The sequence below is a fragment of the Streptomyces sp. NPDC057010 genome, from assembly GCF_042673805.1.
In the GTDB taxonomy this organism is placed as follows: Bacteria; Actinomycetota; Actinomycetes; order Streptomycetales; family Streptomycetaceae; genus Streptomyces.
The window spans coordinates 260424-372868 of sequence record NZ_JBHUSC010000002.1; the positions used below are offsets into that span (position 1 = coordinate 260424).

General features: G+C 71.8%; 102 protein-coding genes, 3 tRNA genes, 1 pseudogene and 1 riboswitch (2 of these 107 cut by a window edge). Of the genes and pseudogenes, 62 read left to right on the forward strand and 44 right to left on the reverse strand.

Annotated features, from left to right (window positions below; all coding sequences use genetic code 11):
- A protein-coding gene (locus tag ACFTXQ_RS03745; RefSeq protein WP_382635517.1) for a serine hydrolase domain-containing protein crosses the window boundary here: on the forward strand, positions 1-20 show its final stretch. It extends 1366 nt beyond the left edge of the window; only the last 20 of its 1386 coding nucleotides appear in the window; its start codon lies off the left edge, out of view; its stop codon occupies positions 18-20.
- A gap of 9 nt (positions 21-29) precedes the next feature.
- On the opposite strand, the gene ACFTXQ_RS03750 is transcribed toward ACFTXQ_RS03745, so the two are convergent.
- From ACFTXQ_RS03750 to ACFTXQ_RS03760, 3 genes are read right to left on the reverse strand one after another with little or no spacing between them, the layout of a single operon-like run.
- On the reverse strand, positions 30-1205 hold the full coding sequence (locus ACFTXQ_RS03750) for a winged helix DNA-binding domain-containing protein (protein WP_382635519.1): 1176 nt from the start codon (positions 1203-1205) through the stop codon (positions 30-32).
- 55 nt (positions 1206-1260) lie between these two features.
- Positions 1261-1722: a GNAT family N-acetyltransferase gene (locus tag ACFTXQ_RS03755; RefSeq protein WP_382635521.1), complete on the reverse strand. Its 462-nt coding sequence runs from the start codon at positions 1720-1722 to the stop codon at positions 1261-1263.
- Positions 1723-1744: 22 nt separating this feature from the next.
- Positions 1745-2644: a GNAT family N-acetyltransferase gene (locus ACFTXQ_RS03760; RefSeq protein ID WP_382635523.1), complete on the reverse strand. Its 900-nt coding sequence runs from the start codon at positions 2642-2644 to the stop codon at positions 1745-1747.
- Positions 2645-2803: 159 nt separating this feature from the next.
- Between ACFTXQ_RS03760 and ACFTXQ_RS03765 the strand changes: the two genes are divergently transcribed.
- Complete coding sequence (locus ACFTXQ_RS03765) at positions 2804-3454, forward strand: HAD family hydrolase (protein WP_382635525.1); 651 nt, start codon at positions 2804-2806, stop codon at positions 3452-3454.
- Between the two features lie 142 nt (positions 3455-3596).
- Complete coding sequence (locus ACFTXQ_RS03770) at positions 3597-4784, forward strand: globin domain-containing protein (RefSeq protein WP_382635526.1); 1188 nt, start codon at positions 3597-3599, stop codon at positions 4782-4784.
- A 48-nt stretch (positions 4785-4832) separates the two neighbouring features.
- Here the strand turns inward: ACFTXQ_RS03770 and ACFTXQ_RS03775 are convergent, their stop codons facing one another.
- The 5 genes from ACFTXQ_RS03775 to ACFTXQ_RS03795 form a co-directional block, all read right to left on the reverse strand.
- Entirely contained in the window at positions 4833-5312 is a 480-nt protein-coding gene (locus tag ACFTXQ_RS03775; RefSeq protein ID WP_382635528.1) for an NUDIX domain-containing protein, read from the reverse strand.
- Positions 5313-5384: 72 nt separating this feature from the next.
- Complete coding sequence (locus ACFTXQ_RS03780) at positions 5385-6290, reverse strand: LysR family transcriptional regulator (protein ID WP_382635530.1); 906 nt, start codon at positions 6288-6290, stop codon at positions 5385-5387.
- A gap of 176 nt (positions 6291-6466) precedes the next feature.
- Positions 6467-7669 carry a cystathionine gamma-lyase gene (locus ACFTXQ_RS03785; RefSeq protein ID WP_382635532.1) on the reverse strand — a complete coding sequence of 401 codons (1203 nt, stop codon included), beginning with the start codon at positions 7667-7669 and terminating at the stop codon, positions 6467-6469.
- Positions 7666-8157, reverse strand: a complete 492-nt coding sequence (locus ACFTXQ_RS03790; RefSeq protein ID WP_382635534.1) for a low molecular weight protein-tyrosine-phosphatase — start codon at positions 8155-8157, stop codon at positions 7666-7668. The genes ACFTXQ_RS03785 and ACFTXQ_RS03790 overlap by 4 nt, the downstream gene beginning before the upstream one ends.
- Before the next feature lie 11 nt (positions 8158-8168).
- Entirely contained in the window at positions 8169-8549 is a 381-nt protein-coding gene (locus tag ACFTXQ_RS03795; protein ID WP_382635536.1) for a phage holin family protein, read from the reverse strand.
- Positions 8550-8638: 89 nt separating this feature from the next.
- Here ACFTXQ_RS03795 and ACFTXQ_RS03800 point away from each other — a divergent pair, with 89 nt between their 5' ends.
- The 4 genes from ACFTXQ_RS03800 to ACFTXQ_RS03815 all read left to right on the forward strand — a co-directional run bounded on the left by ACFTXQ_RS03800 (position 8639) and on the right by ACFTXQ_RS03815 (position 10930).
- Entirely contained in the window at positions 8639-8956 is a 318-nt protein-coding gene (locus tag ACFTXQ_RS03800) for a cupin domain-containing protein (protein ID WP_382635537.1), read from the forward strand.
- A gap of 170 nt (positions 8957-9126) precedes the next feature.
- Positions 9127-9354 (forward strand): DUF5326 family protein, encoded by a 228-nt coding sequence (locus tag ACFTXQ_RS03805; protein ID WP_382635539.1) that lies wholly within the window; start codon positions 9127-9129, stop codon positions 9352-9354.
- Positions 9355-9645: 291 nt separating this feature from the next.
- Positions 9646-10383, forward strand: coding sequence for an IclR family transcriptional regulator (locus ACFTXQ_RS03810; RefSeq protein WP_382635784.1), 738 nt, complete (start codon positions 9646-9648; stop codon positions 10381-10383).
- A gap of 97 nt (positions 10384-10480) precedes the next feature.
- A complete protein-coding gene (locus ACFTXQ_RS03815; RefSeq protein ID WP_382635541.1) occupies positions 10481-10930 on the forward strand; it encodes an SsgA family sporulation/cell division regulator in 450 nt (149 codons plus the stop codon).
- A gap of 167 nt (positions 10931-11097) precedes the next feature.
- On the opposite strand, the gene ACFTXQ_RS03820 is transcribed toward ACFTXQ_RS03815, so the two are convergent.
- Complete coding sequence (locus tag ACFTXQ_RS03820) at positions 11098-12495, reverse strand: YibE/F family protein (protein ID WP_382635543.1); 1398 nt, start codon at positions 12493-12495, stop codon at positions 11098-11100.
- A 72-nt stretch (positions 12496-12567) separates the two neighbouring features.
- Positions 12568-12711: riboswitch (TPP riboswitch) on the forward strand.
- On the opposite strand from ACFTXQ_RS03820, the gene thiC reads away from it, so the two are divergent.
- Entirely contained in the window at positions 12706-14493 is a 1788-nt protein-coding gene (gene thiC / locus ACFTXQ_RS03825) for a phosphomethylpyrimidine synthase ThiC (protein WP_382635545.1), read from the forward strand. (Overlaps the previous riboswitch by 6 nt.)
- A 117-nt stretch (positions 14494-14610) precedes the next feature.
- On the opposite strand, the gene ACFTXQ_RS03830 is transcribed toward thiC, so the two are convergent.
- From ACFTXQ_RS03830 to ACFTXQ_RS03840, 3 genes are all read right to left on the reverse strand, one after another.
- Entirely contained in the window at positions 14611-15426 is an 816-nt protein-coding gene (locus ACFTXQ_RS03830; RefSeq protein WP_382635547.1) for a hypothetical protein, read from the reverse strand.
- 149 nt (positions 15427-15575) lie between these two features.
- Positions 15576-16796, reverse strand: coding sequence for a metallophosphoesterase (locus tag ACFTXQ_RS03835; RefSeq protein ID WP_382635549.1), 1221 nt, complete (start codon positions 16794-16796; stop codon positions 15576-15578).
- 216 nt (positions 16797-17012) lie between these two features.
- Entirely contained in the window at positions 17013-18128 is a 1116-nt protein-coding gene (locus ACFTXQ_RS03840) for a LacI family DNA-binding transcriptional regulator (RefSeq protein ID WP_030028209.1), read from the reverse strand.
- Positions 18129-18489: 361 nt separating this feature from the next.
- Here ACFTXQ_RS03840 and hisC point away from each other — a divergent pair, with 361 nt between their 5' ends.
- Complete coding sequence (gene hisC / locus ACFTXQ_RS03845; RefSeq protein WP_382635551.1) at positions 18490-19569, forward strand: histidinol-phosphate transaminase; 1080 nt, start codon at positions 18490-18492, stop codon at positions 19567-19569.
- 21 nt (positions 19570-19590) lie between these two features.
- Here hisC and ACFTXQ_RS03850 read toward each other — a convergent pair whose 3' ends face one another.
- Entirely contained in the window at positions 19591-19959 is a 369-nt protein-coding gene (locus ACFTXQ_RS03850; RefSeq protein ID WP_382635553.1) for a cyclophilin-like fold protein, read from the reverse strand.
- A gap of 191 nt (positions 19960-20150) precedes the next feature.
- Here ACFTXQ_RS03850 and ACFTXQ_RS03855 point away from each other — a divergent pair, with 191 nt between their 5' ends.
- The 4 genes from ACFTXQ_RS03855 to ACFTXQ_RS03870 are packed head-to-tail and all read left to right on the forward strand — an operon-like array spanning position 20151 to position 28037.
- Positions 20151-21656, forward strand: coding sequence for a cytochrome ubiquinol oxidase subunit I (locus tag ACFTXQ_RS03855; RefSeq protein WP_382635555.1), 1506 nt, complete (start codon positions 20151-20153; stop codon positions 21654-21656).
- Between the two features lie 18 nt (positions 21657-21674).
- Positions 21675-22676: a cytochrome d ubiquinol oxidase subunit II gene (gene cydB / locus ACFTXQ_RS03860; RefSeq protein ID WP_382635557.1), complete on the forward strand. Its 1002-nt coding sequence runs from the start codon at positions 21675-21677 to the stop codon at positions 22674-22676.
- A 43-nt stretch (positions 22677-22719) separates the two neighbouring features.
- Positions 22720-26286 carry a thiol reductant ABC exporter subunit CydD gene (cydD, locus tag ACFTXQ_RS03865; RefSeq protein WP_382635559.1) on the forward strand — a complete coding sequence of 1189 codons (3567 nt, stop codon included), beginning with the start codon at positions 22720-22722 and terminating at the stop codon, positions 26284-26286.
- A 14-nt stretch (positions 26287-26300) separates the two neighbouring features.
- Positions 26301-28037 carry a GAF domain-containing sensor histidine kinase gene (locus tag ACFTXQ_RS03870; RefSeq protein ID WP_382635561.1) on the forward strand — a complete coding sequence of 579 codons (1737 nt, stop codon included), beginning with the start codon at positions 26301-26303 and terminating at the stop codon, positions 28035-28037.
- A gap of 15 nt (positions 28038-28052) precedes the next feature.
- Here ACFTXQ_RS03870 and ACFTXQ_RS03875 read toward each other — a convergent pair whose 3' ends face one another.
- The 4 genes from ACFTXQ_RS03875 to ACFTXQ_RS03890 form a co-directional block, all read right to left on the reverse strand.
- Positions 28053-28952, reverse strand: coding sequence for a Cof-type HAD-IIB family hydrolase (locus ACFTXQ_RS03875; protein WP_382635563.1), 900 nt, complete (start codon positions 28950-28952; stop codon positions 28053-28055).
- A gap of 87 nt (positions 28953-29039) precedes the next feature.
- A complete protein-coding gene (locus ACFTXQ_RS03880; protein WP_382635565.1) occupies positions 29040-29942 on the reverse strand; it encodes an LLM class flavin-dependent oxidoreductase in 903 nt (300 codons plus the stop codon).
- A 109-nt stretch (positions 29943-30051) separates the two neighbouring features.
- Positions 30052-30687: a DinB family protein gene (locus ACFTXQ_RS03885; RefSeq protein ID WP_382635567.1), complete on the reverse strand. Its 636-nt coding sequence runs from the start codon at positions 30685-30687 to the stop codon at positions 30052-30054.
- A gap of 107 nt (positions 30688-30794) precedes the next feature.
- Positions 30795-32045, reverse strand: a complete 1251-nt coding sequence (locus ACFTXQ_RS03890) for an MDR family MFS transporter (protein ID WP_382635569.1) — start codon at positions 32043-32045, stop codon at positions 30795-30797.
- 238 nt (positions 32046-32283) lie between these two features.
- Here ACFTXQ_RS03890 and ACFTXQ_RS03895 point away from each other — a divergent pair, with 238 nt between their 5' ends.
- From ACFTXQ_RS03895 to ACFTXQ_RS03950, 12 genes are read left to right on the forward strand one after another with little or no spacing between them, the layout of a single operon-like run.
- Positions 32284-33543, forward strand: coding sequence for an ATP-grasp domain-containing protein (locus ACFTXQ_RS03895; RefSeq protein WP_382635571.1), 1260 nt, complete (start codon positions 32284-32286; stop codon positions 33541-33543).
- Positions 33544-33578: 35 nt separating this feature from the next.
- Complete coding sequence (locus ACFTXQ_RS03900; protein ID WP_382635573.1) at positions 33579-34859, forward strand: acetyl-CoA carboxylase biotin carboxylase subunit family protein; 1281 nt, start codon at positions 33579-33581, stop codon at positions 34857-34859.
- 52 nt (positions 34860-34911) lie between these two features.
- Entirely contained in the window at positions 34912-36441 is a 1530-nt protein-coding gene (locus ACFTXQ_RS03905; RefSeq protein ID WP_382635575.1) for an ABC transporter substrate-binding protein, read from the forward strand.
- Positions 36438-37799 carry a SidA/IucD/PvdA family monooxygenase gene (locus tag ACFTXQ_RS03910; RefSeq protein WP_382635577.1) on the forward strand — a complete coding sequence of 454 codons (1362 nt, stop codon included), beginning with the start codon at positions 36438-36440 and terminating at the stop codon, positions 37797-37799. The genes ACFTXQ_RS03905 and ACFTXQ_RS03910 overlap by 4 nt, the downstream gene beginning before the upstream one ends.
- 19 nt (positions 37800-37818) lie before the next feature.
- Positions 37819-39231, forward strand: coding sequence for a diaminobutyrate--2-oxoglutarate transaminase family protein (locus ACFTXQ_RS03915; protein WP_382635579.1), 1413 nt, complete (start codon positions 37819-37821; stop codon positions 39229-39231).
- On the forward strand, positions 39231-40562 hold the full coding sequence (locus ACFTXQ_RS03920) for a SidA/IucD/PvdA family monooxygenase (protein ID WP_382635580.1): 1332 nt from the start codon (positions 39231-39233) through the stop codon (positions 40560-40562). Before ACFTXQ_RS03915 ends, ACFTXQ_RS03920 begins: the two co-directional genes overlap by 1 nt.
- A 13-nt stretch (positions 40563-40575) precedes the next feature.
- Positions 40576-41001: a cupin domain-containing protein gene (locus ACFTXQ_RS03925; protein ID WP_382635582.1), complete on the forward strand. Its 426-nt coding sequence runs from the start codon at positions 40576-40578 to the stop codon at positions 40999-41001.
- Positions 40998-42206, forward strand: coding sequence for an NAD(P)/FAD-dependent oxidoreductase (locus ACFTXQ_RS03930; protein ID WP_382635584.1), 1209 nt, complete (start codon positions 40998-41000; stop codon positions 42204-42206). Before ACFTXQ_RS03925 ends, ACFTXQ_RS03930 begins: the two co-directional genes overlap by 4 nt.
- On the forward strand, positions 42193-42861 hold the full coding sequence (epsC, locus tag ACFTXQ_RS03935; RefSeq protein ID WP_382635586.1) for a serine O-acetyltransferase EpsC: 669 nt from the start codon (positions 42193-42195) through the stop codon (positions 42859-42861). Before ACFTXQ_RS03930 ends, epsC begins: the two co-directional genes overlap by 14 nt.
- Complete coding sequence (locus ACFTXQ_RS03940; protein ID WP_382635588.1) at positions 42858-44498, forward strand: methionine--tRNA ligase; 1641 nt, start codon at positions 42858-42860, stop codon at positions 44496-44498. The genes epsC and ACFTXQ_RS03940 overlap by 4 nt, the downstream gene beginning before the upstream one ends.
- Entirely contained in the window at positions 44495-45514 is a 1020-nt protein-coding gene (locus tag ACFTXQ_RS03945; RefSeq protein WP_382635590.1) for a hypothetical protein, read from the forward strand. Before ACFTXQ_RS03940 ends, ACFTXQ_RS03945 begins: the two co-directional genes overlap by 4 nt.
- A complete protein-coding gene (locus ACFTXQ_RS03950) occupies positions 45459-45941 on the forward strand; it encodes a rhodanese-like domain-containing protein (protein WP_382635592.1) in 483 nt (160 codons plus the stop codon). The genes ACFTXQ_RS03945 and ACFTXQ_RS03950 overlap by 56 nt, the downstream gene beginning before the upstream one ends.
- Before the next feature lie 13 nt (positions 45942-45954).
- On the opposite strand, the gene ACFTXQ_RS03955 is transcribed toward ACFTXQ_RS03950, so the two are convergent.
- Positions 45955-46938, reverse strand: a complete 984-nt coding sequence (locus ACFTXQ_RS03955) for a helix-turn-helix transcriptional regulator (RefSeq protein WP_382635594.1) — start codon at positions 46936-46938, stop codon at positions 45955-45957.
- Between the two features lie 297 nt (positions 46939-47235).
- On the opposite strand from ACFTXQ_RS03955, the gene ACFTXQ_RS03960 reads away from it, so the two are divergent.
- A complete protein-coding gene (locus ACFTXQ_RS03960) occupies positions 47236-47397 on the forward strand; it encodes a hypothetical protein (RefSeq protein WP_382635596.1) in 162 nt (53 codons plus the stop codon).
- Between the two features lie 19 nt (positions 47398-47416).
- On the opposite strand, the gene ACFTXQ_RS03965 is transcribed toward ACFTXQ_RS03960, so the two are convergent.
- The 3 genes from ACFTXQ_RS03965 to ACFTXQ_RS03975 form a co-directional block, all read right to left on the reverse strand.
- Positions 47417-50431: a tetratricopeptide repeat protein gene (locus ACFTXQ_RS03965; RefSeq protein ID WP_382635598.1), complete on the reverse strand. Its 3015-nt coding sequence runs from the start codon at positions 50429-50431 to the stop codon at positions 47417-47419.
- Positions 50428-52260 (reverse strand): HSP90 family protein, encoded by a 1833-nt coding sequence (locus tag ACFTXQ_RS03970; protein ID WP_382635600.1) that lies wholly within the window; start codon positions 52258-52260, stop codon positions 50428-50430. Before ACFTXQ_RS03970 ends, ACFTXQ_RS03965 begins: the two co-directional genes overlap by 4 nt.
- 105 nt (positions 52261-52365) lie before the next feature.
- Positions 52366-52920 (reverse strand): RNA 2'-phosphotransferase, encoded by a 555-nt coding sequence (locus ACFTXQ_RS03975; protein WP_382635602.1) that lies wholly within the window; start codon positions 52918-52920, stop codon positions 52366-52368.
- Between the two features lie 133 nt (positions 52921-53053).
- Between ACFTXQ_RS03975 and ACFTXQ_RS03980 the strand changes: the two genes are divergently transcribed.
- Positions 53054-53842, forward strand: coding sequence for an aquaporin (locus tag ACFTXQ_RS03980; protein WP_382635603.1), 789 nt, complete (start codon positions 53054-53056; stop codon positions 53840-53842).
- 126 nt (positions 53843-53968) lie between these two features.
- Here the strand turns inward: ACFTXQ_RS03980 and ACFTXQ_RS03985 are convergent, their stop codons facing one another.
- Genes ACFTXQ_RS03985 through ACFTXQ_RS04000 form a run of 4 tightly spaced genes read right to left on the reverse strand, consistent with a single transcriptional unit; the run spans position 53969 to position 58449 of the window.
- Positions 53969-54883 carry a MerR family transcriptional regulator gene (locus ACFTXQ_RS03985; RefSeq protein ID WP_382635605.1) on the reverse strand — a complete coding sequence of 305 codons (915 nt, stop codon included), beginning with the start codon at positions 54881-54883 and terminating at the stop codon, positions 53969-53971.
- Positions 54884-54893: 10 nt separating this feature from the next.
- Positions 54894-55799 carry a metal-dependent hydrolase gene (locus ACFTXQ_RS03990; protein ID WP_382635607.1) on the reverse strand — a complete coding sequence of 302 codons (906 nt, stop codon included), beginning with the start codon at positions 55797-55799 and terminating at the stop codon, positions 54894-54896.
- Positions 55796-57595: an SDR family oxidoreductase gene (locus ACFTXQ_RS03995; RefSeq protein WP_382635609.1), complete on the reverse strand. Its 1800-nt coding sequence runs from the start codon at positions 57593-57595 to the stop codon at positions 55796-55798. The genes ACFTXQ_RS03990 and ACFTXQ_RS03995 overlap by 4 nt, the downstream gene beginning before the upstream one ends.
- Positions 57592-58449: a M24 family metallopeptidase gene (locus tag ACFTXQ_RS04000; protein WP_382635611.1), complete on the reverse strand. Its 858-nt coding sequence runs from the start codon at positions 58447-58449 to the stop codon at positions 57592-57594. The genes ACFTXQ_RS03995 and ACFTXQ_RS04000 overlap by 4 nt, the downstream gene beginning before the upstream one ends.
- Before the next feature lie 245 nt (positions 58450-58694).
- Here ACFTXQ_RS04000 and ACFTXQ_RS04005 point away from each other — a divergent pair, with 245 nt between their 5' ends.
- The 5 genes from ACFTXQ_RS04005 to ACFTXQ_RS04025 all read left to right on the forward strand — a co-directional run bounded on the left by ACFTXQ_RS04005 (position 58695) and on the right by ACFTXQ_RS04025 (position 62959).
- Positions 58695-59684, forward strand: a complete 990-nt coding sequence (locus ACFTXQ_RS04005) for an ABC transporter ATP-binding protein (protein ID WP_382635613.1) — start codon at positions 58695-58697, stop codon at positions 59682-59684.
- Positions 59674-60561, forward strand: coding sequence for an ABC transporter permease subunit (locus ACFTXQ_RS04010; RefSeq protein ID WP_382635615.1), 888 nt, complete (start codon positions 59674-59676; stop codon positions 60559-60561). The genes ACFTXQ_RS04005 and ACFTXQ_RS04010 overlap by 11 nt, the downstream gene beginning before the upstream one ends.
- Positions 60558-61469: an ABC transporter ATP-binding protein gene (locus ACFTXQ_RS04015; RefSeq protein WP_382635617.1), complete on the forward strand. Its 912-nt coding sequence runs from the start codon at positions 60558-60560 to the stop codon at positions 61467-61469. The genes ACFTXQ_RS04010 and ACFTXQ_RS04015 overlap by 4 nt, the downstream gene beginning before the upstream one ends.
- 14 nt (positions 61470-61483) lie before the next feature.
- Positions 61484-62203, forward strand: a complete 720-nt coding sequence (locus ACFTXQ_RS04020) for an ABC transporter permease subunit (RefSeq protein WP_382635618.1) — start codon at positions 61484-61486, stop codon at positions 62201-62203.
- A gap of 93 nt (positions 62204-62296) precedes the next feature.
- Entirely contained in the window at positions 62297-62959 is a 663-nt protein-coding gene (locus tag ACFTXQ_RS04025) for a rhomboid-like protein (RefSeq protein ID WP_382635620.1), read from the forward strand.
- A gap of 138 nt (positions 62960-63097) precedes the next feature.
- Here ACFTXQ_RS04025 and ACFTXQ_RS04030 read toward each other — a convergent pair whose 3' ends face one another.
- The 9 genes from ACFTXQ_RS04030 to ACFTXQ_RS04070 all read right to left on the reverse strand — a co-directional run bounded on the left by ACFTXQ_RS04030 (position 63098) and on the right by ACFTXQ_RS04070 (position 72843).
- Positions 63098-63910: an HAD family hydrolase gene (locus ACFTXQ_RS04030; RefSeq protein WP_382635622.1), complete on the reverse strand. Its 813-nt coding sequence runs from the start codon at positions 63908-63910 to the stop codon at positions 63098-63100.
- Positions 63907-65184 carry a serine--tRNA ligase gene (gene serS / locus ACFTXQ_RS04035; protein WP_382635624.1) on the reverse strand — a complete coding sequence of 426 codons (1278 nt, stop codon included), beginning with the start codon at positions 65182-65184 and terminating at the stop codon, positions 63907-63909. The genes ACFTXQ_RS04030 and serS overlap by 4 nt, the downstream gene beginning before the upstream one ends.
- A gap of 527 nt (positions 65185-65711) precedes the next feature.
- Positions 65712-66647, reverse strand: a complete 936-nt coding sequence (pheA, locus tag ACFTXQ_RS04040) for a prephenate dehydratase (RefSeq protein ID WP_382635626.1) — start codon at positions 66645-66647, stop codon at positions 65712-65714.
- 43 nt (positions 66648-66690) lie between these two features.
- Positions 66691-67977, reverse strand: a complete 1287-nt coding sequence (gene efeB, locus ACFTXQ_RS04045) for an iron uptake transporter deferrochelatase/peroxidase subunit (protein WP_382635786.1) — start codon at positions 67975-67977, stop codon at positions 66691-66693.
- On the reverse strand, positions 67974-69983 hold the full coding sequence (locus ACFTXQ_RS04050) for a copper resistance CopC/CopD family protein (protein ID WP_382635627.1): 2010 nt from the start codon (positions 69981-69983) through the stop codon (positions 67974-67976). The genes efeB and ACFTXQ_RS04050 overlap by 4 nt, the downstream gene beginning before the upstream one ends.
- Positions 69984-70004: 21 nt before the next feature.
- On the reverse strand, positions 70005-70487 hold the full coding sequence (locus tag ACFTXQ_RS04055) for a copper chaperone PCu(A)C (protein WP_382635629.1): 483 nt from the start codon (positions 70485-70487) through the stop codon (positions 70005-70007).
- Complete coding sequence (locus ACFTXQ_RS04060; RefSeq protein WP_382635631.1) at positions 70484-71137, reverse strand: SCO family protein; 654 nt, start codon at positions 71135-71137, stop codon at positions 70484-70486. Before ACFTXQ_RS04060 ends, ACFTXQ_RS04055 begins: the two co-directional genes overlap by 4 nt.
- Positions 71138-71191: 54 nt before the next feature.
- Complete coding sequence (locus ACFTXQ_RS04065; protein ID WP_382635633.1) at positions 71192-71926, reverse strand: YcnI family protein; 735 nt, start codon at positions 71924-71926, stop codon at positions 71192-71194.
- A 110-nt stretch (positions 71927-72036) separates the two neighbouring features.
- A complete protein-coding gene (locus tag ACFTXQ_RS04070) occupies positions 72037-72843 on the reverse strand; it encodes a hypothetical protein (RefSeq protein WP_382635635.1) in 807 nt (268 codons plus the stop codon).
- Positions 72844-73105: 262 nt separating this feature from the next.
- On the opposite strand from ACFTXQ_RS04070, the gene ACFTXQ_RS04075 reads away from it, so the two are divergent.
- Positions 73106-73549 carry an ATP-binding protein gene (locus tag ACFTXQ_RS04075; protein ID WP_382635636.1) on the forward strand — a complete coding sequence of 148 codons (444 nt, stop codon included), beginning with the start codon at positions 73106-73108 and terminating at the stop codon, positions 73547-73549.
- Positions 73550-73623: 74 nt separating this feature from the next.
- Here the strand turns inward: ACFTXQ_RS04075 and ACFTXQ_RS04080 are convergent, their stop codons facing one another.
- Positions 73624-75090: an aminopeptidase P family protein gene (locus tag ACFTXQ_RS04080; RefSeq protein WP_382635638.1), complete on the reverse strand. Its 1467-nt coding sequence runs from the start codon at positions 75088-75090 to the stop codon at positions 73624-73626.
- Positions 75091-75238: 148 nt separating this feature from the next.
- The gene (locus tag ACFTXQ_RS04085; protein WP_382635640.1) at positions 75239-76768 is read right to left on the reverse strand and encodes a PP2C family protein-serine/threonine phosphatase; all 1530 of its coding nucleotides are present in this window, start codon (positions 76766-76768) and stop codon (positions 75239-75241) included.
- A 408-nt stretch (positions 76769-77176) separates the two neighbouring features.
- Between ACFTXQ_RS04085 and ACFTXQ_RS04090 the strand changes: the two genes are divergently transcribed.
- Positions 77177-77896 (forward strand): bifunctional DNA primase/polymerase, encoded by a 720-nt coding sequence (locus ACFTXQ_RS04090; RefSeq protein ID WP_382635642.1) that lies wholly within the window; start codon positions 77177-77179, stop codon positions 77894-77896.
- Between the two features lie 109 nt (positions 77897-78005).
- Positions 78006-78581 carry a hypothetical protein gene (locus ACFTXQ_RS04095; protein ID WP_382635644.1) on the forward strand — a complete coding sequence of 192 codons (576 nt, stop codon included), beginning with the start codon at positions 78006-78008 and terminating at the stop codon, positions 78579-78581.
- Between the two features lie 180 nt (positions 78582-78761).
- Here ACFTXQ_RS04095 and ACFTXQ_RS04100 read toward each other — a convergent pair whose 3' ends face one another.
- From ACFTXQ_RS04100 to ACFTXQ_RS04110, 3 genes and pseudogenes are all read right to left on the reverse strand, one after another.
- Positions 78762-79736: a DUF5926 family protein gene (locus tag ACFTXQ_RS04100; protein WP_382635646.1), complete on the reverse strand. Its 975-nt coding sequence runs from the start codon at positions 79734-79736 to the stop codon at positions 78762-78764.
- A gap of 183 nt (positions 79737-79919) precedes the next feature.
- Positions 79920-80521, reverse strand: a pseudogene (locus ACFTXQ_RS04105) (ATP-binding protein).
- 85 nt (positions 80522-80606) lie between these two features.
- Positions 80607-81407, reverse strand: a complete 801-nt coding sequence (locus ACFTXQ_RS04110) for a glycerophosphodiester phosphodiesterase (protein ID WP_382635648.1) — start codon at positions 81405-81407, stop codon at positions 80607-80609.
- A gap of 225 nt (positions 81408-81632) precedes the next feature.
- Here ACFTXQ_RS04110 and ACFTXQ_RS04115 point away from each other — a divergent pair, with 225 nt between their 5' ends.
- The 15 genes from ACFTXQ_RS04115 (at position 81633) to ACFTXQ_RS04185 (ending at position 95883) form a co-directional block, all read left to right on the forward strand.
- Positions 81633-83126 carry a S1C family serine protease gene (locus ACFTXQ_RS04115; protein WP_382635650.1) on the forward strand — a complete coding sequence of 498 codons (1494 nt, stop codon included), beginning with the start codon at positions 81633-81635 and terminating at the stop codon, positions 83124-83126.
- A gap of 116 nt (positions 83127-83242) precedes the next feature.
- Complete coding sequence (locus ACFTXQ_RS04120; protein ID WP_382635652.1) at positions 83243-84148, forward strand: LysR family transcriptional regulator; 906 nt, start codon at positions 83243-83245, stop codon at positions 84146-84148.
- A gap of 89 nt (positions 84149-84237) precedes the next feature.
- A complete protein-coding gene (locus tag ACFTXQ_RS04125; protein WP_382635654.1) occupies positions 84238-84786 on the forward strand; it encodes a cysteine dioxygenase in 549 nt (182 codons plus the stop codon).
- Entirely contained in the window at positions 84786-85832 is a 1047-nt protein-coding gene (locus ACFTXQ_RS04130) for a YeiH family protein (protein ID WP_382635655.1), read from the forward strand. Before ACFTXQ_RS04125 ends, ACFTXQ_RS04130 begins: the two co-directional genes overlap by 1 nt.
- Before the next feature lie 212 nt (positions 85833-86044).
- Complete coding sequence (locus tag ACFTXQ_RS04135) at positions 86045-86998, forward strand: peptidase (RefSeq protein WP_382635656.1); 954 nt, start codon at positions 86045-86047, stop codon at positions 86996-86998.
- A gap of 49 nt (positions 86999-87047) precedes the next feature.
- Positions 87048-87132 (forward strand) — tRNA-Ser (locus ACFTXQ_RS04140).
- 188 nt (positions 87133-87320) lie between these two features.
- Complete coding sequence (locus tag ACFTXQ_RS04145; protein ID WP_382635658.1) at positions 87321-87725, forward strand: DUF6344 domain-containing protein; 405 nt, start codon at positions 87321-87323, stop codon at positions 87723-87725.
- A gap of 408 nt (positions 87726-88133) precedes the next feature.
- A complete protein-coding gene (locus ACFTXQ_RS04150) occupies positions 88134-88445 on the forward strand; it encodes a hypothetical protein (RefSeq protein WP_382635660.1) in 312 nt (103 codons plus the stop codon).
- Positions 88446-88633: 188 nt separating this feature from the next.
- A complete protein-coding gene (locus ACFTXQ_RS04155) occupies positions 88634-89791 on the forward strand; it encodes an acyl-CoA dehydrogenase family protein (protein ID WP_382635662.1) in 1158 nt (385 codons plus the stop codon).
- Complete coding sequence (locus ACFTXQ_RS04160) at positions 89788-90783, forward strand: bifunctional MaoC family dehydratase N-terminal/OB-fold nucleic acid binding domain-containing protein (RefSeq protein WP_382635664.1); 996 nt, start codon at positions 89788-89790, stop codon at positions 90781-90783. Before ACFTXQ_RS04155 ends, ACFTXQ_RS04160 begins: the two co-directional genes overlap by 4 nt.
- Positions 90783-91817 carry an acyl-CoA dehydrogenase family protein gene (locus ACFTXQ_RS04165; protein ID WP_382635666.1) on the forward strand — a complete coding sequence of 345 codons (1035 nt, stop codon included), beginning with the start codon at positions 90783-90785 and terminating at the stop codon, positions 91815-91817. The genes ACFTXQ_RS04160 and ACFTXQ_RS04165 overlap by 1 nt, the downstream gene beginning before the upstream one ends.
- A gap of 15 nt (positions 91818-91832) precedes the next feature.
- On the forward strand, positions 91833-92228 hold the full coding sequence (locus ACFTXQ_RS04170) for a MaoC family dehydratase (RefSeq protein ID WP_382635788.1): 396 nt from the start codon (positions 91833-91835) through the stop codon (positions 92226-92228).
- Positions 92225-93391 (forward strand): lipid-transfer protein, encoded by a 1167-nt coding sequence (locus ACFTXQ_RS04175; protein ID WP_382635668.1) that lies wholly within the window; start codon positions 92225-92227, stop codon positions 93389-93391. Before ACFTXQ_RS04170 ends, ACFTXQ_RS04175 begins: the two co-directional genes overlap by 4 nt.
- A gap of 136 nt (positions 93392-93527) precedes the next feature.
- Positions 93528-94061: a SigE family RNA polymerase sigma factor gene (locus ACFTXQ_RS04180; RefSeq protein ID WP_382635670.1), complete on the forward strand. Its 534-nt coding sequence runs from the start codon at positions 93528-93530 to the stop codon at positions 94059-94061.
- A gap of 172 nt (positions 94062-94233) precedes the next feature.
- Positions 94234-95883, forward strand: a complete 1650-nt coding sequence (locus ACFTXQ_RS04185; protein ID WP_382635672.1) for a long-chain fatty acid--CoA ligase — start codon at positions 94234-94236, stop codon at positions 95881-95883.
- Positions 95884-95890: 7 nt separating this feature from the next.
- Here the strand turns inward: ACFTXQ_RS04185 and ACFTXQ_RS04190 are convergent, their stop codons facing one another.
- From ACFTXQ_RS04190 to ACFTXQ_RS04200, 3 genes are all read right to left on the reverse strand, one after another.
- Positions 95891-96466, reverse strand: coding sequence for an antibiotic biosynthesis monooxygenase (locus ACFTXQ_RS04190; RefSeq protein WP_382635673.1), 576 nt, complete (start codon positions 96464-96466; stop codon positions 95891-95893).
- Between the two features lie 13 nt (positions 96467-96479).
- Positions 96480-99830 carry a PAS domain-containing protein gene (locus tag ACFTXQ_RS04195; RefSeq protein WP_382635675.1) on the reverse strand — a complete coding sequence of 1117 codons (3351 nt, stop codon included), beginning with the start codon at positions 99828-99830 and terminating at the stop codon, positions 96480-96482.
- Positions 99831-99949: 119 nt separating this feature from the next.
- The gene (locus tag ACFTXQ_RS04200) at positions 99950-100375 is read right to left on the reverse strand and encodes an SSI family serine proteinase inhibitor (RefSeq protein WP_382635676.1); all 426 of its coding nucleotides are present in this window, start codon (positions 100373-100375) and stop codon (positions 99950-99952) included.
- 186 nt (positions 100376-100561) lie between these two features.
- Between ACFTXQ_RS04200 and ACFTXQ_RS04205 the strand changes: the two genes are divergently transcribed.
- The 3 genes from ACFTXQ_RS04205 (at position 100562) to ACFTXQ_RS04215 (ending at position 101554) form a co-directional block, all read left to right on the forward strand.
- Positions 100562-100652 (forward strand) — tRNA-Ser (locus tag ACFTXQ_RS04205).
- A gap of 257 nt (positions 100653-100909) precedes the next feature.
- Positions 100910-100982: transfer RNA gene (locus tag ACFTXQ_RS04210), tRNA-Arg, on the forward strand.
- Between the two features lie 206 nt (positions 100983-101188).
- Positions 101189-101554, forward strand: a complete 366-nt coding sequence (locus ACFTXQ_RS04215) for a PH domain-containing protein (protein ID WP_382635678.1) — start codon at positions 101189-101191, stop codon at positions 101552-101554.
- 18 nt (positions 101555-101572) lie between these two features.
- Here ACFTXQ_RS04215 and ACFTXQ_RS04220 read toward each other — a convergent pair whose 3' ends face one another.
- Positions 101573-102484 carry an SMP-30/gluconolactonase/LRE family protein gene (locus ACFTXQ_RS04220; RefSeq protein ID WP_382635680.1) on the reverse strand — a complete coding sequence of 304 codons (912 nt, stop codon included), beginning with the start codon at positions 102482-102484 and terminating at the stop codon, positions 101573-101575.
- Positions 102485-102591: 107 nt separating this feature from the next.
- On the opposite strand from ACFTXQ_RS04220, the gene ACFTXQ_RS04225 reads away from it, so the two are divergent.
- The 9 genes from ACFTXQ_RS04225 to ACFTXQ_RS04265 all read left to right on the forward strand — a co-directional run bounded on the left by ACFTXQ_RS04225 (position 102592) and on the right by ACFTXQ_RS04265 (position 111872).
- Positions 102592-103026, forward strand: a complete 435-nt coding sequence (locus ACFTXQ_RS04225; RefSeq protein ID WP_382635681.1) for an Lrp/AsnC family transcriptional regulator — start codon at positions 102592-102594, stop codon at positions 103024-103026.
- On the forward strand, positions 103023-103910 hold the full coding sequence (locus tag ACFTXQ_RS04230) for a DUF2797 domain-containing protein (protein ID WP_382635683.1): 888 nt from the start codon (positions 103023-103025) through the stop codon (positions 103908-103910). The genes ACFTXQ_RS04225 and ACFTXQ_RS04230 overlap by 4 nt, the downstream gene beginning before the upstream one ends.
- A gap of 114 nt (positions 103911-104024) precedes the next feature.
- Positions 104025-104363: an antibiotic biosynthesis monooxygenase family protein gene (locus tag ACFTXQ_RS04235; protein WP_382635685.1), complete on the forward strand. Its 339-nt coding sequence runs from the start codon at positions 104025-104027 to the stop codon at positions 104361-104363.
- Positions 104347-105228, forward strand: a complete 882-nt coding sequence (locus ACFTXQ_RS04240) for an amidohydrolase family protein (protein ID WP_382635687.1) — start codon at positions 104347-104349, stop codon at positions 105226-105228. The genes ACFTXQ_RS04235 and ACFTXQ_RS04240 overlap by 17 nt, the downstream gene beginning before the upstream one ends.
- A 76-nt stretch (positions 105229-105304) precedes the next feature.
- Positions 105305-106072, forward strand: a complete 768-nt coding sequence (locus ACFTXQ_RS04245) for a response regulator transcription factor (RefSeq protein ID WP_382635689.1) — start codon at positions 105305-105307, stop codon at positions 106070-106072.
- A gap of 50 nt (positions 106073-106122) precedes the next feature.
- Positions 106123-107673, forward strand: a complete 1551-nt coding sequence (locus ACFTXQ_RS04250) for an ATP-binding protein (protein WP_382635691.1) — start codon at positions 106123-106125, stop codon at positions 107671-107673.
- A 25-nt stretch (positions 107674-107698) separates the two neighbouring features.
- Positions 107699-108973 carry a glycosyltransferase gene (locus ACFTXQ_RS04255; protein WP_382635693.1) on the forward strand — a complete coding sequence of 425 codons (1275 nt, stop codon included), beginning with the start codon at positions 107699-107701 and terminating at the stop codon, positions 108971-108973.
- The gene (locus tag ACFTXQ_RS04260; protein ID WP_382635695.1) at positions 108970-111171 is read left to right on the forward strand and encodes a glycosyltransferase family 39 protein; all 2202 of its coding nucleotides are present in this window, start codon (positions 108970-108972) and stop codon (positions 111169-111171) included. Before ACFTXQ_RS04255 ends, ACFTXQ_RS04260 begins: the two co-directional genes overlap by 4 nt.
- Positions 111172-111260: 89 nt before the next feature.
- A complete protein-coding gene (locus ACFTXQ_RS04265; protein WP_382635697.1) occupies positions 111261-111872 on the forward strand; it encodes a TetR/AcrR family transcriptional regulator in 612 nt (203 codons plus the stop codon).
- A 38-nt stretch (positions 111873-111910) separates the two neighbouring features.
- On the opposite strand, the gene ACFTXQ_RS04270 is transcribed toward ACFTXQ_RS04265, so the two are convergent.
- Positions 111911-112445 carry the 3' end of an MDR family MFS transporter gene (locus tag ACFTXQ_RS04270; protein ID WP_382635699.1) on the reverse strand. It continues 1091 nt past the right edge of the window, so only the last 535 of its 1626 coding nucleotides appear in the window; the start codon falls outside the window, past its right edge; its stop codon occupies positions 111911-111913.

Genomic DNA, 112445 nt, shown 5'->3' on the forward strand with positions numbered 1-112445 from the left:
GCTGGCGCGGCATCGGCTGACTCCGTTGCTCAGGCGACGAGTTCACGCTCCAGGGGGGTGCGGAAGCGCGGGGTGATGCGGGCCTCCCCCACCCATGCGGCGAGGCGGTCGGCCTCGGCGGCGATCGCCTTCTCGGCGGCGCGGCCGGGGCTTCCCAGCAGCCGCCAGACGATCTCGCCGTTGCCGCGCTGGGCCCAGCCGCCGACGATCTCGCCGTTCCACCACACGGTGGGGCCGATGTTGCCGGCGTAGTCGAAGAGGGCGGGCCGGTGGGCGGGATCCAGGTGGAAGGTGCGATCGGCCCAGCCCATGCCGCTGGGATCGAGCCCCGGCAGCAGGGCGGCCCAGGGCTCCGGAGCCGGTTCGGGCGAGGTGTCTCCGGGACCGACCAGGGCCGTGCTCCCGTCGTCGAGGCGGACCTGGTCGGGGCCCACGGCCGCGAGGGCCTTGCGGACGTCCGTCAGGCTCCAGCCGGTCCACCACTTGAGGTCGGCCTCGGTGGCCGGCCCGTAGGCGTGGAGCCAGCGGCGCGCGATCTCGGCTCGGGCCTCGGCCGGGGGCACGGCCGGCCAGGGCTCGGTGTGGACCCAGCGGTACTGGCTGGAGGTCCAGGATCCGCGGGGCCGGTCGCGCCGGATCCGACCGTCTGCGGCCAGCAGTCGGATCACGCGGGTGGCGACACCGGTCTCCGCCTCGTACTTCTTCCCCCGGCCGATGGTGATCTTCCGGCGCAGGGCCGGTACGGCGGCGGACAGTTGGCTGCCGGTGCAGGGGCCGCGCTCGTCGAGGGCTTCGAGCGCCGCCGCCTCGGCCTGGGCCAGCCACTTTGCGTCCAGACCCTGCCCGTCCTCGTCGAGGTGCTTGAGGAGGGTGCGCCGCTCCTTGAGCGCGATGCCCCGGGCGGTGGAGGAGTCGACGTACGGGGCGAGGTCGGTCGAGACCGCGAAGAGGGTGTTGCGCATGCTGAGCAGCCGGACGAGGCCGACGTCCTCGTACAGCGCCTGCTCGATCGCGGCGGGGCCGCCCCCGGTGAGCCGGGCGCGGGCGGAGAGGAAGACGGTCGCGGCGTCGGTCGCGTGCAGGGCGACGACGGCGTCCGCGGCTTCGGCAACGGTGGCGGCGCGGGTCGAGGGAGCCAGGCGGTGGCGACGGCCGAGCCGGTGGCGGCGCTCTGCGGTGCTGATGAGGGGAAGGCCGGTACTCATCTTCCCGATCGTAGGCCGGGCCGCCGACACGGCGGCCCGGCCCGGAGCCCGCCACTCAGAGCTGAAGTTTGAACCCGACGTGGGACGCGCTGAAACCGAGCCGCTCGTAGAAGCGGTGGGCGTCGGCACGGCTCGCGTCCGAGCTCAGCTGCACCAGATCGCAGTTCTCGGCCCGCGACTTTTCGATGGCCCATTCGATGAAGCGGGTACCCAGGCCGCTGCCGCGTTCGTCGGCGTGGACGCGGACCCCCTCGATGATGGAGCGGGTGGAGCCCCTGCGCGAGAGGCCGGGGACGATCGTGAGCTGGAGGGTGCCCACGACGCGGTCCTCACGGACGGCGACGACCAGGTGCTGGTGCGGGTCTTCGCTCAAGCGCTTGAGAGCCGCGAGATAGGGACTGAGGTCGTCGGGGGATTCCCGGGTGGCCCCGAGGGGGTCGTCGGCCAGCATGGCGACGATGGCGGGCAGATCGGCCTCGGTGGCCGGCCGGAAGGCCAGGTCTGGGGCGTCGGTCACGGTCCGGTCCTCCTTCTCTCGGTCAGCCGGCGGCAACGGTGAGCGGCGCCCAGCGGCGGGTCCAGTCGCCGGGCAGGCCGGGGGTGTTACGGGTCATCACCGCGTTGAAGGCCACCGAGGCCAGTCCGCGGTCCTTGAGCCAGGCCAGGAGCGCCTCGTGGCGTACGTCGACATCCGTGCGCAGCGGCCGGTCCGTGGTGGCGGCGAGGGCGGTGACGAGGGCCTGGGCGCCGGCCGTGTCGCGGGCGATCAGCGGGCCGATGACATGGGTGTCCATATTGGGCCACAGGGCGGCGTAGCCGGTGAGGTCGCCCGCGCGGTCCTCGGCGACGAGCAGCCGGTCGGTGAAGGCGGGGAGCCTGGTGATCACGTGTGTCCGGTCGGCGCCGAAGACCTCGGTGTCCAGGCGGACGATCCGCGGGAGATCCTCGGCGGTGGCCGGACGGACGCGGCCCGTGCCTGCGAGGGCCTCGGTGGTGGCCTCGTCGGGCTGTGGCAGGAAGGTGCCCTTGACCATCTCCGCCCGGCCCGTGGTCTCGAAGCCGAGCTCCTCGTAGAGGGGGCGGCCGTAGGGGGTGGCGTGCAGGGTGAGCGGGACACCCTTGAGTACGTCGTCGCAGATGTAGGTCATCAGACGGCGTCCCAGCCCCCGGCGGGCGTAGCGGTCGGCGACGAGGACCATTCCGATGGCCGCGAGGTCCGGCTCGGCCGGGGCGTAGCCGTACCGGGTGACGACGCAGGCGGCGGCCAGTCCCTGTCCGTCCGGAGCGTCGACCCCGTACCCCTTTCCGGCGGCCAGCAGCAGACCCCATTTGTGGTCCTCGCGGGGCCAGCCGCGGTCCTCGGACAGGTCGGCGCAGTGGCGGAGATCGTCCGCGGTCAGCGCCCGGATCGGCAGATCGTGGAGGTGTGGTGGTGTCACCGGCCCAGACTGGATCATGACGTGAGGGGCGTCCAGGGGATTTGGGCGGAGGCGGATGTTTCACGTGAAACATCCGCCGTTGTTTCACGTGAAACAGAGACGCGGTTTCACGTGAAACACGCTGTTTCACGTGAAACGGAAGAGCTAGCCTCGACCTTTATGACTCTCCTGCACCTGTTCGACCTCGACGGAACGCTCATGTTCGGCTCTGCGGCGCCCGTCGAAATCTCCCGACAACTCGGGCTGAGCGCCGAGATCGCCGAGCTGGAGCGGTCCTTCGGTGCACAGGAGATCGGGCCGCAGGAGTTCTCGGTGGCCGCGCACGCACTGTGGGCGGAGCTGACGCCGGCGCACGTACGGGCGGCATTCGACGGCTCGCCGTGGCTCGCGGGCATCCAGGAGGTGTGGCGGGAGATCCGCGAGCGCGGGGACTACTGCGCGGTGATCTCCCTGTCGCCGTCCTTCTTCGTGGAACTGCTGCTGGAGTGGGGCGCGCATGCTGCGCACGGGTCGGTCTTCCCGGAAGTCCCCTTCACGCGGGCCATGGACGTGTCCGGGATCCTGACGCCCGAGGGCAAGGTCACGGTGGCGGACCGGCTCTGCGCACAGTTCGGGGTGAGCCGGGACGACTGCGTCGCGTACGGGGATTCGGCGACCGACGCGGTGCTCTTCGAGGCAGTGCGGGTCTCGGTGGCGGTCAACGCGCGGCCGCATCTGGCGGCGCGTGCGACCCACGTCTACGAGGGCCGGGACCTGCGGGAGGCATATCAGCTCGCAGGGGTGGCACGCCCGGGAGTTGAGGCATCTTAAGAGGAAAGTGGGTTCGAAACGCGGTTTTTCTGCATTTCCCCACAGGCCTCTGGGCGGGCTGGCACGCTGTAGAACCCGGAACCACGGATTCACAGGCCGTGGCGTGTGCAGACCGACCGAGTTGCTCGAAGCGAGGCACCGCATGGACGCTCCGCCCACCAGATCGGCCAGACGGGATACGACCCGGATATCCGGCGAGGGCGGCGCGACCGAGCCCTCGCCGGATGCGGTGCTCATCCGCCGGACCCTCGGGGAGATCGCACCGGTCGCCGACAAGGTGACCTCGTACTTCTACGCCCTGGTGTTCACCGGGCACCCGGATGTCCGGGGCATGTTCCCGGTGGCCATGGACGCGCAGCGCGACCGGCTGCTGAAGGCGCTGCTGACCGCCGCCGAGCACATCGACAATCCCCAGGTGCTGACCCCGTACCTGCGCAGGCTGGGCACCGGGCACCGCAAGTACGGCACCATGGCCGGCCACTACCCGGTGGTGGGCGAGGCCCTCATCGGCGCGCTGGCCCGCTACGCGGAGAAGACCTGGGGACCGGAGACCGAGGCCGCATGGGTGCGGGCCTACACCGCGATCTCCCAGATCATGATCGACGCGGCGGCGGAGGACGAGGCGAAGGCCCCCGCCTGGTGGCAGGCGGAGGTGGTCTCCCACGAGCTGCGCACCTCGGACATCGCGGTGCTGACGGTCCGTCCCGACCAGCCCTACGCCTTCCTGGCCGGCCAGTACGCGAGCCTGGAGACCCCGTGGTGGCCCCGCGTGTGGCGGCACTACTCCTTCGCCTCGGCCCCGCGTGCCGACGGGCTGCTCTCCTTCCACGTCAAAGCCGTTCCCGCAGGCTGGGTCTCCAACGCGCTGGTGCGCCACGCCCGCCCGGGCGACGTGCTGCGCCTCGGCCCGCCGGCCGGCTCGATGGTGGTGGACCACACGACGGACAACGGGATGCTCTGCCTGGGCGGGGGCACGGGAATCGCCCCGATCAAGGCCCTGATCGAGGACGTTGCCGAGCACGGGGAGCGGCGGCCGGTGGAGGTGTTCTTCGGGGCGCGCAGCGACCACGACCTCTACGACAAGGACACCCTGCTGGGCCTCCAGCGCTCCCATCCGTGGCTGTCGGTGCGCCCGGTGGTCGGCGACGGGCTGGCCGGGCAGCTGCCGCAGGCGATCGGCGAGCACGGGCCGTGGAGCTCGTACGACGCGTTCATCTCCGGGCCGCCCGCGATGATCCGCAGCGGAGTCGACGAGCTCAAGAGGATCGGGATCCCCGGTGAACGGATCCGCCACGACGCGGTGGAGGAGCTGGCGGGCGTCGCCGGCTGAGACCGGCGGGGGTGCCACCGGTACCAGCCGGGATCTCGCCCGGGATCCTCAGCCCAGGTCGGGGGCGTGCATGGCGCGGACGCCCTCGATGTTCCCGTCGAGGTAGTGCCGCAGGGACAGGGGAACGAGGTGGACGGCGGCGATGCCGACGCGGCTGAAGGGCACGCGGACGATCTCGTACTCCCCTTCGGGCTGGTCGACCTCGGGGCCGTGACGTTGGCTGGGGTCCATCGATTCGAGGTGGCAGACGAAGAAGTGCTGCACCTTCACGCCGGTCACTCCCCCGTCCGCGATGTGTTCGACGGTGTCGACGAAGCAGGGGACCACATCGGTGATCTTCGCGCCGAGTTCTTCGTGGATCTCCCGGTGGAGGGCGTCGACGACGGTGGCGTCCGAGGCCTCCACTCCCCCTCCGGGGGTGAGCCAGTAGGGATCGACGCCGGGCTTGGTGCGCTTGATGAGGATCAGGTCGTCACCGTCGAGCAGGATCGCGCGGGCGGTGCGTTTGACCACGGGACGTTCGGTCATGGGAGAAGAGTGGCCCACCGCTCCGCTTCTGAAACGCGCCACGGACCGGAAAGACGGGCCGGAAACGGTGGTTCACCAGAGCGTGGCGGCGTGCAGCAGCCGGTCATGGGCGCGGGCGAGGTGGGCGAGGGCGAGGCTGCCGGTCCGCACGACCGCGAACCAGGTGCGCAGCGGCGGTACGGCGGGATCGGCGAGGGCCACGATGCGGCCTGCGGCGAGGGCGTCCTGGCAGAGGTAGCGGGGCAGGACGGCGAGCCCGGCACCGGCCTGGACGCATTCCAGGACCGCCCGCAGATCGGGGGCGACGACGGTGGCGGTGGCGCGCCCCGCATCGGGCCGGGTCTCGAAGACGGTGGCCCAGTAGCGGGTGACGAGCGGGAGGCTTTCGTGGACCTCGACGAGGGGGATGCCGTCCAGCGCGGCGGGCCCCTCCTCCCGCAGGTGGTCCGGGTCGACGAGGGCGGCCCAGTAGGGCGCGGCGACCAGGACGTGCTCCTCGTCGCACAGCGCGGAGGCGCTGAACAGGCCGCCGCGTGGGCGGGCGGTGGTGACGACGAGGTCGTGGTGCCCGGCGGCGAGCCCGTCGAGGGTTTCCTCGGCGTCGGCCTGGAGGGCCACGCGCAGGGTGTGGCCCTGTCCGACGAGTGGCGCGAGGGCGGGGAGCACGCGCAGGCACAGGAACTCGGGGGGCCCGGCGACGTGGAGGGTGCGCAACCCGCCGGCGGCCTCCCGCCCGGCCTCGGTGATCCGCAGCAGGGCGTCGAGGTGTGGGGCGGCCTTGTGGGCGAGTTCGTCGCCCACGGCGGTGGGGGTGACCCCCCGGGCGCGGCGGTGGAAGAGCGGTCGGCCCAACTGGCGTTCGAGGGTGCGTATCTGAGAGGTCACGGCCGGCTGGGAGAGTCCCAGGAGCGCGGCGGCCCGGGTGAAGGAGCCCGCCCGGTGAACGGCGACGAAGGTGCGCAACAGGGCCAGGTCCATGGAGGCCCCTCTCGGTGGGGGCCTTCAACTATAAATATGCCGATACCCCCCTGTCGTTACCGTGATTGGACTCTGACGCAGAGTCAACTAGCCTTGTCGCGTGGTTCTTCGCGCGCGGAACCCGAGGCGGTCCGAGCCACTAGGGGGGAGGCTCGGACCGCTTTCCACAGCTGTGTTCAGCTGCCGTCACCGGCGTGGTCGAGGGCCCGCAGGACATCCGCGACGAGGTCCTCGGTGTCCTCGGCCCCCGCGGAGAAGCGGATGAATCCCTCCGGCACCGCGTCGCCGCCCCACCGCCCGCGCCGCTCGGCGGTGGACCGTACTCCACCGAAGCTCGTGGCGTCCTCGACCAGCCGCAGGGCCGTCATGAAGCGCTCGGCGTGCGCCCGGTCGGGCAGGTCGAAGGAGACCACCGACCCGAAGCCCCGCATCTGGCGGGCGGCCGTCTTGTGCGAGGGGTCCGTGGCCAGGCCCGGATAGCGCAGTCCGGTGACCTCGGCACGGCCGGCCAGGGCCTCCGCGACGGCCAGCGCGTTGGCCCACTGGCGTTGGGCGCGCAGCTGGATGGTGGCCAGCGAGCGGTGGGCGAGCCAGGCCTCCATCGGGCCGGGGATGGCGCCGACGATCTTGCGCCATTGCTTGACGCGTGCGGCGAGCTCGGCATCGCGGCAGACGACGTACCCGAGCAGCAGGTCGCCGTGGCCGGTGAGGCCCTTGGTCCCGCTGGCGACGGAGAAGTCCGCGCCGAGTTCGAGGGGCCGCTGGCCGAGCGGCGTCGCGAGGGTGTTGTCGACGGCGACCAGGGTCCCGTCGGCGTGCGCGGCGTCCACGAGGCGCCGTACGTCGCACACGTCGAGTCCGGGGTTGGAGGGGGTCTCGATCCACAGCAACCGGGCTCCCCCGAGGACCGTGAGCTGGGCGTCGTCGCCGGTCGGGGCGGTGCGTACGTGGATCCCGTACTCCTGGAGCTGCTCCCGCAGCAGCGGCAGGGCCTGGTAGCCGTCGTCGGGCAGGACGACGGTGTCGCCGGTGCGCGCCTGGGAGAGCAGGACGGCGGAGATCGCCGCCATGCCGGAGGCGAAGACGACGGTGTGCACGTCCTGGCCGGGGGCTTCCAGTTCACCGATGGCCCGTTCGAGCAGGGTCCAGGTGGGGTTGGTGTCGCGGCCGTAGGTGTACGGGCCCTCGACCTCGCCGGGGAGGTGGAAGTGGGCGGCGAACACCGGTCCGGGCAGCGGCGGCTCGTTCTTGACGGGCTCGGGCAGCCCGGCGCGGACGGCCCGGGTGCCGTCGCCGAACCCGTCCGCCGCTCCCCCGCCGTCTCCCCGGCCCCCGCGGGCGCCTCGTGTGTCCCGTGCGCCGTCGTTGTCGTGGTTCACGCGCTGTGCTCCTTGATGGCGTCGCGTACGGCCTCCAGCAGGCCGGGACTTGCCGCCTCGACCAGTTCCAGGCACTCCTCGAACCCGTCGAGCGAGCCGTAGTAGGGATCCGGTACGTCGCTCCGCGCGGCCGTGGCCGCCGGATCGTAGGACCGCAGGAGCCGGACCTTGGCGGCGTCGTGCGGGGTGGGCGCGAGTGCCTTCAGGTCCCGCAGGTGCCCGGCGTCGAGCGCTATGACGAGGTCGAGGCGGTCGAACCAGGAGGCCCTGAACTGCCGGGCCCGGTGGTCCTGCTCGTATCCGGCGGCCTCCAGGACGGAGACGGTGCGCGGGTCGGCACCGTCGCCCTCGTGCCAGCCGCCGGTTCCGGCGCTGTCCACCTCGACCAGGCCGTCGAGCCCGGCCTCGGTGACGTGGGCGCGGAAGACGGACTCGGCCATGGGCGAGCGGCATATGTTGCCCGTGCAGACGAAGCACACGCGGTACATGGGCGGGCCGTTCAGTTCTTGTCGGGCAGGACCATGTTCACGGCCCAGGAGACGACGGAGATGATCAGACCGCCGACGACCGCGGTCCAGAAGCCGTCGACGTGGAAGCTGAGGTCGAGCTGCTTGGCCAGCCACGAGGTGAGCAGCAGCATCAGGGCGTTCACGACGAGGGTGAACAGGCCGAGGGTGAGGATGAACAGCGGCAGCGAGAGCAGCTTCACGATGGGCTTGACGATGAAGTTGACCAGGCCGAACACCAAGGCGACCAGGATCAGGGTCAGCGTCCGGCGGCCCATGCTGCTGCCGTCGTCCAGGGTGATGCCGGCGAGCAGCCAGATGGCGACGGCCAGGGCTGCCGCGTTGGCGAGCGTCTTGACTACGAAATTCGTCATGTGTCTGATCGTGGCAGAGAAGATCCCGGTGGGACATCCGCAGATCAGCGGATGCGCGGGCACGATCGAGTACAAGGGGCACAAGGACGATGAAAGCCTTCCGGCTTGACGAGCTCGAAGCGGAACGGGTCGCCAATGAGGGCGCCTATCTGCAGTTCGTACGGGAGCGGAACATGTCGGTCGGGCTGTACGCGCTCGACGCCGGCCAGAGCGACCCGCAGCAGCCGCACGGCCAGGACGAGGTGTACTTCGTCGTGAGCGGCCGGGCCTCGATCACGGTCGGGGAGGAGACGACCACGGTGGCGCGGGGCAGCGTGGTCTACGTTCCGGCGGGGGTGCCGCACAAGTTCCACCACATCAGCGAGGACCTGCGGGTGATGGTGGTGTTCTCCCCGCCGGAGGGCTGAGCGGCCCGGCCGGCTGAGGGTCGCGCCCCTGATCCCCCTAGGGGGCGGATCAGGGGACTCCGGGGGCTCACGGGTGCCCGTCCGGGAAGGCGGACTCCTAGCATCGAGAGCAGGAAGTCACGGACGAAAGCGTCGGCGACGACGAGGACGACGAGGAAGAGGTCGAGGACATGGACGGCATCCGAGAGGTATTCGCGGGCATGCCCTGGTGGGTCAAGTGGGTGGCCGTTCCCCTGCTGGCGCTCTTCGTCTTCGGGGGCGTGATCACCAGCATCCTGGGCGCCCTGATCGGGTTCGTCTTCAAGGTGCTCCTCTTCGTCGGCCTCGTCGCCGGACTGATCTTCGTCGTGAAGAAGGTGACCGGCGGAGCTTCGAAGTCCTCCTCCGGTGAGTGGTAGAGGGTTCGGACCGGGTCGTTCCGCGATTGCGCCAGGCGAGGGAACATGAGGCGCGAAACCGCTCACAGCCCGGGAATCGGCGGATAGAGTGGCAATCTGTGCCGTTCCCTGGGCACCGAAAGTCGGTTTCGCGCCGCTCTGACCCGCGGTCACGCAAACCAGCCGCCAAGCACGACCCCCAGGAGCGACGGCATGTGCGGGGGCGGCCCCCGCAGGGCGGGCCACCCCAAGGCCTGCCGCCACGCCTGGGGGTGAGCTTTGTCTTCGGTTCACAACACCGGTGTGCCGACTCTGATCGGTTCGGTGCAGCGGGCGCTGAGGCTGCTCGAAGCCGTGGGGTCCCATAGCGAGGGAGCCCCGGCGAAACAGCTGGCACGAGAGGCCGGGCTCCCGCTTCCCACCGCGTACCACCTGCTGCGCACACTGACGCACGAGGGCTATCTGCGTCGGGAGAGTGGAGTGTTCGTGCTGGGCGACGCAGCCGGGCGGCTTGCCGGCGGAGGGCTCCAGCAGAAACGTCGCAGCATGATCCTCGACTCCCTCGCGCACTTCCGCGACGCGGTCGGGGCCCCCGTCTACTTCGCGGTCTACCGCGAGGGTGAGATCGAGGTCGTGGGCGTCTCGGACACCCCGGCCAACCCGGCCTGCGAGGAGTGGGCCGACTTCCGTGAGACCGGTCATGCACACGCCATCGGGCAGTGCCTGCTGGGCCAGCTCGACGAGAAGGCGCGCAGGGACCATTACGACCGTCATCCGGTCGAGGCCATCACCCCTTATACCGTGCGGGACATGCGCTCCCTGGAACAGCGGATCGGCTCCCTCGAGCGGATGCAGCCTGTAACCGAACGCCAGGAATATGCCCTTGGCACAGTCTGTGCCGCCATTCCCATCACCGCGGGCGATACCGCCGCAACCATGGCGATTTCTCTTCCCGCACACCAGGCGGATCGATTGCTGTATGTGGTCGATCGGCTACGGAGTGAAGTAGGCGCGCTGTTGAGCACCCTCTCCTTCTCTATCAGTATCTGAAAACTCACTCCTTGTGATCTGCTAGCGCTTCCACCACTCTTGTCAAGAGGGCCTTGGGGGATCATTCCTGGCCACTTCCAACACAGCGGGGTAGGCAATGCGCGAGTCGGTACAGGCAGAGGTCATGATGAGCTTCCTCGTTTCCGAGGAGCTCTCGTTCCGGATTCCGGTGGAACTCCGGTACGACGCTCGTGACCCCTACGCAGTTCGCCTGACCTTCCACCTTCCCGGAGATGCGCCCGTGACCTGGGCGTTCGGCCGGGAACTCCTCCTCGACGGCATCAACAAGCCGTGCGGTGACGGCGATGTGCACATCGCCCCGACCGATCCCGAGGAGCTGTCCGATGTCCACATCCGTCTCCAGGTCGGTGGCGACCGGGCCCTGTTCCGCGCCAGCGCGGCTCCGCTCGTCGCTTTCCTCGACCGGACCGACCGGCTCGTGCCGCTCGGCCAGGAGCGCAACCTCGGCGACTTCGAAGAGAACCTCGACGAGGCTCTCGGCAAGATCCTCGCCGAATCCCAGCAGAACGAACAGAACGCGGGCTGAACCACCACCGCACCACGGCACCACCACCGCACCGAGGCACTACCGCACCACGGACGACCGGCTCAGCGTGCCGACGCGCTGAGCGACACGTCCCGCCCCCTCACGGGCCGGCACCGCGCACGACCTGACCGGCAGCGCCCGCCGGCCCCACCCCTTCGGAACGCCATTCAGCGCTTGCGCCGCCGGCCCCGGCCGCCGCGGACCGGTCCCGAGGCCGGAACTGCGGCCGGGGATCCCGGCCGGTCTGCGGAGACGACCAGCGCGGCCAGTGCCGTCGTCACCGGAACCGAGGCCACCAGGCCGATCGAGCCCACGAGCGTCCGTACGATCTCCTCCGCCACCAGCTCGCTGTTGGCCACGGAACCCATACTGCTGTTCGCGATCGAGAACAGCAGGAGCAGAGGCAGTGCCGCGCCCGCGTAAGCCAGCACCAGCGTGTTGACCACCGACGCGATGTGGTCGCGGCCGATCCGGATGGCCGCCCTGTAGAGCGCCCGGGGCCCCATCGAGGGGTCGGCCTGATGGAGTTCCCAGACCGCTGACGTCTGGGTGACCGTCACATCGTCGAGCACGCCGAGCGATCCGATGATCACGCCCGCGAGCAGCAAACCGCTCATGTCGATGTCCGGGTAGAGCCCGTGGATCAGCCCGGTGTTGTCGTCGGTGTTGCCACTGAGGAACGCCCAGCCGATGAACAGCGAGCCCAGCAGCCCGATCAGCAGCAGCGAGACGAGCGTGCCGAGGACGGCGACCGAGGTGCGGGCGGTGAGCCCGTGGCACATGTACAGGGCGATGAGCATGATGGCGCTCGCCCCGACGACCGCCACGACGAGCGGGTTCGAACCCTGCAGGATGGCCGGGAGGATGAAGAGGGTCAGCACGCCGAAGCTGATGACCAGCGCGACCAGCGCGAACAGCCCCCGCATCCGGCCGACGACGACGACCGCGACCGCGAAGATGCCGGCCAGCAGCGCCATCGGGAACTTGCGGTTCACGTCGATCACCGAGTACTGGAGGTCGCGGGGGGCGTCCGGCGCGTACGCGACCACGACGCCCTGGCCCTTCGTCAACTGCCGTGGCGCGCCCGGCTGGACGATCTCCACGAACGTGCGGCCCTTGTCCGGGCCGGTGCCGACCTCGACAGTGGCCTTCTTGCACTCGCCGGTCTGCGCGGCCAGGGCCTCGCGCCCCTCGGGGGTGGACGTGTCGCCGGTGGGCGGAACCTGTGAGGCGTTCACCGATTTGCAGTCGACACGCTCCAGCGAGACGACCGTGCCCTGCTGTGTCTGCCGGTCGAAGCCGACCCCCGTCCGCTCGTGGGCGGGTGCGCCGCCCGGCCAGAGCACCGCCATGCCGATGAAGACGGCAGCGGCGAACGGGATCAGTACGGCCGCGATGACCTTGCGCAGGTGCTTCGAGACGGGGGCCGCCGGGCCGTGGCCATGGCTGTGACCGTGGCCGTGCCCATGACTGTGCCCGTGACTATGCCCTTGACCTGGGTGCTCGTGACCCGTGTGGCCGGTGTGGTCATTGGGCTCGTTGGGGGGCTGCGGCGAGGACGTCACCGGCAGATCATCGCAAGAGATGAGGGGGCCCACTGTTCAGCACGCCATAGATGACGCTAGCGTGGGGGCACCTTTGCACAACGCGGGAGCTCGGAGCACCGGGCTGAGAGGGCGCTGATCACCGTACGCACTAGTAATGCGTAAGGGAAGAGGCTGCGTCGACCGCCGAACCTGTTACCGGGTAATGCCGGCGTAGGGAGATCAGGTCTCATGACCATTCAGGACGCACGCACGCCTGCCGTCAGCCAGAACGCCGACGGCCAGACCGAGCGCCAGCCGGGCTGGCACAAGGGGTACGTGGCGGGCTCCCGCCCCGACATCCGGGTGCCGGTCCGCCAGGTCCACCTCACCAACGGCAAGGACGTCACGCTCTACGACACGTCCGGGCCGTACACCGACCCCCAGATCGAGACCGACGTCCGCCGTGGCCTCGCGCCGCTGCGCGAGAACTGGATCATCGGTCGCGGCGACACCGAGGAGTACGCGGGCCGTCCCGTGCGCCCCGAGGACGACGGGATCAAGCACACCTCGCCGCGCGGCGGGCTCAAGAACCTCGACGCGGTCTTCCCGGGCCGCCCGCGCCAGCCCCGCCGGGGCCGTGGCGGCGCCGCCGTCACGCAGCTCGCGTACGCCCGCCGCGGTGAGATCACCCCGGAGATGGAGTACGTCGCGATCCGCGAGAACGTCTCCCCCGAGGTCGTCCGCGAGGAGATCGCCGCAGGTCGCGCGGTGCTTCCCGCGAACGTGAACCACCCGGAGATCGAGCCGATGATCATCGGCAAGCGGTTCCTGGTGAAGGTCAACGCCAACATCGGCAACTCCGCGGTCACCTCCTCCATCGAGGAGGAGGTCGACAAGATGACCTGGGCGACCAAGTGGGGCGCCGACACGGTCATGGACCTCTCCACCGGCCGCAACATCCACACCACCCGCGAGTGGGTGCTGCGCAACTCCCCCGTCCCGATCGGCACCGTGCCGCTCTACCAGGCGCTGGAGAAGGTCGACGGCAAGGCCGAGGACCTGACCTGGGAGATCTACAAGGACACGGTCATCGAGCAGGCCGAGCAGGGCGTCGACTACATGACGGTCCACGCCGGCGTGCTGCTGCCGTACGTGCCGCTGACCGCCCGCCGCAAGACTGGCATCGTCTCGCGCGGCGGCTCGATCATGGCCGCGTGGTGCCTGGCGCACCACAAGGAGAACTTCCTCTACACGAACTTCGAGGAGCTCTGCGAGATCCTCGCGACGTACGACGTCACGTACTCGCTGGGTGACGGCCTGCGCCCCGGCTCCATCGCGGACGCCAACGACGCGGCGCAGTTCGCTGAGCTGAAGACGCTGGGCGAGCTGAACACGATCGCCAAGCGCCACAACGTCCAGACCATGATCGAGGGCCCGGGCCACGTCCCGATGCACAAGATCAAGGAGAACATCGACCTCCAGCAGGAGATCTGCGAGGAGGCGCCGTTCTACACGCTCGGCCCGCTGACCACGGACGTCGCGCCCGCGTACGACCACATCACCTCGGGCATCGGCGCCGCGATGATCGCCTGGTGGGGCACCGCGATGCTCTGCTACGTCACGCCCAAGGAGCACCTGGGCCTGCCCAACCGGGACGACGTCAAGACCGGCGTCATCACGTACAAGATCGCGGCACACGCCGCCGACCTGGCCAAGGGGCACCCCGGCGCCCAGGAGTGGGACGACGCGCTGTCGGACGCGCGGTTCGAGTTCCGCTGGGAGGACCAGTTCAACCTGGCCCTCGACCCGGACACGGCCCGTGAGTTCCACGACGAGACCCTTCCCGCCGAGCCGGCCAAGACCGCGCACTTCTGCTCCATGTGCGGTCCGAAGTTCTGCTCGATGAAGATCTCGCAGGACATCCGCCGCGAGCACGGCGGTGACCTGAAGGCGGAGGAGATCCAGGCGGGCATGGCGGAGAAGTCCGCCGAGTTCGCGGCCTCCGGCAACCGCGTCTACCTGCCGCTGGCCGACTGACGCACGGCCTCCCGCGCACGGGCCGGCCCGCGACACCGAGGGGGGAGTCGCGGGCCCGTCCGCTGTGCGGGACGGCGTGCGGGTCGTGCCCGGCGGTCGGGGGAGCGCCGCCGGACCTCAGTCCGGCCGGTGGTCCGGGCCGCCGAAGTCCGGGCTCGTGAAGTCCGGCGGGGTATAGCCGGGCCGGGGCCCCTCTGACGAGGACCCCGGGCTGGTGAAATCAGGCGCGGTGTAGCCCAGATGCGGCATCCGGCCCCCGCGTCCGCGCGGAGGCGGCAGGGCCGGGCCGGTGTTCGGCTCGGCCAGGGCGTCCCGCAGGAACGGCATGATCCCGCGCTCCAGCAGGGCGCGCCGCCAGGCCTCCCGGGCCTGCGCGACGTCGTCGGGTATCGCCTCGTACTCGTCCGCGGCCACCTCGGTCGCGCTGTTGCGTACGGCCGTCACCAGCAGCCCCACCACCGCGCAGAGCAGGGCGGCCGCGGTGAGTCCGCCGAAGAGCCAGCCCGCCGTCAGCATGGTGTCGGCGAAGGCCGGTTCGGGCTCGATCATCTTCAGGATGTAGCCCACCAGCAGGAAGATCAGCATGGCGGTGCCCGCCAGGACGGGCGCGAGGACCGCGACCACGGCGCTGACACCGGCGCCGGCGCTGCCCTGACCGCCGTCGCCCTCCTCGACCCCGGCTGCGGGTGTGGACAGGACCTCGTCGCGCCGCTCCTCGCGGAGCTTCACGTAGCGGTCGTACTCGGCGGCGGCCGCGGCCGTCAGCAGGGCGCTGGCGCCCAGGGCCATGGTGCGCAGTTGTTCGGTGTTCAGTCGTTCGCCGAGGGCGGCGAGTTCCGGCCGCTCGTGTGCGGTGCGCAGCGCCTCGTCGAGGAGCCGGTCGAACTCGGGTCGGTCTTCGGTCAGCAGGTGCGGAGCGCTGGTCATGTGCATCCCCCGATGCTCCGTACAAGCCGGTTTGCCCGCGTAGACCCGGGCGCCGGCACAAACGGAGGAGAGCCTGCTACGGATAGAGCGATGGTAGAGCGCCCACACCGCAGGTTGACAGGGGCTTTGCGGAAATACCCCCCTGGTGACAATCCTCAGTCGTTCAAGGGAAGTTGCACGACGAGCAGCTTGCCCGCCATCGTGACCCCGCCGTCCATCGCGATGGCGAGTCCGTCCGCGTACACGTGGGGGCCGTCCACGGCCTCCGGCCCGCGGGCCTCGTCGCCGTCCTCGGTGCCCACCTCGCCGAGCAGGTACGGGATGGGGCTGTGGCCGTGCACGACGCGGCTGCCGCCGTAGGTGCCGAGCAGTTCGCGTACGGCCTGCGGGCCGGTCTCCTCGTCGCGGAAGGCGAACCGCTTGGTGAACTTGCGGAAGAGGTCCCAGGTGATGTCGGCGTCGTTGCGGTTGAGCAGCTCGTGGATGGTGTCGTTGACGTCCTCGATGGAGTCGCCGTAGTCGAGGTAGGCCGTGGTGTCGGAGTGGAGCAGCAGGTGGCCCTCCTCCAGGACGGCCGCGTCCAGGCGCGACATCCACTGGAGGTGGACGTCCTGGAGCCGCTCCATGTCGGTGCGCTGGCCGCCGTTGAGGAGCCAGGCGGCCTGGAAGGTGGCGGTCCCGGCGCCGGAGGAGACGGGCGTGTCGCCGAAGCGCTTGGCGCCGATGAGGAGCAGCTCGTGGTTGCCCATGAGCGCCTTGCAGTAGCCGCCTGCGGCCGCTGCCTCGGCGGACAGCCGCATGACGAGGTCGATCACGCCGATGCCGTCGGGGCCGCGGTCGGTGAAGTCGCCGAGGAACCAGAGGCGGGCGTTGCCGGCGGACCAGCGGCGCTCCGCGTCGATCAGGCCCTGGGCGTGGAGTTCGGTGACGAGTTCGTCGAGGTATCCGTGGACGTCGCCGACGACGTAGAGCGGGCCGGGGCCGCCCACCGCCGGGTCCTGGGGGACGTACTGGACCTGGACGGTGTCGCCGGGGCCGCCGGGGGCGACGCGGCCGATGACGGGCAGGTCGCGCTGGGTCGGGGTGTAGCCGTCGAGGTCGTCTTCGGGCGCGACGGGAGCGGGGCTCGGGGCGGCACCGGGCTCGGCGGGCGGCGCAGTGCTCGCCTGGGGCGCGTAGCCGGGCTGCGGGGGCACGGCCGGCGCCCCCTCGTCGTAGTACGCCGGGTACTCGCCGTACACGGGGGCCTCACCGGGATGCCCGGTGGATACGGAGTACGGGGCGGGTTCGGTGACCGGAACCCGGAAGTCCCGCAGCGTGTCCGTCCGCATCGCGGGTCCCTGACCGGCCCCCTGAGTCATCGACCCCTCCACCACCTCGCGCTGCCGTACACCTGCGGACCCTCCTGACCTCCGGGGAGGACGGTCCGTGATGTCGTGCGCCCATCATAGGAATGCGGCTCGCGCTCTGTGACGCACCAGGGGTGTTGAATCCTTTCCGGATCCGATTGTTCCTGCCGATTCATCCCGATATCGGTGCTGCTGAAATCCTCGGCGGGGCCGATGGCCCCGCCGGTGGGCCGGTGTGGCGGGTCAGTCCTGGGCCGGGGAGCGGGGCGGACTGACGGTCGTACGGGGCTGCCTGCGCTGTGAGGAGGTGCGGATGATGAGTTCGGTCGGGACGACCTGTTCGACGGGGCGCCCGGTGTCCACGCCCTCGATCGCGTCGATGAGCAGCTGTACGACGGCGGTCCCGATGCGGCGGGGTTTGAGGGAGAGCGTGGTGATGGGCGGTTCGGTGTTGGCGTACACGGTGGACTCGCTGCAGCACACGAGCAGCAGGTCCTCCGGGACGCGCAGGCCGTAGCGCCGGGCGGCGGCGAGCAGGTCGGTGCCGTTGGGGTCGAAGAGCCCGTAGACGGCGTCGGGCCGGTCGGGGCGGGCGAGGAGCCGGTCGGCGGCGACGGCGCCGGCGCAGGGGTCGTGGGCGGGGTAGGACTCGTAGACGGGGTCCTGGCCGACGCGCTCGCACCAGTTGAGGTAGGCGGTGGTGGAGAGCCGGGTGTAGGTGTCGGTGGTGGTGCCGGTCAGCAGCCCGATCCGGCGGGCGCCGGCGGCCGCGAGGTGGTCGAGGAGGCCCAGTACGGCGGCCTCGTGGTCGTTGTCGACCCATGCGGTGACGGGGAGGGAGCCTGCCGGGCGGCCGTCGGAGACGACGGGCAGACCCTGGCGGACGAGTTCGGTGACGACGGGGTCGTGGTCGGAGGGGTCGATGACGACGGTGCCGTCGAGGGCGACGTTCGACCACACGTCGTGTCGGGAGGTGGCTGGGAGGATGACGAGGGCGTAGCCGCGGGCGAGCGCGGCGGAGGTGGCGGCCCTGGCCATCTCGGCGAAGTAGGCGAATTCGGTGAAGGTGAAAGGTTCATCCCCGTACGTCGTCACGGTCAGGCCGATGAGGCCCGACTTGCCGGTACGGAGGGTGCGGGCGGCGGCGGACGGGCGGTATCCCAGCCGGTCGGCGACCTCGCGAACGTGGCGGCGGGTGGCGTCGGGCAGCCGTCCCTTGCCATTGAGCGCGTCGGAGACGGTTGTGATGGAGACGCCCGCCGCGGCGGCCACGTCCCTGATGCCGGCCCGGCCCTGTCGGCCGGCGGCCCGCCGGGTGGTCTCGGTCCGGCTCACCTGATGCTTCCCTGCTGCTGTCATGGCGAGCCGATAGTAGGGCTCGGTGGGGTGGGTGGTCCGTGTGCATATGCACGCGTTGACAGGCACGATTCTGCTTGGTTCGCCACCCCCAATGACCTTGGAATCAAAGGAATTTGATCCTTTGGGGCTATCGGTGGGCTTGTCGGCGGGTACGGGCATGCCAAACCGGTCTGGCCTCGGACCGGTCTCAACTCACCTGCACGAGGGATGCGCGCCACGGCGCAGGCCACCGGCGCGCGCATATATGCGCGCGCTCCCCCTCATTCCAGGCGCCCCCATTCTCGGGAGGGCGGAATCCTCATAAGGTGAGCAGTATTGAGTCGACGGCGACGTCGGACGGGACGGTCGAGGAGGACCTGCGGTGAGCGAGAAGAGCCCGAAGCTGCGCGCCGAGCTGGACGGCATTCCGACATACAAGCCCGGCAAGCCGGCGGCCGCGGGCGGGCCCGTCGCGTACAAGCTGTCCTCGAACGAGAACCCGTACCCGCCGCTCCCGGGGGTGCTGGAGACCGCGGTCTCGGCAGCCGGGTCGTTCAACCGCTACCCCGACATGGCCTGCACCGGTCTCGTGAGCGAGCTCGCGGAGCGCTTCGGGGTGCCGGTCGAGCACATCGCCACGGGCACCGGCTCGGTGGGCGTGGCGCAGTCGCTGATCCAGTCGACGGCCGGCCCGGGCGACGAGGTCATGTACGCCTGGCGCTCCTTCGAGGCGTACCCGATCATCACGCAGATCTCGGGTGCGACCTCCGTGCAGGTCCCGCTCACCGAGGGCGACGTGCACGACCTGGACGCCATGGCCGAGGCGATCACCGACCGGACCCGGCTGATCTTCGTCTGCAACCCCAACAACCCCACCGGCACCGCCGTGCGCCGCGCCGAGCTGGAGCGGTTCCTGGACCGGGTGCCCTCGGACGTCCTGGTGGTGCTGGACGAGGCGTACCGCGAGTTCGTGCGCGACACGGACGTACCGGACGGCATCGAGATCTACCGCAACCGCCCGAACGTCGCGGTGCTGCGTACGTTCTCCAAGGCGTACGGGCTGGCCGGCCTGCGCGTCGGCTTCGCGGTGGCGCACGAGCCGGTGGCGGCGGCGCTGCGCAAGACGGCGGTGCCCTTCGGCGTCAGCCAGCTGGCCCAGGACGCGGCGGTGGCCTCGCTGCGCGCCGAGGACGAGCTGATGGGGCGGGTCGGCGCGCTGGTGGGCGAGCGTGCGCGAGTCCACGGCACGCTGCTGGCGCAGGGCTGGACGGTCCCGGACACGCAGGCGAACTTCGTGTGGATGCGGCTGGGGGAGCGGACCGCCGACTTCGCGGCGGCCTGCGAGAAGGCCGGTGTGGTGGTCCGGCCCTTCGCGGGCGAGGGCCTGCGGGTCACGATCGGTGAGACCGAGGCGAACGACCTCTTCCTGCACACGGCGGAGGCCTTCTTCAAGGAGCTGTAGCTCCCGCGGGGTCCCGCGTGGTTACGCGAGTTCCACGCGGATGGGGTCGCCGTCGCGGACGGTGGCCAGCAGGCGGGGGTCGCCGTCGAACGAGCCGAGCACGTTGCACGGGCTCGCCAGGCGGCTCTCGCCTCCGCGCGAGATGGGCGTGGGGCCGTAGGGCAGCGCGAGCGCGTCGCCCTCGGTCCAGAACGCGACCGTGCCGGGGTCCACGACCTGCTGTGCGTCGTGCTCCAGGGCCACGGACACGCCGGTGTCGAAGTAGACCTCCTCGCCCCAGGTGTTCGCGCTGGCGGAGATCGGGAGCGCCTCGGCCAGGGCCTTGGCGGTCGGAGTCTCGTCGAGGGTGGCTGTGAGCTGGCCGGCGGGCCAGGAGATTCGAATCTTCATGGGCCATATTCAACAATCTGTTGAAATTCTTGGCTAGAGGGGACCCCGCCTGAAGGGTCCGAAAACGAGTGCGCCATAATGCTTGTGAATGTGAACGCGTTCACAAGCGTGTCCTGCTTCCTCCCGGTATGGAGGGAACCCGCCAGGCAGACTGCCCGCTGTGACCACGGCGACGACAAGGAGAAGACGACGTGGACCTAGCTTTGGCGCCTGAGACATTGGCGCGCTGGCAGTTCGGCATTACCACCGTCTACCACTTCCTCTTCGTTCCCCTGACGATCTCGCTCGCGGCGCTCACCGCCGGCCTGCAGACCGCGTGGGTGCGGACCGAGAAGGAGAAGTACCTCAGGGCCACGAAGTTCTGGGGAAAGCTTTTCTTGATCAATATCGCGATGGGTGTCGTCACCGGCATCGTCCAGGAGTTCCAGTTCGGCATGAACTGGTCCGACTACTCGCGGTTCGTCGGTGACATCTTCGGAGCCCCGCTGGCCTTCGAAGCGCTGATCGCCTTCTTCTTCGAGTCGACCTTCATCGGTCTGTGGATCTTCGGGTGGGACAAGCTCCCGAAGAAGATCCACCTCGCCTGCATCTGGATGGTCTCCCTCGGCACCATCCTGTCCGCCTACTTCATCCTGGCGGCCAATTCCTGGATGCAGCACCCGGTCGGCTACCGCATCAACGAGGAGCGCGGCCGGGCCGAGCTCACCGACTTCTGGCACGTGCTCACCCAGAACACCGCGCTGACCCAGTTCTTCCACACGATCACGGCCGCGTTCCTGGTCGGCGGCGCCTTCATGGTCGGCATCGCCGCCTTCCACCTGGCGCGCAAGAAGCACGTCCCGGTGATGCGCAGCTCGCTGCGGCTCGGCCTGATCGTCATGATCATCGCGGGGATGGGTACCGCCATCAGCGGTGACCTGCTCGGCAAGGTGATGTTCAAGCAGCAGCCCATGAAGATGGCCGCCGCCGAGGCCCTCTGGGACGGCGAGGCGCCGGCTCCGTTCTCCGTCTTCGCCTACGGCGACGTGGAGAAGGGTCACAACAAGGTCGCCATAGAGATCCCGGGACTGCTGTCCTTCCTGGCCAACGACGACTTCACCTCGTTCGTCCCGGGCATCAACGACGTCAACAAGGCCGAGCAGGAGAAGTTCGGGCCCGGCGACTACCGGCCCAACATCCCGGTCGCCTACTGGGGCTTCCGCTGGATGATCGGCTTCGGCATGGCCTCGCTCGGCGTCGGCGTCCTGGGGCTCTGGCTGACCCGCAAGAAGTTCATGCTGCCGCCGGGGCTGCGGACCTCGGAAGACGAGGTACCGAACCTGGTCCTCTTCAAGAAGGCGCTCAGCCCCAGGTTCGGACAGCTGTACTGGATCGTCGCCCTGTGGACGATGGGCTTCCCGCTCATCGCCAACTCCTGGGGCTGGATCTTCACCGAGATGGGCCGCCAGCCGTGGGTGGTCTACGGAGTCCTGCGCACCCGGGACGCGGTCTCCCCGAACGTCTCCCAGGGCGAGGTCCTCACCTCGATGATCGGCTTCACGCTGCTCTACGCCGTGCTCGCCGTGATCGAGGTCAAGCTCCTCGTCAAGTACGTCAAGGCCGGTCCGCCCGAGCTCACCGAGGCCGACCTCAACCCGCCGACCAAGATCGGCGGGGACGACAGGAACCCCGACCGGCCGATGGCCTTCTCGTACTGAGGCTGAGCAGACCACACCATGGAACTTCACGACGTCTGGTTCGTACTCATCGCCGTCCTGTGGATCGGCTACTTCTTCCTGGAGGGCTTCGACTTCGGAGTCGGCGTACTGACCAAGCTGCTCGCCCGCGACCGGACCGAGAAGCGGGTCCTGATCAACACGATCGGGCCCGTGTGGGACGGCAACGAGGTCTGGCTGCTGACCGCGGGCGGGGCGACCTTCGCCGCCTTCCCCGAGTGGTACGCCACCCTCTTCTCCGGCTTCTACCTGCCGCTGCTCCTCATCCTGGTCTGCCTGATCATCCGCGGTGTCGCCTTCGAGTACCGGCACAAGCGAGAAGAGGACTCCTGGCAGACCAACTGGGAACACGCGATCTTCTGGACCTCGCTGATCCCGGCGTTCCTCTGGGGCGTGGCCTTCGCCAACATCGTGCGCGGTGTGAAGATCGACCAGAACAAGGAGTACGTCGGCACCCTCTTCGACCTGCTCAACGTCTACTCGATCCTCGGCGGCCTGGTCACCCTCACCCTGTTCACCTTCCACGGCGCGGTCTTCACCTCGCTCAAGACGGTCGGTGACATCAGGGACCGCTCGCGCAAGCTCGCCGTGCAGCTGGGCGCGGCCACCGCCGTACTGGCCCTGGTCTTCCTGACCTGGACCCAGTTCACGCGCGGCGACGCCAAGAGCCTGGTCGCGATGGCCATCGCGGTGCTCGCGCTGGTGGGGGCACTCGGGTGCATCCGGGCGGGCCGCGAGGGCTGGTCGTTCGCCCTGTCCGGGGTCACCATCGCGGCGGCCGTCGCGATGCTCTTCCTGACGCTGTTCCCGAACGTCATGCCCTCCTCGCTGGACGACGCGTGGAACCTCACCGTCACCAACGCCTCGTCCAGCCCGTACACCCTGAAGATCATGACCTGGTGTGCGGCGGTGGCCACCCCGCTCGTCCTGCTCTACCAGGGCTGGACCTACTGGGTGTTCCGCAAGCGCATCGGCACGCAGCACATCGTTGACGCGCACTGATGCCTGACCGTTCGGCCGGACCCTGCCCTGGGGGATGTTTCACGTGAAACCGATCGACCCGCGCCTGCTCGGGTACGCCCGCTCCACCCGCCTCTTCCTGGGCGCGGTGGTGGCCCTGGGTCTTGCCGGGGCGGGGCTGGTCGTCGGTCAGGCGATGCTGATCGCCGAGATCGTGGTCGGCGCCTTCGAGGAGGGGCTGGACGGCGAAGCGCTCCGGACGCCACTGCTGCTGCTCGCGGCAGTGGCGCTCGGGCGCGGCCTGCTGGCCTGGCTGACGGAACTGGCCGCCCACCGGGCCGGCGCGGCGGTCAAGTCGGAGCTGCGCGGCCGGCTCCTGGAGCGGGCCGCTGACCTGGGGCCGGGCTGGCTGACCGGGCAGCGCACGGGGTCGCTGGTGGCTCTGGCCACCCGGGGCGTGGACGCGCTCGACGACTACTTCTCCCGCTACCTGCCCCAGCTGGGCCTCGCGGTGGTCGTCCCCGTGGCGGTGCTCGCACGGATCGTCACCGAGGACTGGCTCTCGGCGGCCATCATCGTGGTCACCCTGCCCCTGATCCCCCTGTTCATGGTGCTGATCGGCATGGCCACCCAGACCCGGATGGAACGCCAGTGGCGGCTGCTGTCCCGGCTGTCGGGGCACTTCCTGGACGTGGTGGCCGGGCTTCCGACCCTGAAGGTCTTCGGGCGGGCCAAGGCGCAGGCCGAGTCCATCCGCAAGATCACCGATGACTACCGGCGCGCGACGATGCGGACCCTGCGCATCGCCTTCCTCTCCTCCTTCGCGCTGGAGCTGCTGGCGACGCTGTCGGTGGCGCTGGTGGCGGTGACCATCGGGATGCGGCTGGTCCACGGGGACCTGGACCTCTACACGGGGCTGGTCATCCTGATCCTGGCGCCCGAGGCCTATCTGCCGCTGCGGCAGGTGGGCGCGCAGTACCACGCGGCCGCCGAGGGGCTGGCGGCCGCGGAGGAGATCTTCGACGTACTGGAGACCCCCGTCGTGGACGCGGCCGCCGGGGCGGCTCTGCCCGCCGGCGCTCCCCTGCGGATCGAGATCGGCGGCGCCGCCGTGCGGTACGAGGGCCGGGGCGAGGACTCGCCCGCGCCCGTATCGCTGACCGTTGAGCCGGGGGAGTGCGTGGCCCTCACCGGCCCGAGCGGGGCGGGGAAGTCCACGCTGCTCCAGGTGCTGCTGGGGTTCGTGGCACCGACCGCGGGCCGGGTACGGATCGCGGGCGTGGACCTGGCGGAGCTCTCGGCGGCGCAGTGGCGGGAACGGATCGCGTGGGTGCCGCAGCGGCCGCACCTGTTCGCCGGGACGATCGCCGAGAACGTACGGCTGGCCCGGCCGGACGCCTCCGAGGAGGAGGTGGCCGCGGCGCTGCGGGACGCGGGCGCCGGGGAGTTCGTGTCCGCCCTGCCGCGCGGGGTGGACACCCTCCTGGGCGAGGGCGGCGTGGGACTGTCCGCCGGACAGCGGCAGCGGCTGGCCCTGGCGCGCGCCTTCCTGGCCGACCGGCCCGTCCTGCTGCTGGACGAGCCGACGGCGGCGCTGGACGGCGAGACCGAGGCGGCCGTGGTCGAGGCCGTACGACGCCTCGCGGCGGGTCGCACCGTGCTGCTGGTCGTGCACCGCCCGGCGCTCCTGGCCATCGCCGACCGGGTGGTGGAGGTGCGCCCCGCGGGGCCGGCCCCGAGTCCGTCGCTTCCCGGTTCCGCGGATTCCCGTCGGGGCTCCGCCCCGGACGCCGACGACGTGGCGGGCGTGGAGCGGGCGCCGGCAGCCGAGCGGGACCCGGCCGTGGGGAGGGGGGCTTCGGTTGGGGCTCCGGGTGGGCACCCCCTCGCCCGGGTGCGGGCCGCCGCCAAGGCCTGGCAGGGGCGGTTCAGGCTCGGGCTGTTCCTCGGGGCCCTGGCCGTGGGGTGCAGCGTCGGGCTGATGGCCGTGTCCGGCTGGCTGATCTCGCGGGCGTCCGAACAGCCGCCCGTGCTCTATCTGATGGTGGCCGTCACGGCCACCCGGGCCTTCGGCATGGGGCGGGCCGTCTTCCGCTACGCCGAGCGGCTCGTCTCCCACGACGCCGTGCTGCGGATGCTCGCCGACCTACGGGTCTCCGTGTACCGGCGGCTGGAGCGCATCGCCCCCGCCGGTCTGCGCGAGCACCGGCGCGGGGACCTGCTGGCCCGGCTGGTGGCCGACGCCGACGCGCTCCAGGACTACTGGCTGCGCTGGCTGCTGCCGGTCGGCACCGCGGTGCTCGTCGGCACCGGTTCGGTCGTCTTCACCACCTGGCTGCTGCCCGCCGCCGGAGCCGCGCTCGCCGTCGGCCTGCTCGCCGCCGGTGTCGGCGTGCCGCTGGTCAGCGGCGCGTGCGCGCGGCGGGCCGAGCGCCGACTGGCCCCCGCCCGGGGTGAGCTCGCCACCCGGGTGGCCGATCTGCTCACCGGTACCGCCGAGCTGACGGTCGCCGGCGCCCTGGAGGACCGCAAGCGCCGCACGCGCGAGAGCGACGGCCTGCTGACGGGCATCGCCGCGCGGGGTGCGGCCGCGAGCGGCCTGGGCGGCGGACTGTCCGCCCTGGTGTGCGGGCTGACCGTCGTGGCGGCCGCGGCCGCCGCCGCGAACGCCGTCCACGACGGACGGCTGTCCGGGGTGGCCATGGCGGTCGCGGTCCTGACCCCCCTCGCCGCCTTCGAGGCGGTGGACGGCCTCCCGCTGGCCGTCCAGTACCGCCAGCGGGTGCGCCGCAGTGCCGAACGGGTCTACGAGGTCATCGACGCACCCGCTCCCGTCGTCGAGCCGGAGCGGCCCGCGGCGGCCCCCGCCTCGCCCTTCCCGCTGCGGCTGACCGGCCTCACCGCCCGGCACCCCGGTCAGGAGCGCGACGCGCTGCGCGGCCTGGACCTCACCTTGGAGGCCGGCCGGCGCATCGCGGTCGTCGGCCCCTCGGGTTCCGGCAAGACCACCCTCGCCCAGGTCCTGCTCCGGTTCCTGGACCCGGGCGAAGGCGCCTACACCCTCGGCGGGACGGACGCCCGCACGCTCGACGGCGACCACGTGCGCGCGCTCGTGGGCCTGTGCGCCCAGGACGCCCACCTCTTCGACAGCTCGGTACGGGAGAACCTGCGGCTGGCCAGGACCGGGGCGAGCGAGGAGCAGCTGCGGGAGGCGCTGGCCGCGGCCCGGCTGCTGGAGTGGGCCGACGCACTGCCGGACGGACTCGACACCCTCGTCGGAGAGCACGGCGAGCGGATCTCGGGCGGCCAGCGACAGCGCCTGGCCCTGGCCCGTGCCCTGCTGGCGGACTTCCCCGTCCTGGTCCTGGACGAACCGGCAGAGCACCTGGACCTCGCCACGGCGGACGCGCTGACGGCGGACCTGCTGGCCGCGACCGAAGGCCGCACCACCGTCCTGATCACCCACCGGCTGGCCGGGCTGGAGGCGGTCGACGAGGTGCTGGTGCTGGACCGCGGGGAGGTCGTACAGCGCGGTGCGTACGCCGAGCTGGCGGCCGTCGAGGGCCCCCTGCGCCGGCTGCTGGAGCGGGAAAGGGAAGCGGACGGCCTCGGCGACTCTCTACACGTAACTTTCCCTACTAAAGCGGACTAACTAGTCTCAAGGGCATGTCAGTGCAGGAGTCGCAGGAATCGCCGGATCCGTCATCGCGAACACCGGACCCGCTGGAGGCCGCCACCCAGGCCACCAGGAGTCTGCAAGGTCTGTCCACCGAGCTCACGGCCCGGGTACCGCAGCTGCTGGAGGCCATGAGGTCGGTCGGGACGGGCCTTGAGCTGCACTCCACACTGGACCGCATCTGCGAGACCGCCGCCGAGCTCGCGGACGCCCGCTACGCGGCGATCGGCGTCGTCGACACGGAGGGCCGCGGGCTCTCGGACTTCGTCACCTACGGGATCAGCTCCGAGGTGGCCCGCAGGATCGGGCACCGGCCGGACGGCAAGCGGGGGCTGCTCGGCGCGCTGATCTCGCACCCCGACACCGTGCAGCTCGCCGATCTGACCAAGGACCCGCGCTCGGCCGGGTTCCCGCCGCACCACCCGCCCATGAGGACCTTCCTCGGGGTCCCGATCCGGGTGCAGGGGGAGATCTTCGGCAATCTGTACCTCGCCGAGAAGCACGGCGGCGGCGAGTTCAACGACTACGACGTCCACATGGTCCGGGTGCTGGCCACCGAGGCGGGCATCGCCATCGGCAACGCCCGCCTGTACGAGGCGGCCACCCAGCGCGAGCGCTGGATCGACGGCTCGGTGGCCGTCACCACCGCCCTGCTGTCCGGCGGGGACGCGGACGACGCCCTCGCGGTGGTGGCCGAACAGGCCCGCCACCTGGCCGACTCCGCCGCGGGGATCGTGCTGCTGCCGGCCGAGGAGGGCGGGATGGAGATCGTCGCCGTCTCCGCAGAGAGCGCGGCGACCTCCCTCGGCCTGGTGATCCCCGCCGAAAGCCCGGTCGTGGACAGGCTGCTCAAGGGCGAGGCGGTCTTCGTCGACGACGCGGCCGCGGACCCCCGCATGATCAGCAAGCTCACCAGTCAGTACGGGCCCTGCATGATGCTGCCGCTGCACAGCGGCGGGCGGGTCCTGGGCGCCCTGGTCACCCCCCGGGCCCGCGGCGCGCGACCGTTCAGCGAAGCCGAGCGGACCCTGGCCACGCAGTTCGCCTCCCAGGCGGCGCTCGCCCTGATGATGGCCGAGGCGCAGCGTGACCGGGAGCGGCTCGCCGTGTTCGAGGACCGCGACCGGATCGCCCGTGACCTGCACGACCTGGTCATCCAGCGGCTGTTCGCCACCGGGATGATGCTGGAGGGCGCGCAGCGCCGGTCCGTCGTCCCCGAGGTGCAGGAGGGGGTAGGCAAGGCCGTGGACGAGCTGGACGTGACGATCCAGGAGATCCGCACCGCGATCTTCGCCCTTCAGCAGGGGCCGGCGGAGGCCCCGTCGGGGCTGCGCACCCGGGTGCTGCGGGAGATCAACATGGCGGCCGTGCCGTTGGGTTTCAAGCCTGCGCACCGCTTCCTCGGCCCGATCGACACGGTGGTCGGCGAGCTGGTGGGCAAGAACCTGATCGCCGCGTTGCGGGAGGCCCTGTCCAATGCGTTCCGGCACGCCGACGCGTCGCGGATCGAGGTGGTCCTGGACTCCACCGTCACGCTGGCCGACGGGCGTTCCGGGGTCCGGCTGGAGGTGGCCGACGACGGGGTGGGCATCCCCGAGGACGGACGGCGCAGCGGGCTGCGGAACCTGCGCCGGCGGGCAGAGTCCCTGGGCGGCTCCAGCTGGTACGGACCGGGCCTCGGTGAGGGCGGCGGCGGGACCACCCTGGTGTGGGAGGCTCCGCTCTGAGCCGCCGCCGGTCGTCTACGGGGACCTGTCGGCCTGCCGGCGGGCCAGGCGGTCGGCCACGATGCGCTCGATAACGACGGCGACCCCGTCCTCGTTGTTGGCGGTCGTGCGGCCGGAAGCGGCGGCGATCACATCGGGGTGGGCGTTGCCCATCGCGTAGGAGGTGCCCGCCCAGGTCAGCATCTCCACGTCGTTCGGCATGTCCCCGAAGGCGACGACCTCGGCGGGGGAGATGCCCCGCTCGGCGCAGCACACAGCCAGGGTGCTCGCCTTGGAGACGCCGTGCCCGCTGATCTCCAGCAGGGCGGTCGGGCTGGAGCGGGTGATCGACGCGTACTCGCCGGCAACGGACCGGGCCAGGGCCAGGAACTCGTCCGGGGCCAGCTCGGTGTGGTGCGCGAGCAGCTTGAGCACGGGCGCCGCGCTCTCGTCGGTGTGCTCCACCAGCAGCTTCTCGGCGGTGGCGACATTGGCGCCCGGGTCCTGGAAGAACGGCGGGTACGTCGGCTCGTAGTTGATGCCGGTGGTCAGCTCGACCGCGAAGGACGTGCCCGGTGCCGCGGCCCGCAGGGCATGCACGACGGCCAGCGCGGCGTCTCGCGGAAGGGCCCTGACCTGTACGAACTCCCGCCCGGCGTGCAGGTCGACGACCGCCGCGCCGTTCGCGCAGATCGCCAGGCCGTGGCCGTGGACGTGGTCGCTGACCACGTCCATCCAGCGGGCCGGGCGGCCGGTGACGAAGAAGACCTCGATGCCGGCCTCCTCGGCGGCCGCGAGCGCGGCGACGGTGCGGAGCGAGACGGACTTGTCGTCGCGCAGCAGGGTGCCGTCGAGGTCGGTGGCGATGAGCCGGGGGGTGGGGGTTTGCCCGTCCGGGCACTGGGGAGCCGAGGTCACCGCTCCATCTTCGCCCATGCCCCGCCGGTGGCCGGACCAGGTGCGGGGCGATGTTTCACGTGAAACATCGCCGTTTCACGTGAAACATCGATCGACTGCTGTAGGTCACCGCAGCTGCGCGGGAGCCTCCGTGACGATCTGCTCGAAGACCTTCTGATCGGCGGCGAAGTCGGAATCGGGGACAGGCCAGTGGATGACCATCTCGGTGATGCCCAGTTCCCGGTGGCGGCCGGCGAAGTCGACGAAGGCGTCGAGGGACTCCAGCGGGCGGCCCCGGTCCGGGGTGAAGCCGGTGAGCATGATCTTGTCGAGTTCGGCGACGTCCCGCCCGGTCTCCGAGCACGCCTTGGCGAGCTTCTCGACCTGGCCGCGGATCGCCTCGAGCGACTGCTCCGGCGTTCCCGACTCGTACAGCTTCGGGTCCCCCGTCGTCACCCAGGCCTGGCCGTACTGCGCGGCGAGCTTGAGCCCGCGCGGGCCGGTGGCGGCGACCGCGAAGGGGATGCGCGGGCGCTGGACACAGCCGGGGATGTTGCGGGCCTCGTCGGCCGAGTAGTGGGTGCCGGTGTGGGTCACCGCGTCCTCGGTCAGCAGGCGGTCGAGGAGGGGAAGGAACTCGCCGAAGCGGTCGGCGCGCTCGCGCGGTGTCCACGGCTCCTGGCCGAGGGCGGTGGCGTCGAAGCCGTTGCCGCCGGCGCCGATGCCGAGGGTGAACCGCCCGCGGGACACGTCGTCCAGGGAGATCAGCTCCTTGGCCACGGTCACCGGGTGCCGGAAGTTCGGGGAGGTGACGAGGGTGCCCAGGCGCAGCCGCTCGGTCGCCGTTGCCGCTGCGGTCAGGGTGGGCAGCGCGCCGAACCACGGTCCGTCGCGGAAGGTCCGCCAGGAGAGGTGGTCGTAGGTGTAGGCGGCGTGGAACCCCAGTTCCTCGGCGCGCCGCCACTTCTGGCCGCCCCCCTCGTGCCAGCGGTCGACGGGCAGGATCACTGTGCTCAGACGCAGGCTCATGTCCCCGAGCCTACGTCCGTGAGCCGCGAAGACGTCCGAAAGGCGGCTGCACCGGTTGAACGGTGCAGCCGCCCCCTTGCCGCGGGAGGGGCTTCCGGGCCCCTGGCGGTCAGCGCAGGCCGAGCGAGGCGTACGTGGCGTCGAGCTCGGCCACCTCCAGGCCGGCGGCCTGACGGACGAGGCGGATGGCCCGGTAGATCTGGTTGATGTGCGCGATGTCGTGGCCGATGACCTTGCGGATCATGACCTCCATCGTCTCGCCGCCCTGCTCGCCGTGGCGGCCGGTGCGCTGCCAGTCCTCCGGCGAGAGCGCGGCGAGGAGCGCGACGTTGGAGGCGCGCAGGCCGGTCCAGGCGTCGAGCATCTGACGGAACGGCAGGCGGGGCAGCGGGGCCCACAGCGTCTCGTCGTAGCCCGGGTAGACCGGGTTGTCCTCGGTGGCCACCAGGCGCCAGCGGAAGCCGTACACGATGTCCACGTCGAAGAGGTGGCCGACGATGAAGGCGGCGGGCCACTCGCCCGGCTCCGGGACGGTCTCGGCGAGGTCGGTCGGCAGGTCGGCGAAGAGCTGCGCGGCCCAGACGGGCGTCTTGGCCAGGACGTCGAACGCGTCGCGGTCGGCGGCCACGTCCAGGAGCGCCTGGACGTAGGCCGCGGGGTCCGCGGTGGCCGACGGGATGTCGATGCGGTGCACGTCGGCGTCGGCCAGGGCCGGGGCGGTCTCGGTCGCGGTCTGCGGGGTCATGCAGGGGTCCCTTTCGGTGGTCGTGGGGTGGGGGTCGATAGGTGGGGGTCGGTGGGTCGGGCGGACGGCCGGTCGGTCGGCCGGTCGGGGGAGTGGTACGTCGTTGGTCAGGCGGCTCCGGCGGGCTCGGCCTCGCGAGTCGCAGCCGGCGCGTTCACCTCCGCCCGGTTTCCGGGGTTCGCGCCGAGCACCAGCAGGGCGCCGAGGCCGGCGACGGCCGCGCAGACCACCCAGTGGAGCGGGGCGGAGATGCCGTAGAGCAGGCCGCCGACGGCCGGGCCGAGGGCGCCGCCGAGGGTGTGGGCGATGCCTTCCGCCCCCTGGTAGCGGCCGCGCAGGTGGGCCGGGGAGAACTCGGCCGGGTACGCGTTGGCGATCGGCGTGTAGATGGTCTCGGCGACCGTCCACACCACGACCGTCAGGGCGAGCAGCCAGATGGCGTTGGCGGCTCCGGTGAGGGCCATGCCGATGCCCAGCAGGGCGAGGCCGGCGGCGATGACCCGGCGCGGGTTGCGGCGTTCGGTGTGCTTGGTGAGGGGGAGTTCGATGACCACGCAGAGCAGGGCGTTGAGGCCGAGCAGCAGGCCGTAGACCTTGTTGTCGAAGCCGGCGTCGGTGACGTGCAGGGGCAGGGTCACGGTGGACTGGCCGTAGACGAAGGTCGCGGCGACCATCGAGCCGAGGAAGAGCGCGTAGGGGCGGTCGGCGAGCACCTGGCGGTAACCGCCCTTGGCCCGCTTTTCCTTGACGGTGTCCGCGGCCGGCGGGGCGGTGACCGGTCGGCCGGCCGGGAGCGTCAGCAGCGCGAGCGTGCCGAAGGCGAAGGAGAAGAGCGCGTCGCCGAGGAAGACGTACGTGTACGACATCCCGCTGAGCAGGCCGCCGACGAGCGGGCCGACCGCCATGCCGACGTTGATGGCCAGGCGCAGCACCGCGAAGGACATCACGCGCTGCTGCTCGGGGACCAGGTCCACCAGCAGCGCGCCGGCGGCGGGCCGGTAGAGCTGGGCGAACACGCCCACCAGGCCGACCAGGGCGGTGGTGGTGAACAGCCCGTCGGTCAGCGGCACGAGGGCCGTCGCGGCGCTGCTGCCGAACATCGACACCGCGATGGCGGTGCGGCGGCCGAACCGGTCGGCGACCGTGCCGCCCACGGCGTTGCCGATGAAGGCGCCGACGCCGACGACCCCCAGGGCGATTCCCGCCTGGAACGCGGAGAATCCCTGGGCGACGAGGAACAGCACCAGAAATACATTGAGGAAATTGCCGAATTTGATGAGGAACATTCCGGCGAAGATCACCCAGGCGCTTCTGGGCAGTTCGCGCAATCGCTTGCGCAAGGGTTCCCCGCTGGCCATGGCCGGCTCCTTCTCGGTGGTGGGGGGTGAGGTGGTGGTGACCATGTAACCCGCTGGTCAAGGGGGTGAGAAGGGGAAGGTGCTGGCATGAAGAGGCCCGGCACAATCCTGCCCGGAGGCCGTGGGACAGGCTCTGGGGAAGGCCCTGAGGGACGCGGCGCGCATCATTCGTGCCGGGCACGGTTGTGCCACTGGAAAACCATTCCCGGGCCGGAATTCATGGCGCAGAGTTCTGGGCATGACCGAACACAAGCTTCTCGTCGTCGGCGGCCGGATCCAGACGCTGCGCAAGGCGGCGGCACTCGGAATCGACTTCGTGCTGATCCAGCACAAGGACCAGTTCGTGCCCGAGTCGGCCGAGCTCGCCGAGGCCGTACTGATCGCGGACTACACCGACTGGGACATCACCCGCCCGCTCGTCGAGGCCGCCCACCAGGCGTACGGGTTCACCCGCGTCGTCTCGATCACCGAGCCGGGCCTGGTGCCGGCCGGCCGGATCAGCGACCACCTGGGGCTGGGCAACACCTCCGAGCAGGTCGCCGAACTCCTGCGTGACAAGCACGCGATGCGCCGGCACCTGGCCGCGTCGGACTCCGCCGACGTCCGGGCGCTGTCGGTGGCGGCCGCCGAGGTCGAGGGCGCCGACGCGCTGGTCGCCTTCGGTGCCGAGCACGGATACCCGTTCGTCCTCAAGCCGGTCGACGCCACCGCCAGCCTGGGCGTCGTCCGCATCGACGGGCCGGACCAGGCCGCCGAGGCGTGGGCCGGGGTCGAGGCCCTGCGGGCCCGTACGGACCTCCAGTGGGGTTCCTTCTTCACCATCGGCCGGTTCATCGCCGAGCAGTACATCGCCGGCCCCGAGTACAGCGTCGAGACCTTCTCCTTCGCGGGCCGCCACATCGTGCTCTCGGTGACGGAGAAGCTCACGGGCGGCCAGGACGGCTTCATCGAGCTGGGCCACGCCCTGCCGGCCCGGCTGGCGGCCCAGGACGAGCGGCGCATCGAGGAGACCGTCGCCCGCTTCCTGGACGCGATGGGGCTGACCGACGGAGCCGCCCACACCGAGCTGCGGCTGTCCCCCTCCGGCCCGCAGATCATCGAGAGCCACAACCGCATGGGCGGTGACCGGATCTTCGACCTGCTGGACGCGGCCTTCGGCATCGACCTCGAAGAGTGGATCGTGGCCTGGCAGTTCGGGCTGATCCCGGCGCTGACCGAGCGCCCCGTGGCCCGCCGGTCGGCCGCCACCCGCTTCCTGTCCGCCCAGCCCGGCACCGTCACGGAGATCCAGGGCCGCGACGAGGCGCTGGCCCTGGACGGGGTCATCGACATCGAGACCACGGTCCAGCCGGGCTCAGTCGTCGGCGAGCTGCGCGGCAACTGGGACCGGGTCGGCCAGGTGCTGGTCACCGGCCCGGACACCGAGGCCGCCGTAGCCGTCGCCGAGCGGCTGACCGAGAAGGTCACCGTCGTCACCCGCCCCCACCCCGCTTCCTGAACCGCCGGCACCAACGCCACCGAAGAGGCCCAGTCATGAAGATCCTGCTGATCATGCGGAACACGTACGCGTGGCATCGCGAGCACATCGAGACCCTGGAGCGGATGGGTCTGGAGATCCACCTCGCCACCTCCGTCGCCCAGGCCACCGACGACGGCCGGTTCGCCTCCGTCGTCCCGATCGAGAAGGGGCTGGAGGGCACGGCCCTCGCCGAGTACTGCGCGGCCGAGGCCCGCCGGCTCGGGATCGCCTCGGCGATCACCTTCTACGACAGCGACATCGCCGTCACCTCCCGGGTCAACCAGCTCCTCGGGCACCGGTGGCCGCGCCCCGCCGCCGACGAGATGTCCCGCGACAAGAAGCTCCAGCGGGCCTTCCTCGCGGAGCAGGGCCTGCCGTCCCCCGCCTTCGCCGGCGTCACCGGCGTCGAGGAGGGCCTCGCGGCCGCCGAGTCCTTCACCTACCCCTTCATCGTCAAGCCCAGCGCGCTGGCCGCCAGCATCGGCGTGAGCCTGGTCCAGGACCGCGAGGGCCTGGAGCGGGCGCTCACCGACGTCGCCCGCCTCGCCGAGGAGTGGGGCGGCTACTTCCCGAGCGAGGGCCCGGAGATCGCGCTGCTGGAGGAGTTCCTGCCGGGCAAGGAGGTCACCCTCGACGGCGTGGTCGTCGCGGGCACCTTCCACCTGGTCGGGGTCACCAACAAGATGCAGATGCCCGGCCCGTACTTCGAGGAGGACTTCTACACCCTCCCCTTCCGCACCCCGGCCGAGGAGCCGGAGCTGGTCGCTGTCGCCGAGGGCATCGTCAAGGGCCTGGGCGTCGAGAACTGCCTGTTCAACGCCGAGTTCCGGCAGGACTCCGAGGGCCGCTACCGCGTCGTGGAGTTCGCCACCCGGATGAGCGGCGGCCAGAACTACCGCAACCTGCGCGAGGTCCACGGCATCGACCCGGTCCGTCTGTACGCCAAGGCCGTCCTGGCCGGCGACGACGAGCAGGCCCGCGCCGCGATCCTCGACGGCGAGGTGCCGCGGGCCGCGACCCCGCGCGCCGCGACCTGCATCAAGTTCGCCTACCGCACCGGGACCCTGGTCCGGAACAACCCCGGCGACGCCTTCCACTCGCCGCACTTCCGCTCGTACATCCCCGCCTCGAAGCCGGGCGACCGGCTGCGGCGCGCGCCCGAGGGCTGGTACGAGATCGCCGGCTCGCTCGCGGTGGCCGCCCCCTACCGGTCGGTCGCCGACATCGACCGGGTCGAGCAGATCGCCGCCGAACTGGACGAGCGCCTGGACGTGGTCGTCGTACCCGCCGCCTGATCCCCGTCCCCCTGCCTCTGTACCTCACGACCGACCGCGGAAAGAGCCCAGCGTGCACGCCAACGACCCCGTGTTCCGGATGGGAATCACGGAGCCCACCGCCATCGACCCCTACAAGGCACAGGAAGGTGAAGGAATCCTGGTCTGCAAGGCCCTGTTCACCGGACTGCTCTCCCTCGACGAGGACGGCGCCCTGATCCCGGCCACCGCCAGCTCGTGGGCGAGTGACGAGACGGCCACCACCTGGACCTTCTCGCTGCGCACCGACACGGTGTTCAGCAACGGCGAGCCGGTCACCGCGCACTCCTTCGTCCGCGGCTGGACCCGTGCCCTGGACCCCGAGGCCAACACGGAGACCGCCTACCACCTGGCGGGCGTCCGCACCTTCACCGCGGTCGACGACGCCACGCTGGTCGTGGAACTCGACGAGCCGGACGTGCAGTTCGACCTGAAGACGCTCCAGCCCATCTTCAGCCCGGTGCCGTCCTGTGCGGGCCCCGCCCTCAACCCCGAGTTCAACGACCGGCCGATCGGCAACGGCCCCTTCCTGATGGACGGCCCCTGGCAGCACGGCAAGTCGATCAAGCTGCTGCGCAACGGCCTGTGGTTCGGCCCCGCACCCAAGGTGCGCGAGGTCCACATCGACATCCTCGACCCGGTCACCGCCCTGGACGACGAGTACGCGCGCTTCCTGAACGGCACGTACGACTACGCCCGGATCCCCCCGGCCCGCACCGCCGAGGCCGCCGACCACCCCGGCTTCCTGGAGCAGGAGGGCGCGGGCCTGTTCTACCTGATCCCGTTCTGCCACCAGGCGCCGATGGACTCGCTGGACGCCCGCCGGGCGCTGTCCGCCGCCATCGACCGCCAGGGGCTGATCGACACCTACTTCCAGGGCCGCCGCAGCGCAGCGCACTCGCTGCTCTCGCCGTGGTTCGGCAAGTCCCACGCCCCGCGCGCCGAGTTCGCCGCCGCCGACGGTGCGGATGACGCCGACTGGACCGCCTACGACCCCGACCGGGCGAGGGCCGCCGCGCTGCGCGCCGGCCTGCCGCCGGGCAGCCGGGTGGAGTTCGCCTACAACACCGGCGCCGGGCACGACGACTGGGTCAAGGCCCTGGCGCGTGGTCTGGAGGAGGTGCTGGGCTGGCGCGTCGAGCTGCTGCGCACCGACGCCCGCGGCCTCGTCGACCACCGCACCTCGATCGCGGCGACGGGATTCTGCCGGGCCGGCTGGGCCTGCGACTACCCGACGCCCGACAACATGCTCTTCCCGCTGCTGCACTCCTCCTGCACCGCGCCCGACGCCGAGGGCACGGCCCACGGCGACAACGAGGGCCGCTGGGTCAACGCGGAGTTCGACTCCCTGGTGGCCCGCGCCCGCGCCTCGACCGACCCCGCCGAGCGCGTCGACGGCTGGCGGCGCGCCGACCGGGCCGCGATCGCCGATCTGGCGCTCATCCCGCTCTGGTACCGCACGGACCAGCGGGTCCACGCATCCGGCCGGATCACCGGCCTGCGCATCGACTTCGACGGAAACCCGACCCTCACCACCGTTACGGCAAGGAGCACCACACGATGAGCGCCACGACCGCCACCACTGCGCCCACGGCGGCTCCGGTGTACGACATCCTCGGCATCGGCTTCGGCCCGGCGAACCTCGCCCTGGCCATCGCCCTGGAGGAACGCGAGTCCCCGCTCACGGCACGCTTCCTGGAGGCCCGGCCCAGTCCCGAGTGGCAGCCCGGCATGCTGCTGGACGGCTCGGACATCCAGAACCACCCCAGCCGTGACCTGGTCACCCTGCGCAACCCGCGCAGCCGCTACAGCTTCCTGAACTACCTGCACGAGCAGGGCCGGCTGCTGCGCCACCTCAACGTGCCGGGCGAGTTCCCGCTCCGCAAGGAGTACGCGGGCTACATCCGCTGGGCCGCAGGGTTCTTCTCGCACCTGGTCGACTGCAACCAGCGCGCCGCCGGCGTCGAGGTGGTCGAGCAGGACGGGGAGCGCGTCTACGCCGTCACCACCATGTCCGGCCGCCGCTACCTGGGCCGGACCCTGGTGATGGGCCCCGGCCGCACCCCGTACGTCCCCGCCCCCTACGACTCCGTGCGCACCCCGCGCGTCTTCCACCTCACCCAGTACCTGCCCCGCCTGGCCGAGCTGACCGGCGCCGGCCGCGAGCCGGAGTCGGTGGCGGTCATCGGCGGCAGCCAGAGCGCCGTGGAGCTCGCCCTCGACCTCAGCCGCCGCTTCCCGCGCACCAAGGTCACCACCTACACCCGCTCGCACACGCTGAAGCTGAAGGACACCAGCCCGTTCAGCGAGGAGGGCTACTTCCCGGAGTTCACGGACTACTACTTCCGTGCCTCCCGCGCCGGCAAGAACACCCTCGACGCGTTCATGCACGGCACGAACTACTCCTCCGCCGACGGCGACGTGCTGCGCGACCTCTACGTCCACATGTACGAGCAGGAGCTCGACGGCGACCAGCGGGTCTTCGTACGCGGCAACCACGAGGCCACCGCCCTGCGCGAGGCGGGCGACAAGATCGAGCTTGACTTCCTGGAGCGGATCACCGGCGAACAGATCACCGAGTCGGTGGACTTCGCCGTACTGGCCACCGGTTTCCGCAACATGGGCCCCGGCCCGCACGAGGAGCTGTGCCCGCCGCTGATGGCCCCGATCGCCCCGCTCTTCGCGACCGAGCCGGACGGCCGCCTGCAGGTCTCCGTCGACTACTCGCTCACCGCGGTGGCCGACGGCACCCCGCCGCTCTTCCTCAACGGCCTGTGCGAGTCCAGCCACGGCATCGGCGACGCCGGCTCCTTCAGCCTCCTGTCGCTGCGCGCCGCCTCCCTCGCCGACGCCCTCGGCGCCCGCCTGGCCTCGGCCGCCACCGACCGCACCGACCGCAGCGCCGTACTCGCCGCCGCCTGACCGGAAAGACGCGACCACCATGACCGCCACCATCGAAACGCCCGTCGAACAGGTCTACAGCGCGCCGGTCATCACCGGCCCGCTGCCCGGCCCCCGCAGCGCCGAACTCCTCGACCGGCAGGCCGGCCGCGAGTCCAACTCCCGCTCCTACCCGCGCAAGCTGCCCATGGCGATCCGCCGCGGCAAGGGCTCCTACGTGGAGGACCTGGACGGCAACGTCTTCCTCGACTTCCTCAGCGGCGCCGGTGTGCTCTCCCTGGGGCACAACCACCCCGAGCCGCTGGCCGCCGCCCACCGCCAGCTCGACGAGTTCGTGCACGGCCTGGACTTCCCGACCCCGGTCAAGGACGAGTTCACCAGCCTGACCATCGGGATGCTGCCGGAGCCGATGCGCGAGCGCACCCGCATCCACTTCTGCGGACCGACCGGCGCCAACGCCGTCGACGCCGCCCTCAAGCTCTGCAAGACCGCCACCGGCCGCGAGGAGATCATCACCTTCCAGGGCGGCTTCCACGGTGCGACCCTGGCCGCCCTCAGCGTGACCGGCCTCGTCGAGCAGAAGGAACCGGTCCGCGGCCGGATGCCGGGCGTGCACTTCTTCCCGTACTCCAACTGCCACAACTGCCCGCTCGGCCTCCAGCGCGACTCCTGCCAGGTCAACTGCGCCGCCTTCCTGGAAAAGGCGCTGACCGATGTCAACGGCGGCATCACGCTGCCCGCCGCCGTCATCATGGAACTGGTGCAGGGCGAGGGCGGTGTCATCCCCGCCGAGGTCGAGTTCGTCCAGCGGATCCGCGAGGTCACCAAGCGCCTCGGCATCCCGCTGATCGTGGACGAGGTGCAGAGCGGCTGCGGCCGCACCGGCACCTGGTTCGCCTTCGAGCAGTACGGCATCGAGCCCGACGTGGTCTGCGCGTCCAAGGCGCTCAGCGGCATGGGCCTGCCCGCCTCGGTGATCCTCTACGACGAGAAGCTCGACCGGTGGAAACCGGGCGCCCACTCCGGCACCTTCCGTGGCAACCAGCCGGCCTTCGCCGCCGGTGTGGCCACCATGAAGGTGGTCCAGCGCGACCGTGTGCTGGAGAACGTGCGGGCCCGTGCCGACCAGCTGATGGTCCACCTCCAGGGGCTGCGCGAGATCAGCCCGTACGTCGCCGACGTGCGCGGACTCGGTCTGATGACCGGTGTCGAGCTGACGGACCCGGCGACCGGAGCGCCCGCCGAGGCCCTGGCCAAGCGGGTGCAGTGGGAGGCCGTCAGCCGCGGCCTGATCATCGAACTGGGCGGCCGCGACGACTGCGTCATCCGCATGCTGCCGCCGCTGAACTGCACCGCCGAGCAGATCGACCAGGCCGGTGGCATCATCCGCGAGGCGCTGGCCGCCGCCCTGACCGCCCTGGACCTGACGGCGCAGACGAAGGCGGGCGTGTGATGACCTCCTCCGACCCGACCTACGACACCGCTGCCGTCCACGACCTCGTCGTCGCCGGCTTCGGCCCCTCCGGCATCGCGCTCGCCGCGGCCGTCGAGGACCACGACGACGCCACGGGCGGCGCCCCGCTCGCCGCCCGCTACCTGGAGAAGGCCGCCGACTCCGCCTGGCAGCCCAACCTCGTACTGCCCGGCACCGACATCCAGCACCACTTCCTGCGCGACTTCGCCACCCCGCGCGACGCCCGCTCCCGCTTCACCTTCCCGCACTACCTCCAGCAGAGCGGCCGCTTCTACCCCTTCACGCTGATGGGCGGCTACGTCAGCCGCCTGGAGTGGTCGGACTACGTGCAGTGGGCCGCCCGCCAGGTGCGTGGCCCCGTGGACTACGACCGCGAGGTCGTCTCCGTGGAGCCGGTCACCGGAGCCGACGGCCGCGTGCGGACCGCTCGCGTCGTCAGCCGGGACACCCGCGACGGCACGCTGCACACGACCGAGGGCCGCAACATCGCGCTGGCCACCGGCCACGAGGCGTACGTACCGGAGCTCTTCCGGCCGCACCTCGGCGAACGGGTCTTCCACGCGAGCAGGCTGCTGCCGAGCCTTGCCGCCCTCGCGGACAAGCCCCTGCGCGAGGTCGTGGTGATCGGCGCCGGCCAGACCGCCGGCGAGATCGTCCTGCACCTGGCCGCGCAGCAGCCGAACGCCCAGATCCACTCGGTGGTCCGCCACGCGGGCTTCCGGATGTACGAGCTCGGCCACTTCAGCAACGAGGTGTACTTCCCCGACGAGACCGACTACTTCTACGGACTGGAGGGCGACCAGCGCGAACGCGCCCTCGCCCAGGCCCGCGCCACCAACTACGCCGCCGTCGACCCCGACGTCTCCACCGCCCTCTACCAGGCGGTCTACCAGGACCGATTCACCGGCCGGCAGCGGCTGCACATGCACAAGCGGACCGAGGTGACCGCCGTCGAGGAGGCCCCGGACGGGCGCGTGCTGCTGCGCACCGAAGAGGTGTTCACCGGGGAGCGCGGAACCATCGAGGCCGACGCGGTGATCGTCTGCACCGGCTACCGCGAGGCGGCCCTCCCCCGGCAGCTCGCCGCCTTCACCCCGTACCTGCGCCTGGACGCGGACGGGCGGCCCGAGGTCACCCGCGCCTACCGGGCCGAGACCACCGAGGACTGCGAGGTCGGCATCTACCTCGACGGCCTCACCGAGTGGCGGCACGGCATCGGCAGCGCCACCTCCTTCAGCCAGATGGCCGCCAAGGCCGACACCATCCACCGCGACCTGCGTACCCGGCTGCGCCAGCCCGTCGCCGCCTGATTGGACTCCTGACATGCACGTATTCACCGCCCACGAGAACGACATGGAATTCGAGGAGGCCTACAACGTCAGCGGCCGGCGCATCTTCCCGTGGCCCGAGGCCGTGGCCGAGCCCAACTGGGGCGGCGCCTGGATCGATGTCGCGCCCGGCGCGACCTCCACCCGGCACGACCACGACGAGAACGAGATGTTCTTCATCGTCGAGGGCAGCGGCCTGATGCGGATCGGCGAGGAGACCCGCCGCGTCCAGGCCGGTGAGACCGTCTTCATCACCCCCTTCCAGGACCACGACCTGACCAACGACGGCGATACCCGGCTGAGGTTCATCACCATCTGGTGGGGCGGCGCCGAGGCCATCTCCCGCGAACGCGCCAAATGGGCCGCCCTGTTCGGCATCGACGACTTCGCTCCGCGGTGCGGCGAGGCGGTGCGGGGATGAGTCCCATCGTCCACGCGCGCGCCGACGCCGTCGTCGTCGGCGGCGGGGTGATCGGCGCGGCCATCGCGCACCAGCTCGCGCTGGCCGGCCTCGGCCGGATCGTCCTGTGCGACCAGGGCCGGGTCAACGCCCAGGGCGCCACCTCCCGCTCCGGCGGACTGCTGCGGCTGCACCACACCTCGCTCGCCGACATCAGGCTCGCCGCCCGCAGCATGCCCGTCTTCGAGCAGTGGTCCGACGTCATCGGCGGGGACTGCGGCTACCGCCGCACCGGCTTCGTGATGATCGTCGGCGAGAACCACGCCCAGGACCTGCGCGACAACGCCGCCCGAGCCGGCGAGACCGCCGGCTACCGCCGGGTCGAGGTCATCGACCCGTCCGAACTGAAGGAGATCTACCCCGGCCTGCGGACCGAGGGCGTGGCCCTCGCCGCCTACGAGCCGGAGGGCGGCTACGCCGACCCGATGGCCGCCTCGGCCTCGCTGCTCACCGCCGCCTACCGGCTCGGCGTCTCGCCCTCCGAGGGCATCCGGGCCGTCAAGGTCCTGGAACACGAGGGCACCGTCACCGGCGTACTGACCTCCATCGGCCGGATCGACGCGCCGCTGGTGGTGCTGGCCGGCGGAGCGTGGGGTTCGGCCCCGGCCGAGTACCTGGGCGTCCACATCCCGGTCACCGCCCGCCGGATCGGCCTCGCCCAGGCCGAGCTGCCGGGCGCCGGGCGGCGCGGCTCCGCGTCCTCCGTGCCGACCTGCATCGACGACACCACCGGCAGCTACTTCCGGCCCGACGGCCTGGACCGGTTCTACTTCGGCGTCCCCAGCAAGCCGGACACCGAACTCGGCCGCGACGTCGAGCCGCTGAGCGAGGCCGAGCTGGAGTCCGCGATCAAGGCGATCAGCGGCCGCGTCCCGGCCGCGGCCACCGCCCCGCTCGCGGGCACCCGCTCCGGGCTCGACGGCTACACCCCCGACAAGCGCCCGGTGGTGGGCGCGGCCGGCCCCGACGGCCTGTACCTCGCGCTCGGCTTCAGCGGAGGCGGCTTCAAGCTGGCGCCCGCCGTGGCCGAACTCGCCGCGAAGGAGATCATCGAGGGCGGGGCCGTACCCGGAAAGGCGGTCCAGGAACTCCTGGAGCCGTACCGGCCGCAGCGGTTCCTCGCGGGCCGCCCGATCCGCCCGGAGGCCCCGTATGACCACATGTGACGACGCGAAGCCGGAGGCCGACGCCATGGCCACGGCCCCCGCCGAACGGCTGTCCCTGTGGGCGAAGCTGCGGGAGGACATCGAGACCGTCCTCGCCAAGGACCCGGCCGCCACCTCGCGCGCCGAGGTGCTGCTCTACCCGCACATCCACGCCCTGTGGACGTACCGCGTGGCGCACTGGCTGTGGAACCGCGGCCACCGGGTGTCCGCCCGGGCCCTGTCCCTGCTGGCGCGCGCCGTCTCGGGCATCGAGATCCACCCGGGCGCCCGGATCGGCCGCCGCCTGTTCATCGACCACGGCACGGCGGTGGTGATCGGCGAGACCGTCCGGATCGGCGACGACGTGATGCTCTACCACCAGGTCACGCTCGGCTCCGTGGGCTGGTGGAAGGACCTGCGCCGGCCCACCGGTTCGCGCCGCCACCCGGCCGTCGGCGACCGCGTGATCATCGGCACCGGAGCGAGCGTGCTCGGCCCGGTCACCGTCGGTTCCGACTGCCGGATCGGCGCCCACTCGATCGTCCTCGACGACCTGCCGGCCCGCAGCCGGGTCGTCGCCGCGGCCTCCGACGCGCTGCCGCCGCTCGACACCGCGCCCGCCCACTGGACCGACTCCTCCTCCCTGCGCTTCCCCGAAGGAACCCACGCATCATGACCTCGTACGTCGTCACCAGCGCCCCGCCGAACCCGAACGGCGACCTGCACCTCGGCCACCTCTCCGGCCCCTTCCTCGGCGCCGACGTCCTCAGCCGCCACCTGCGCCAGCGCGGTCACGACGTCCACTACGTCGGCTACTCCGACGAGCACTCCTGCTACGTCCCGCGGCGGGCCGCCGAGATCGGCTCCACCGCGTACCCCACCGCGAAGCTGTTCGGCGACCGGATGGAGGAGACCCTGTCGCTGGGCGCCATGCACCACGACTGGTTCACCCGCCCGCTCACCGACTCCGCCCACACCGAGTTCGTGCAGCGCTTCTTCCTGGAGCTGTGGGAGTCCGGCGCCCTGGAGGTCCGGGAGCTGCCCGTCTTCCACTGCGCGCCCTGCGACCGGTACCTGTACGAGGCCGAGGTGCGCGGCGAGTGCCAGTACTGCGCCGAGCCCTCCGACGGCGTGTACTGCGAGGCGTGCGGCCTGCCGCAGGACCCGGCGGGGCTCGCCGCCCCCAAGTGCACGGCCTGCTGGAACGCCCCCGCCACGAAGACCATGCGCCGCATCGTCTTCCCGCTGGAGAACTACCGCGAGCGGCTGGAGGCCTACTACGCCGACGCGCAGGCGAACGCCGAGTGGCGGCCCCGGCTGATCTCCTACCTGGAGGGCCTGTTCGAGCGCGCCCTGCCGGACACCGCGATCAGCCGCGAGGCGGACTACGGCATCCCGGTCCCCCTGCCGGGCTGGGAGGGGCACATCCTCGACACCTGGTTCAGCGGCATCTGGGGCTACGTGGCGGGCACGGCCCGGCTGGCCGAGGCGAACGGCGACAAGAGCGAATGGGAACGACTGTGGACCGACGCCGACACCCGCATCGTCAACTTCATCGGGTTCGACTGCTCCTTCTCGCACGCCGTGCTCTGGCCCGCGCTGTTGCTGGCTCAGGGTGAGCTGACGCTGCCCTCGCAGGTGGTGATCAACGAGTTCTACCGGCTGGAGGGCGACAAGTTCTCCACCAGCCGCGGACACGCCATCTGGGGCGGGGAGTTCCTGCGCCGGGTCAACGCGGACGCGCTGCGCTTCCACCTGTGCCTGACCGGCCCGGAGCGGGAGCAGAACAACTTCTCCATGAAGGAGTTCGCCGACACCGTCTCCACGGTGCTGGCCGGCGGGATCGAGCGGTGGACCGACACCGTACTGGACCTGCTCGCCCAGGACTTCGACTCGGTGGTGCCCGGCGCCGCCCCGGCCGGCTCGCTGGTGGCCGAACGGGCAGCGCTGCCGGCGGAGATCGCGGCCGCGCTCGGCGCCGAGGCGTTCTCCCCGCAGCGGGCGGCCGCCGCGCTGGCCACCGTCGTGGACCGGGCGGAGGCCGACCTGCGCACCCTCACCGGGCTGCGCCAGACCGGCCCGCGCGAGGAGTACGCCGGGCAGCTCGCCGCCCACGTGGAGCTGCTGGCCGCGGTCGCGGTCACGGCGGCGCCGCTGATGCCGGGCTGGTCCGCCTTCCTGGCCGGGCAGCTGGGCCTGCCGGTGGACCTGGCGACCCGGATGCCGCACTGGGAGGGTGTCGAGGGCCGGCTGCTGGCCGAGGGCACCCGCCTGCCGGGCTCCACCCCGCTGTTCTTCCACGAACTGTCGTGACCTCCGCCTGGGCGACCAGGACCCTGGGGTCGGTGCTCGGGCTGGGTGCGCTGCTGCTGCCGGCGGCGCTCGCCCCGGTCCCGGCCCCCTGGACGGGGGCGCTCCTGGCGGGGGTGCTGGCCGGCTGGTGCCTGCTGGTCGCCGCCGCGGGCGGTACGGCCGGGGCCGGGCCGGTGGCCTTCGTCCGGGACCGGCTGGGACCGGGCCCCGCCCGCGCGGTCACCGCGCTCTACTTCGCGGGGTTCGCCACCGGCCAGGCGGCCGTCGCGCTGGCCGCGGCGGGCTTCGCGGCCGGGGGTTCGGGCCGGCCCGCCCTCCTTACGGCGGTCGCCGTCCTGGCCACCGCCGCCGGTTTCGCCGCGTACCGCCCGCTCTCCCTGTCGCCGCGCGCCGGCAGGATCCGGCTGGGCGCGGTGCTGGCCCTGGCCGCCGCCTGGTGGCTGCTGGGCGGCCCGGCGGCGGCCCCGGCCGCCGACTGGCCCGCCGCCCTGGTGGCCGTACCGCTGCTGTTCGGCTGGGTCGGCCTCGAATCGGCGGTCCCGGAGCTACGGCGGCCCGGCGCCGCGGGGGCCCGGCTGGGTGGCACCCTCCTGGGGCTCGCCCTGGCCGCCGCACTGTACGGGGTCCTGCTGCGGCCCGCCGGTTGGCTGACGGCGCCGCACCCGGCGGTGCCGGCCGTGCTCGGCCTCGTCTCGGCCGCCGTCTGCTGGACGTACTGCCGTACCAACCTCCAGGCCACGGCCGCCCGCTGGGAGGAGCTGACGGCGGGTTCCCGACGCACGGGCGTGGCGGCCGGGACGCTGGTCGCGCTCGGCGCGCTCGGGGTCGGCCACCTCGCCCACTGGGGCACCGCCGTCCTGCTGATCGGCCCGGGCAGCGCCACCGCGGCCATCTACCTGTTCATCGCCGTCGCGGCCCTGCGCCGGCCCCGTTTCGACACCCTCTCCAAGGAGCAACAGCATGACCACTTCCACCGCCACCGAGACCTCGAAGGTGCTGCGCGTTCCGCCGGCTGACCCCGCCGAGGCCGCCGCGCACTTCCACCGCCGGTTCACGTTCGAGGCCGACGCCTCCGACGTCCACGCGGACCTGGAGGGCGGGGCCGGGGCCTTCGTACTCGTCGACACGCGCGGCGCCGAGGCCTGGGCCCAGGGGCACATCCCCGGCGCCGTGCACCTCCCGACGGACGAGATCCCGGCCCGCGCCGCCGAACTGGTGGCTCCCGGCAGCGTGGTGGTCACCTACTGCTGGGGGCCCGGCTGCAACGGGGCGACCCGGGCCGCGCACGCCTTCGCCGTCGCCGGATACCAGGTCAAGGAGATGCTGGGCGGCTTCGAGTACTGGTCGCGCGAGGGGTTCACGGTCGAGGACGAGCACGGCCGGCGCCAGTCCGCGCCGGACCCGCTGACCGCCCCGGTGGGAGCCGACAGCTGCGGCTGCTGAGGGCGGGTGCCGGCTACAGCAGTCCGTGTTCGACGGCGCGCTGGCCGAGCTGGAAGCGGCTCTGCGCATCCAGTTTCTCCATCAGCTCCGAGATGAGCCTGCGCTCGCTCCGCAGGGAGATCCCCAGCCGCCGGGCCGCAGCCTCGTCGGTGTATCCCTGCGCCAGCAGGCGCAGCAGCTCGCGGGGCTGCGAACCGGGGTCGTCCAGCCGGCGGCGCGGCGGCTCCCCGAAGGGGGTGGCGGTCTCCCAGATCGCCTCGAACAGGGCGCAGAACGCCGCCACCGCACCCGGTTCGCGCAGCAGCACCGCCCCCTGCGCGCTGTCCTGCGGATCGATCGGCATGAGTGCGGACTCGCGGTCCGCGACGACCATGCGCATCGGCAGCGACGCGGCGGTCCGTATGGCGCCGCCGCGCTCGGTCAGCCAGCGGGCGTGTTCCAGGCTGGCGGGGTCGTTGCGGATGGAGTCCTGGTAGATCGTGCGGATCTTGACCCCGCGGGCGATCAGGTCCTCGGTCAGCGGGTTGCTGGCCTTGAACTGGGCCTCGGGCACCGGGCCGCCCGGGTGGAAGCTGATGGACTCCGTGTGGGTGCGGGCGCTGATCACGGCGAGCTTCGCCCGGACCGCGTCCACCCCCTCGAAGCGCTCCGCCTCCAGCGTGGGCTGGGCCGGGTGCAGTTCGGCGAAGCGGGAGAGCAGCGCGCTGGCCGCGGCCTGGCTCTCGGCGAGCACCTTGTGCCGCTGGGCGATCTCCGCCTGCTGGTGGGCGAGCAACGAGTCCAGGGCGGCCTTCGGGTTGACCACCCGAAGCCGCCCGTCGCTTCGCCAGGAGGGCGCGAGGAGCGAGAGCCCGGTCAGCTCGGCCAGGTCCTCGCGCACGTCCTCGACGGTCGTACCGAGTTCCTCGGCAAGGTCTTCGACGACGACATCCGGCCGTTTGAGGATGCGCCGGTAGAGCGCGTCGGAGCGCTCGGTCAGCCCCAGTGAAAGCAGCAACGTGAACCCCCCCAGCTCGTGGATCGGCTCGGACTTCGGACGGTTCGCCGACGGGGTCGGCGGCCGGGTGAGCCGGGCATGTGGGTGGTGCCCTCCAGCTCACTCCGTGGTAGGACACATCCTGGCCGCCGGGGCGGTTCGCTGTCTCACCCCTGGCATTCATATGTCAGGTCGTTTTGTGCCAGCTCAGACGAATGACAGGGGCCCGGACGGGTCGACACGATGGCTGCATGCCGGGTCGCCGAACCCGGCACACACCCCTACGTGTCAAGCCGAAAGAGATTGGGCCCCTCCATCATGCGTCGCAAGGTCGCCACCCTGATCGCCGTCACCGCAGCCGTCCTCGCCGTGATCGCCACCAACACGGGCGACCGGGTCACCGGGCAGCGCTCGACCACCTCGGTCACCGCGGAGCCGGGCTGGTCCTTCGCCGCCCCGCTGGAGCCGGGCTGGTCGTAACCCTCCGCTCGCTTCGCCCTTACGCCGTCAGCTGCTTGATCAGGCGCTCGGCGTTCGGCAGCAGCCAGTCCGGCACGGCGTCCTCGGGCAGTTCCCGGACCTCCTCGACCAGGGCCGAGATCAGGGCGGCGCCCGCTTCGCCGCGGCCCCGTTCCTGCTGCGTCCAGGCGGCGTTGTTCAGGCACTGGAACCGGTCCTGGAGACGGCCGGGGCCCAGTTCCGCATAGATCGCGGCAGCCCGGTCCCAGAGCGTTATCTCCTCCAGCCGCAGCGCGTCGATCTCCGCCTCGCCCAATCGCTCGGCCGGCGGGGCCGAGCCGTCCTCACCTCCGTCCTCGTCTTCCCCGTCCTCGTGCTGCTCCTGCGCGCCGACGCGCCGGTCGAGCACCTGCGCCAGCTGGTGCCAGGTCTGCGCGAGCTCGGAGCGCAGTTCGACGGAGCCGGGCTCCGCCGCCAGGGCGGCCTCCAGGACCCCGGCGGCCTCGTCCATCAGGGCCCGGGCCCGGGTCACCGCCGCGTCGTCCACCGCTTCGCGCAGCCCCAGCCAGGCCAGGGAGCGCAGGATGCGCACCTCGGCGACCGGCGCCTCCCCCGTCAGACGGTGCAGCTCCAGAGCCCTCTCGTAGGCGGCGACCGCCTCCACGGCCAGTCCGGCGTCGGACAGGGTGTCGGCCGCCGACTGCGCGAGGCTCGCCTGCGGCCGCGGATCCTCCCAGCCCTTGGCCGTCTCCGCCGCCAGCAGGTACTGCTCGGCCGCCTGGCGCGGCTCGTTCAGCCGACGCAGCAGGTCGCCCAGGAACTCCCGTACGAACACGGCCTGCCCGTCTCCGTGTTCCAGCAGGTCGGGCAGGGCCGACTGGAGCACCTCGGCCGCCTCGGCGGTGCGGTCGTCCTGCACGTAGGCGCGGGCCAGCACCAGCCGGGCCTGCGCCCCGCCGTCCGCCGTGAGACCGGCCAGGTCGAACCAGTGGGCTCCCTCCAGCGCGTGCCCGGCCGCCTCCGCGGCCGCGCCGGCCCGCAGCAGGATGTCGGCGAGGGTCAGCCGTACGACGCCCTGCGTCTCGGAGTCGGTCACCTCGGCGGAGTGCTCCAGCGCGGACCGCGCCGCCCGCTCCGCCTCCTCGGGCCGCTCCAGCGACATGAGCACCCCCGCGCGCAGCACCAGCGGGTCCACCGCCTGCCAGGGCCGGCCCGCCGCGACCGCCCGGTCGGCGGCTGCGGCCAGCAGTTCCACGGCCCGCTCCTGGTCGCCCTGCGACAGGGACACCCTGCCCAGCATCTCCTCGGCTTCCGCCACCAGGTCCGGCAGCGTCGGCGCGTAGGCGGCGACGAAGGCGGTCAACTCGGCGGCCAGCTCGTCGTGCCCGTGCCCCTGGGCATGATCGTGCCCGTGCCCGTGCCCGTGTCCGTGCCCGGTGTCGCCGGTCGCCTCGAGCGAGCGCAGGTAGGACTCCATCCGGATAGCCGACAGTTCCGCGAGCGCGATCCGCCTGGTCCGCAGCGGTTCGGCGGGGTCGAGTCCCTCGGCGGCCCGCACGGCCACCCCCAGCAGCCGCCTGACCTCGGCGGGCGCGGCCCCGGACTGTGCGGCCAGGGTCGCCAGACGCAGCTCCGCGAGCGCCGCGCGCTGTGCCTGACCGAGTGCCCGGTAGCCCTCCCGGACCGCCGTCAGCAGCTCGGACGCCTCCTGCGCCCCGCCGCGCGCGGCGGCCAGGGCCCGGTGGTCCGCCAGATCGGCCGCGACCAGCGGATCGGGCTCCGGCTGCGCGTCCGCCCGTACGGACACCTCGGCCCACAGCGCGTCCGCGGCCGGATGCCCCTCGTCCCGCGCCCGGCGGGCCCGCTCCACCAGCTCGGCGAACCCGGTGGACCCGGCCGGCTCCCCCACCGGCGCGGCCACGACGGGAACCGCCGCGGCGAGCGCCGCGGTGCGCACCCCGAGCGGCAGGCGGCCGGTCAGCGGCTCGCGCCCGATCCGCGTCAGGAACCGTTCGGAGACCCGGGTGGTTCCGTTGCGCGCGTCGAACTGCCGGGCTATGTCCAGCGACCCCGCGTACAGCACCTCGTACAGCTCGGAGACGGTGCGCGGCGTGCCCTCGTAGGCGACGGCCGGGCTCGCTCCGTGCCCCAGCTCGGTCAGCCGGCGCAGCAGGACGAGGATGCCGCCGTGGAAGGCCAGCTGGTCGTCGACATTGGCGAGCGGGCCGACGTGGGCGGCGTGCTCGGCCAGGATCTCCAGACCGCGTGACTCGTTGCCGGTCAGTGCGCAGAACTCGATGTGCTTGCCGACCGACGGCAGCAGGCTCTCGTTGCCGCGGGCCATGCGGTAGCCGCGCAGGTGGTGCGAGCGGGCCTCATCGGCCCGGCCGAGCCGCAGCAGCGGCAGCAGGGAGGTGGCCAGCACCCGGTGCGGCTCCTCGGCGCAGGTCTTCTCGCCCGCCAGGACCGATGCCCATAGGTCCAGGGCGCGGGCGTCGTCCCCGCGCAGGACGGCGTACTGGCCCTGGCTGTTGAGCTCACAGGCGAGGCAGTCGCTCATGTCGTCGCGTTCGGCCGCCAGCCAGAGCTCGAAGGCCCGGTCGGCCCGCTCGTCGTCCCCCGTCGCGTCGGCGAGCCACAGCTCGGCCTCGCGTACGGGGCGTTCGCTGTAACCCGCGAGCCGGTAGCGGCGCTCCATCTCGTCCAGCCAGCCGGTGGCCGACTCCAGCGGGATGCCGGGGGAGTCGGAAATGGCCGTGGTCACCCACTTGAACTGCCAGAACAGCGAATGCGCGTCCCAACTGGAGAAGGAGCCCGGGTTCTTGTCGTACTCCTGGAGCAGCCGGGCGAAGGGCACGAGCAGCTTCGACGATTCCGAGCTGAACAGGTAGGCGCCGACGAGGTTGTCCAGTGCCGCGCGGAACAGGGCCCGGTCGCCGCTCGCCTCGGCGGCGCCGACGAGCGCCTCGGCGTGCGCGTTGCGGGCGGCGCCGTTCGGCGACTCCCGGTTCTCCGCGAGTCCGAGCTCGATCTCCTGGGGCGTCAGCGTCGTCACTTGCGGTCCTCCTGGGCCTCGGTGGGGTGGGTCGCCCATTCCAGGAGCCCGAGGAAGGCCCGGTTGAGCAGGGTGGAGTCGGCGGGGCGCAGCGGCCGCTGGGACATCAGCAGCGCCTGCCCGTAGAGCGATTCGACGGCGGTGGCGGTCAGCGCCTCGTCGGGGAGGGCGGCGATCCGGCGGATCAGCGGGTTGTTGTGGTTGAGGACCAGGCGGGCGCGGGGCGCGGAGCCGCGCAGCGCGCCGAGGATGCCGCTCCACAGGGAGTCGGCGCTCTCCAGCGCGGCGGTGCGGTCCCGCTCCTGGCGGGCCTGGCGGTCGTCGAGGTAGAGCGCGGGCACGGCTACGGGCTGGAAGGCGCGCAGCACCACGTCGCACCCCTGGGGCTCCAGGCGGGTGCGTGCGGTGGAGAGGAAGGGCGCGAGTTCCAGTTCCGCGGCGGTGGGCACCGGGTCGAGCCGCTCGGTGACGGCTCCCGCGTCGAGCTCGGTGACCTTCAGGTCGGGCCGTACGGACGGCAGCAGCGCCAGCAGGTCGGCGTCGTAGGTGTAACCGGCGTTGATGACGCCGAGACCATGGGCGGCGGCGATCGGGGCTATCTGGCGGAACTCCTCGACGGTGCGCGTGAAGTGGACGTCCGTGTGGGCGGCCGTGAACTCCTCCAGGCTCATCGTGCCGTCGCTGGTCTCGAACGGCAGCCACGGCAGCATCAGTCCGAGCAGCTCGGAATCGTGCCGGGCCATGGACTTCACGCCGAGGTGGTGGACGCTCAGGAATGCGGCCAGCCGCTGCGGTTCGCTCGCGGCGAGCTCGGCGAGCCAGCCCCGGACGCGGGCGCCGAGGGCCTCCCGTACGGCGGACAGGGTCTCGTCGTCGTACAGGTTCTCGCGGGAGGCGGTCGGCCGCAGCGTGTCCGTGTCGAGGACGGCGCGGACGAAGAACGCCCAGTCCGGCAGCAGGTTGTCGGCCCGGTCGGTCAGCAGCATGCCCTTGAGGTGCACGCGGTGACCGGCCCGGTGGGCGGGGCTGGTCGGCTCGGGGAGGACGTACGCGACGCCGCGCACCCCGGCGACCGGCAGGTCGAGGTCGATGCTGTCGAGCGGGGTGAAGCCGAACAGCCCCGAGCAGTGGGCGGCGAGGGCGACGCGGCGGGCGGTGGGCGTGGGGAAGGGCCGGTCCCACGGGGCGGGCCGGTCGGTGACGGGGCGCGGTTCGCCGCCCTCGCCGTCGTCGAAGGTGATGTCGTAGGGCAGCAGGGAGCCGTACTCGCGGGCCAGTTCCTCGACCTTGGCCGCCACCGTCCATTCGGCGGCGCCGGGGCGCGCTTCGAGGACGACGGTGGTGCCGGGCTCCGGGCGGGCCTCGTGGGGCAGTTCGCGCACGGTGTAGGAACCGTCGTCCGTGGCCAGCCATTCGACGGGCGCGGCCTGCGGGTCGCGGGCGGAGCGGGTGACGACGCGGATCTGGCGGGCCACGACGAAGCACGCGAGCAGTCCGATGCCGAACTGGCCGAGGAATTCCCGGCGGGTGGCCTCCAGGCTGTGCTCGTCGCCGCGCTTGGAGCTGCGGCCGATGGTGGCGAGGAGGGAGTGGGCCTCGGCGGCGGTCAGGCCGATGCCGCTGTCCTCGATGGTGACCCGGCCGTCGGCGGCGGACAGCCGGATGCGGATCTCCGCCTCCGGATCGAGGCCCTGGCGTGCCGTGACGGCGTCGACCGCGTTCTGGAGGAGCTCGCGGACGTAGACGCGCGGGCTGGAATAGAGGTGGTGGGAGAGCAGGTCGACCAGACCGCGCAGATCCACCTGGAAGCTGTGGGGTGTGGACGTCATGGGGCGTCACCTCGCGTGCGTGCGTGAATGGTTCGGCGATCGCGAGGTCCCCCCCCTCACAGATCCCGGAGTGGGAACAGATTAGGGGGAGGGTCCGACAATTCCTCAGTGAATTCCGGGCTGCCGGAAGCGGAGGAACTCCGGCGGTACGGCATCCACCAGCCACACCCCGTTGGCGCTGATCCGGAAGACGTGCCCGGCGGCGCGCATGGCCGCCGCGTCGACGGCGAGGACGACGGGCCGGCCGCGCCGCGCGCCGACCCTGGTCGCGGTCTCCCGGTCGGGGGAAAGGTGCACGTGGTGGCGGGCCATCGGGCGCAGGCCCTCGGCGCGGATCGAGTCCAGGGCGGCGGCGACGGTGCCGTGGTAGAGGTACGCGGGCGGCTCGGCTTCCGGGAGATCCAGGTCGACCGCGACGGTGTGCCCCTGGCTGGCCCGGATGCGGGTGCCGTCGACGGCGAAGCGCTGCTTGTCGTTGGCGGCCACGACGTGGTCGAGCTCGGCCCTGGTGAACGGGAAGCCGTGGGCGGCGGCCGCGCGCAGAAGATCGTCGATCTCCACCCAGCCGTGCGGGTCGAGCACCAGACCGATTCGTTCCGGCTGATGCCGCAGGTGTTTCGAGACGTATTTGGACACCTTCACGGTGCGCCTGTCGTTCATGGCCCCAGCGTGCCCGGCCCGGCGTCCTTCCGGCAGGGATTTTCCGATCACGGTCGACGGCGGACACCCTCTATCGCTATTCCAAGATACGGAATACATTTTCCGCTGCCACTTCTGCCCAGGGGGAGAAACCATGACAGCCCATACCTCTCTGCCACGCCGTGCGGCTGCCGAACTGATCGGGACCGCCGCGCTCCTCGTATTCGTGATCGGCTCCGGAATCCAGGCCGCAGCACTCAGCCGCGACACCGGTGTCGCCCTCATCGCCAACTCGCTCGCCTCGGCCATCGGCCTCGTCCTGATCATCACCCTCTTCGGGCCGCTGTCCGGCGGCCACCTCAACCCGGTGGTCACCCTCACCGCCTGGTGGACGCGGCGCAGGGGCGGCGACGGGCTCGGCGGCCGGGAGGCGCTGGTCTACGCGGCCGCCCAGATCGTCGGTGCCATCAGCGGCGCCCTGGTCGCGGAGGCCATGTTCGGCCGGACCCCGGGCACCTTCGCCACTCAGGTCCGCGACGGCGGGCACCTGCTCATCGGCGAGGTCGTGGCCACCGCCGGCCTCGTCGTCCTCATCCAGGGCCTCGACCGCATCGGGCGCCCGAAGCTGATCCCGGCCGCCGTCGGGGCCTACTTCGCCGCCGCGATCTGGTTCACCTCGTCCGGCTCCTTCGGCAACCCGGCCGGGACCATCGCGCGCTCCTTCAGCGATTCCTTCACCGGGATCGCCCCCGAGTCCCTGCCCGGATTCGTCGCCGCCCAGCTGGCCGGCACGGTCCTCGGCCTGGTCCTCGCCGGGGTGCTGTACGGGAGCGCCCGCTCCTCGAAGGCGGCGCCGGCCGACGTGCTGCCGGCGGCCCTGCCGGAGTCCGCCTCGGAGGCGCAGCCCGCGCCCGACAAGGAGGCGTACGAGACCATAGGCTGAGACGCGGTCCCCGTTGCCCACAGGAAAACCGGACTTGTCCACAGCCGTTTGGGCGGGTTTTGACGGCAAACGCGGGATCCGCCCTGTGGACTACCGCCGCACGGGCGTTCCCGCCGCCGCGCGGGACTACCTCTCCGCCCGGCGCGCCAGATCGTTCATCGTCCGGGCCTGGAGCTCCCGCTCCGTCGCGGCCCGGACGAACTCCGCCACGTGGTCGGCGCCGACGAGGTCCTGCACCGCCCGTACCGTCCCCGCCGGCAGGGCCACCGGGGACGGACCCGACGGCTGCGGCGCCCCCGCCGCCCCCAGGTGCCGCTGCAGGTGCCGGGTCGCGAACAGCCGCATCGCCCGCGCCAGCTCCGCGTCCACGGTCTGCTGGGCCAGCGGCCGGAGCCTGCGCACCATCGTCGCCGCCTCCGCCGCGTCCGCGTCGGTCGGCGGCACGTGCCCGAGGTAGCGCGCGAAGACGTGCTCGGTGGTGAATTCCAGGAACCGCGAGGCGATGTGCTCCACCTGGGAGCGCAGCTCCCGCAGGTGGCCGGTGATCGCCGACAGCGGCACCCCGGCCGCGTACAGCTCGGCGGCCACGGCCAGCTCCTGCGGTGACGGCACGAGGAACTGGTCGGGGCGGCCCGGGATCCGTTCCAGCACCCCCAGCTCGCAGGCCTCGTCCACCGCTTCGTCGTCCGGCCGGCCGCCGAACCGGTCGTTCAGCTCCTCCCGGCTGATCCGGGCCGCCTCCTCGTCGGTCCACGGCCCGTGCACCTCGGCGACCAGTCCCAGTACGCCGCCCAGCCCGCGCCCCGCGTCCCAGGCCTCCAGCAGTTCCTTGATGGAGGCCAGGGTGTAGCCGCGGTCCAGCAGGTCCGCGATCTGGCGCAGCCGCGCCAGGTGCGTGTCCCGGTAGACGTTGGAGCGGCCGCGCCGCTCCGGCTTCGGCAGCAGCCCGCGGTCCTGGTACGCACGGATCGTGCGCACGGTCGCCCCGCTGTGGTGCGCCAGATCCTCGATCCGGTACTCGGCTACCGCCTGATCGGACAATCCCGGCTCCCTACGACATCGCGGCTCGGCCGACCGCGCCCGCCGCGGCCCGGGCGGCAGGTGAAGCCGCAAGGTACTCGACCGCCCTGCGCAGCGAGCCCTCCTGCGAGGGATGGTACGACCGCCGGAAGTAGCGGGGTATGGCCGTGCCGAGCTCTCTCCACGTGGGCAGCAGGCCCTTGGCCACCGCCCGGTTGTGCGCGCGGAGCGTGTAGCGCAGCCGGCCGCCCAGCCGCGGGTCGTTGCGCATGAGGTACGAGGCCCCCCACACCCACAGCCAGGCCAGTACGGGCGCGACCACGGCCATCCCCTCGATGCGCCGCGCGTACCGGGGCAGGCCCGCTCCCCCGCAGTGCTGGTACATGTCGAAGGCGACGGAGCGGTGCTCCACCTCCTCCGCGCCGTGCCAGCGCAGCAGGTCCAGCATGACCTCGTCCGCGCCGGCCCGGTCGAGCCCCTCGGCGCGCAGCACCCAGTCCCCGAGGACGGCCGTGAACTGCTCGATGGCGGCGACCAGCGCGAGCCGGAAACGCAGCCACTCCTGGGCCGAGAGGGGCGCCCCGAAGGGCGGGGTCTCCCCGAGCAGCTTCTCGAAGAGGAAGTCCACGTGCCGCGTGTACGCCTCCGTCGGCAGGCGCTGCTCGGCGAGGTGGTCCAGTACGTAGGAGTGCTGCACGCTGTGCGTGGCCTCCTGGCCCATGAACCCCTTGACGTCCTTGCGCAGCTCCGGGTCGGTGACCAGGGGCAGGCCCTCCTTGAACACCTTCACGAACCACCGCTCCCCGGCGGGCAGCAGCAGGTGCAGCACGTTGATCACGTGGGTGGCCGTGGGCTCGTCGGGTATCCAGTGCAGCGGGGTGGTCTTCCAGTCGAAGGCCACCCGGCGCGGGCTGATCACATACGAGCCCCCGGTCACAGCCTGGGCTCCAGTTTCGCGATGCGCCGCAGGGTGCGCGGCGCGAAACGGGACATCCACAGGGCGCCCTTGGACTCGGGTGTCACCGGCACCACGGCCTCGTTGCGCACCACGGCCCGCAGGATCGCCTCGGCGACCTTCTCCGGCGGGAAGTTGCGCAGCCCGTACAGCCGCGAGGAGCGCTCCTGGCGGCGCTTCTCCTCGGCCTCGTCCACCCCGGCGAAGCGCGAGGTGGCGGTGATGTTGGTGTTCACGATGCCGGGGCAGATCGCGGAGACGCCGATCGACTTCGACGCCAGCTCCGCGCGCAGGCACTCCGACAGCATCAGCACCGCGGCCTTCGAGGTGCTGTAGGCGGGCAGGGTCCTGGAGGGCAGGTAGGCGGCGGCGGAGGCGGTGTTGACGATGTGCCCGCCCTGCCCGCGCTCGGCCATCTGCCTGCCGAAGATCCGGCAGCCGTGGATGACGCCCCACAGGTTGACGTCGAGGACCTTCTTCCAGTCCTCGGCACTGGTGTCGAGGAAGGCCCCCGACAGGCCGATCCCGGCGTTGTTGACCAGTACGTCCACGATCCCGTACTCGGCGGCGACCTTCGCGGCGAGCTTCTCCATCGCCTGCTCGTCGCTGACGTCGGCGCACTCGCCCCAGGCCTCGGGGGCGCCGACCAGGCGGGCCATCTCGGCCGTCCGCGCCGCGCCCTCGGCGTCCCGGTCCACGGCCACCACCCGGGCCCCGGCCTCGGCGAACGCGAAGGCGGTGGCCCGGCCGATGCCGCTGGCAGCGCCGGTGACCAGCACCAGCTGGCCGCCGAAGCGGTCGGCGTACCGGCCCGGAGCCCTCTGCTCCGGTGCCCGCGCGGCCGGCTCCTCCCGGGCCGTGACGAACTCGCCGATCCAGGCGGCGACCTGGTCGGGCCTGGTCCGGGGCACCCAGTGCTTGGCGGGCAGGGTGCGGCGTACGAGATCGGGTGCCCACAGCTCCAGCTCGTCGTAGAGCCGCTCGGAAAGGAACGCGTCCCCGGTCGGGGTGATCAGCTGTACGGGCACGTGGGCGTACGCATCGGCGCGCGGCCGGCGCAGACGGGGCCGCACGTTGTCGCGGTAGAGCCAGGCGCCGTGCGCCGCGTCCGACGGCAGGGAGGCCGTCGGGTAGGAGCCGGCCGGAACCTTCTCGACGCGCTGGAGCAACGCGGGCCACCGCTTGCCGAGCGGCCCGCGCCAGGCGAGCTCCGGCAGCACGGGCGTGTGCAGCATGTAGACGTACCAGGACTTGGCGCCCTGGCTCAGCAGCTGCGCGGCCCGGCGCGGGGTGGGACGCGCCATCCGCTTCTTGATCCAGTGCCCGAAGTGGTCCAGGGACGGCCCCGAGATCGAGCTGAAGGAGGCGATCCTGCCCTCGGTGCGGGCGACGGTGGCGAACTCCCAGCCCTGGACGGAGCCCCAGTCGTGCCCGACCAGGTGCACCGGCCGGTCCGGACTGACCGCGTCCGCCACGGCCAGGAAGTCGTCGGTCAGCTTCTCCAGGGTGAAGCCGCCCCGCAGCGGCTGCGGAGCGGTCGAGCGCCCGTGCCCGCGTACGTCGTAGAGCACCACGTGGAAGCGCTCCGCCAGCCGCTCGGCCACCTCCGACCAGACCTCCTTGCTGTCCGGGTAGCCGTGCACCAGCACCACGGTCGGCCGGTCCGCCTCGCCGAGTTCGACGACGCACAGCTCGACCCCGCCGGTGCTCACCCAGCGCTCGCGTGCGCCCGCCAGTCCTGTCGCGCCCGTCGTGCCCGCCCCGCTCATGCCGGTCATGCCGCCTTCTCCTCAGCCCAGCGCCGCACGTGCGGCAGATCGTCGTCCAGCCAGAATGCGCTCTCCTGAGGGTCCCGGGAGTCGGTGACGACCAGGATCTCCTCGAACTTGGCGCCGGTGCCGCGGAAGCCCAGATGCGGCTCCACCGCCCACAGGCCGGGCTGCGGCGCGTGGTCGGAGAAGTGGTACGGGCTCCACAGCGGCGACCAGCCCTCGCGGTGCCCGTGCAGGGCGTCGGAGGCGAGCCCCTTCAGGGACTGGGTGCCGAACCCGAACGCCGTCGGCGACCAGCGCCGCTCCCTGACGCGGTCGATCTTGTGCGCGATCACGCCGAAGGGATAGGCGCGGTGCCGGTTGGCGTACCCCTGCCGGTTCATCAGCCGCTCGACGTTCTCGTAGATCTCGCGCAGCGAGCGCCGCTCGCGCACCTGGTCCAGGATCAGCGAGCGGTGCTCCTGCAGATCGGACATGAGCCGGTCCTGCACCGGATTGAGCCCGAGGCTGCCCGAGTACCCGATGTCGGCCGCGAACCCCTTGTAGACCGGCGCCATGTCGAGGATGAACGGCATCCCCGGCTCCAGCTTCCGGTTGGTCGGGAAGAACTGCAGCGGGATCTTGAAGTTCACGAAGGCCGTGCGGTCCCCGAACCAGGCGAAGGGCAGGTGGAACCAGTCGCGCACGCCGCGCTCGCGCAGCCACTCGCGCTGCATCCGGGCCGCCTCACGCTCGGTCACCCCGGGGCGCAGCTGCGCGGCGACGGTTTCGGCGCACTCGTAGGCGAGCCGTTGTACTTCCCTGAACCCGCGCAGGTCGGCCGTGAGTTGCGCGGTGCGTTGCCTGGTGTCCCCTGCCATGCCAGCCGTCCGTCCCTGTAGCCGTACGCGCCCGTAACTTGACATTGATGAATGTGACAATGACTGGAGATCACGTCAAGGGCCGTGCACGGACCTGTGGACAAACTTGTCCGGTCCGCATCAGACGGGTACGCCCCGGCCGGTCCGCATCAGCCTTGTGTCAGGGTCCGTAGTCCTGAAGGCGGAGACGGGATCCCGCTCCAGGTCTGACGATCCTCGAGGTCTTCGCCACTAACGTCGAAGCCGTGACTGTCATCGCGACCGAAAGCCTGAGCAAGCGGTACCCCCGAGTGACCGCCCTCGACCGGCTCTCCCTGGACATCGGGCCTGGTGTGACCGGCCTCGTGGGTGCCAACGGAGCCGGCAAGTCCACGCTGATCAAGATCCTGCTGGGACTGTCCCCCGCCACCGAGGGCAGTGCCGCCGTGCTCGGCCTCGACGTCGCCACGCATGGCAGCGCCATCCGTGAACGCGTCGGCTACATGCCCGAGCACGACTGCCTGCCGCCCGACGTCTCGGCCACCGAGTTCGTCGTCCACATGGCCCGCATGTCCGGCCTGCCGCCGACGGCGGCACGGGAGCGCACCGCCGACACCCTGCGCCACGTGGGGCTCTACGAGGAGCGCTACCGCCCCATCGGCGGCTACTCCACGGGCATGAAGCAGCGCGTCAAGCTCGCCCAGGCCCTCGTCCACGACCCCCAGTTGGTCCTCCTCGACGAGCCGACCAACGGTCTGGACCCCGTCGGCCGCGACGAGATGCTCGGCCTGATCCGCCGTATCCACACGGACTTCGGCATCTCCGTCCTGGTCACCTCCCACCTCCTCGGCGAGCTGGAGCGGACCTGCGACCACGTCGTGGTCGTCGACGGCGGCAAGCTGCTGCGCTCCAGCTCCACCAGCGACTTCACCCAGATCACCACGACCCTCGCCGTCGAGGTCACCGACTCCGACGCCCACCCGGACGGCACCGCCGCCCTGCGCAAGGCGCTCACCGAGGCGGGCATCGCCCTGCACACGGCCGAGGAGCAGGGCCTGCCCGGCGCCGGTCACATCCTCCTCGTCGAGGCCACCGGCGAGGACACCTACGACACCGTCCGCGACACCGTCGCCGACCTGGGCATCGGCCTGGTCCGCATGGAGCAGCGCCGCCACCACATCGCGGAGGTCTTCCGCGACAACGACCAGCCCTCGCGGCCCATCCAGCAGAAGGGAGCCGGTTCCGATGGCGCCTGACACCTCGACCCAGATCCACAACATCGGCTACCGGTCCTACGACGGCCCCCGGCTCGGCCGCGCGTACGCCCGCAAGTCGCTGTTCTCGCAGTCCCTGCGCGGCGCTTACGGACTCGGCCGCTCCGCCAAGTCCAAGGTCCTGCCGATGATCCTCTTCGCGGTGATGTGCGTTCCCGCGCTGATCCTCGTCGCGGTGGCCATCGCCGTCCCCGGCTCCACCGATCTGCCGATCAAGTACACGACGTACGCCCTGACCACCCAGGTGGTCATCGGCCTCTACCTCGCCTCCCAGGCACCCCAGTCGGTCTCCCGCGACCTGCGCTTCAAGACCGTGCCGCTCTACTTCTCGCGGCCCATCGAGCGGGTCGACTACGTCGTGGCGAAGTTCGCGGCCATGGCCTCGGCCCTGTTCATCCTCACCGCCACCCCGCTGCTGATCATGTGGATCGGCTCGCTGCTGGCGAAGTTCGACTTCGGCGACCAGACCAAGGGATTCGGGCAGGGACTCGTGTCGGTACTGCTGCTGTCGCTGCTCTTCGCGGGACTGGGCCTGGTCATGGCCGCCCTCACCCCCCGCCGCGGGTTCGGCGTCGCCGCGATCATCGCCGTGCTGCTCATCCCCTACGGTGCGGTGACCGCGGTCCAGGGCATCTCGTACAACACCGGGAACGCCGGGGCCATCGACTGGCTGGGGCTGTTCTCCCCGATCACCCTGATCGACGGCTTCCAGACGGCCTTCCTCGGCGCGACCTCCGCCTTCCCCGGCGGCGAGGGTCCCTCGGCCGGCACCGGCTTCGTCTACCTGCTCGTCATCCTCGGCCTCATCGCCGGCTCCTACGCCGCCCTGATGGCCCGCTACCGGAAGGCCGGGCTGTGACCATCCTCGACATCGACCACACCTCCCGCTGGTTCGGGAACGTCGTCGCCGTCAACGACGTGACCATGCGCATCGGCCCCGGCGTCACCGGACTCCTCGGCCCCAACGGCGCGGGCAAGTCCACGCTCATCAACATGATGGGCGGCTTCCTGGCCCCCTCCACGGGCAGCGTCACCCTCGACGGCGTGCCGATCTGGCGCAACGAGGAGGTCTACAAGCAGATCGGCGTCGTGCCCGAGCGCGAGGCCATGTACGACTTCCTCACCGGCCGGGAGTTCGTCGTCGCCAACGCCGAGCTGCACGGGCTCGACGACGCCGCGGCCCAGCGGGCGCTGGCCACCGTCGAGATGGAGTACGCCCAGGACCGCAAGATCTCCACCTACTCCAAGGGCATGCGCCAGCGCGTGAAGATGGCCTCCGCGCTGGTCCACGATCCGTCCGTGCTGCTCCTCGACGAGCCCTTCAACGGCATGGACCCGCGCCAGCGCATGCAGCTCATGGACCTCCTGCGGCGCATGGGCGACGAGGGCCGCACCGTCCTGTTCTCCTCGCACATCCTCGAAGAGGTCGAGCAGCTCGCCTCCCACATCGAGGTGGTCGTCGCCGGCCGGCACGCCGCCTCCGGCGACTTCCGCAAGATCCGACGCCTGATGACGGACCGTCCGCACCGCTACCTCATCCGCTCCTCCGACGACCGGGCCCTCGCCGCGGCCCTGATCGCCGACCCGTCCACGGCCGGTATCGAGGTCGACCTCAAGGAAGGCGCCCTGCGCATCCAGGCCGTCGACTTCGGGCGCTTCACCGAGCTGCTGCCGCGGGTCGCCCGTGCGCACGGCATCCGGCTGCTGACGGTCTCCCCCTCCGACGAGTCCCTCGAGTCGGTCTTCTCCTACCTCGTCGCGGCCTGAAGGAGCTGGCACCCATGTACAACCCCACCGTTGCCCGGCTCACCTACCGGGCCCTGCTCGGCCGCCGGCGGGCGCTGATCCTCTTCCTGCTGCCCGCCCTGCTGATCCTCATCTCCGCCGCCGTCCGCGCGCTCACGGGCGTGGACGACAAGGTCGCCGCCGACCTGCTCGGCGGTTTCGCCCTCGCCACGATGGTCCCGCTGATCGGTGTCATCGCCGGCACCGGGGCCATCGGCCCCGAGATCGACGACGGATCGATCGTCTACCTGCTGTCCAAGCCGGTGAAGCGACCGACCATCATCATGACCAAGCTGATCGTCGCGATCGCCGTCACCATGGCCTTCTCCGCGATCCCCACCCTGATCGCCGGCTTCATCCTCAACGGCAACGGCCAGCAGATCGCGGTCGCCTACACCGTCGCCGCCCTCGTCGCCTCGATCGCCTACAGCGCGCTGTTCCTGCTGCTGGGCACCGTCAGCCGACACGCGGTCGTCTTCGGCCTGGTCTACGCCCTGATCTGGGAGTCGCTCTTCGGCAGCCTGGTCTCCGGTGCCAAGACCCTCAGCGTGCAGCAGTGGGCCCTCTCCCTCGCCGAGAAGGTCGCGGGCGAGGGATACGTCGATGCCACCGTCGGGCTGCCCACCGCCGTGGTCCTGCTCGCCGCGGTCACCATCGGCGCCACCGCGTACGCGGGCCAGAAGCTGCGCCGCCTCACCCTGGCCGGCGAGGAGTAGGCCGGCGCAGACCCCGGAGCAGCCTGCGCGAAGCTGTGCCCCGCCCGGCCCACCGGCCGGGCGGGGCACAGCTTCGCGGGGCATCATCGGGGCATGATCGAGCACCCCGAGCCCGAGCCGTCCAGGCCCCTGCGGTCCTGGATACGCTCCTCGCCCGGAACGCACGTCTGGCTGCTGATCATCGCCGTCACCAGCATCATCGTCGCGATCGCGCCCGACCAGCTCGAGAGCGTCCTGCTCCACCGCAACAGCAGCAACATCCACCAGCTCGTCAAATATCCCGTCAGGGCGCTCCTCAGCAGCGCCTTCTGGATCGAGAACCCGGCCTCGCTCGCTCTCTACGCCGTGCTCTTCGAGGTCTTCCACGCCCCCGTCGAACGCTGGCTCGGCACCCTGCGCTGGCTCGTGATCGTCGCGACGGCCCACATCGTGGCCACCCTCGTCAGCCAGAAGGTCCTGCTGACGGCCATCCAGGACCACCGCGCCCCGCGCAGCATGACCCATGTCGTCGACATCGGGGTCAGCTACGGACTCGCGGCCGCGGTGGGCGTCCTCACCTACCGGCTCCCCAGTCCCTGGAGATGGCTCTACCTGGCCGGCGTGGTCGCCTTCTTCGGTCTCCCCCTGGCCACCGGGGGCACCTTCACCGATCTCGGCCACGCCATCGCGCTGGCGGTGGGCCTGCTGGCCTGGCCGCTCACCCGCCACGTTGTTTCACGTGAAACACCGTCACTGTTTCACGTGAAACATCGCTGACGGCCGACCGGGAAATTCGCTGGTACGGGGCTTTCGACCGGGGCAGAGTGAGTCGTGCGGGGAGCAACAAAAGGTCCGGGACAGCCACTTCGAGCGCGCCCTACGGCGCGGGCTGTCCCGGACCTCTCGTACGTCGTCCTACGCGGCGCCCAACAGGCGTTCCAGCACCAGCGCGATGCCGTCCTCCTCGTGGGAGGCCGTCACCTCGTCGGCCACTGCCTTCAGCTCCGCGTGGGCGTTGGCCATGGCCACCCCGTGCGCGGCCCAGCCGAACATCGGGATGTCGTTGGGCATGTCGCCGAAGGCGATGGTCTCCGCGGCCTTCACGCCGAGCCGCCGCGCGGCCAGGGAAAGGCCGGTGGCCTTCGTCAGCCCCAGCGGCAGGATCTCCACTATTCCGGGGCCGGCCATCACGATGTCGACCAGGCTGCCCACGGTCTGCCGGGCCACTTTGACCAGCGCGTCGTCATCCAGCTCGGGGTGCTGGATGTACAGCTTGTTCAGCGGAGCCGTCCACACCGCGGCGGTGTCCTCCAGGTAGACGGCCGGGAGGCCCTCCTGCACCTGGTAGCCGGGCCCGAACAGGACCTCGCCGTCCACCCCGTCCCGGCTGGCCGCCAGGGCCAGCGGGCCGACCTCGGCCTCCATCTTCGCCAGCGCCAGTCCGGCCAGCTGCCGGTCCAGCGTCACCGAGGTGAGCAGCCGGTGCGCGCCCGCGTCGTAGACCTGCGCGCCCTGCCCGCAGACGGCGATCCCCTTGTAGCCGAGATCGTCCAGCACGCCCCGGGTCCACGGCACGGCGCGGCCGGTGACGATGATGTGTGCCGCGCCCGCCGCGGTGGCCGCGACGAGCGCTTCACGGGTGCGTTCCGAGACGGTGTCGTCGCCACGCAGCAGCGTGCCGTCGAGATCGGTGGCGACGAGCTTGTACGGGAACGGGGCCGGGCTCACTTGGTGATCGGCTCCAGGACCTCGCGGCCACCGAGGTACGGACGGAGCACCGCGGGCACCCGTACCGAACCGTCGGCCTGCTGGTGGTTCTCCAGGATCGCGACGATCGTGCGCGGAACGGCGCACAGGGTGCCGTTCAGCGTGGACAGCGGCTGGGTCTTCTTGCCGTCGCGGTAGCGGATCGACAGGCGGCGGGCCTGGAAGCCGTCGCAGTTCGAGGCGGAGGTCAGCTCGCGGTACTTGCCCTGGGTCGGGATCCAGGCCTCGCAGTCGAACTTGCGCGAGGCGGAGGCACCCAGGTCACCGGTGGCCACGTCGATCACCTGGAACGGCAGCTCCAGGCTGGTCAGCCACTGCTTCTCCCACTCCAGGAGCCGCTGGTGCTCGGCCTCGGCGTCCTCCGGCGCGACGTACGAGAACATCTCGACCTTGTCGAACTGGTGGACGCGGAAGATGCCGCGGGTGTCCTTGCCGTAGGTACCGGCCTCGCGGCGGAAGCACGGCGAGAAGCCGGCGTACCGCAGCGGCAGCTTGTCGGCGTCGATGATCTCGTCCATGTGGTACGCGGCGAGCGGTACCTCGGAGGTGCCGACCAGGTAGTAGTCGTCCTTCTCCAGGTGGTACACGTTCTCCGCGGCCTGGCCGAGGAAGCCGGTGCCCTCCATGGCGCGCGGGCGGACCAGCGCGGGGGTGAGCATCGGGACGAAGCCGGCCTCGGTGGCCTGCGCGATGGCCGCGTTGACCAAGGCCAGCTCCAGCAGGGCGCCCACACCGGTGAGGTAGTAGAAGCGCGAGCCCGACACCTTGGCACCGCGCTCGACGTCGATGGCACCCAGCGACTCGCCGAGTTCCAGGTGGTCCTTGGGCTCGAAGCCCTCGGCCGCGAAGTCGCGGATGGTGCCGTGCGTCTCCAGGACGGTGAAGTCCTCCTCGCCGCCGACCGGGACGTCCTCGTGGACGATGTTGCCCAGCTGGAGCAGGAGCCCCTTGGCGGCCTCGTCGGCCTCGTTCTGTTCGGCCTCGGCCGCCTTGACGTCCTGCTTGAGCTGCTCGGCCCGCTTCAGCAGCTCCGCCCGCTCCTCCGGGGAGGCCTTGGAGACGAGCTTGCCGAGCGACTTCTGCTCATTGCGCAGTTCGTCGAAGCGCATGCCTGAGGACCTGCGGCGCTCGTCGGCGGAGAGCAGCGCGTCGACGAGGTCGACGTCCTCTCCACGGGCGCGCTGCGAGGCGCGGACACGGTCAGGGTCTTCACGGAGCAGCCGGAGGTCAATCACCCCTCCAGGCTACCGGGCTGGGGTTCCTGGGATCACACCGATATCACGCTGCGTGTCGCTATGTCCCAATTGCCGCGAATGCATAAGTCTCGGCAGTCGGCCGGAAGTGGTCCTTCTCGAAGGGTCAATTAAAGCGGCCCATTCCCCGAAAAGAGGCACAACCCCGGCGGGTGGGGAGGCCCTGAGCTGGGCCGGAAGGCTTCCTTGTCCACAGGAATTCCCGCTACCCCCACCTTATCCACAGGCTGTGCGCCGCATCTGTGGACACGGAAATAGATCAATCCCGATCGGTGGGCCGCCGGGGCGAATCAGGGTTCAAACCACCCTCACACACTCATTCGGGTGGGAATGACTCGCTCCAAAGAGTTGATCGGTGATACGGGGGTGACGCCGTTCACCTTCCGCTCCCCTGCGCGAAACCCGGGCCCCCCGACCGATTTGTCGACCTTGTCATGCCGCTCTGTCGACTTGTCCCCAGGTCCCCATCTCGGCCTGTGGATAACTCTGTGGACAGTGGACGAAGCCCCCTACGGCCTGCCGTCGAGGCAGCGTGTCAGCCAATCGGAGGCGGCCGTGAAGTCCCTGTCGGAGGTTCCCGGCCGGGGGGCGCGCACGTCACCCTGAGCGACGCCCGCGCGCGGGTAGGAGCCAAGGAAGCGGACCTGGGGGCACGTCCGCTTGAGGCCCATGAGGGCTTCGCTGACCCGGCGGTCGGAGACATGGCCCTCGGCGTCGACCGCGAAGCAGTAGTTTCCGATGCCCTGACCCGTCGGCCGGGACTGGATCAGCATCAGGTTGACCCCGCGCACCGCGAATTCCTGGAGGAGCTCCAGCAGCGCACCGGGGTGGTCGTCGCCGAGCCACAGTACGACCGAGGTCTTGTCGGCGCCGGTCGGGGCGGCGGGCCGGGCGGGGCGCCCGACGAGCACGAACCGGGTCTCGGCGTTCTCCGCGTCGTGGATCTCGGTGACCAGCGGGACCAGCCCGTAGGTGGCGGCGGCGAACTCTCCCGCGAAGGCGGCGTCGTAGCGCCCCTCCTGGACCTGCCGGGCACCGTCGGCGTTCGACGCGGCCGACTCCCACACCGCGTCGGGCAGATGGGCCCGCAGCCAGTTGCGCACCTGGGGCTGGGCCACCGGGTGCCCGGTGACGGTCTTGACGTCGGACAGCGTGGTCCCGGGCCGGACCAGCAGCGCGAAGGCGATGGGGAGCAGCACCTCGCGGTAGATCATCAACGGCTCGCCGGAGGCCAGCTCGTCGAGGGTGGCGGTGACCCCGCCCTCCACCGAGTTCTCGATCGGCACGAGGGCGGCAGCGGCCTCGCCGTTGCGCACGGCGTCCAGGGCGGCCGGCACCGACACCATCGGGATGAGCTCCCGGGTGGCGGCTTCCGGCAGCGTGCGCAGGGCGGCTTCGGTGAACGTGCCCTCGGGACCGAGATATGTGAAGCGGGTGGCCGACATGCGATCAGCGTAATGCCGGGGCGGTGCCCACCGGGGTGCTTGTTCACCCTTCGAGCAGCCGTTGCCCCACGTATTCGCCGGTGCGCGGACCGGGCGGGACCGCGTACAGGCCGCTGGACTCGTGCCGGATGAACTGCGACAGCGCGTCCCCGCGGTCGAGCTTGCGCTGGACCGGGACGAAGCCGCGCAGCGGGTCGGCCTGCCAGCAGATGAAGAGGAGCCCGGCGTCGGGCGCCCCGTCGGTGCCGATCCCGTCGTGGAAGGAGAAGGGACGCCGCAGCATGGCGGCCCCGCCGTTCTGCTCGGGGGCGGAGATCCGGGCGTGGGCGTTGGACGGGATGACCGGCTTGCCGTCGGGGCCGATCTTGTCGAGCGCCAACTCGGTGGTCTCGCTGCCGCCGGTCAGCGGCGCACCCGTGGCTTTGGTACGGCCGATGACCTGCTCCTGCTGCGCGAGCGACTGCTTGTCCCAGTCGTCGAGGAGCATGCGGATACGCCGCACCACCGCGTACGAGCCCCCTGCCATCCAGGAGTGCTCGGCCGGCCCGGGGCCCGCACCGGGGACGAAGATCCGCTTGTCGAAGTCGGGCTCCGAGGGCTTCGGATTGCCGGTGCCGTCGATCTGGCCCATGAGGTTGCGAGCGGTCATCGGGGTGCCGGTGGCGCCGGGGGACCGGTTGAAGCCGTTCATCTGCCACCGGACCCGGGCGGCGTCCCCGGCGTCCTTCTGGAGGGCGCGCAGCGCGTGGAAGGCGACGAGCCCGTCGTTCGCGCCGATCTGGACCCACAGGTCGCCGTTGCTGCGCTGGGCGTCGAGCCGGTCGGAGGAGAAGTCCGGCAGCGGGTCCAGGGCGACGGGGCGGCGGGCGGTCAGGCCCGTCCGCTCGAAGAAGGAGTGGCCGAAGCCGAAGGTGACCGTGAGGGAGGACGGGCCGGCGTCGAGGGCGATGCCGGTGTCGGAGGACCCGGAGGTCTCGCCCGCCATGAGCAGACGGGCGGTTTCCGACCAGCGCCGCATCAGCGCGGCGGCCTCGGTGCGGCCCGCGCCCGCCACGAGGTCGAAGGCGACGACGTGGCCCTTGGCCTGGAGCGGAGTGGTGATGCCGGCCTGGTGGTCGCCGTGGAAGGCGACCTGGGTGGCGCCGAGGGAGGCCAGGCTTCCGGCGGCCCCTGTGCCGGAGCCGCTCCCGGAGTCGGCGAGCGCGGAGTGCGCCAGGGCGCCGCCCGCGGCGCCGAGCGCGAGCCCGGCGGCGCCCGCGGCGCCGACGGTGCCCAGCAGCCGGCGCCGGGAGATCTCGATGTCGGGGTTGCTCTCGGTCACGCTGTTCAGCCGATCTTCACTGTCTTCTGGACGGTCGTCTGGTCGATGTCGGAGGTACGGAGGGTCACGTCGATGCGCCAATCACCCGCGAGCGGCAGCTGTACCCCGGACGCGCTCCAGTGTCCGGGGGTGGCCTGCTCGGGGACGAGGGGCAGCGGGCCGATGTCCTTCGCGGGGAGGGTGAAGGCCACCTTGATCTCGGGGAGGTCGAAGGGCTTGCCGTCGCCGGACTCGGCCCAGAGGTGCAGGGTGTTGGCTCCGACCCGGCCCGGGTCGAGCTCGAGCCGGACGGTCCCCTTGCCGTTCTGGCCGCCCGTGTCGAAGGGCAGGGTGATCTTGACGGCGCGGTCGGGAACGGCGGTGGTGGCCCCGCTGCGGCCGGTCTCCCGCTCCACGGTGCGCCCGGGTTCGGTGCTGGTGAGGACCGTGGTGACGGCCAGCAGGACCACGGCGATGCCCGCCTCGGCGAGAACGGAGCGGCGCAGGCCTGCGCGGCCCGGGTCGGCGTCCCGGACCTGCTTCTGGCGGGCGTTCTCGCGGGCGGCCTGCTGCCGGGCGAGCTGCGCGGCGCGCTTGGGGTCGGCCGGGACGGTGACGGGCTGTGTTTCACGTGAAACATCGCGCTGCGCGAGGACCTTCGCCGCCCGCCCGGCGACGGCCTCGTCGAGCTCATCCGCCGCGTCGGACTCCGGGGTGTCGGCGAGGCGTGCGGTCCACCTGCGGGAGACGGAGGCGACACCGACGAGGACGGCGACCAGACCGACCTTCACGAGCAGCAGCCGGCCGTAGTCGGTGCCGGTGAGGGCGGACCAGCTGCCGAGCTGCCGCCAGGACTGGTAGACGCCGGTGGCGGTGAGCACCAGGACACTGACGAAGGCGACCCGGGAGAAGCGCCGGACAGCCGCCCGCTCGATGCCGGGGATCTTGTGCAGGGCGACGAGCAGTGCGGCGAGCCCGCCCAGCCATGCGGCGACGGCCAGCAGGTGCAGGATGTCGGCGGGCATGGCGATGCCGGGCTGGATACCGGTGGAGGCGTGCTCCGACAGGGCCCAGGTGGCTGCGATGCCGCCGGAGACGACGGCGCCACCGATGGCCAGGCCGAAGGTGAGGTCGCTGGTGTCGCCGGAATCCCCGGCCTCCCCGGTCTCCTCGCCCTCCCCGGCCTCCTCGGTCTCCTGGTCGGAGCTCTGCACGCGGCGGGCGTAGACCCCGAAGAGGACGGCGATGAAGAGGGCCGCGGCGCCGAGCAGGAGCAGCCGCGAGACCAGCGAGGCCCCGGCCTTGGTCTCCAGGACGGCCTTCAGGGCGTCGAGGTCGAAGGCGTCCGCGAATTTCCCGGACCCGGTGTACGGCCCGCGGAGCACCAGCATCGCCAGGGTGGCGGCGGTCAGGGTGACCCACGCCCGCACGACCAGCTTCTGGAGCGGCCGCTCGGCCGCGCCCCGGCGCCAGCACAGCAGGATGAAGGCGGCGCCGCCTACGAGCACGGTGAATCCGGCGTAGGCGATGTAGCGGGCGATCCCGTAGGCGATGCCGACGGGCCCACCGCCCGCCTGCCGGGTCGGGAGGGCGACCTCGGTGGCCGAGGGTGCGCCGACGGAGAAGGTGAAGGCGCCGGAGATCGGGTGGCTGTCCGCGGAGACGGCCTGCCAGGCGACGGTGTAGGTGCCGTTGGGCAGGCCGGCGTGGAGGGCGGTGCCGTAGCGGACGGTGCTCCCGCTGCACATGTCGCGCAGTTCACCGGTGTCCACGCGCTTGCCCTTGGGGTCCAGGACGCGGATGGAGTCGTCGCCCAGGGCGACCTGCTCCGAGAAGGAGAGCGTGACCTGGGCGGGCGCCGTGGCGACCACCGCCCCGTCCTTGGGGTCGCTCGCTGTGAGTGCGGCGTGCGCCGCGGCCGGGGAGGCCGCGGTGAACAGGGTTGCCAGCAGTGCTGCGAGGACCAGCGCGAACCGCGGCAGGAGTGCCGTGGTGCGGGCGCGGGCCATGGAGGAGGCGGGGGCGGTGGCCGTCATGGCGTGTCGGTTCCTCGTCCGTCAGTGGGCGCTGGAGTTCTGTGCGTTGTACGTCCGTTCCTTCACGTCGAGCTCGACCTTCACGGGGTCGGCCTTCTCGAAGCGCAGCTCCACGGTCACCTTGTCGCCGACCTGCGGGGTGCTCTTGAGGCCCATGAACATGACGTGGTTGCCGCCGCGTTCCAGCTTGAGTTCGCCGTTGGCAGGCACGTCCAGGGACGGGACCTGCTGCATCTTCTGGTCCTTGGTCTCGTGGATCTGCAGATCGTCGGAGAGCGTGGAGGTGACGCCGGTGAGCTTGTCGGCGGTCTTGGAGTCGTTCTTGATGACCATGAACGCGCCGGCCATCTTGTCGTTGACCGGCTGGGGCATGAAGGCGCCGCTGACCTTCATCGTGGGCTTGGCCGCGTCGTTCGAGTCCGAGGAGCCGGAGCAGCCGGATATGCCGAGTGCTGCCGTCAGGGAGAGGGCGGCGGCGAGGGTGCGGGTGGTGCGGGCGTTCACAGGTTCTCCCCCTTGATGATCTTCGGCAGGTCCTTGGTGTAGTCGTCGACGGTGGCGCCCTCGCCGTAGAGGACGTAGCCCTCGTCGGTCTTGGGCGAGAACGCGATGACCTGGGCGCCGTGCATGGAGACGACGCTGCCGTCGGCCTCCTTCTTGGCGGCCTCGATACCGATGCCGAGCGAGCGTGCGGCGGCCTGGATGGTGGCGAAGTCCCCGGTCAGTCCGGTGAAGGACGGGTCCTGGGCCTTGAGCCACGCGCCGAGGGAGGCGGGGGTGTCCCTTTCGGGGTCGGTGGTGACGAAGACGACCTGGAGGTTGTCCTGGTCCGCCTTGGGGAGGGCCTTCTTGGCGACGGCGATGTTGCTCATCGTCAGCGGGCACACGTCGGGGCAGTTGGTGTAGCCGAAGTAGATGAGCGTCGGCTTGCCCTTGGTCTGCTCGCGCAGGTTCCACGGATGGCCGGTGGTGTCCGTCAGGACCAGCTCCGGCTTGGTGAAGGGGCGGTCCAGGACGGTCGCGGCCTTGGCGTTGTTCTGGCCGCCGCTGATCTGGTTGACCTTGGTGGTCTGGGCGGGTTCACCGCCGCAGGCGGTGAGGGTGAGCGCGGCCGCCGCGAGGAGGGCGGCGACCGTCGCACGTGTGGTGCGCATGGAGATGTCCCTGGGATCGGGGATGTCGTGGATGGTTGTGGGCCGCGCGGCGGATCAGGCGGAGCGGCGGCGCGAGGCGACGCCGAATGCGACACCGCCGAGCCCGATGACGATGCCGGCGATGCCGAGGGCGCGCGCCGTCGTGTCGGAGCCGTGCTTGTCGGCGGCCTCGTCGTGGCCGTGCCCGTCGGTCCCGTCCTTGCCGGGGTTCTTGGCGTCGGCCTTCGTGTCACCGGCGTCGTGGTGGTCGTCCGCGCCCTTGGCGGCGGTCAGCTTGAGGACGGGCGCCGGGGTCTGCGGTTCCGGCGCGCCCTCCTTGGCCTCCTCGATCCAGCGGACGACCTCGTTGTTGTCGTACGTCTGGATCGCCTTGAAGACCATCTGGTCGGCGTTCTCGGGGAGCTTGCCGACGGAGACCGGGAACTGCTGGAACTTGCCGGGCTCGATCTTGCCCCCGGACCAGGTCACCTTGGTGACGACTTCGTTGACCTGCTTGCCGTGCACGGTCAGCGGCTTGTCGAGCTTGGTCTTCTCGACGGTGGAGGTCCAACCGGGGATGTCCTGTGGCATGACGGACGTGAGCGGCTGGTCGACCGGGAAGTTGACCTCGAGCTGCGTGGTCGAGGCGTTGTCGCGCTCGTTTGGGACCTTGAAGTTGAGCGTCGCGTAGCCACCCTTGGCGGCCTCTCCGACGGGCTGCACGCCGACGTGCGCGAAGGCGGTGCCGGACAGGACGAGGACGCTGCCGGCAGCGAGGGCGGCGGCGAAGGAGATGCGAGAGGTCTTCATGGCAGAAACACTCCACGGAAGCAGTGGTGACGGTGGCTCCGCGCACGGGCGCGCGCGGAGTTCGCGGCACCGGTGCTCCCACCGTGTGTCCCGGGGAGGGGGGTGCCGCGTCAGGCTGCGAGGGCGAGCGCCGCGGGCGGCCCGCGCCTGATCACCGTGTGCTGGAGTGCCTCCCGGCCGGTCGCGGCCTGGGCTGCCGCCGTCCCCCGCGGGGGCCGCGGTGTACGGGCGGGCGCCCCCGGAAGACCTGCGCCGAGGGCCCGTACGAAAGCCAGTGCGGCACGCAGCGGCCGTACGGGATCGGCTTCGGCGGAGAGCCGGGACAGCTCGACGAGCCGGAACAGCGCGGCGTCGCCGCGGCCGAGCAGCCAGCCCGCGGCGAGCGCGGCCAGCAGGTGGCCGAGCAGCATGGCCGGGCTGAAGAGGCCGGTCGCGGGCGGGGTGGTGCTGACGGCCTGGGTCATGTGGGCGTGTGCGCCGTGGCCCTGTGCGGCCAGGGCGGCCGGGTCCAGGCCGGCTGCCTCCAGGATCCGCCGGGCGTCGGCCGGGCTGAGCGGTACGGAGTTGCCCCCGCACACCAGCCGGGCGGCGAGCGCCGCGAGCGAGCCGTCGGAGGTCGCGGCCGTGGCCTGGGCCGTCCCGGCGCCGTGCTGGCCGAGGCCGAACAGCACGTGCAGCGTGAGCTGTCCGGCGGCGAGCGCGGCGGCGATGCCGGGCAGCGTGCGCCGGCGTCCCGCGAGCGGGGCCGCGACCGCGAAGACGGCGAGGAAGCCCAGGCACAGGGACCACCAGGGCACGGTGGCGCAGGATGCCAGGGCGTGCCCGGCCGCGGACAGCACGACGCAGACCGCGGTGAACACCGCGGCCCGGATCAGCCGGAGGCCGGCTCCGGCCTGCGTCGCGTGGGGGGCAGTCATGGCCGGGCCATCATCGCACTGCGCTTAGGGCTTTCATACGGCAGGTCCGGAAGGTCCCTTGAGTCCCCCTGGAACACCCCTCGAACGCCCCCTCGCAGGGCCTCCGCGCGCCTCTCTCGGCACGTCCGCACCCACCCGCAACGACCGGCCGCGCCGCATACACCGGTGCCCGGGAGAGCCGCATCGGCCGAACGGGGGCAATGAGGACTCCGACTGCCGCCGGGGCGCTTACGGCCCCCCGAGGGCGGCAATAGGTAACCGTATGAGCATCTGGTGGTCTCTCCACTTGAGGCGCGAAGCCGCGAGCGTGCCGCTCGCCAGGCGACTGCTGCTGGGGACGATGGAGACCGCGGGGGTGGACCCGGACATCTCCTTCGATCTCTCGGTGGCGCTGAGCGAGGCTTGCGCGAACGCGGTGGAGCACGGCGGGGGCGACGGCATCCCGGACGAGGCCGAGGCGTACCACGTCACGGCCTATCTGGACGGGGACCGCTGCCGCATCGAGGTGACCGACTCGGGGCCGGGGTTCCCGCCCGCGACGGTGGCCCGCCTCAGACCCTCGCTCGCCGAGCACGGCCGGGGCCTGCACCTGATCGCCGAACTCGCCGACCACGTCCGCTTCCGCAACAGGCCGGGCCGCGGCGCGGTGGTGAGCTTCGACAAGATGCTGAAGTGGCGCGACGACGCGCTGCTGAAGGTGTCGTAGGAACGCCGAGGGGCGGGCACCCGGTACCGGGAGCCCGCCCCTCGTCACCCACGAGCCGTTTCGCCGGCCGTGCGTCAGCCCTTGAGGCGCGCCATCCAGGCCTCGACCTCGACCGACGTGCGGGGCAACCCGGCCGACAGGTTCCGGTTGCCGTCCTCGGTGACGAGGATGTCGTCCTCGATCCGGACGCCGATGCCGCGGTACTCCTCGGGCACGGTCAGGTCGTCGGCCTGGAAGTACAGACCCGGCTCGACGGTCAGGCACATGCCCGGCTCCAGCGTGCCGTCGACGTACGCCTCGGTGCGCGCCGCGGCGCAGTCGTGGACGTCCATGCCGAGCATGTGGCCGGTGCCGTGCAGGGTCCAGCGGCGCTGCAGGCCGAGCTCCAGGACGCGCTCGACCGGGCCCTCCAGCAGGCCCCACTCGACGAGCTTCTCGGCCAGCACGTGCTGGGAGGCGTCGTGGAAGTCGCGGAACTTCGCACCCGGCTTGACGGCGGCGATGCCGGCTTCCTGGGACTCGTAGACCGCGTCGTAGATCTTGCGCTGGATGTCGGTGTACGTGCCGTTGATCGGCAGCGTGCGCGTGACGTCGGCGGTGTAGAGGGAGTGGGTCTCCACACCAGCGTCGAGCAGCAGCAGGTCGCCGGAGCGGACGTCGCCGTCGTTGCGGACCCAGTGCAGGGTGCAGGCGTGCGGGCCGGCGGCGCAGATCGAGCCGTAGCCGACGTCGTTGCCCTCGACGCGGGCGCGCAGGAAGAAGGTGCCCTCGATGTAGCGCTCGGAGGTGGCCTCGGCCTTGTCGAGGACCTTCACGACGTCCTCGAAGCCGCGGACGGTGGAGTCGACGGCCTTCTGGAGCTCGCCGATCTCGAAGTCGTCCTTCACGGCACGGGCCTCGGAGAGGTAGACGCGCAGTTCCTCGTCGCGCTCCTTGGTCACCTTGTCGGTGAGGGCGGACTCGATGACCGAGTCGTGGCCGCGCACGCTCCGGACCGGGCCCTCGGCCTCGGTGAGGGCCTCGGCGAGCTCGCGCACGTCCTTGGCGGGGATGCCCAGGAGCTGCTCGGCCTCGGAGAGGGAGTGGCGGCGGCCGACCCACAGCTCGCCCTGGCCGGACAGCCAGAACTCGCCGTTCTCGCGGTCGGAGCGCGGCAGCAGGTAGACGGTGGCCGTGTGGCCGGTCTCCCCGGTGGGCTCCAGGACCAGGACGCCGTTCTCGGTCTGGTCACCGGTGAGGTACGCGTACTCGGTCGACGCGCGGAAGGGGTACTCGGTGTCGTTCGAGCGGGTCTTCAGACGGCCCGCGGGGACGACGAGGCGCTCGCCGGGGAAGCGGGCGGACAGCGCGGCGCGCCGGGCGGCGGTGTGCTCGGCCTGCGCGATGGGCTCCAGTCCGTGCAGCTCGGTGTCCGCCCAGCCGGAGCGCATGTTCTCGGCGAGTTCGTCGCTGACGCCCGGGTACAGCCCGTTCTTGCGCTGCTTGTGCGTCTTCTTGGGCTGCTCTTCTTCCGGGGTCTCCGGGGTGAGCTCGTCAGCCACGTCTTCTCCTCAGCTACGACAGACACGGACCTGGGTGTGGACCTCATCCATCGTATGTGCGACCGGACGGCTCCCGGCGGGACGTGTGCCCTATCACACAAACAGCGACAAATGCCGCATTCAATGCCAGATCTGCGGATTGCTCGGATCAATCGAACCGGGCGGCGAGCAGCACGATGTCCTCGGGGAGGTCGGCCGGCTCCTCCTCCGGCAGCACGGTCCGCAGGATGTGGTCGCAGAGCGCGGACGGGTCGTCCCGGGCGGCACGGGGCACTCCCGCGGCCGCCGCGTGCAGCCGGGCGTAGGCCCGGTCCATCGGGTCGCCGGTACGGCGCAGCAGCCCGTCCGTGTACAGCAGCACCGTTTCTCCGGATGCGGGCTCGAGCTCCACGCTCGGCGCCTCCCAGCAGGACAGCATCCCCAGCGGTGCGGAGAGCGAGGTCTCCACGTACTCGGTACGGCGCTCGCCGATCAGCAGCGGCGGGGTGTGCCCGGCCCCGGCCAGGATGATCTTGCGCTGGGCGGGCTCGCAGTAGGCGAAGAGCGCGGTGGCCGAGCGCGCCGGCTCGGTGAGGCGCAGCAGCAGTTCCAGGTCGGACAGGACGGCGACGGGGTCCTCGCCCTCCATGACGGCATAGGCCCGCAGGGAGGCGCGCAGCCGGCCCATCGCGGCGACGGCGCTCGGACCGGAGCCGGTGACGGAGCCGACGGCCAGTCCCAGGGCGCCCTCGGGCAGCGGCAGGGCGTCGTACCAGTCGCCCCCGCCGAGGGGGCCGGTGTGGTGGCGGGCGGCGAGCTGGACCCCGGGGACCCGGGGGAGCCGGCTGGGCAGCAGTTCCTCGGCGACGGTGGCCAGGCGCGAGCGGGAGCGCTCCACTTCCAGCATCCGGGCCAGGTGTTCGGCGGCGTGCCGCACGTACAGGCCGACGAGGTCGCGCTGGCGCTCGCCCGGCTCGGCCTGCTCGTCGTAGAGCCAGACGGCGGCGCCCAGCCGGCCGGTGGCCTCCGCGGTGAGCGGCAGCGCGTAGCTGGCGGCGTAGCCGAGACGGGCGGCGACCTCGCGGTGGCGGGGATCGAGGGGGGCGGAGAAGCCGCCGGTGCCGGCGGGGGCGTCCGGTTCGGGGAGCACCTCGGAGCCGCCGTGGGCGTCGGGGAGCCCGTCGAGGATGCGGCCGTACGAGGTGGCGCTGCGCGGCACGGTCTCGATGTGCCCGAGGTCGGCGTGGCCGAGGCCGAGGCCGATGGTGCTGGTGGGGCCGAGCCCGTCGGAGGGCTCCAGGACGATCAGGCCGCGCCGGGCTCCGACGAGCGCCGCGCCGGCGCGCAGGAACTCGTGGAGGGAGGAGTCGAGATCGCCGGTGCGGGCCAGGCGCTCGGTGAGTTCGTGGAGGGTGGTGAGGTCCGAGACCATGCCCGCGAGCCGGTCCTGGATGAGACTGCCCGGGCCGGGTACGGGGGCCGGGGCGGGAGCGGTTCGTGCGGGCGTGGGCGCCACAGTGTGCGGTGACGCCGGAACTGTTGGATCGATTCCAGCCACTTTCGGCAGATGCGGGGCGCTCATGGCGTCCGCCTTTCCACCTGGTGCGATTCGCCATATAGCATCGCAAACCCCCAGATCGTGCTGCGCCGCCATCAAGGAATCCACATCTACACGCACACATGGATGCATGTCCAGCATTGCCCAGGTGGGAATCCTGGTGTCCGTGGGACGGCAACTCACGGTCCGGCCAAGGCTAGAACTTGGCCGGAAAAAGCTGGAAGCCGACGGTTTTTGAGGTCGACTGGGCGGGCTCCACAAGGGGTTCGGGTACGTAATCGGTAGTGCCCGGGGCGAGTTGGCCCCGCCCCGGCCCGGCCCGGGAACCGTCCGGTGCGGGCCGTCGTCCTTAGCGGCGGCAGCCGGTCTGGGCACCGGTGCGGGTCGCGCTTCGCCCCCGCCGGACGTTTGATGGACCCGTAAGAAAACTGCACGAACCGTGTGAACCTGCTTATAGCGGACAGTGACGCGAAACGTGTACGTGTGGTGAGACACCGCTTACATGGTGTGATGTGGCCCTCGGCGTTCAACGGAAAGGAACGAGCGCTCATGCGCGAGATCCTCGGAAGGCGTCTCCAGCGGCTCCGCGATCGCTTTCAATCCCTGCGCCCCGCCCCGGGACGGAGCGGCGGCACGCCGGCTCTCCTCGACGCGGCGCTCACCTGCGCCACCGCATGGCAGTGGCCCGTGCTGCCCGGCGTCGGCCGGTCCGCCGCGGACGGCTCGCGATGCGCCTGCCCCGACCCCGACTGCGTCGTCCCCGGCGCCCACCCCTTCGACCCCGGTCTGCTCGCCGCCACCACCGACCCCCGGATGGTGACCTGGTGGTGGACCAACCGGCCCACCGCCCCCGTCCTGATGGCCACCGGCGGGACCGCCCCGTGCGCGGTGAGCCTCCCGGCCGGTGCGGCCGCGCGGGCCCTCGTACGGCTCGACGCGCAGGGCATGCGGCTCGGGCCGGTCGTGGCCACGCCCACCCGCTGGTCGCTGCTCGTGGCGCCGTACTCGCTGGAGCGGCTCGGCGAACTCCTCTACGCCAAGGACCAGGTGCCCTCTTCGCTGCGCTTCCACGGTGAGGGCGGCTATCTGTTGCTGCCGCCGTCCGCCGCGTCCAGCGGTGGGCAGGTGCGCTGGGAGCGGGAACCGCGGCCGGGGCCGCGGCGGCCCGGCGCGGCGCGTCTCTGGCTGCCCGAGGTCGAGGCGGTCGTCGACGCGCTGGTCGAGGCGAGCAGCGGCGCGCCCGGCGGCGGCAGCAGGCTCGCCTACTGACCCGCCCGCCACCCGCAGATCACTCGTACGGGTGCCAGCGGGACGGGTTTCCAAGGGAATTGGGCGCGGGGATCTCCGTGCCCCATTCCCGCCTCGCTATCTTCGGCGAATGAATCTCCGCCTGATCGGTATCGGCGCCGGTGTGCTGATCATCTTGTCGCTCCCGCTGGCCGGCGCGATCGCCGGACCGGATTTCGCCGGTCGGGATGACGGAAAAGGCGGCGGCCTGTTCTCGACGCTCGGGCTTTCCGACTCCTCGCGCACCGCTCCCGAGCGGCCCGCGGCCTCGCCGGAACCATCGGATGCGCCCGCACAGCCCGGCCCGTCCGAACAGCCCCGTACGGATTCCACCTGCGGACCGGAGGTGTCCTCGCCCCACGGAGTGGAGGCGCAGACCTGCGTGCTGGTCGCCGAAGGCCGGACGTGGGGCCGGAGTTACTACCGGAACACCAGTGGGCACGCGCTCGACGCCGTGCTGACGGTGATGGGACCGGCCGGGCGGACGGTGCAGATCCGGTGCGCGGTCGGCCCGGGCGACGAGCCGGGATTGTGCGAGACGCCGAGGGAGGAGTCTGCCGGAGCTCCGGACGGCTACTCGGCAGTTGCGGAGTTTGCAGTTCCGGATGATGAAGGACAGCTGCTCCTGCGGTCCGGGAGCAACTCACCGGCACCGGGTGACGGTTGAGCACCGCCGAAATGGAAGGACCCGGTCGCTGGCGACGGGGGATGCACCAGCGACCGGGCTACAAGAACGGTAACAAGAGATCGCCTGTTCGCAAATTCGATCTCTGATATTCAGACACCGATTTGCAGACGATTAGCGGGAGTTGTGACTCCTGTCACCGGATCTGCGCGGGGGCGCGGGTCAGCTGAGGGTCACCTGGCGGTTGGTGAGTCCGCCGCGCGCCCGGCGCTCCTCCGTGGTCAGCGGTGCGTCCGAGGCCAGAGCCCCGGCCAGCCGCTCCGCGAGCTCCGCCGCGGGCTTCTCGACGTCCTCGGCCGTGACTCCGGTGGGCAGGTCCCAGACCGGGACCATGAGGCCGTGCGCACGGAAGGAACCCACGAGCTTCGTGCCCTCGCCGAGGGAGGAGGTGCCCGCCGCGTGCAGCCGCGCGAGGGCGTCGAGCAGCTTCTCCTCGGGGTGCGGCATGACCCAGCGCAGGTGGTTCTTCTCCGGCGTCTCGCACCAGTAGGCAGCGTCCACGCCGGCCAGCTTGACGGTGGGGATGGCGGCCGCGTTGGCGCGCTCGAGCGAGGCGGCGATCTCCGGGGAGGCGCTCTGGGCGCTCTCCGCTTCCGGAATCCAGAATTCGAAGCCGCTGTGCACAACCGGCTCGAAACCGCCGTCGGCGTCCAGGAGATCCTGAAGTCGCGGCCCCTCGACCGGAACCCGGCGGGCCGGAACAGGAGTTCCAGGCTCCGCTACGAGGGCGCGCTCCAGGGTGTCGGCCATGTCGCGGCCGAGGTCCCCGGTGGAGGACTCGTTCTGCAGGCCGAGCAGGACGGATCCGTCCTCACGGCGCAGCGCCGGCCACGCCATGGGCAGTACGGTCACCAGCGTGACGGAGGGGACGCCCTCCGGCAGGCCGCCCTTGAGGGTCAGCGGGACGGTGGCCGCGGGGACGAGCTCGCGCAGCGCGACCCAGTCGCACTCTCCGGGCAGGCCCTCGAAGGGGCGCTGCACGTGCGCGGTGACGGCGTGCGCCGCGGCCGCGCCGTGGCAGGCCTTGTAGCGGCGCCCGGATCCGCAGGGGCAGGGCTCGCGGGCGCCCACCACCGGGATCTCACCGTTCTTGAGCTGCGGCTTTGCAGTCTTGGTTGCGGGGCGCTTCTTGGCCATCGTGCATGTCTCCCGGTTGCGGCGGTACGGCGTCGTCTCTGGGCGCGAGCCTAGCCGTTCGTACCGCCGGAACCGGTGGGGTGCGGCCGGGAGCACGGTCGGCGTGCGCTCCCGGACGGCCGCTTCGTACGGATGACCGGTATTGCTGTGTGTGCTGTTGTGCCTGCTGCCCGGATCCCGATTTCAGGGGTCCAGATCGTCGAAGGCCGTACTGAAGTCGATCGCCGGGGGCGCAACGCGCGTAGCGAAATCCTCGTGCCGGGCCCCACCTGCGACGATCACCCAGACGGTGACCTCGCCTGACGCTCCATCCCGGACACCCCAGTCCTGGGCCAGGGCGCTGATGATGTTCAGCCCCCGGCCGCCGCGTGCGGTGACCGAGGGCGTCGCAGGAACAGGGCGAGTGGGCCCGCCCCCGTCCGTCACCTCGACCGTCAGCCGCCCCGAATTGTCGACGCGCCATGCGGCGCGTATCTCCCCGTCCCCGACTTCCCGCGTGCCCAGTGGCCTGCCGTGTCGGCATGCGTTGCTGAGCAGTTCGGAAAGGATCAGTACGGCATCGTCCACGACCGATTCGGACACCCCGCTGATTCGCAATTGCTCGCGCATCCGGTGTCTCGCTTCGCCCACGCCCGCAGGACCATGGCGTACGTCCATGCACGACGACGTGGGCACTTCCTGTGCCACCACCAACGCCACCCCCGGAACCTCCTTAGCCCCACGCATGGTCTGGATGCCCCAATGGCCTGGACCGGAAACCGCCGAAGCGGAGCCCTCTGACGCATTGGCGACGGGCGAATGCGGAGCGGATGCGCCGGAGCACACCCTGTAACGGGTGGGGTGAGGGTGAGGCGTGCGCAAAAAGGGACGTCAGCGCCCCAGTTGGGACAGAACCTGACGGGGTCTGTTCGTAATGATCGCTTCTACGCCGAGATCAGCGCACAGCTGAACGTCTTCCGGATTGTTCACGGTCCATACGTGTACGGAGTGGCCCGCGGCCTGGAGCTTGCGGACGAAGGCGGGATGGTTGCGCACGATGCGCATCCCCGGCCCGGCGATCCGCACCCCGGCGGGCAGCCGGCCGTCACGCATCCGGGGCGAGATGAACTGCATGAGGTACACGGTCGGGACGGTCGGGGCGGCCGCGCGCACCCGGTGCAGGGAACGCGCGGAGAAGCTCATCACCCGCACGGGGTGGGGGCCCTCCGCGGGCGGGGCGTCCAGGCCGAAGCGCTTGAGGAGGAACAGGAGGCGCTCCTCCACCTGTCCGGCCCAGCGGGTCGGGTGCTTCGTCTCGATGGCGAGCTGCACCGGCCGCTCGGCGTCGGAGACCAGCTCCATCAGGCGTTCCAGGGTGAGGACGGAGGTGCGCTCGGGGTCCGAGTCCCAGTCGGGGGACTCCTCGCGGTCCTTCCAGGAGCCGAAGTCGAGGGCCGCGAGATCGGCGAGCTCCAGGGCGGAGACGGCGCCGCGGCCGTTGGAGGTGCGGTTCACCCGGCGGTCGTGGACCAGCACCAGATGGCCGTCGGCGGTGAGCCGGACATCGCACTCGAGGGCATCGGCGCCGTCCTCGATGGCCTTCCGGTAGGCGGCCAGGGTGTGCTCGGGGGCATCCTCCGAGGCGCCTCGGTGGGCGACGACCTGGATGGGGCGCGGCGTTGCGTGGGTCACCGGGCCATGGTGCCACCGAGGAGCCCCCCGGCGTCGAGCTCGCCTCCTGCGGATGCGCCCGGAATGCCGGATATAAAGAATGACGGTGGATGCACAGGTCCGGCTTACAGTGCTCTGACGGGTCATGGGAAAGGCTTTGCCCAGGAACTTGTGCGGCACGTCGAACGTTCAGCCGGACCGATCGCCAGAGATTTCCGAAGCCGTGTGTGACGAGGAGAGAGCGCTGTGAGCACCGAGAACGAGGGCACCGCGGCCCCCGCAACCCCCGTGGCCCCGTCCGCACCCCCTGCTCCGCAGCCGGCCGACGCACCCCGGGCCGCCGCGCCCGCCGCCGCTCCGGCCCCGGCGCCCGCGCCCGGAGCCGCCGAGCCGGCGACCCAGCAGCTCCCGCCGACGCCCGCACCCGGCACGGAGCCGACCCAGCAGATCCCGCCCGCCCCGGAGCCTCCGGCCCCGGCCGCCCCGGCTCCCGCCCCGGCCGCCCACGGCGCCGAGGGCTGGCCTCCCCCGCCGCCCACCGTGCCCGCGTACGGCGGCGGCGGCCACGGCGGCGGCGCCTGGGGCGCTCCCCTGACCGCGGACGGCACCCCGCAGCCCAAGCCGAAGGGCAAGGGCGGCCTCATCGCGGGCGTGCTCGTGGCGGCCCTCATCGCGGGCGGCATCGGCGGCGGCGTCGGCTACTGGGCCGCCGAGCGCAGCGACAACGGCACCGGCTCGACCACGATCAGCGCCGGCAACACCCCCAAGGAGCTCAAGCGCGACGCGGGCTCCATCGCGGGCCTGGCCGCCGGCGCACTGCCCAGCGTGGTCACCATCGAGGCCTCGGCGGGCGACGGCGAGGGCGGCACCGGCACCGGGTTCGTCTACGACCAGCAGGGCCACATCCTCACCAACAACCACGTCGTGGCCTCCGCCGCGAACGGCGGCAAGCTCACCGCGACCTTCTCCGACGGCAAGAAGTACGAGGCCGAGGTGGTGGGCCGGGCCCAGGGCTACGACGTCGCCGTCCTGAAGCTGAAGAACCCCCCGGCCGGTCTCAAGCCGCTGCCGCTCGGCGACTCCGAGAAGGTCGCCGTCGGCGACCCCACCATCGCGATCGGCGCCCCCTTCGGCCTGTCCAACACGGTCACCACCGGCATCGTCAGCGCCAAGAACCGCCCGGTGGCCTCCGGTGACGGCTCCGGCGGCAAGAACTCGTACATGAGCGCGCTCCAGACGGACGCCTCGATCAACCCGGGCAACTCCGGCGGCCCGCTGCTCGACGGGCGCGGCGCCGTCATCGGCATCAACTCCGCGATCCAGTCCGCCGGCAACGGCGGCTTCGGCGGCGGCCAGGCCGGTTCGATCGGCCTCGGCTTCGCCATTCCGATCAATCAGGCCAAGAACGTCGCCGAGCAGCTGATCAAGACCGGCAAGCCGGTGTACCCGGTCATCTCGGTCTCCGTGGACCTCCAGGCCAAGGCCGAGGGCGCCAAGATCTCCGAGCAGGGCGCGCCCGCCAACGACCTGGTCGACCCCAACGGCCCGGCCGGCAAGGCCGGTCTCAAGCCCGGCGACGTCATCACCGAGTTCGGCGGCAAGCCGGTCGACAGCGGCCCGACGCTGATCAGCCTGATCTGGACCTACAAGCCGGGCGACACGGTCCCGCTGACCTACCTGCGCGGCGGCAAGCCGACCACGGTCGACATCACCCTCGGCTCGCGGATCGGTGACAAGTAGCGGACGCGTGATCGCCGCGCAGCCGATCACCCGGACGCAACCGGTGGCTTGATGGCGAGGGGCCGTGGGCGCGATTCCGCCTACGGCCCCTCCCAACGTCCGCTTATGCTTCACGGGTGTTCGATTCCCGGCACATACGGACGTTCCACGCGGTGGTCGCCTCCGGGTCCTACTCGGCGGCCGCCCGCGTGCTCGGGTACACCCAGCCCGCCATCACCCAGCAGATGAAGGCGCTCGAACGCGCCGTCGGGACCCCGCTGTTCACCCGCGTGGGCAGAAAGATGCAGCTCACCGAGGCCGGGGAGTCCCTCTCCCGGCACGCCGAGACCATCCTCGGCAGTCTCTCCGCCGCCGAGGCCCAGCTGAAGGCCTACGCACGGCTGCGCACCGGCCGGGTCCGGCTGTGCGGCTTCCCCAGTGCCAACGTCACCCTCGTCCCCGAGGCCCTGAGCGGCCTGGCCAAGGATCATCCGGGAATCCAGGTCGAGCTGCTGGAGGGAGAGCCCCCGGACTCCCTGCGCCGGCTGGAGCGGGGGGAGTGCGACATCACCCTGGCCTTCACCTATCCCGGGCTCCACGAGGAGATCCCCGAGGAGGTCGCCGAGGTCAGGCTGCTGGAAGACCAGCTCACGGTGCTGCTCCCGACCGGGCACCCGCTGGCCCGGCGGCGCGCCGTGCACCTGGCGGACCTCGCCGAGGAGCGGTGGATCGCCGGCTGTCCGCGCTGCCGCGCGAACCTGCTGCACGAGTGCGCGGAGCTGGGATTCGTGCCCGACATCCGCTTCGCCAGCGACGACAACCTGGTGGTGCAGAGCCTGGTCGCACAGGGCCTGGGCGTGGCGATGATGCCCGCGCTGGTGCTGCCCTCCCTCTCCCTGACCCGGGTCTGCGGACGCCCTCTGCAACCCGCTGCCCGCCGTCACATCGCCGCCTACGTGTACCGCGACCACCTGAGGATCCCGGCGACGGCCGAGGTGCTCGACGAGCTGAAGCGGGTGGCGGCGAACCGCGTCGGCTGCTGACCGCCGCCGCCCCATACATAAGCGGTACTTGGGATTTCGGGTCATAACTGTCGTTGGACGTGATGGAACGGCGGCAGCACGCTGCCGGTATGACCACCACGACGCCGGCCCGTACGACCACGAGGATGGCCGCCCTCGTCAGTGAGATCCGCACGGTCGTGGACCGGGGGCTGGCCCCCGATCTGACCGCCTACCTGGTGGGCGAACTGCTCGGCCCGCATCTGGGCGCGCCGGACCTCCTGACCGTCGCGCAGCAGGAGGGCGACCCGGAGCGCTACCGGCAGCACATCCTGCACGCCGAGTCCGACGGCAGCTTCTCGGTGGTCGCGCTGGTCTGGCTGCCCGGGCAGGAGACCTGCATCCACGACCACGTCTCGTGGTGTGTGGCCGGCGTGCACCAAGGGGAGGAGAGCGAGCGCCGCTATCGGCTCGCGCCCGGCGCGGGTCCGGCCCGGCTGGTGCCCACCGAGGACGTGGTCAACGGCCAGGGCGAGGTCTGCGGGTTCGCCCCGCCCGGCGACATCCACAAGGTGCGCAACTCCTGTCGCACGAAGGCGATATCGATCCACGTGTACGGGGCGGACGTGTCCCGGCTGGGCACCAGCATCCGTCGCGTCTACACGCAACCAGTCGACTGATGGCCCTCCTCCACCGCCCTCAGGGTGTGGCGGTCCGGCATGTTTCACGTGAAACATCCACTCCCTGGCCCGGGTTGGCGGCCGCTGCCGGTGGTGCGCTGGCGGCCTGGTGCATCCACCGTGTCGTGCCTGCCGTTCCCATGCTGACCGCCTCGGTGGTGCTGGGCATAGCCGTGGCACACCTTCCCGGCCTGCGTGCCTTCGTACGGGGAACGGCCCGCCCGGGCCTCTCCCTGGCCGGCCGGCGGCTGATGCGGATTGGCATCGTCCTGCTCGGGCTCGGCCTGGGGCTGGAGCAGGTCCTGCGCTTGGGCTGGGCGACCGTGGCCATGGTGGCCGGGGTGGTCGCGGCCACCTTCCTCGGCACCCTGTGGCTGGGCCGCCGCCTCGGACTGCCGGGCGACCAGCCGCTGTTGATCGCCACCGGGTATTCGATCTGCGGGGCCTCGGCGATCGGCGCGGTGAGCGAGGTGTCCGGGAGCGACGAGGAGGACGTGGCCGCCTCGGTGGCACTGGTCACCCTGTGCGGGACGCTCGCCATCGCCGTACTCCCGCTCCTCCAAGGGCCTTTGGGGCTGTCCGACCCGGCCTTCGGGCGGTGGGTCGGCGCCAGCGTGCACGATGTCGGCCAGGTGGTGGCGACCGCGCAGACCGCGGGCCCGGGCGCGCTCGGCGAGGCGGTGCTGGTCAAGCTGATGCGGGTGGCCCTGCTCGCGCCCCTGGTCGCGGCGGTCGCCTTCGCCGTACGGGCCCGCCGGCGCGGGGTGCGCACGGCCTCGGGTCGCCGCCCGGCACCGGTGCCGCTGTTCGTGGCCGGGTTCCTGGCCGCGGCCGCGCTGCGCGCCACGGGCGCACTGCCCGACGTAGCTCTGGAATGGGCGCACACCGCGCAGGAGGCGCTGCTCGCCGCGGCGCTCTTCGGGCTCGGGAGCGCGGTGCACCTGCCGACGCTGGCCCGGACCGGCGGGCGGGCCGCGGTGCTCGGACTCGGAGCCTGGGTGGTCGTCGCCGGCGTCTCGTACGCGGGAGTGCTGCTCACCGTATGAGCCGTGCACGGAAGGGAGTTGGCCAAATCATGGCCGGAACCGACCGAACGTTCTGACTGGCCGCTGACATCGACGCGCGGCCGTGCCACTCTGCCCCGGCAAGCCGCACAGTGCACCGCCGATCCGCACCGCTGATCCGCACCGCCGATCCGCACCGACCGTTCTTCACCCCCCACCCTGCCCGGGTCCGGGCACGGCAGAAGGAGTCATGCGTGAATCGTCATCGCACAGCCTTGTCGGCCCTCTTATCGGCAGGCGCCCTGATCACGGGCGTCCTGACGGCGGCCACCCCTTCGAGCGCGGCCGACACCCCCGCGTCCTTCCGGCAGCAGCACACCCAGGGGTTCTGGACCCCCGAGCGGATGCGGGCGGCCACCCCGCTCGACGTCACGGCGGCCCCGGGCGCGGTCCGGACCCCGGTCGCCGCCCCGGCGGCGCCCACCAGCATCCCCCCGACGGCTTCCGCGGCCGCCTCCCCCATGGCGTTCCCGCAGGCGGGCGGCGCCTGGACGGGCGGCGGGGCGGTCGTGAAGACCTCCGGCCGGGTCTTCTTCACCATGGGGGACCGGACCGCCTCCTGCTCCGGCGACTCGATCACCAGCGCCAACGGCAGCACGGTCATCACCGCCGGCCACTGCGTGAAGTACCAGGGCGCCTGGCACACGAACTGGGTGTTCGTCCCCGCCTACAACAACGGCAACGCGCCCTACGGCCAGTGGTCGGCCACCAAGACCTTCGCCACCGACCAGTGGGCCGCGAGCGAGGACATGAACATGGACGTCGGCCTCGCGGTCGTCGCCCCGCTGAACGGCCAGACGCTGAGCCAGGCCGTCGGAGCCCAGGGCATCCTCTTCAACGGCGGCTACAACAAGAAGATGTACTCCTTCGGCTTCCCCGCCGCGGCCCCGTACGACGGGACCAAGCTGGTCTACTGCAGCGGCAACAGCAGCAAGGACTTCCTGCTGACCAAGGATCACGGCCTGGCCTGCAACATGACCGGCGGCTCCAGTGGCGGCCCCTGGTTCCAGGACTTCAACGAGGCGACGGGCCTCGGCACCCAGGTGTCGGTCAACAGCTTCGGCTACACCTTCCTGCCGAACCGCATGTACGGCCCGTACTTCGGCAACGAGGCGAAGGCGGCCTACGACAAGGCCCAGACCGCCTGACCCACAGCCGCCCCACCGGCCCCGCCTGCCCGGTACTCTGTACCGGCCAGGTGGGTTGCCCGAGCGGCCTAAGGGAACGGTCTTGAAAACCGTCGTGGCGCGAGTCACCGTGGGTTCAAATCCCACACCCACCGCAGTTGAGCGGCCCCTGCTCGGTGATCCGGTCAGGGGCCGCTCGCGTATCCGTTGCGGGTGGTTGGTTCATCCGAGTGGTGTTTGTCGGAAGATCGGCGCGCGTCGTGGGTGCCGTGCGGTTGCGGACACATCATGACGAATGTATTCAGATCCGCCCGTCGGAACATCGCGAAACGAGGCATTCGTCATGGCTCAGCGCAGCGCCCTCACCTCGATCTGGACCTCCGTCCTCGCCGCCCTGGTGGCCCTGCTCACCGCTCTGGGTCTGGGCGGGAAGGCCGCTCCGGGCGCTGCCTCCGTCGCCGGTTCCGCCACCCCGGCCACCGCGGCCCCGGTGCGCCGGCCGGCCTTCGCGGCTCGGCGGACGTGGCGGGCGATGATGCGCGGAGGCTCCCTCCCGCCGACCATCAAGCAGCGCATCCGTGCCGAGGCGCACGGCAAGTCCCCGTCCGTCCGCCGGTCCACCACCGCCGCGGCCATGGGTGCCGGAACGGGAACCGCCGTACGGGAACCGCGTGGGGCGGCCCCGGTCGGAGCCCGCGTCGACGTCGCCGCCGGTGCCGCGAGGAAGGCACTCGCGCTCGCCGCGTGACGGGCCCCCGGCGTGGGGCACGGCTGGATCGCCCCGGCGGGCGACGGGGGCGTGCAGGGGGCGTGAAGCTTGGCATTGCAGGGCCGCAGGGCCGGGAGACGGTGGGGTTCCCGGACGACGCGGCCCTTTTTTGGCATGTCCGGAGGCCCCGATCTGACGGAACGGTTCATCCCTTGTGGGGCAGGGGTTTCAGTGGGTGCGGGGGCATTGACCTGGGGCTTCGGGGGCGCGAATGAGGTTTATCCGATGTTGGTCATGCTTGCGGGGGAATCGTCGGCTCCGGGGTGGTTCGCCGGGGATTCGGTGGGCAACTCTGGTCTCGCGACGTCGTCACCACACGGAACGACCGAGGCGGTCGGCCAACTGCCTTGGAGCAAGTCCCACTTCGGTTTTCTGGAGGATAAAGACATGGCAAGCATCCGTACCGCCCGCGTCATCGCCGCCGTCGCCGCTCTCCCCCTGGCCGTCGCCCTCTTCGGCGGGGTCGCCTCGGCCGACAACGGCTCCTTCGCGAACGACGGATCGAATGCGAGCGTCGCCAGCATCATCGGCAGTGGTGTGGGCGGGAACAACCACGGCAACTCGTCCACCTCGCAGCAGGTGGCCACCGGCTCCGGTGCGTCCAACCAGAACAACACCGCGCAGGTGAACGGCTCGGCCTTCACCGCGATCGACCAGGACAACTCGAACGTCTCGGTCAACTTCTTCCCGTGGTGGTAGTCGCGGCCTGAGCCGCTCGGACTGCTGAGGGCGCCTGCGCGACCGGACCGGCTGGGGTCCGGTAGTGCGGGCGCCCTCGCGCATGACCGGGCCCGTGCTTCGCCGAGGCCTTCCCGACCTTGACACCACAGGTGAATCTGACGGACAGTCAGGTTCACTCGATGATGTGATGCCGGGAGGCCAGCGCCGTGCACCTCGCCCCGACCGAAGGCCAGTTGCGGCTCCGCGCCGAACTGCGGGAGTACTTCCAGGATCTGCTGCCGGACGGAGTCCCCGAGGACCCGCCCCGCCAGCGCGAACTGCTGCGCCGCATAGGCGCCGACGGACTCCTCGGGCTCGGCTGGCCCGTCGAGTACGGGGGCCAGGGCCGCGGCCCCGACGATCAGTTCGTCTTCTTCGACGAGGCCTACCGGGCCGGCGCCCCCGTCTCGATGGTCACGCTCAACACCGTGGGCCCGACCCTGATGAAGTACGGGACCCCGGAGCAGAAGGACTACTTCCTGCCCCGGATCCTCAACGGCGACATCGTCTTCGCCATCGGCTACTCGGAACCCGAGGCCGGCACCGACCTCGCCTCGCTGCGCACCCGCGCGGTCCGCGACGGCGGGGACTGGGTGATCGACGGGCAGAAGATCTTCACCTCCAACGCGCAGAACGCGGACTGGGTCTGGCTCGCCTGCCGGACCGACCCGGAGGCCCCCAAGCACAAGGGCATCTCGATCATCCTGGTGCCCACCGACGCCCCGGGCTTCTCATGGACCCCGATCGAGACCGTCGGCGGACTCACCACCACGGCGACGTACTACGACTCCATCCGCGTGCCCGCCGGCAACCTCGTCGGCCCCGAACACGGCGGCTGGGGCCTGATCACCAACCAGCTCAACCACGAGCGCGTGGCCCTCGCGGCCATCGGCATGCAGGCCGAGGACTTCTACGAAGCCGCCCTCATCCACGCCCGCACCCCCGACCCGGACACCGGTGAGCGCCCGGCAGACCTGCCCTGGGTGCAGTCCCGGCTCGCCGAGGCCCACGCGCGGCTGGCCGCGGTACGCCTCCTCAACTGGCGCCTCGTCCAGGACGTGGGCGGCGGCACCCTGGCCCCCGGCGACGCCAGCGGCGTGAAGTTCCTCGGCACCGAATCCACCGTCGAGGTGTACCGGATGTGCCAGGAGGTGGTCGGCGAGCAGGCCCTGATCCGGGGGCCGGGGGCCGGGGCCTTCGAGGGCGGGGAGCTGGAGCGGATGAACAGGGCCGCGCAGATCAACACCTTCGGCGGCGGGGTCAGCGAGGTCCAGCGGGAGATCGTCGCCATGATGCGGCTCGGCATGAAGGGAAGGAAGCGATGAAGCCAGACGCGGCCGGGGCCACCCGGCAGGCGGCTGAGGCCGCCCGCCAGGCGGCCGGGGCAACCGAGACGGCCGAGGCAGCCGGAGCCGACGAGGCAGCGCGGTTCCACGCACTCCTGACCGCCTTCGAAGGCCGGCCGGCCGCGACCGCCGGCCGCGGCAAGGACCCGGTCAACGAACCGATGATCCGCCACTGGTGCGAGGCGATGGGCGACACCTGCCCCGCCTACACCGGGCCGGACGCCATTGCCCCGCCCACCATGCTCCAGGCCTGGACGATGGGCGGGCTCTCCGGCCACACGGACCGCTCCTCCGCCTACGACGAGCTCTTCATCCTCCTCGACGGCGCCGGCTTCACCTCCGTCGTCGCCACCGACTGCGAGCAGGAGTACCTGCGCCCGCTGCGCCCCGGCGACACGATCACCTTCGACGCCGTCATCGAGTCCGTGTCGCCACGCAAGACGACCAAGCTGGGCACCGGCCACTTCGTCACCACGCGCATGGACGTCCGCGCGGACGGCGAGCTCGCCGGTACCCACCGCTTCCGGATCCTCAAGTTCGCCCCCGCGCCCAAGCGGGAGGAGAAGCCCGCCGCCCGGCGCCCCCGCCCCGTGATCAACCGCGACAACCAGGGGTTCTGGGACGGGGTGCGCGACCACAAGCTGCTGATCCAGCGCTGCACCGCCTGCGCCACCCTCCGCTTCCCTTGGCTCCCCGGCTGCAACGCCTGCGCCTGTCCCGACTGGGACACCGTCGAGGCGTCCGGAGCCGGCACGGTCTTCAGCCACGTCGTCATGCACCACCCGCCCTTCCCGGCCTTCGATCCGCCCTACGCCGTCGCCCTCGTCGAGCTCGCCGAGGGGGTCCGCGTGATCAGCAACATCACCGGCGTCCCGTACGACAAGGTGCGCATCGGCCTCCCCGTCCAGCTGGAGTTCCTGCGCGTCGACGACGAGCTCGAACTCCCCGTCTTCCGCGGGAGTGCGGCCTGATGGACTTCCACCCCACCGAGGAGCAGGCCGCAGCGGCCGGCCTCGCCGCCCGGATATTCCGCGACCTCGCCACCCACGAACGCCTCGCCGCCGCAGGCACCGGCACTGACGCCGAGCTGTGGAAGGCCCTCGTCGCCTCCGGGCTGATCGCTGCCGTTCCGGACATCGGCCTGCTCGGCCTGGTCCTGCTGCTGGAGGAACAGGGCCGCACCACCGCCCAGGTCCCCTACGCCGCCACCTGCGCCTACGGGATGCTCCCGATCGCCGCGCACGGCACCACCGACCAGCGCGCACGCCTGCTGCCCGCCCTGGGCACGGGCGAGGCCGTCGCCACCGGAGCCTTCCCGGCCCGCGGCCGCCGGATCACCGCGTCACGGGACGGCCGGCTGACCGGAACCGTCGCCACAGTGCCCTGGCTGCGCGAGGCCACCCACGTGCTGGTCCCGGACGCGAGCCGGGCGCTGTGGCTCGTACGGACCGACGCCCCCGGCGTGCGGACCTCCCCGGTGGAGACCACCGCCCCCTGGTCGGCCGGGCGGCTGACCCTGGACGGCGCCGAGGCCGAGCGCGTCGGAACGGGCCCGTCGGCCTACGAGGACACGCTCGCCGCCGCCCGCACCGCCTTCGCCGGACTCCAGGCGGGCGTCTGCGCGGGCTCGCTCGCGCGGGCGGTGGAATACACCTCCACCCGCGAGCAGTTCGGCCGCCCCCTCTCCACCAACCAGGGCGTCATGCTGCGCGCGGCGGACGCCTACATGGACACCGAGGCGATCCGGGTCACCACCTACGAGGCGGCCTGGCGCATCGACGAGGGGCTCCCGGCGCGCGATCACGCGCTGACGGCCGCCTGGTGGGCCTCGGAGGCGGGCAAACGCGTCGTGCACGCGGGCCAGCACCTGCACGGCGGCATGGGCGCCGATCTCGATCACCCGGTCCACCGGCACTTCCTGTGGGGGCGCCAGCTGGACGCGTACCTGGGCTGCGGCAGCGAGCTGCTGGCCGAACTGGGCGCCGTACTGGCGCAGGAGGGCTGAGGCATGGTCGGCGCGCTGACAGTCGGCGGGGAACTGCCGCCGCTGGAGATCCCGGTCACCCGCACCCTGATCGTCGCGGGCGCGATCGCCTCCCGCGACTACCAGGACGTGCACCACGACGCGGCGCTCGCGCGGGAGAAGGGCTCCCCGGACGTCTTCATGAACATCCTCACCACGAACGGGCTGGTCGGCCGCTACATCACCGACCACCTCGGGCCCCACGCCGTTCTGCGCAAGGTGGCCATCCGCCTGGGCGCCCCCAACTATCCGGGCGACACCATGACCCTCACCGGCACCGTCACCGCCGTGGACGGGGACACCGCCGAGATCCGCGTCGTCGGCGCCAACGGCCTCGGCCACCACGTCACCGGCACGGTCACGGTGTCGCTGGTCCAGGGGGGCGCGGCATGAGCGTCCGCACCCGCGACGAACTCGGCGGCCGCGCCGCCATCGCCGGCATCGGAGCGACCGAGTTCTCCAAGGACTCGGGCCGAAGCGAGCTCAAGCTCGCCGTGGAGGCCGTGCACGCCGCCCTCGACGACGCCGGGCTCACCCCGGCCGACGTCGACGGCATGGTGACCTTCACGATGGACACCAGCCCCGAGATCACCGTCGCCCAGGCGGCAGGCATCGGGGACCTCTCCTTCTTCTCCCGGATCCACTACGGCGGCGGCGCGGCCTGCGCCACCGTCCAGCAGGCCGCCCTCGCCGTCGCCACCGGGGTCGCCGAGGTCGTCGTCTGCTACCGCGCCTTCAACGAGCGCTCCGGGCGCCGCTTCGGCTCCGGCGTGCAGCAGCGCGAGCCCTCGGCGGAGGGGGCGGCACTCGGCTGGTCGCTGCCGTGGGGGCTGCTGACCCCCGCCTCGTGGGTGGCCATGGCCGCCCAGCGCTATCTGCACACCTACCACCTCACCCCCGAGGCCTTCGGGCACGTGGCGGTCACCGACCGCCGGCACGCCGCGAACAACCCCGCCGCGTACTTCCACGGCAAGCCCATCACCCTCGCCGACCACGCCGCCTCACGGTGGATCGTGGAGCCGCTGAGGCTGCTCGACTGCTGCCAGGAGACCGACGGCGGCCAGGCCCTCGTCGTCACCACGACCGAGCGGGCACGCGAGCTGAGGCACGCCCCCGCCGTGATCACCGCGGCCGCCCAGGGCGCCGGCCGCCGTCAGGAGGCGATGACCTCCTTCTACCGCGACGACCTCACCGGGCTGCCGGAGATGGACGTGGTCGCCCGCCAGCTGTGGCGCACCAGTGGGCTGCGGCCCTCCGACATCGACGTCGGCATCCTCTACGACCACTTCACGCCCTTCGTCCTCATGCAGCTGGAGGAGTTCGGCTTCTGCAAGCCGGGCGAGGCCGCCGATTTCGTGGCCGCCGACGCGCTGCCGCTCAACACCCACGGAGGCCAGCTCGGCGAGGCGTACCTCCACGGCATGAACGGCATCGCCGAGGCCGTCCGCCAGCTGCGCGGTACCTCCGTGAACCAGGCCGCGGGGGCGGAGCACGTACTGGTCACCGCGGGCACCGGGGTACCGACGTCCGGGCTGATCCTCGGCGCCGACGGCTGAGATCCACATGACGAAGGTGCTCCGCCTCCTCCACCTTCAGGAGGTGGAGCACCCGCCGGCCCTACAACCTGAGGTGGACCCTCCTTCGGCACCTGCGGCCGATCCCAGGGCGTGCCCGCGCTCCTAGCGTGGAGCCATGACCACGCCTGTGTGCACACTCGCCTCGAATCCGACGCCGTACCCGTCGTTCTCGGCGTACGTCCGGACCCGCGGCACGGTCCTGATGCGCACCGCGCGCTCCCTCACCGCCAACCCCTGCGATGCCGAGGACCTCCTCCAGACGGCCCTGGCCAAGACGTACGTGGCCTGGGACCGCATCGAGGACCATCGTGCCCTCGACGGCTACGTCAGGCGGGCCCTGGTCAACACCCGCACCTCCCAGTGGCGCAAGCGCAAGGTCGACGAGTTCGCCTGTGACGAGCTCCCGGAGACCGAGGAGGCCCCCGCCGCGGATCCCGCGGAGGCGCAGGCCCTGCGCGACGCGATGTGGCGCGCGGTCACCCGACTGCCCGACCGGCAGCGGGCCATGGTCGTCCTGCGCTACTACGAGGACCTCAGCGAGGTGCAGACCGCCGAGCTCCTCGGGGTCTCGGTCGGGACGGTCAAGAGTGCCGTCTCCCGCGCCCTGGTCAAACTCCGCGAGGACCCGGAGCTCACTCCCGTCAGGTGAGCGGGAGCGATGTTTCACGTGAAACGCCGCTCCGCGCGCGGCCGCGAGGGATGTTTCACGTGAAACACGGAGTGGTTTCTACCCTCGGGTAGTGACATGCCGACCGGTACGTGCGCAGAATCGGCAGCATCCGTAGCCGCCGCAGCGCCGCAGCGCTCACCGGGAGGACGCTTTGCTGAGCACCATGCAGGACGTACCACTCCTCGTCACCCGCATACTCCAGCACGGGATGACGATCCACGGGAAGTCCCAGGTCACGACCTGGACCGGGGAGGCCGAGCCGCACCGCCGCAGCTTCGCCGAGATCGGTACCCGCGCCACCCGCCTCGCGAACGCCCTGCGCGACGAGCTCGGCGTGCAGCAGGACGATCGTGTCGCCACCCTCATGTGGAACAACGCCGAGCACGTCGAGGCCTACTTCGCGATCCCCTCCATGGGCGCGGTCCTGCACACCCTCAACCTGCGGCTCCCTCCCGAGCAGCTGGTGTTCATCGTCAACCACGCCGTCGACCGCGTCGTCCTGGTCAACGGCACGCTGCTGCCCCTGCTCGCGCCGCTGCTGCCGCACCTGCCGACCGTCGAGCACGTCGTGGTCTCCGGCACCGGCGACCGCTCCGTACTCGAAGGCCTCGACGTGCGCGTGCACGAGTACGAGGAACTCCTCGCGGGCCGTGCCGACAGCTACGACTGGCCCGAGCTGGACGAGCGCCAGGCCGCGGCCATGTGCTACACCTCCGGCACCACCGGGGACCCCAAGGGCGTCGTCTACTCGCACCGCTCGATCTACCTGCACTCCATGCAGGTCAACATGACCGAGTCGATGGGGCTGACCGACAAGGACACCAGCCTCGTCGTGGTTCCCCAGTTCCACGTGAACGCCTGGGGCCTTCCGCACGCCACCTTCATGACCGGCATCAACATGCTGATGCCGGACCGCTTCCTGCAGCCCGCCCCGCTCGCCGAGATGATCGAGCGGGAGAAGCCCACGCACGCCGCCGCCGTCCCCACCATCTGGCAGGGACTGCTGGCCGAGGTCACCGCCAACCCGCGGGACCTGACCTCGATGAAGCAGGTCACCATCGGCGGCGCGGCCTGTCCGCCCTCCCTGATGGAGGCCTACGACAAGCTCGGCGTCCGCCTCTGCCACGCCTGGGGCATGACCGAGACCTCCCCGCTGGGCACCATGGCGCACCCGCCGGCCGGGCTGAGCGCCGAGGAGGAGTGGCCCTACCGGATCACCCAGGGCCGCTTCCCGGCGGGCGTCGAGGCCCGCCTGGTCGGCCCCGGCGGCGACGTCCTGCCCTGGGACGGGGAGTCCGCGGGCGAGCTGGAGGTGCGCGGCAACTGGATCGCGGCCGCCTACTACGGCGGTGCTTCGGGCGAGCCCTCCCGGCCCGAGGACAAGTTCAGCGCCGACGGCTGGCTGAAGACCGGCGACGTCGGCATCATCACCTCCGAGGGCTTCCTCACCCTCACCGACCGCGCCAAGGACGTCATCAAGTCCGGCGGCGAATGGATCTCCAGCGTCGAGCTGGAGAACGCGCTGATGGCACACCCCGAGGTCGCCGAGGCGGCGGTCGTCGCCGTCCCGGACGACAAGTGGGGCGAGCGCCCGCTGGCGACGGTCGTCCTCAAGGAGGGCGCGAGCGTCGACTACACGGCACTGCGCGCGTTCCTCGGCCAGTCCATCGCCAAGTGGCAGCTGCCGGAGCGCTGGACGATCATCGGGGCCGTTCCGAAGACCAGCGTCGGCAAGTTCGACAAGAAGGTGATCCGCAAGCAGTACGCCGACGGCGTGCTGGACGTGACGAAGCTGGACTGACGGGCTCTCAGCCCTTGGTGAGCCACGGCCGCAGCAGCTTGCTGACCGCGGGCATGGCCACGTAGGTCATCAGGGTGCTGAAGACGACGGCGAAGGCCGCCGTCCGCAGCACGAAGGGAAGATCCACCAGATACGGCCCGAGCACCGCGTTGCCGGCGAGCGAGATCGGGAAGATGGCCAGCCCCGAGCTGATCGCCATCTTCCACCTCGGCGGCGCGGGCCGGGTCGTACCCGGCTTGGCGAACCACGTCTCCATGCCGTGCAGTTCCCGGCGGGCTATCTCCGTGTGGTGGTGACCGAGGCAGTTGGAGAACCACTCCGCCCGCTCCGCGGAGTCCTGCCAGCGCTGGAAGGCCGCCTGGTTGCGGAAACGGTGGACCAGGAACCACGGCCCTCCCTCGGCCGCCGGGCGGAAGAGCCCGTAGCCGAGGTGGTCGGGAAAGCTCGCGGCCGTCTCCAGGATCCCGTGGGCCCAGGCCTCGAAGGTCTCCTCGTGCCCCGGTTCCACCTGCCGTGCGATGAGCAGGTTCACCTCCCCGTTGTCGGCGGGGACGGTGTGCTCGGTCGTGTTGATGATGGCCATCGGCCCAGGATTACTAGTTGGTGCCGATCTTGGCCAGCAGGTCCACGATGCGGCCCTGGACGTCGGCGGTCGTGGCCCGCTCGGCGAGGAACAGCACGCTCTCCCCGGAGGCCAGCCGCGGCAGTTCGGCCTGCTCGATGCCGGTGGCCGTGTAGACGACCAGCGGGGTGCGGTTCAGCTGCCCGTTGGCGCGCAGCCAGTCCACGATGCCCGCCCGCCGGCGCCGGACCTGCATCAGGTCCATGACGACCAGGTTGGGCCGCATCCGCGTCGCCAGCTCCACGGCGTCGGTATCGGCGCCCGCGCGGCCGACCTGCATCCCGCGCCGTTCCAGGGCGGCGGTGAGCGCGGTCGCGATCTCGTCGTGCTCCTCGATGAGCAGTACCCGGGAGGGGTGCTGCTCGCTGTCGCGCGGCGCGAGCGCCTTCAGCAGGACGGCCGGGTCCGCGCCGTACGCCGCCTCGCGCGTGGCGTGCCCCAGACCGGCCGTGACCAGTACGGGCACCTCGGCGGCCACGGCGGCCTGCCGCAGGGACTGCAGGGCGGTCCGGGTGATCGGCCCGGTCAGCGGGTCCACGAACAGCGCGGCGGGGAAAGCGGCGATCTGCGCGTCCACCTCCTCGCGGGAGTGCACGATCACCGGGCGGTAGCCGCGGTCGCTGAGGGCCTGCTGCGTCTGTACGTCGGGCGCGGGCCACACCAGCAGCCGGCGCGGGTTGTCCAAGGGTTCCGGCGGCAGCTCGTCGTCGACGGGCCGCGGCACGGGGCGGTTGACGACCTCCACGGCGCCGCCCGGCCCGTCCAACGGCTCGGGACCCTCATCGGAGCCCGCCTCGGGGGCTCCTATGGCGAAGGCCCGCCCCTGGGGCGCGGGCTCGGAGAGCCGACGACGGCGGCCGGAGCCCGAGCCGGCGGGGTCCACGGAGATGCCCTGGCCGAGGGTGCCGAGGGAGCGCACGTTGATCGCCTGGCCCTCCGCCGGGGTGTCCTGCGGCTGCCTGGCCCCGGGAACGGCGACCTGGCCGGAGGCCTGGTCGTCCTCGGGAGCGGTCCGGGCCGCGGGAACGGGCCATGCCGGGGTGGCGGGCAGGGCACGACGCCGCCCGGTGGGCTGCGACTGCTCTGCGGGCTCCTCCGCCGGCGCGGCGGTGGCTTCTTCCCCGGCCGCGGGCGCGCCGAGCACCCGCCGCCCGCGCCGCCCGGCCGGGGCGTCGGAATCGCCCTCGGCGGGAGCGGGGGCCGAGCCGGCCATCGCGGCGGTCTGCGGGGCCGCCGGGGTCGGCCCGGCGGGCAGCGCGAAGCCACCCTGGGGCGCGATGGGACGCGGGGCAGCGGGGGCGGGCGCAGGCCCGAGCCCGGTCGCCGGGACGGGACCACCGGGCCGGCCGGGAGCTCCGGCCGGAGCGGCCGGAGCCAGGGCACGCCGGCGCCCGGCGGGATGCTCCGTCAGCGGGACCGGGGGCACCGCGGGGACGGGCGGCAGCGCGGGCATGGCGGTGCCCTGCGGGGGTACCGGCCGCCCGGGGCCACCCTGGCCGCGGGGACCGTCCTGGCCGCCGGCGGCACCGGGGGCGCCGGTCGCGTCGGCCTCGCCGCTGCCGTCGCCGGCCCGGCCGCGCCGGCGTCCGGTGCCCAGGCCCGCCGGGTTCACCGGGGACTGCGCAAGCTCCAGGCCCGCGTCGAGGGTGCCGGCCTCACCGGCCCGCCGCCGCCCGGAGGGCAGCGCCAGCGCGCCCGCGCCCTGGCCGGCATCGGGGTTCGCGACCTCGTCGTCGAGGAAGGCGTCCACACCGCGCCGGCCCCGGCGCCCGCCGGAGACCTTGCCCGGGGCCGCGCCGCCGGCGGTGCCCGCGGCGTCCCCGCCCGGAGCGGCCGGGGGCTCCTCCGCCGGCTCCGGCAGGGTTACCGTCCCGGCTCCCGCACCCAGCGGCAGCTCCAGTACGTACGCCCCGCCGGGCGCGCCCGGCACCTCCACGGTCTGGAGCACACCGCCGTGCGCGGCCACGATCCCCCGCACGATCGGCTCGTGCACCGGGTTGCCGCCCTCGTACGGCCCGCGCACCTCGATCCGTACGACGTCACCGCGCTGTGCGGCCGCCACCACGATCGTCGAGTCGCTGTACCCGCTGCCCTGGCGGGTCTTGCCGGTGGCGTCCACCCCGGCGACGTCCGCGACCAGGTGCGCGAGCGCGGTCGCAATCCGGGCCGCGTCCACCTCGGCCTCGATGGTCGGCGCGTGGACGGCGAACTGGGCGCGGCCCGGTCCGATCAGCTCGACCGCTCCGTCGACGCCGGCCGCGACGACGCCGTTGATCAGGACCTTCTTCTTGGTGAGCCGTTCGGCGCCGGCGTCCAGGCGCTGGAAGCCGAGCACGTTGTCCAGAAGCGTGGTCATCCGGGAGTACCCGGCGGCCAGGTGGTGCAGGAGCTGGTTGGCCTCGGGCCACAGCTGGCCCGCGTCGTCGGCGGCCAGCGTCGCCAGCTCCCCGCGCAGTTCGTCCAGCGGCCCGCGAAGCGAATCGCCCAGGACGGCCAGCAGCTGTGCGTGGCGGGCGGCGAGGGCGTCGTAGGGGCGCCGGTCGGTGAAGGTCATGACGGCGCCGACGAGCTGCTCCCCGTCCCGTACGGGCGAGGTGGTCAGGTCGACGGAGACCGCCTGACCGGCCTTGTTCCACAGCACCTGCCCGCGCACGCGGTGCTTGCGCCCGCTGCGCAGGGTGTCGGCGAGGGGGGACTCTTCGAAGGGGAAGGGGGAACCGTCGGCGCGCGAGTGCAGGACCAGCCCGTGCAGTTCGCGGTTGCCGAGGTCGGTGGCCCGGTAGCCGAGGATCTGTGCGGCGGCCGGATTGACCAGCACCACCCGTCCCTCGGTGTCGGTGCCGACGACGCCCTCGGCCGCGGCCCGCAGGATCATCTCGGTCTGCCGCTGGGAGCGGGCCAGCTCGGCCTCGGTGTCCACGGTCTGCGAGAGGTCGCGTACGACGAGCATCAGCAGCTCGTCACCGGTGTAGGCGGGTTGCGGCTCGCGGTAGGCGTCCCGCCCGTCGAGGTGGGCGCTGGTGACCTCGACGGGGAACTCACTGCCGTCGGTGCGGCGCGCGATCATCCGCTTGGGCTTGGACCGGCCGCCCTCGTCCTCGCCGGGCCGGCGCATGGAGCCGGGGATCAGCTTGGAGTCGAACTCGGGCAGAAGATCGAGCACGCCGCGGCCGACGAGCCCGGTGCCGGGGCTCTCCATGACCTCGAGGGCGATCGAATTGGCGTTGACGACAGTGCCGTTGGCGTTGACGAGCAACAGCGCGTCCGGAAGAGCGTCGAGTATTGCTGCGAGGCGAGCAGCGCCTCGGGATGGCCTGCTGCTCACGACGAGCTTCCTCCCTGACCACAACTACCGGCATGTCACGGGAGGAGTCTAAGGCCACAGCCTCCCGGTGGGGTGGCCGATGCGGGGTGGACACCGCCCGTTCCGCGCATCCTCCCAGGTCAGGAACGCCCACTCGGAAGGAGAGGTTCCAACTCGTCCCAACGGTTGATTTCGCAGCCGTCGGTACGGCGGAAGGTGGCGTCCACCGTGCGCCCGCGCCAGGTCCCGGTGATCCGGGCGGTGGCCGGGCCGCCGTACTGCTCGGAGCAGATCTGGCGCCGGGAGACGGGGGCGAACGGGTCCTTGCCCTCGCGGGCGAGCCGGTCGAGCCGCGCGCAGGCCCGTTCCCTCTGGGGGTGGTCACCGCCGACGGGGTCGCACTCGAGCTGATACTCGCGCTTCAACTGGGGGTTGCCCGTGGCGGTCATGGAGATGGCGAGGCGGTCGGGGGAGGCCAGCAGCCGCCCCAGGGGCAGCGGGGGCAATGGCCCGGCGGCCGCGGTGGCCAGTGCGGAGGTGACGGCGAAGGCGGCGAGACGCAGCATGGGGCACTCCAGGTCGTCCGTACGTCGTACGCCTGACCAACGACGCGGGCCCGCCGACGTTGCGTGCTGCCGGGGCTTTAAGGCTTTGCTCTCCGCCCGCCCCTGCTAGTACCGTGGGAGCGGATTGGTGAGGGGCCCTGCGCCTGTGTCATCATCTGCACGCACCCTCCTACGCGGGGGTGTGCTGGAGGCGTCGCCTAGTCCGGTCTATGGCGCCGCACTGCTAATGCGGTTTGGGGCTTACACCCCATCGAGGGTTCAAATCCCTCCGCCTCCGCACTTCACGAAGCCCCGGTCCATGCGGACCGGGGCTTCGGTGCGTTCGGGGGGTGAGCGCGGGAGGCGTCGGCCCCGGAGGGGCGATCCGACTCACGAGTGAACCCGCGGGGCGGGCCCCCGCTCCAACCGGATGATCTTCTTCCAGGGCGTTTCCGCAGGTCAGAGGCGGTTTGGCTAATGGATTTCGCGTCCCGGCGAGGTCCATGTATTGTTGTTCTCGCAAGGCCAACGGGGCGCAAAACCCCAGGAAGCCAAGCACTCGTAGCTTAACGGATAGAGCATCTGACTACGGATCAGAAGGTTGCAGGTTCGAATCCTGCCGAGTGCACAGCAAGGCGAAGGCCCCCGGGAGAAATCCCGGGGGCCTTCGTCGTACGTCCCTTCTCGGATTCTCCTTGGTGGGGAGGGAGTACCCCGGAGGTAGTCAGGGGCGGGATGGCTCTGGCGGGGGACGCGGGTTACGGGCGGGCGTCGGTACGGTCTTTTCCAGATCGTTCGAGCGTGATCGTTCGAACCTGAAGGGCGGGGGCTCTCATGGGACTGTTCGGAAACGCGCACAGCATCGACCACACGTCGGCGCAGCGGGACTATGCGCGGCTGCTGGGGCAGGGCGAGCAGGTGCATGCCGCCTATCTGCTGATCCGGGACACGATCCTGTTCACCGACCGGCGGCTGGTGCTCGTCGACAAGCAGGGGCTCACGGGCAAGAAGGTCGAGTACCACTCCATTCCGTACCGGAGCATCACGCACTTCTCCGTGGAGACCGCCGGCCACTTCGATCTCGATGCCGAGCTCAAGATCTGGATATCCGGGAGCTCGGCGCCGATCGAGAAGACCTTCACCAAGGGTGTCGACATCTACGAGGTGCAGGCGATCCTGACGCAGTTCGTCGCCCGGTAGAAGGGCGGCGCGCCGGGCTCACAGGACGCGGGGGAGGCCCGTCACCGACATCACCAGGGAGTAGAGGGAGGTGGTGGCGGTGATGAAGAGGCGGTTGTTCTTGGGGCCGCCGAAGGTGATGTTCGAGACGGGTTCGGGGATGCGCAGGCGGCCGAGCAGGGTGCCGTCCGGGTCGTAGCAGTGAACTCCTGAGTGCATCGCGGCCGCCCACAGCCGGCCCTCGTCGTCGAAGCGGATGTTGTCGACGGAGGGGCAGGCCGTGAAGACCCGGTCGCCGATGAGGGTGTCGTCGTCGGTCACCTTGAAGGCGCGGATGTGCCCGGCCCGGGTGTCGGCGGCGTAGAGCTCGCTCTCGTCGGGGGAGAAGACCACCCCGTTGGGGCCGAGGAAACCGTCGGCCACGATCCGGACCTCGCCGGTGGCGGGGTCCGCCCGGTAGAGGTTGCAGGCGCCGATCTCGCCGGGTGCGCGGTGGCCCTCGTAGTCGCTGGTGATGCCGAAGTCGGGGTCGGAGAACCAGATGGAGCCGTCCGAGCGGACGACCGCGTCGTTCGGGCTGTTGAGCCGCTTGCCGTCGAAGCGGTCGGCGATGACGGTGAGGGTGCCGTCGGGTTCGGTGCGGGTGACGCGGCGGTTTCCCTGCTCACAGGTGATCAGGCGGCCCTCGCGGTCGAGGGTGTTGCCGTTGGAGTGGCCGGCCGGGGAGCGGAACACGGAGACGGCTCCGGTCGCCTCGTCCCAGCGCAGCATCCGGTCGTTGGGGATGTCGCTCCACACCACCTGCCGCCAGGCCGGCAGGTACAGCGGGCCCTCCGCCCAGCGGCAGTCGTCGTAGAGCTGTTCCAGGCGGGCGTCGCCGTTGGCGCAGCGGCCGGTCTGGAAGCGTTCGTCCAGGATCTCGTACAAGGTGAGGTCAGCTATGGCAGACACGATTCCCCCTGACAGAAGATTTCCGAATTTTGTTCGGTGTGATGGTGAGATTGCAGGATCCGGTACCGTCTTCGCAAGGGCCGACGGGCCCATGGGAGGAAAATCGCGTGGACGACATCGACCGGGCGCTCGTCCTGCGCCTGCAGGAGGACGCCAGCCAGTCGTATGCCGCTCTCGGCACGGCGGTCGGGCTCTCGGCCGGCGCCACCCACGAGCGTGTACGGAAGCTCCGCGAGCGCGGGGTGATCCGGCGGACCACCGTCGAGGTCGACCCGGCCGCGGTCGGCAGTGGCGTGCTCGCCTACGTGATGGTCGACTCCAATGCCTGGATGGGTGACTCCGGCGCCGCCTTCGCCGCGATCCCCGAGATCCAGGAGGCGCACATCATCGCGGGGAGCGCCTCGGTGCTGGTCAAGGTCCGCACGGCCTCGACCGGGCAGCTGCAGGACGTCCTGCGCCGCCTCTACGCCATCGACGGGGTCAGCGGTACGCACGCCACGGTCGTCCTGGACACCTTCTTCGAGCGGCCGCTCCCGCTGTGACCTGGTGGTGCACGGGGCTGCGGTGGAGCGCGGGCCGGCCCGCCATCGGGTGGTACGGGCAGGGGCGCGGCGAGCGGGAGAGCGTGCTCGCCTACGGGCAGCGGCTGGCCTTCGCGGCGCGCGGGGAGCGGCACTGTCTCGGGGTGCGGCGGGCCGGGAAGCGGACGCCCTGCCCCACCTGCGCGGGTGTGCCGGGCCGCGCGGGGAATGCCCAGTGCCCCGAATGCGCGCGCCTGGACCGGTCGTTCTCGGTGGCCGCCGACACCAACGTGGCCGATCCGCGCACCTACCGGGTCTATCTGGCCTGGTTCGGGCCCGGGATGGTCAAGGTCGGCATCACCGCCGAGGAGCGGGGCTCGGCCCGGCTGCTGGAGCAGGGCGCGGTGGCCTGGGCCTGGCTGGGGAGGGGGCCGCTCATGGCCACCCGGCGCACCGAGGAGCTGCTGCGGGCGGCCCTCGGGGTGCCCGACCGGATCGCGTACGCCCGTAAGCGGGCCGTGCGGGCCCAGCTGCCTCCGGCGCCCGAGCGGGCCCGGGAGGTCGCCGAGCTGTACGCCCGGGCGGTCGCGCTGCCCGGGTGGCCCGAGTCCCTCGAACGGGTGGGCTGCGAAGTCGTCGACCACGCCGGGGCGTTCGGGCTGGAGGCGCTGCCCGTGCCCGGGCGGGTGATCACCGAGATGGTCCCGGGCGGGGCGGTCGTGGGCCTGCTGGCGGGCGCCGCCGGGCCCGACCTGCACCTCGCGGACGGGCTGGTGGTGGACAGCCGGCTGCTGGCGGGCTGGGAGCTCGCCGGCCCGCCGGACGAGGCCGTGACCACGGTTCCGGTGGCGCGGGTCCCGGTGGTCGCCTCCGGCGCTCCCGGGGAGCAGGACGGGCTGTTCTGAGCTGGTTCGCAAGGGGCGGGCAGGGGGCGGGCATGGTCAAAACTTGGATCCCTTTGGCCGTCCGGGGCCGATAGCTGTGGACACGCCGGGGGCCCGCCGCCGAGGGTGGTGGGCATGACCACTCAGCCGGTACCGGCCTTCGAACCGCCTTATGTCATGGCCGTCTTCAGCAACGTCCGCACCCCGGACGACAGCGGCTACCCCGAGACCCTCGCGCGGATGAACGAGATCGTCGCGGAGAACCCCGGCTTCCTCGGCTACGAGTCCGCCCGCACCCCGGGGGGCCTCGGCATCACGGTCGCCTACTTCCGCGACCACGAGTCCCTCAGCGTGTGGCGCGAGGATCTGGAGCACCGGGCGGCCATGAAGCAGGGCCGCGCCGACTGGTACGAGAGCTACACCCTGCACGTCGCGACCGTCGAGCGGAGCCACGGCTTTGTCCGCAACGGCTGAGGCCGTCCGCGCCTTCCGGGAACGCCTCGGGCTGCCCGGACTGGTGGACGTCCACACGCACTTCATGCCCGAGCGGGTCCTGGACAAGGTGTGGGACTACTTCGACGCGATCGGCCCGCTCACCGGCGTCGAATGGCCCATCACCTACCGGCACGAGGATGAGCAACGTGTGGCGCTCCTGCGGGAGTTCGGCGTCCGGGCCTTCACCGCCATGCTCTACCCGCACAAGCCCGCGATGGCCGCCTGGCTCAACGCCTGGTCTGCCGACTTCGCCGCCCGGACCACCGACTGCCTGCACACCGCGACCTTCTTCCCGGAGGAAGGGGTGGCCTCGTACGTCCGGCAGGCCGTCGAAGGCGGGGCGCGGGTCTTCAAGGCGCACCTCCAGGTCGGCGGCTATGACCCGAACGACGACCGGCTCGACGCGGTGTGGGGGCTGCTGGCCGAGGCCGGGATCCCGATCGTGATCCACTGCGGCTCCGGACCGGCCCCCGGCAAGCACACCGGCCCCGAGCCGATCGCCCGGCTGCTGGCCCGCCACCCGCGGCTGCCGCTGATCGTCGCCCACATGGGCATGCCCGAGTACACGGACTTCCTCGACCTCGCCGACCGGTACGGCGAGGTGCGCCTGGACACCACGATGGCCTTCACCGACTTCTCCGAGCGGGTCAGCGGCTTCCCGCCCGGGGAGCTGGGCCGGCTGGCGGACCTCGGGGACCGGATCCTGCTCGGCACCGACTTCCCGAACATCCCCTACCCGTACGAGCACCAGCTGGAGGCCTTGGAGCGGCTCGGCCTCGGGGACGGCTGGCTGCGGGCCGTCTGCCACGACAACGGCGCGCGTCTGTTCCGCCTGACCGGCTGAACTGCCCGATCCGTTTCTCAGGGAATTCACAGGCAGGAACAAGAACGCTCTCAGAGCCTCGGGTGAGTGTGGTCGCATGACAGCGACGACCACCTCCCACGCGTCCACGTCCACCGGCAGCCCCACGGCCCTGGTGCGGCCCGACGGCGGCCCCTGCCGGGTGCTCGTCGTCGACGACGAGGCCTCGCTCTCCGAGCTGCTCTCGATGGCGCTGCGGTACGAGGGCTGCGAGGTCCGCACCGCCGGCGACGGGGCGGGCGCGGTGCGGGCGGCGCGGGAGTTCCGGCCGGACGTGGTGGTCCTCGACGTCATGCTCCCCGACATGGACGGGCTGGCCGTCCTCGGGCAGCTGCGCCGGGAGATCCCCCAGCTCCCCGTCCTGTTCCTCACGGCCAAGGACTCCGTCGAGGACCGGATCGCGGGTCTGACGGCGGGCGGCGACGACTACGTGACCAAGCCGTTCAGCCTGGAGGAGGTCGTGGCCCGGCTGCGCGGCCTGGTCCGGCGTTCGGGCGCCGCCCAGGCGGCCCGCGGCGGCTCGGTCCTGGCTGTCGGCGACCTGCGGCTCGACGAGGACAGCCACGAGGTGGTCCGGGGCGGCCGCGAGATCCACCTGACCGCGACCGAGTTCGAGCTGCTGCGCTACCTGATGCGCAACCCGCGGCGGGTGCTGAGCAAGGCGCAGATCCTGGACCGGGTGTGGTCGTACGACTTCGGCGGCCAGGCCAACGTGGTCGAGCTGTACATCTCCTATCTGCGGCGGAAGCTGGAGAGCGGGCCCGGCCTGGCTCCGTTGATCCACACCCGGCGCGGGGCCGGCTACCTGATCAAGCCGGCCGAGTAGTGGCGCGGCCTCGGCCCCGGCGCGCGGACCGACACCCCTCCAGGCCCCGGTTGCTGCCTCGGCGGCTGCCGTCGTGGCTGCGTTCCCGTCGGCCCTGGTCCCTGCGGACCCGGCTGGTCGTCTCGGCGGTGGCACTGATCGCCGTGGTGGGCGCGGCCATCGGGGCCGTCACCACCCTCGCGCTGCGCTCGTACCTGGTCGGCCGGCTCGACGAGCAGCTGACCTCCTCGGTCGAGATGGCCGGCCGGCCCGGCCCGGGGAAGTCGGCCCGAGAGAACATCGCCGGCTTCGTACTGGCTCCCGGCAACCCGACGGGGACCGCCGGGATCCGTCTCGACTCCGACGGCAAGGTCGCGGTCACGGCCCTCACCTCACCCGCCGAAGGGCCCGCACTCGACCACGTCCGTGCTCTCGGCGAGGCCCAGACCGCGGCCCTCGCCGACGTCGCCCGCAAGGCCGCACACGGCCGGACCGGGCCATCGGACCGGGACCTGCCCGGACTGGGCACCTATCGGGTGCTGGCCGCACCCGACGGCAGTCTCGTCCTCGGCTTCCCGCTCCACGAGGTCGATTCCACGGTCAACACCCTGGTCGCGGTGGAGGTCTGCGTCACCCTCGCCGGGCTGATCGCGGCCTCGCTGGCCGGGCAGGTCCTGGTCGGCGTCGCCCTGCGTCCCCTGCGACGGGTCGCCGCCACCGCCACGCGGGTCTCCGAACTGCCCCTGCACAGCGGCGAGCCGGCCCTCCACGAGCGGGTTCCGGACGCCGAGGCCGACCCCCGTACCGAGGTCGGCCAGGTCGGCGCGGCCCTCAACCGCATGCTGGGGCACGTCTCATCCGCCCTCACGGCCCGCCAGCAGAGCGAGATGCGGGTCCGGCAGTTCGTCGCAGACGCGAGCCACGAGCTGCGCACCCCGCTGGCCTCCATCCGCGGCTACGCCGAACTGACCCGCCGGGGGCGGGAGGAGCCCGGTCCCGACACCCGGCACGCCCTCGGTCGGATCGAGTCCGAGGCGACCCGGATGACCGGCCTGGTCGAGGACCTGCTGCTGCTGGCCCGGCTCGACGCCGGGCGCCCGCTCTCCACCGGCCACACCGAGACGGACCTGGCCCCCCTCGTGGTCGACGCCGTCAGCGATGCCCGGGCCGCAGGCCCCGAGCACCACTGGCGCCTGCGCCTGCCCGACGAGCCCGCGCCCGTCCGCGCCGACCCGGCCCGGATCCAGCAGGTCCTGGTCAACCTCCTGGCCAACGCCCGCACCCACGCACCCCCCGGCACCACTGTCACGGCCCATGTTTCACGTGAAACATCCGCCGTCCGGCTGCGGATCGAGGACGACGGCCCCGGGATCCCGCCCGCCCTGCTCCCCCACGTCTTCGAACGCTTCGCCCGCGGCGACGCCTCCCGCTCCCGCGCGGCGGGTTCCACCGGGCTGGGACTGGCCATCGTTCACGCCGTGGTCACCGCCCACGGCGGACAGGTCGGCGTGCAGAGCGAGCCGGGGCGGACCCTTTTCGAGGTCCGGCTGCCCCTCGTGCCCGACACCGACCGGGCGGCCGCGGACTCACAGACGGGGCACAGGCTCACCACACAGCGGTGACAGGCCGCCCCACGAGGGTCGGAGTATGCGAACCGACACCTCTCCCGGGGCCCTTCCGGCACGGGCGCCCCTCGAGCCAGTGCCCGGCGAGCCCGTCCTCGACGTGGTGATCCCGGTCTACAACGAGGAAAAAGACCTCGGCCCCTGCGTGCGCCGGCTGCACGACCACCTCACCCGCACCTTCCCCTATCCCTTCCGGATCACCGTCGCGGACAACGCGAGCACCGACAGCACCCCCGAGGTCGCGGGCGCGCTCGCCGCGGCCCTGGACGGCGTGCGCAGCACCCGGCTGGAGGAGAAGGGCCGGGGCAGGGCCCTGCGGACCGTCTGGTCAGGCTCCGAGGCACCCGTCCTCGCGTACATGGACGTGGACCTGTCCACCGACCTCAACGCCCTGCTCCCGCTGGTCGCCCCGCTGATCTCCGGTCACTCCGACCTCGCCATCGGCACCCGGCTGGCCCGCTCCTCGCGGGTGGTGCGCGGAGCGAAGCGGGAGTTCGTCTCCCGCGCCTACAACCTCCTCCTGCGCTCCTCCCTCGCCGCCGGGTTCAGCGACGCCCAGTGCGGGTTCAAGGCCATCCGGCGGGAGGTCGCCGAGCGGCTGCTGCCGCTGGTGGAGGACTCCGGCTGGTTCTTCGACACCGAACTGCTCGTGCTCGCCGAGCGGGCCGGACTGCGGATCCACGAGGTGCCGGTGGACTGGGTCGACGACCCCGACTCCACCGTCCACATCGTCAGGACCGCCACCGAGGACCTCAAGGGCATGTGGCGCGTGGGCCGGGCACTGGCCGTCGGCGCGCTCCCGCTCGACCGGCTCGCCCGACCCTTCGGCGACGACCCGCGCGACCGCTCCGCCCTGCCCGGAGTGCCGGGCGGGCTGGCCCGCCAGCTCCTCGGCTTCTGCGTCGTCGGAGTGCTGTCCACCCTCCTCTACCTGCTGCTGTACTCCGCCTTCCGCGCCGGAACCGGCCCGCAGCTCGCCAACGGAGCCGCCCTGCTGCTCTCCGCCGTGGCCAACACCGCCGCCAACCGACGGCTCACCTTCGGCGTGCGCGGCCGGGACCGGGCCGTGCGCCACCAGGCCCAGGGGCTGGTGGTCTTCGCCATCGGACTGGCCCTGACCAGCGGTTCCCTCGCCGCACTCGGCGCGGCCGCGGACCGGCCCGCGCACACCACCGAGCTGGCCGTCCTGATCACGGCCAACCTCGCGGCCACCGTGCTGCGCTTCCTGCTCTTCCGCGCCTGGGTCTTCCCCGAGCGGCGCGGCCCCGAGATCCCTACGCACAAGGACGGCCGATGACCACGGCAGCAATTCCCCTCTTCCCGGCCGCCGAGGCACGGGCCGGCACCGGCCGGCCGCGCTGGGAACGCCCCGCCCTCGCCGGACTCCTGATCGCCACCGCCGTCCTGCTGCTGTGGGACCTGGGCTCCTCCGGCTACGCCAACTCCTTCTACTCCGCGGCCGTGCAGGCGGGCGGTGAGAGCTGGAAGGCCTTCTTCTTCGGGTCGTCGGACGCGGGGAACTCCATCACCGTCGACAAGCCCCCGGCCGCGCTGTGGCCGATGATGCTGTCGGTCCGGCTGTTCGGGCTCGGCTCCTGGCAGATCCTCGCCCCGCAGGCCCTGATGGGCGTGGCGACGACCGCGGTGCTGTACGCGGCGGTACGACGCCACTTCGGGCCGGGGGCCGCGCTGCTGAGCGGCGCCGTCTTCGCGCTCACGCCGGTCGCCGCGCTGATGTTCCGCTTCAACAACCCCGACGCGCTGCTGACGCTGCTGCTGACGGTCACCGTGTACTGCCTGCTGCGGGCGCTGGACGGGGCGCACACCCGATGGCTGCTGTGGGCAGGGGTCGCGGTCGGCTTCGCCTTCCTCACGAAGACCCTGCAGGCCTTCGTCATCCTGCCGCCGCTCGCCCTCGTGTACGCGGTCTGCGCGCCCACCAGGCTGCGCAGGCGGCTGGGCCAGCTGCTGCTGGCCGGGCTCGCGATGGTGGTCGCCGGCGGCTGGTGGGTGGCCGTCGTGGAGCTGTGGCCCGCTTCCTCCCGCCCCTACATCGGTGGTTCGCAGAACAACTCCTTCCTGGAACTGACCCTCGGCTACAACGGGCTGGGGCGGATCAACGGCGACGAGACGGGCAGTGTCGGCGGTGGCACGCGGACCGGCGGGGCCGCGGCCTACGGCATGCCCGAGGGCGGTCCGGGTCTCAGGTCCGGGGGCTGGGGCGAGACCGGCATCGACCGGCTGTTCTCCTCCAACATCGGCGGTCAGATCTCCTGGCTGCTGCCCGCGGCGCTGATCCTGCTCGTGGCCGGACTGGTCGTCACCTGGCGGGCCCGGCGGTCCACCGACTCGCTGGAGGGCATGGCCCGGGCGGCCTTCCTGGCCTGGGGCGGAGCGCTGCTGATCACCGCGATCGTCTTCAGCTACATGCAGGGCATCTTCCACGAGTACTACACGGTGGCGCTGGCGCCGTTCGTGGCCGCGCTGGTCGGCATGGGCGTGGCCCTGCTGTGGGAGGAGCGGGGCAGCCGGGCCGCCCTGTTCACGCTGGCGGGCACGCTCGCCGTGACCGCCGTCTGGTCGTACGTGCTGCTCGGCCGCGCGACGGGCTATCTGCCGTGGCTGCGCTGGGCGGTGCTGGTGGGCGGGCTGCTGGCGGCGGCCGTGCTGCCGTTCGTGGCCGGGGCCGGGCGGCGGGTGCTGCTGGCCACCGCGGCGCTGGGGCTGGGCGCGGCCCTGGCCGGGCCGCTCGCGTACTGCCTGACCACGGTGAGCACCGGGCACACCGGCTCCATCGTGACGGCCGGGCCCGCGGTGGCGGGCGGCCGGGGCGGACCCGGCGGGATGCGCTTCGGCCCCGGCGGTGAGCAGGGCGCGGGGCAGGGCGGGCCGGGTGGCGGCGCGCGGGGCGGTGCTCCGGGCGGCGCCCCGCAGGGTGGCCTGCAGGGCGCGCCCCAAGGTGGGCCCCAGGGCGGGCCCCAGGGCGGTCCCGGTAGTCCGATGACACCGAACGGCCAGGCGGGGGGCGTCCGCGAGCGGTTCGTCGGCGGCCAGGGCGGGCCCGGCGGCCTGCTGAACGGCACCCGGGTGGGCGCCGCGGCCAAGGCGGCACTGCGCGCCGACGCCGGCAGGTACACCTGGGCGGCGGCCGCCATCGGCTCCCAGAACGCGGCCAGTTACCAGCTGGCCTCGCAGGAGCCCGTGATGGCGATCGGCGGCTTCAACGGCAGCGACCCCTCGCCGACCCTGGAGCAGTTCAAGCAGTACGTGCGGGACGGCAGGATCCACTGGTTCATCGGCCAGGGAGGCCTCGACGCGGCCGCCGGGACCGGAGAGGCGGCCGGGACGGCCCAGGGCCCCACCCGGATGGGCGGCCCGGGCGGAGCCACCGGCACGGCCATCGAGACCTGGATCAAGGCCACCTTCAAGGCCACCACGATCGGCGGAGCCACGTTCTACGACTTGACCGCCCCTGTGGGGGGAGTCGCGTCCTGATCCGGCCTCACGGGTGGCACACCGCCTAGCATCAAGAGGGCGGACCGGGCATTCCGGGCTGATCCACCTGGCGTGAGGAGGGTGCCTCCATGGTGACCGCGGGCGACCCCGGGGAGATCCGGACCAGTGTGTGGCTGACCGCCAGGCCGGCCGCTCCCGCCAGACGCCGCAGCGAGGTGCCCTCCGGGCTGGACCGGGAGCGGATCACCGCCGCCACCGTGCGGCTCCTCGACGCCGAGGGGCTGGGCCGGTTCTCGATGCGGCGGCTCGCCGCCGGGCTCGGGGTCACCGCGATGTCCCTGTACTGGTACGTGGACACCAAGCACGATCTGCTCGAACTCGCCCTGGACAGCGCCCTGGGCGAACTGGCGGCCGCGCCCGGCCCGGCGTCGGACGGCTGGCCGGGCCGGCTGCGGGTGCTCGCCCGGGGGTACCGGCGGGTGCTGGCGGACCACCCCTGGGTGGCGCCGCTCACCGCCGCCTATCCGAACATCGGCCCGCACGCCCGGGCCTTCGACGCCGCCCTCCAGCGGCTCCTGGACGCCACCGGCCTGGCCGACTCCGCCCGGACCGGGGCGCACCTGGCCGTCTCGCAGTTCCTGCACGGCTGCGGGGGCGCCGTGCGCCGGGCGCCCGAAGGGGACTTCTGCCTCGCGCTCGACGTGCTGATCGCGGGGATCGAAGCGAAGGCCACCGCCTAGTTCCGGGCGGTGGCCTTCGATGGGGTGGGCGAGACGGATCAGGCCTTGGCCGATACCTCGGCCGGGGCGGCGTCCGCGTGGCCGGCGTCTGCCGGGTCGGAGGCCGCGGCCGGGGCGTGGGCGGCCGCCTTCGACTTCAGCGCGACCTCCTTGATGAACAGGCAGAGCAGCAGGGCGAGCAGCGCGGTCGGCGCCGCGTAGAGGAAGACGTCCCCGACGCCGTGCCCGTACGCCGACTCCACGACCGTACGGATCGGCGCCGGCAGCTTGTCCAGGTCCGGGATGCCGCCGCCGCCCGTGCCGCCGTGGCCGAGCGCCGCGGCCTTGGGGCCGAGGGCGGTCAGACCGTCCTTCACGTACCCGGTCACCTGGTGCGCCATGACCGCGCCCAGCGCCGAGACGCCCATGGCACCGCCGAGCGAGCGGAAGAAGGTGACGACGGAGCTGGCCGCGCCCAGGTCCTCGGGGGCCACCTGGTTCTGGGTGGCGAGGACGAGGTTCTGCATCATCATGCCGAGACCGAGGCCGGTCAGTGCCATGTAGACGGCGATGTGCCAGTACGGGGTGTCGTAG

Excerpts from the sequence above, each read along its gene's own strand:
- epsC (WP_382635586.1), top strand. The coding sequence starts at position 42,193 with ATGACCACATGTGACGACGCGAAGCCGGAGGCCGACGCCATGGCCACG.
- ACFTXQ_RS03765 (WP_382635525.1), top strand. The coding sequence starts at position 2,804 with ATGACTCTCCTGCACCTGTTCGACCTCGACGGAACGCTCATGTTCGGC.
- ACFTXQ_RS03940 (WP_382635588.1), top strand. The coding sequence starts at position 42,858 with ATGACCTCGTACGTCGTCACCAGCGCCCCGCCGAACCCGAACGGCGAC.
- ACFTXQ_RS03910 (WP_382635577.1), top strand. The coding sequence starts at position 36,438 with ATGAGCGCCACGACCGCCACCACTGCGCCCACGGCGGCTCCGGTGTAC.
- ACFTXQ_RS04165 (WP_382635666.1), top strand. The coding sequence starts at position 90,783 with ATGGACTTCCACCCCACCGAGGAGCAGGCCGCAGCGGCCGGCCTCGCC.
- ACFTXQ_RS04160 (WP_382635664.1), top strand. The coding sequence starts at position 89,788 with ATGAAGCCAGACGCGGCCGGGGCCACCCGGCAGGCGGCTGAGGCCGCC.
- ACFTXQ_RS04150 (WP_382635660.1), top strand. The coding sequence starts at position 88,134 with ATGGCAAGCATCCGTACCGCCCGCGTCATCGCCGCCGTCGCCGCTCTC.
- ACFTXQ_RS03750 (WP_382635519.1), bottom strand. The coding sequence starts at position 1,205 with ATGAGTACCGGCCTTCCCCTCATCAGCACCGCAGAGCGCCGCCACCGG.
- ACFTXQ_RS03795 (WP_382635536.1), bottom strand. The coding sequence starts at position 8,549 with ATGACGAATTTCGTAGTCAAGACGCTCGCCAACGCGGCAGCCCTGGCC.
- ACFTXQ_RS03775 (WP_382635528.1), bottom strand. The coding sequence starts at position 5,312 with ATGACCGAACGTCCCGTGGTCAAACGCACCGCCCGCGCGATCCTGCTC.
- cydB (WP_382635557.1), top strand. The coding sequence starts at position 21,675 with ATGGAACTTCACGACGTCTGGTTCGTACTCATCGCCGTCCTGTGGATC.
- ACFTXQ_RS03885 (WP_382635567.1), bottom strand. The coding sequence starts at position 30,687 with ATGACCCCGCAGACCGCGACCGAGACCGCCCCGGCCCTGGCCGACGCC.
- ACFTXQ_RS03850 (WP_382635553.1), bottom strand. The coding sequence starts at position 19,959 with ATGAAGATTCGAATCTCCTGGCCCGCCGGCCAGCTCACAGCCACCCTC.
- ACFTXQ_RS04215 (WP_382635678.1), top strand. The coding sequence starts at position 101,189 with ATGGGACTGTTCGGAAACGCGCACAGCATCGACCACACGTCGGCGCAG.
- ACFTXQ_RS03780 (WP_382635530.1), bottom strand. The coding sequence starts at position 6,290 with ATGGACCTGGCCCTGTTGCGCACCTTCGTCGCCGTTCACCGGGCGGGC.
- ACFTXQ_RS03930 (WP_382635584.1), top strand. The coding sequence starts at position 40,998 with ATGAGTCCCATCGTCCACGCGCGCGCCGACGCCGTCGTCGTCGGCGGC.
- ACFTXQ_RS03895 (WP_382635571.1), top strand. The coding sequence starts at position 32,284 with ATGACCGAACACAAGCTTCTCGTCGTCGGCGGCCGGATCCAGACGCTG.
- ACFTXQ_RS04190 (WP_382635673.1), bottom strand. The coding sequence starts at position 96,466 with ATGGCCATCATCAACACGACCGAGCACACCGTCCCCGCCGACAACGGG.
- ACFTXQ_RS04265 (WP_382635697.1), top strand. The coding sequence starts at position 111,261 with ATGGTGACCGCGGGCGACCCCGGGGAGATCCGGACCAGTGTGTGGCTG.
- ACFTXQ_RS04020 (WP_382635618.1), top strand. The coding sequence starts at position 61,484 with ATGTACAACCCCACCGTTGCCCGGCTCACCTACCGGGCCCTGCTCGGC.
- ACFTXQ_RS03790 (WP_382635534.1), bottom strand. The coding sequence starts at position 8,157 with ATGTACCGCGTGTGCTTCGTCTGCACGGGCAACATATGCCGCTCGCCC.
- ACFTXQ_RS04130 (WP_382635655.1), top strand. The coding sequence starts at position 84,786 with ATGGCCCTCCTCCACCGCCCTCAGGGTGTGGCGGTCCGGCATGTTTCA.
- thiC (WP_382635545.1), top strand. The coding sequence starts at position 12,706 with ATGACCATTCAGGACGCACGCACGCCTGCCGTCAGCCAGAACGCCGAC.
- ACFTXQ_RS03995 (WP_382635609.1), bottom strand. The coding sequence starts at position 57,595 with ATGACCGGCATGAGCGGGGCGGGCACGACGGGCGCGACAGGACTGGCG.
- ACFTXQ_RS03880 (WP_382635565.1), bottom strand. The coding sequence starts at position 29,942 with ATGAGCCTGCGTCTGAGCACAGTGATCCTGCCCGTCGACCGCTGGCAC.
- ACFTXQ_RS04025 (WP_382635620.1), top strand. The coding sequence starts at position 62,297 with ATGATCGAGCACCCCGAGCCCGAGCCGTCCAGGCCCCTGCGGTCCTGG.
- ACFTXQ_RS03840 (WP_030028209.1), bottom strand. The coding sequence starts at position 18,128 with ATGACAGCAGCAGGGAAGCATCAGGTGAGCCGGACCGAGACCACCCGG.
- ACFTXQ_RS03770 (WP_382635526.1), top strand. The coding sequence starts at position 3,597 with ATGGACGCTCCGCCCACCAGATCGGCCAGACGGGATACGACCCGGATA.
- ACFTXQ_RS03890 (WP_382635569.1), bottom strand. The coding sequence starts at position 32,045 with ATGGCCAGCGGGGAACCCTTGCGCAAGCGATTGCGCGAACTGCCCAGA.
- ACFTXQ_RS04050 (WP_382635627.1), bottom strand. The coding sequence starts at position 69,983 with ATGACGGCCACCGCCCCCGCCTCCTCCATGGCCCGCGCCCGCACCACG.
- ACFTXQ_RS03960 (WP_382635596.1), top strand. The coding sequence starts at position 47,236 with ATGCGTCGCAAGGTCGCCACCCTGATCGCCGTCACCGCAGCCGTCCTC.
- ACFTXQ_RS03970 (WP_382635600.1), bottom strand. The coding sequence starts at position 52,260 with ATGACGTCCACACCCCACAGCTTCCAGGTGGATCTGCGCGGTCTGGTC.
- ACFTXQ_RS03830 (WP_382635547.1), bottom strand. The coding sequence starts at position 15,426 with ATGCACATGACCAGCGCTCCGCACCTGCTGACCGAAGACCGACCCGAG.
- ACFTXQ_RS04075 (WP_382635636.1), top strand. The coding sequence starts at position 73,106 with ATGAGCATCTGGTGGTCTCTCCACTTGAGGCGCGAAGCCGCGAGCGTG.
- ACFTXQ_RS04245 (WP_382635689.1), top strand. The coding sequence starts at position 105,305 with ATGACAGCGACGACCACCTCCCACGCGTCCACGTCCACCGGCAGCCCC.
- ACFTXQ_RS03875 (WP_382635563.1), bottom strand. The coding sequence starts at position 28,952 with ATGGGCGAAGATGGAGCGGTGACCTCGGCTCCCCAGTGCCCGGACGGG.
- ACFTXQ_RS04000 (WP_382635611.1), bottom strand. The coding sequence starts at position 58,449 with ATGGCAGGGGACACCAGGCAACGCACCGCGCAACTCACGGCCGACCTG.
- ACFTXQ_RS03805 (WP_382635539.1), top strand. The coding sequence starts at position 9,127 with ATGGACGGCATCCGAGAGGTATTCGCGGGCATGCCCTGGTGGGTCAAG.
- ACFTXQ_RS03870 (WP_382635561.1), top strand. The coding sequence starts at position 26,301 with ATGTCAGTGCAGGAGTCGCAGGAATCGCCGGATCCGTCATCGCGAACA.
- ACFTXQ_RS04175 (WP_382635668.1), top strand. The coding sequence starts at position 92,225 with ATGAGCGTCCGCACCCGCGACGAACTCGGCGGCCGCGCCGCCATCGCC.
- ACFTXQ_RS04070 (WP_382635635.1), bottom strand. The coding sequence starts at position 72,843 with ATGACTGCCCCCCACGCGACGCAGGCCGGAGCCGGCCTCCGGCTGATC.
- ACFTXQ_RS04100 (WP_382635646.1), bottom strand. The coding sequence starts at position 79,736 with ATGGCCAAGAAGCGCCCCGCAACCAAGACTGCAAAGCCGCAGCTCAAG.
- ACFTXQ_RS04010 (WP_382635615.1), top strand. The coding sequence starts at position 59,674 with ATGGCGCCTGACACCTCGACCCAGATCCACAACATCGGCTACCGGTCC.
- ACFTXQ_RS04260 (WP_382635695.1), top strand. The coding sequence starts at position 108,970 with ATGACCACGGCAGCAATTCCCCTCTTCCCGGCCGCCGAGGCACGGGCC.
- ACFTXQ_RS04180 (WP_382635670.1), top strand. The coding sequence starts at position 93,528 with ATGACCACGCCTGTGTGCACACTCGCCTCGAATCCGACGCCGTACCCG.
- ACFTXQ_RS04090 (WP_382635642.1), top strand. The coding sequence starts at position 77,177 with ATGCGCGAGATCCTCGGAAGGCGTCTCCAGCGGCTCCGCGATCGCTTT.
- pheA (WP_382635626.1), bottom strand. The coding sequence starts at position 66,647 with ATGTCGGCCACCCGCTTCACATATCTCGGTCCCGAGGGCACGTTCACC.
- ACFTXQ_RS03975 (WP_382635602.1), bottom strand. The coding sequence starts at position 52,920 with ATGAACGACAGGCGCACCGTGAAGGTGTCCAAATACGTCTCGAAACAC.
- ACFTXQ_RS03925 (WP_382635582.1), top strand. The coding sequence starts at position 40,576 with ATGCACGTATTCACCGCCCACGAGAACGACATGGAATTCGAGGAGGCC.
- ACFTXQ_RS04145 (WP_382635658.1), top strand. The coding sequence starts at position 87,321 with ATGGCTCAGCGCAGCGCCCTCACCTCGATCTGGACCTCCGTCCTCGCC.
- ACFTXQ_RS04095 (WP_382635644.1), top strand. The coding sequence starts at position 78,006 with ATGAATCTCCGCCTGATCGGTATCGGCGCCGGTGTGCTGATCATCTTG.
- ACFTXQ_RS04235 (WP_382635685.1), top strand. The coding sequence starts at position 104,025 with ATGACCACTCAGCCGGTACCGGCCTTCGAACCGCCTTATGTCATGGCC.
- ACFTXQ_RS04065 (WP_382635633.1), bottom strand. The coding sequence starts at position 71,926 with ATGAAGACCTCTCGCATCTCCTTCGCCGCCGCCCTCGCTGCCGGCAGC.
- ACFTXQ_RS03915 (WP_382635579.1), top strand. The coding sequence starts at position 37,819 with ATGACCGCCACCATCGAAACGCCCGTCGAACAGGTCTACAGCGCGCCG.
- ACFTXQ_RS03950 (WP_382635592.1), top strand. The coding sequence starts at position 45,459 with ATGACCACTTCCACCGCCACCGAGACCTCGAAGGTGCTGCGCGTTCCG.
- ACFTXQ_RS03900 (WP_382635573.1), top strand. The coding sequence starts at position 33,579 with ATGAAGATCCTGCTGATCATGCGGAACACGTACGCGTGGCATCGCGAG.
- ACFTXQ_RS03815 (WP_382635541.1), top strand. The coding sequence starts at position 10,481 with ATGCGCGAGTCGGTACAGGCAGAGGTCATGATGAGCTTCCTCGTTTCC.
- ACFTXQ_RS04085 (WP_382635640.1), bottom strand. The coding sequence starts at position 76,768 with ATGCTGGACATGCATCCATGTGTGCGTGTAGATGTGGATTCCTTGATG.
- ACFTXQ_RS03920 (WP_382635580.1), top strand. The coding sequence starts at position 39,231 with ATGACCTCCTCCGACCCGACCTACGACACCGCTGCCGTCCACGACCTC.
- ACFTXQ_RS04200 (WP_382635676.1), bottom strand. The coding sequence starts at position 100,375 with ATGCTGCGTCTCGCCGCCTTCGCCGTCACCTCCGCACTGGCCACCGCG.
- ACFTXQ_RS03980 (WP_382635603.1), top strand. The coding sequence starts at position 53,054 with ATGACAGCCCATACCTCTCTGCCACGCCGTGCGGCTGCCGAACTGATC.
- ACFTXQ_RS04255 (WP_382635693.1), top strand. The coding sequence starts at position 107,699 with ATGCGAACCGACACCTCTCCCGGGGCCCTTCCGGCACGGGCGCCCCTC.
- ACFTXQ_RS03800 (WP_382635537.1), top strand. The coding sequence starts at position 8,639 with ATGAAAGCCTTCCGGCTTGACGAGCTCGAAGCGGAACGGGTCGCCAAT.
- ACFTXQ_RS04060 (WP_382635631.1), bottom strand. The coding sequence starts at position 71,137 with ATGCGCACCACACGTGCGACGGTCGCCGCCCTCCTCGCGGCGGCCGCG.
- ACFTXQ_RS04125 (WP_382635654.1), top strand. The coding sequence starts at position 84,238 with ATGACCACCACGACGCCGGCCCGTACGACCACGAGGATGGCCGCCCTC.